This is a genomic window from Methylobacterium carpenticola (assembly GCF_042748905.1).
GTDB classification, from domain to species: Bacteria; Pseudomonadota; Alphaproteobacteria; order Rhizobiales; family Beijerinckiaceae; genus Methylobacterium; species Methylobacterium carpenticola.
Window position 1 is genome coordinate 175208 of record NZ_JBHZEO010000001.1, and the last position, 110449, is coordinate 285656.

Annotated in this window: 121 protein-coding genes, 11 pseudogenes and 1 riboswitch (2 of these 133 cut by a window edge); of the genes and pseudogenes, 60 read left to right on the forward strand and 72 right to left on the reverse strand. The window is 66.2% G+C overall.

Annotated features, from left to right (window positions below):
• The 3 genes and pseudogenes from ACE101_RS00870 to ACE101_RS00880 form a co-directional block, all read right to left on the reverse strand.
• A pseudogene (locus tag ACE101_RS00870) lies at positions 1-1421 on the reverse strand (efflux RND transporter periplasmic adaptor subunit) (it extends 132 nt beyond the left edge of the window).
• Entirely contained in the window at positions 1418-1828 is a 411-nt protein-coding gene (locus ACE101_RS00875; RefSeq protein ID WP_379125643.1) for a FixH family protein, read from the reverse strand. The pseudogene ACE101_RS00870 and the gene ACE101_RS00875 overlap by 4 nt, the downstream one beginning before the upstream one ends.
• A gap of 82 nt (positions 1829-1910) precedes the next feature.
• A complete protein-coding gene (locus ACE101_RS00880; protein WP_379125644.1) occupies positions 1911-2306 on the reverse strand; it encodes a hypothetical protein in 396 nt (131 codons plus the stop codon).
• 146 nt (positions 2307-2452) lie between these two features.
• Here ACE101_RS00880 and ACE101_RS00885 point away from each other — a divergent pair, with 146 nt between their 5' ends.
• The 7 genes from ACE101_RS00885 to ACE101_RS00915 all read left to right on the forward strand — a co-directional run bounded on the left by ACE101_RS00885 (position 2453) and on the right by ACE101_RS00915 (position 11140).
• Positions 2453-2722 carry a hypothetical protein gene (locus tag ACE101_RS00885; protein WP_379125645.1) on the forward strand — a complete coding sequence of 90 codons (270 nt, stop codon included), beginning with the start codon at positions 2453-2455 and terminating at the stop codon, positions 2720-2722.
• Positions 2723-2956: 234 nt separating this feature from the next.
• Positions 2957-4558 (forward strand): T6SS phospholipase effector Tle1-like catalytic domain-containing protein, encoded by a 1602-nt coding sequence (locus ACE101_RS00890; protein ID WP_379125646.1) that lies wholly within the window; start codon positions 2957-2959, stop codon positions 4556-4558.
• A 113-nt stretch (positions 4559-4671) separates the two neighbouring features.
• The gene (locus ACE101_RS00895; RefSeq protein WP_379125647.1) at positions 4672-5304 is read left to right on the forward strand and encodes a hypothetical protein; all 633 of its coding nucleotides are present in this window, start codon (positions 4672-4674) and stop codon (positions 5302-5304) included.
• Positions 5304-7250, forward strand: a complete 1947-nt coding sequence (locus tag ACE101_RS00900; protein ID WP_379125648.1) for a coiled-coil domain-containing protein — start codon at positions 5304-5306, stop codon at positions 7248-7250. The genes ACE101_RS00895 and ACE101_RS00900 overlap by 1 nt, the downstream gene beginning before the upstream one ends.
• A gap of 4 nt (positions 7251-7254) precedes the next feature.
• Positions 7255-9378: a hypothetical protein gene (locus ACE101_RS00905; RefSeq protein ID WP_379125649.1), complete on the forward strand. Its 2124-nt coding sequence runs from the start codon at positions 7255-7257 to the stop codon at positions 9376-9378.
• A 236-nt stretch (positions 9379-9614) separates the two neighbouring features.
• A complete protein-coding gene (locus ACE101_RS00910) occupies positions 9615-10223 on the forward strand; it encodes a KwaA family protein (RefSeq protein ID WP_379125650.1) in 609 nt (202 codons plus the stop codon).
• Positions 10220-11140 (forward strand): Kiwa anti-phage protein KwaB-like domain-containing protein, encoded by a 921-nt coding sequence (locus ACE101_RS00915; protein WP_379125651.1) that lies wholly within the window; start codon positions 10220-10222, stop codon positions 11138-11140. The genes ACE101_RS00910 and ACE101_RS00915 overlap by 4 nt, the downstream gene beginning before the upstream one ends.
• A 5-nt stretch (positions 11141-11145) precedes the next feature.
• Here the strand turns inward: ACE101_RS00915 and ACE101_RS00920 are convergent, their stop codons facing one another.
• From ACE101_RS00920 to ACE101_RS00935, 4 genes are all read right to left on the reverse strand, one after another.
• Positions 11146-11517, reverse strand: coding sequence for a hypothetical protein (locus ACE101_RS00920; protein WP_379125652.1), 372 nt, complete (start codon positions 11515-11517; stop codon positions 11146-11148).
• Between the two features lie 115 nt (positions 11518-11632).
• Positions 11633-11941: a hypothetical protein gene (locus ACE101_RS00925; RefSeq protein WP_379125653.1), complete on the reverse strand. Its 309-nt coding sequence runs from the start codon at positions 11939-11941 to the stop codon at positions 11633-11635.
• 3 nt (positions 11942-11944) lie between these two features.
• Complete coding sequence (locus ACE101_RS00930; RefSeq protein ID WP_379125654.1) at positions 11945-12850, reverse strand: hypothetical protein; 906 nt, start codon at positions 12848-12850, stop codon at positions 11945-11947.
• 189 nt (positions 12851-13039) lie between these two features.
• A complete protein-coding gene (locus ACE101_RS00935; RefSeq protein WP_379125655.1) occupies positions 13040-13447 on the reverse strand; it encodes a hypothetical protein in 408 nt (135 codons plus the stop codon).
• 414 nt (positions 13448-13861) lie between these two features.
• On the opposite strand from ACE101_RS00935, the gene ACE101_RS00940 reads away from it, so the two are divergent.
• Positions 13862-14737, forward strand: coding sequence for a hypothetical protein (locus tag ACE101_RS00940; RefSeq protein ID WP_379125656.1), 876 nt, complete (start codon positions 13862-13864; stop codon positions 14735-14737).
• Here ACE101_RS00940 and ACE101_RS00945 read toward each other — a convergent pair.
• Positions 14695-18747, reverse strand: coding sequence for a bifunctional DNA primase/polymerase (locus ACE101_RS00945; RefSeq protein ID WP_379125657.1), 4053 nt, complete (start codon positions 18745-18747; stop codon positions 14695-14697). The two genes, ACE101_RS00940 and ACE101_RS00945, sit on opposite strands and share 43 nt — an antisense overlap.
• A gap of 248 nt (positions 18748-18995) precedes the next feature.
• On the opposite strand from ACE101_RS00945, the gene ACE101_RS00950 reads away from it, so the two are divergent.
• The 12 genes from ACE101_RS00950 (at position 18996) to ACE101_RS01005 (ending at position 24652) form a co-directional block, all read left to right on the forward strand.
• Positions 18996-19394, forward strand: coding sequence for a hypothetical protein (locus tag ACE101_RS00950; protein WP_379125658.1), 399 nt, complete (start codon positions 18996-18998; stop codon positions 19392-19394).
• Positions 19391-19657 (forward strand): hypothetical protein, encoded by a 267-nt coding sequence (locus ACE101_RS00955; protein WP_379125659.1) that lies wholly within the window; start codon positions 19391-19393, stop codon positions 19655-19657. The genes ACE101_RS00950 and ACE101_RS00955 overlap by 4 nt, the downstream gene beginning before the upstream one ends.
• 273 nt (positions 19658-19930) lie before the next feature.
• On the forward strand, positions 19931-20182 hold the full coding sequence (locus ACE101_RS00960) for a hypothetical protein (RefSeq protein WP_379125660.1): 252 nt from the start codon (positions 19931-19933) through the stop codon (positions 20180-20182).
• Positions 20182-20733 (forward strand): lysozyme, encoded by a 552-nt coding sequence (locus ACE101_RS00965; RefSeq protein ID WP_379125661.1) that lies wholly within the window; start codon positions 20182-20184, stop codon positions 20731-20733. Before ACE101_RS00960 ends, ACE101_RS00965 begins: the two co-directional genes overlap by 1 nt.
• 1 nt (position 20734) lies before the next feature.
• Positions 20735-20965: a hypothetical protein gene (locus tag ACE101_RS00970; protein WP_379125662.1), complete on the forward strand. Its 231-nt coding sequence runs from the start codon at positions 20735-20737 to the stop codon at positions 20963-20965.
• A complete protein-coding gene (locus ACE101_RS00975; protein ID WP_379125663.1) occupies positions 20962-21504 on the forward strand; it encodes a hypothetical protein in 543 nt (180 codons plus the stop codon). Before ACE101_RS00970 ends, ACE101_RS00975 begins: the two co-directional genes overlap by 4 nt.
• Complete coding sequence (locus tag ACE101_RS00980) at positions 21501-21863, forward strand: hypothetical protein (protein WP_379125664.1); 363 nt, start codon at positions 21501-21503, stop codon at positions 21861-21863. Before ACE101_RS00975 ends, ACE101_RS00980 begins: the two co-directional genes overlap by 4 nt.
• Positions 21860-22231, forward strand: coding sequence for a hypothetical protein (locus ACE101_RS00985; protein ID WP_379125665.1), 372 nt, complete (start codon positions 21860-21862; stop codon positions 22229-22231). The genes ACE101_RS00980 and ACE101_RS00985 overlap by 4 nt, the downstream gene beginning before the upstream one ends.
• Positions 22228-22401, forward strand: coding sequence for a hypothetical protein (locus ACE101_RS00990; RefSeq protein WP_379125666.1), 174 nt, complete (start codon positions 22228-22230; stop codon positions 22399-22401). The genes ACE101_RS00985 and ACE101_RS00990 overlap by 4 nt, the downstream gene beginning before the upstream one ends.
• Positions 22401-23684 carry a hypothetical protein gene (locus ACE101_RS00995; RefSeq protein ID WP_379125667.1) on the forward strand — a complete coding sequence of 428 codons (1284 nt, stop codon included), beginning with the start codon at positions 22401-22403 and terminating at the stop codon, positions 23682-23684. Before ACE101_RS00990 ends, ACE101_RS00995 begins: the two co-directional genes overlap by 1 nt.
• A gap of 107 nt (positions 23685-23791) precedes the next feature.
• The gene (locus tag ACE101_RS01000; protein ID WP_379125668.1) at positions 23792-23965 is read left to right on the forward strand and encodes a hypothetical protein; all 174 of its coding nucleotides are present in this window, start codon (positions 23792-23794) and stop codon (positions 23963-23965) included.
• 81 nt (positions 23966-24046) lie between these two features.
• The gene (locus ACE101_RS01005) at positions 24047-24652 is read left to right on the forward strand and encodes a hypothetical protein (protein ID WP_379125669.1); all 606 of its coding nucleotides are present in this window, start codon (positions 24047-24049) and stop codon (positions 24650-24652) included.
• A 154-nt stretch (positions 24653-24806) separates the two neighbouring features.
• Here the strand turns inward: ACE101_RS01005 and ACE101_RS01010 are convergent, their stop codons facing one another.
• The 8 genes from ACE101_RS01010 to ACE101_RS01045 are packed head-to-tail and all read right to left on the reverse strand — an operon-like array spanning position 24807 to position 29288.
• Positions 24807-25139, reverse strand: a complete 333-nt coding sequence (locus ACE101_RS01010; RefSeq protein ID WP_379125670.1) for a hypothetical protein — start codon at positions 25137-25139, stop codon at positions 24807-24809.
• 9 nt (positions 25140-25148) lie between these two features.
• Positions 25149-25706 carry a hypothetical protein gene (locus tag ACE101_RS01015; protein ID WP_379125671.1) on the reverse strand — a complete coding sequence of 186 codons (558 nt, stop codon included), beginning with the start codon at positions 25704-25706 and terminating at the stop codon, positions 25149-25151.
• A gap of 1 nt (position 25707) precedes the next feature.
• Positions 25708-26136: a DUF6634 family protein gene (locus ACE101_RS01020; protein WP_379125672.1), complete on the reverse strand. Its 429-nt coding sequence runs from the start codon at positions 26134-26136 to the stop codon at positions 25708-25710.
• Positions 26133-26390, reverse strand: a complete 258-nt coding sequence (locus ACE101_RS01025) for a hypothetical protein (RefSeq protein ID WP_379125674.1) — start codon at positions 26388-26390, stop codon at positions 26133-26135. The genes ACE101_RS01020 and ACE101_RS01025 overlap by 4 nt, the downstream gene beginning before the upstream one ends.
• A 10-nt stretch (positions 26391-26400) precedes the next feature.
• A complete protein-coding gene (locus ACE101_RS01030) occupies positions 26401-26775 on the reverse strand; it encodes a L5-gp82 domain-containing phage-derived protein (protein ID WP_379125675.1) in 375 nt (124 codons plus the stop codon).
• Positions 26753-27346 (reverse strand): hypothetical protein, encoded by a 594-nt coding sequence (locus ACE101_RS01035; protein ID WP_379125676.1) that lies wholly within the window; start codon positions 27344-27346, stop codon positions 26753-26755. Before ACE101_RS01035 ends, ACE101_RS01030 begins: the two co-directional genes overlap by 23 nt.
• The gene (locus ACE101_RS01040; protein WP_379125677.1) at positions 27334-27588 is read right to left on the reverse strand and encodes a hypothetical protein; all 255 of its coding nucleotides are present in this window, start codon (positions 27586-27588) and stop codon (positions 27334-27336) included. Before ACE101_RS01040 ends, ACE101_RS01035 begins: the two co-directional genes overlap by 13 nt.
• Entirely contained in the window at positions 27585-29288 is a 1704-nt protein-coding gene (locus tag ACE101_RS01045) for an AAA family ATPase (RefSeq protein ID WP_379125678.1), read from the reverse strand. The genes ACE101_RS01040 and ACE101_RS01045 overlap by 4 nt, the downstream gene beginning before the upstream one ends.
• Positions 29289-29615: 327 nt before the next feature.
• On the opposite strand from ACE101_RS01045, the gene ACE101_RS01050 reads away from it, so the two are divergent.
• The 9 genes from ACE101_RS01050 to ACE101_RS01090 all read left to right on the forward strand — a co-directional run bounded on the left by ACE101_RS01050 (position 29616) and on the right by ACE101_RS01090 (position 33806).
• A complete protein-coding gene (locus tag ACE101_RS01050) occupies positions 29616-30176 on the forward strand; it encodes a hypothetical protein (RefSeq protein WP_379125679.1) in 561 nt (186 codons plus the stop codon).
• Complete coding sequence (locus tag ACE101_RS01055) at positions 30173-30580, forward strand: hypothetical protein (protein ID WP_379125680.1); 408 nt, start codon at positions 30173-30175, stop codon at positions 30578-30580. The genes ACE101_RS01050 and ACE101_RS01055 overlap by 4 nt, the downstream gene beginning before the upstream one ends.
• Positions 30577-30819 (forward strand): hypothetical protein, encoded by a 243-nt coding sequence (locus ACE101_RS01060; protein WP_379125681.1) that lies wholly within the window; start codon positions 30577-30579, stop codon positions 30817-30819. Before ACE101_RS01055 ends, ACE101_RS01060 begins: the two co-directional genes overlap by 4 nt.
• The gene (locus tag ACE101_RS01065) at positions 30816-31019 is read left to right on the forward strand and encodes a hypothetical protein (protein WP_379125682.1); all 204 of its coding nucleotides are present in this window, start codon (positions 30816-30818) and stop codon (positions 31017-31019) included. The genes ACE101_RS01060 and ACE101_RS01065 overlap by 4 nt, the downstream gene beginning before the upstream one ends.
• On the forward strand, positions 31016-31537 hold the full coding sequence (locus ACE101_RS01070) for a hypothetical protein (protein WP_379125683.1): 522 nt from the start codon (positions 31016-31018) through the stop codon (positions 31535-31537). Before ACE101_RS01065 ends, ACE101_RS01070 begins: the two co-directional genes overlap by 4 nt.
• Before the next feature lie 265 nt (positions 31538-31802).
• Entirely contained in the window at positions 31803-32147 is a 345-nt protein-coding gene (locus ACE101_RS01075; protein WP_379125684.1) for a hypothetical protein, read from the forward strand.
• Between the two features lies 1 nt (position 32148).
• Positions 32149-32397: a hypothetical protein gene (locus ACE101_RS01080; RefSeq protein WP_379125685.1), complete on the forward strand. Its 249-nt coding sequence runs from the start codon at positions 32149-32151 to the stop codon at positions 32395-32397.
• 107 nt (positions 32398-32504) lie between these two features.
• Complete coding sequence (locus tag ACE101_RS01085) at positions 32505-32750, forward strand: hypothetical protein (protein ID WP_379125686.1); 246 nt, start codon at positions 32505-32507, stop codon at positions 32748-32750.
• 12 nt (positions 32751-32762) lie between these two features.
• The gene (locus ACE101_RS01090) at positions 32763-33806 is read left to right on the forward strand and encodes a DNA-methyltransferase (RefSeq protein WP_379125687.1); all 1044 of its coding nucleotides are present in this window, start codon (positions 32763-32765) and stop codon (positions 33804-33806) included.
• A 393-nt stretch (positions 33807-34199) separates the two neighbouring features.
• Here the strand turns inward: ACE101_RS01090 and ACE101_RS01095 are convergent.
• Positions 34200-34380: pseudogene (locus tag ACE101_RS01095) on the reverse strand (IS6 family transposase); the annotation flags it as partial.
• A 185-nt stretch (positions 34381-34565) separates the two neighbouring features.
• Between ACE101_RS01095 and ACE101_RS01100 the strand changes: the two are divergent.
• A complete protein-coding gene (locus ACE101_RS01100; RefSeq protein ID WP_379125688.1) occupies positions 34566-35312 on the forward strand; it encodes a hypothetical protein in 747 nt (248 codons plus the stop codon).
• A gap of 55 nt (positions 35313-35367) precedes the next feature.
• Here ACE101_RS01100 and ACE101_RS01105 read toward each other — a convergent pair whose 3' ends face one another.
• The 3 genes from ACE101_RS01105 to ACE101_RS01115 form a co-directional block, all read right to left on the reverse strand.
• Positions 35368-35898, reverse strand: coding sequence for an IS630 family transposase (locus ACE101_RS01105; RefSeq protein ID WP_379138415.1), 531 nt, complete (start codon positions 35896-35898; stop codon positions 35368-35370).
• Positions 35895-36416, reverse strand: coding sequence for a helix-turn-helix domain-containing protein (locus ACE101_RS01110; RefSeq protein ID WP_287742387.1), 522 nt, complete (start codon positions 36414-36416; stop codon positions 35895-35897). The genes ACE101_RS01105 and ACE101_RS01110 overlap by 4 nt, the downstream gene beginning before the upstream one ends.
• 877 nt (positions 36417-37293) lie before the next feature.
• Entirely contained in the window at positions 37294-37476 is a 183-nt protein-coding gene (locus ACE101_RS01115) for a hypothetical protein (protein ID WP_379125689.1), read from the reverse strand.
• Between the two features lie 200 nt (positions 37477-37676).
• Here ACE101_RS01115 and ACE101_RS01120 point away from each other — a divergent pair, with 200 nt between their 5' ends.
• The 4 genes from ACE101_RS01120 (at position 37677) to ACE101_RS01135 (ending at position 41500) form a co-directional block, all read left to right on the forward strand.
• On the forward strand, positions 37677-37904 hold the full coding sequence (locus tag ACE101_RS01120) for a hypothetical protein (RefSeq protein ID WP_379125690.1): 228 nt from the start codon (positions 37677-37679) through the stop codon (positions 37902-37904).
• A gap of 161 nt (positions 37905-38065) precedes the next feature.
• Positions 38066-40519 carry a primase-helicase family protein gene (locus ACE101_RS01125; protein ID WP_379125691.1) on the forward strand — a complete coding sequence of 818 codons (2454 nt, stop codon included), beginning with the start codon at positions 38066-38068 and terminating at the stop codon, positions 40517-40519.
• 106 nt (positions 40520-40625) lie between these two features.
• Positions 40626-40805: a hypothetical protein gene (locus ACE101_RS01130; protein WP_379125692.1), complete on the forward strand. Its 180-nt coding sequence runs from the start codon at positions 40626-40628 to the stop codon at positions 40803-40805.
• Positions 40793-41500 (forward strand): hypothetical protein, encoded by a 708-nt coding sequence (locus ACE101_RS01135; protein WP_379125693.1) that lies wholly within the window; start codon positions 40793-40795, stop codon positions 41498-41500. Before ACE101_RS01130 ends, ACE101_RS01135 begins: the two co-directional genes overlap by 13 nt.
• 59 nt (positions 41501-41559) lie before the next feature.
• Here ACE101_RS01135 and ACE101_RS01140 read toward each other — a convergent pair whose 3' ends face one another.
• From ACE101_RS01140 to ACE101_RS01155, 4 genes are all read right to left on the reverse strand, one after another.
• Positions 41560-41682, reverse strand: coding sequence for a hypothetical protein (locus ACE101_RS01140; RefSeq protein WP_379125694.1), 123 nt, complete (start codon positions 41680-41682; stop codon positions 41560-41562).
• 121 nt (positions 41683-41803) lie between these two features.
• Positions 41804-42295: a hypothetical protein gene (locus tag ACE101_RS01145; RefSeq protein WP_379125695.1), complete on the reverse strand. Its 492-nt coding sequence runs from the start codon at positions 42293-42295 to the stop codon at positions 41804-41806.
• Positions 42296-42653: 358 nt separating this feature from the next.
• Entirely contained in the window at positions 42654-42899 is a 246-nt protein-coding gene (locus tag ACE101_RS01150; RefSeq protein WP_379125696.1) for a hypothetical protein, read from the reverse strand.
• The gene (locus ACE101_RS01155; RefSeq protein WP_379125697.1) at positions 42899-43369 is read right to left on the reverse strand and encodes a hypothetical protein; all 471 of its coding nucleotides are present in this window, start codon (positions 43367-43369) and stop codon (positions 42899-42901) included. The genes ACE101_RS01150 and ACE101_RS01155 overlap by 1 nt, the downstream gene beginning before the upstream one ends.
• A gap of 518 nt (positions 43370-43887) precedes the next feature.
• On the opposite strand from ACE101_RS01155, the gene ACE101_RS01160 reads away from it, so the two are divergent.
• A complete protein-coding gene (locus tag ACE101_RS01160) occupies positions 43888-44127 on the forward strand; it encodes a hypothetical protein (RefSeq protein WP_379125698.1) in 240 nt (79 codons plus the stop codon).
• On the opposite strand, the gene ACE101_RS01165 is transcribed toward ACE101_RS01160, so the two are convergent.
• The 7 genes from ACE101_RS01165 to ACE101_RS01195 are packed head-to-tail and all read right to left on the reverse strand — an operon-like array spanning position 44124 to position 45828.
• Positions 44124-44417, reverse strand: coding sequence for a hypothetical protein (locus ACE101_RS01165; protein ID WP_379125699.1), 294 nt, complete (start codon positions 44415-44417; stop codon positions 44124-44126). The two genes, ACE101_RS01160 and ACE101_RS01165, sit on opposite strands and share 4 nt — an antisense overlap.
• 3 nt (positions 44418-44420) lie before the next feature.
• Entirely contained in the window at positions 44421-44624 is a 204-nt protein-coding gene (locus ACE101_RS01170; protein ID WP_379125700.1) for a hypothetical protein, read from the reverse strand.
• Entirely contained in the window at positions 44621-44926 is a 306-nt protein-coding gene (locus ACE101_RS01175) for a hypothetical protein (protein ID WP_379125701.1), read from the reverse strand. The genes ACE101_RS01170 and ACE101_RS01175 overlap by 4 nt, the downstream gene beginning before the upstream one ends.
• Positions 44926-45201 carry a hypothetical protein gene (locus ACE101_RS01180; protein WP_379125702.1) on the reverse strand — a complete coding sequence of 92 codons (276 nt, stop codon included), beginning with the start codon at positions 45199-45201 and terminating at the stop codon, positions 44926-44928. Before ACE101_RS01180 ends, ACE101_RS01175 begins: the two co-directional genes overlap by 1 nt.
• Positions 45198-45383, reverse strand: a complete 186-nt coding sequence (locus ACE101_RS01185) for a hypothetical protein (protein ID WP_379125703.1) — start codon at positions 45381-45383, stop codon at positions 45198-45200. Before ACE101_RS01185 ends, ACE101_RS01180 begins: the two co-directional genes overlap by 4 nt.
• Positions 45380-45616: a hypothetical protein gene (locus ACE101_RS01190; protein ID WP_379125704.1), complete on the reverse strand. Its 237-nt coding sequence runs from the start codon at positions 45614-45616 to the stop codon at positions 45380-45382. Before ACE101_RS01190 ends, ACE101_RS01185 begins: the two co-directional genes overlap by 4 nt.
• Positions 45616-45828, reverse strand: a complete 213-nt coding sequence (locus ACE101_RS01195; protein ID WP_379125705.1) for a hypothetical protein — start codon at positions 45826-45828, stop codon at positions 45616-45618. Before ACE101_RS01195 ends, ACE101_RS01190 begins: the two co-directional genes overlap by 1 nt.
• Before the next feature lie 158 nt (positions 45829-45986).
• On the opposite strand from ACE101_RS01195, the gene ACE101_RS01200 reads away from it, so the two are divergent.
• Positions 45987-46298: a hypothetical protein gene (locus ACE101_RS01200; protein WP_379125706.1), complete on the forward strand. Its 312-nt coding sequence runs from the start codon at positions 45987-45989 to the stop codon at positions 46296-46298.
• 136 nt (positions 46299-46434) lie between these two features.
• On the opposite strand, the gene ACE101_RS01205 is transcribed toward ACE101_RS01200, so the two are convergent.
• The 4 genes from ACE101_RS01205 to ACE101_RS01220 all read right to left on the reverse strand — a co-directional run bounded on the left by ACE101_RS01205 (position 46435) and on the right by ACE101_RS01220 (position 48245).
• Positions 46435-46647: a hypothetical protein gene (locus ACE101_RS01205; RefSeq protein WP_379125707.1), complete on the reverse strand. Its 213-nt coding sequence runs from the start codon at positions 46645-46647 to the stop codon at positions 46435-46437.
• On the reverse strand, positions 46647-47132 hold the full coding sequence (locus ACE101_RS01210; protein WP_379125708.1) for a hypothetical protein: 486 nt from the start codon (positions 47130-47132) through the stop codon (positions 46647-46649). The genes ACE101_RS01205 and ACE101_RS01210 overlap by 1 nt, the downstream gene beginning before the upstream one ends.
• A 448-nt stretch (positions 47133-47580) precedes the next feature.
• Positions 47581-48021: a hypothetical protein gene (locus tag ACE101_RS01215; protein ID WP_379125709.1), complete on the reverse strand. Its 441-nt coding sequence runs from the start codon at positions 48019-48021 to the stop codon at positions 47581-47583.
• Positions 48018-48245 carry a hypothetical protein gene (locus ACE101_RS01220; protein WP_379125710.1) on the reverse strand — a complete coding sequence of 76 codons (228 nt, stop codon included), beginning with the start codon at positions 48243-48245 and terminating at the stop codon, positions 48018-48020. The genes ACE101_RS01215 and ACE101_RS01220 overlap by 4 nt, the downstream gene beginning before the upstream one ends.
• Positions 48246-48877: 632 nt before the next feature.
• On the opposite strand from ACE101_RS01220, the gene ACE101_RS01225 reads away from it, so the two are divergent.
• From ACE101_RS01225 to ACE101_RS01240, 4 genes are all read left to right on the forward strand, one after another.
• The gene (locus ACE101_RS01225; protein ID WP_379125711.1) at positions 48878-49135 is read left to right on the forward strand and encodes an AbrB/MazE/SpoVT family DNA-binding domain-containing protein; all 258 of its coding nucleotides are present in this window, start codon (positions 48878-48880) and stop codon (positions 49133-49135) included.
• Complete coding sequence (locus ACE101_RS01230) at positions 49132-49518, forward strand: type II toxin-antitoxin system VapC family toxin (RefSeq protein ID WP_379125712.1); 387 nt, start codon at positions 49132-49134, stop codon at positions 49516-49518. The genes ACE101_RS01225 and ACE101_RS01230 overlap by 4 nt, the downstream gene beginning before the upstream one ends.
• A 10-nt stretch (positions 49519-49528) precedes the next feature.
• On the forward strand, positions 49529-50149 hold the full coding sequence (locus ACE101_RS01235; RefSeq protein WP_379125713.1) for a recombinase family protein: 621 nt from the start codon (positions 49529-49531) through the stop codon (positions 50147-50149).
• Between the two features lie 146 nt (positions 50150-50295).
• Positions 50296-50592, forward strand: coding sequence for a hypothetical protein (locus ACE101_RS01240; protein ID WP_379125714.1), 297 nt, complete (start codon positions 50296-50298; stop codon positions 50590-50592).
• Between the two features lie 854 nt (positions 50593-51446).
• Here the strand turns inward: ACE101_RS01240 and ACE101_RS01245 are convergent.
• The 12 genes from ACE101_RS01245 to ACE101_RS01300 all read right to left on the reverse strand — a co-directional run bounded on the left by ACE101_RS01245 (position 51447) and on the right by ACE101_RS01300 (position 64811).
• Positions 51447-52364, reverse strand: a complete 918-nt coding sequence (locus tag ACE101_RS01245; RefSeq protein WP_379125715.1) for a cation diffusion facilitator family transporter — start codon at positions 52362-52364, stop codon at positions 51447-51449.
• Positions 52365-52420: 56 nt separating this feature from the next.
• Positions 52421-52867: a threonyl-trna synthetase gene (locus ACE101_RS01250; protein WP_379125716.1), complete on the reverse strand. Its 447-nt coding sequence runs from the start codon at positions 52865-52867 to the stop codon at positions 52421-52423.
• Between the two features lie 135 nt (positions 52868-53002).
• Entirely contained in the window at positions 53003-56251 is a 3249-nt protein-coding gene (locus tag ACE101_RS01255; protein ID WP_379125717.1) for an efflux RND transporter permease subunit, read from the reverse strand.
• An 11-nt stretch (positions 56252-56262) separates the two neighbouring features.
• The gene (locus ACE101_RS01260) at positions 56263-57597 is read right to left on the reverse strand and encodes an efflux RND transporter periplasmic adaptor subunit (protein WP_379125718.1); all 1335 of its coding nucleotides are present in this window, start codon (positions 57595-57597) and stop codon (positions 56263-56265) included.
• Positions 57598-57721: 124 nt separating this feature from the next.
• On the reverse strand, positions 57722-58027 hold the full coding sequence (locus tag ACE101_RS01265; RefSeq protein WP_379125719.1) for a hypothetical protein: 306 nt from the start codon (positions 58025-58027) through the stop codon (positions 57722-57724).
• A gap of 349 nt (positions 58028-58376) precedes the next feature.
• The gene (locus ACE101_RS01270; protein WP_379125720.1) at positions 58377-58631 is read right to left on the reverse strand and encodes a hypothetical protein; all 255 of its coding nucleotides are present in this window, start codon (positions 58629-58631) and stop codon (positions 58377-58379) included.
• Between the two features lie 97 nt (positions 58632-58728).
• Positions 58729-60063: an ATP-binding protein gene (locus tag ACE101_RS01275; protein ID WP_379125721.1), complete on the reverse strand. Its 1335-nt coding sequence runs from the start codon at positions 60061-60063 to the stop codon at positions 58729-58731.
• Positions 60060-60815 (reverse strand): response regulator transcription factor, encoded by a 756-nt coding sequence (locus ACE101_RS01280; protein ID WP_379125722.1) that lies wholly within the window; start codon positions 60813-60815, stop codon positions 60060-60062. The genes ACE101_RS01275 and ACE101_RS01280 overlap by 4 nt, the downstream gene beginning before the upstream one ends.
• A 143-nt stretch (positions 60816-60958) precedes the next feature.
• Positions 60959-61213, reverse strand: coding sequence for a hypothetical protein (locus tag ACE101_RS01285; RefSeq protein ID WP_379125723.1), 255 nt, complete (start codon positions 61211-61213; stop codon positions 60959-60961).
• A gap of 467 nt (positions 61214-61680) precedes the next feature.
• Complete coding sequence (locus ACE101_RS01290; RefSeq protein ID WP_379125724.1) at positions 61681-61920, reverse strand: hypothetical protein; 240 nt, start codon at positions 61918-61920, stop codon at positions 61681-61683.
• A 377-nt stretch (positions 61921-62297) separates the two neighbouring features.
• Complete coding sequence (locus ACE101_RS01295; protein ID WP_379138418.1) at positions 62298-62468, reverse strand: transposase domain-containing protein; 171 nt, start codon at positions 62466-62468, stop codon at positions 62298-62300.
• Between the two features lie 207 nt (positions 62469-62675).
• Entirely contained in the window at positions 62676-64811 is a 2136-nt protein-coding gene (locus tag ACE101_RS01300; protein ID WP_379125725.1) for a heavy metal translocating P-type ATPase, read from the reverse strand.
• Positions 64812-64876: 65 nt separating this feature from the next.
• On the opposite strand from ACE101_RS01300, the gene ACE101_RS01305 reads away from it, so the two are divergent.
• Positions 64877-65296: a MerR family transcriptional regulator gene (locus ACE101_RS01305; RefSeq protein WP_379125727.1), complete on the forward strand. Its 420-nt coding sequence runs from the start codon at positions 64877-64879 to the stop codon at positions 65294-65296.
• A 33-nt stretch (positions 65297-65329) separates the two neighbouring features.
• Here ACE101_RS01305 and ACE101_RS01310 read toward each other — a convergent pair.
• Positions 65330-66497, reverse strand: a pseudogene (locus ACE101_RS01310) (IS3 family transposase).
• Between the two features lie 979 nt (positions 66498-67476).
• Between ACE101_RS01310 and ACE101_RS01315 the strand changes: the two are divergent.
• A pseudogene (locus tag ACE101_RS01315) lies at positions 67477-68594 on the forward strand (IS3 family transposase); the annotation flags it as partial.
• Between the two features lie 23 nt (positions 68595-68617).
• Here the strand turns inward: ACE101_RS01315 and ACE101_RS01320 are convergent.
• The 6 genes and pseudogenes from ACE101_RS01320 to ACE101_RS01345 all read right to left on the reverse strand — a co-directional run bounded on the left by ACE101_RS01320 (position 68618) and on the right by ACE101_RS01345 (position 75317).
• Positions 68618-70684 carry a recombinase family protein gene (locus ACE101_RS01320; RefSeq protein WP_379125728.1) on the reverse strand — a complete coding sequence of 689 codons (2067 nt, stop codon included), beginning with the start codon at positions 70682-70684 and terminating at the stop codon, positions 68618-68620.
• Positions 70674-70886, reverse strand: coding sequence for a hypothetical protein (locus ACE101_RS01325; protein ID WP_379125729.1), 213 nt, complete (start codon positions 70884-70886; stop codon positions 70674-70676). Before ACE101_RS01325 ends, ACE101_RS01320 begins: the two co-directional genes overlap by 11 nt.
• Before the next feature lie 456 nt (positions 70887-71342).
• Positions 71343-71806 (reverse strand): annotated as a pseudogene (locus ACE101_RS01330) (transposase); the annotation flags it as partial.
• A 569-nt stretch (positions 71807-72375) separates the two neighbouring features.
• Positions 72376-72747, reverse strand: a complete 372-nt coding sequence (locus ACE101_RS01335) for a hypothetical protein (RefSeq protein WP_379125730.1) — start codon at positions 72745-72747, stop codon at positions 72376-72378.
• A gap of 531 nt (positions 72748-73278) precedes the next feature.
• A complete protein-coding gene (locus ACE101_RS01340) occupies positions 73279-74772 on the reverse strand; it encodes a carbohydrate porin (RefSeq protein WP_379125731.1) in 1494 nt (497 codons plus the stop codon).
• Entirely contained in the window at positions 74766-75317 is a 552-nt protein-coding gene (locus ACE101_RS01345; protein WP_379125732.1) for a hypothetical protein, read from the reverse strand. Before ACE101_RS01345 ends, ACE101_RS01340 begins: the two co-directional genes overlap by 7 nt.
• Positions 75318-75546: 229 nt before the next feature.
• Here ACE101_RS01345 and ACE101_RS01350 point away from each other — a divergent pair.
• Positions 75547-75816, forward strand: a pseudogene (locus ACE101_RS01350) (transposase family protein); the annotation flags it as partial.
• 157 nt (positions 75817-75973) lie between these two features.
• Here ACE101_RS01350 and ACE101_RS01355 read toward each other — a convergent pair.
• Positions 75974-76465 (reverse strand): annotated as a pseudogene (locus ACE101_RS01355) (winged helix-turn-helix domain-containing protein); the annotation flags it as partial.
• A 215-nt stretch (positions 76466-76680) separates the two neighbouring features.
• Between ACE101_RS01355 and ACE101_RS01360 the strand changes: the two are divergent.
• Together ACE101_RS01360 and ACE101_RS01365 are read left to right on the forward strand one after the other, a co-directional pair.
• Positions 76681-76851, forward strand: a pseudogene (locus tag ACE101_RS01360) (transposase); the annotation flags it as partial.
• Positions 76852-77070: 219 nt separating this feature from the next.
• Entirely contained in the window at positions 77071-77349 is a 279-nt protein-coding gene (locus tag ACE101_RS01365; protein ID WP_379125733.1) for a hypothetical protein, read from the forward strand.
• Positions 77350-77878: 529 nt separating this feature from the next.
• On the opposite strand, the gene ACE101_RS01370 is transcribed toward ACE101_RS01365, so the two are convergent.
• From ACE101_RS01370 to ACE101_RS01400, 7 genes and pseudogenes are all read right to left on the reverse strand, one after another.
• Positions 77879-79105, reverse strand: coding sequence for an outer membrane beta-barrel protein (locus ACE101_RS01370; RefSeq protein ID WP_379125734.1), 1227 nt, complete (start codon positions 79103-79105; stop codon positions 77879-77881).
• Positions 79106-79913: 808 nt separating this feature from the next.
• A pseudogene (locus tag ACE101_RS01375) lies at positions 79914-80399 on the reverse strand (IS6 family transposase); the annotation flags it as partial.
• Between the two features lie 7 nt (positions 80400-80406).
• Positions 80407-81384 (reverse strand): IS110 family RNA-guided transposase, encoded by a 978-nt coding sequence (locus ACE101_RS01380; protein WP_379125736.1) that lies wholly within the window; start codon positions 81382-81384, stop codon positions 80407-80409.
• A 216-nt stretch (positions 81385-81600) separates the two neighbouring features.
• Positions 81601-81876, reverse strand: a pseudogene (locus ACE101_RS01385) (transposase domain-containing protein); the annotation flags it as partial.
• A gap of 158 nt (positions 81877-82034) precedes the next feature.
• A complete protein-coding gene (locus tag ACE101_RS01390) occupies positions 82035-82394 on the reverse strand; it encodes a hypothetical protein (RefSeq protein WP_379125737.1) in 360 nt (119 codons plus the stop codon).
• Between the two features lie 23 nt (positions 82395-82417).
• Complete coding sequence (locus ACE101_RS01395; RefSeq protein ID WP_379125738.1) at positions 82418-85537, reverse strand: efflux RND transporter permease subunit; 3120 nt, start codon at positions 85535-85537, stop codon at positions 82418-82420.
• A 24-nt stretch (positions 85538-85561) separates the two neighbouring features.
• Positions 85562-87286, reverse strand: a complete 1725-nt coding sequence (locus tag ACE101_RS01400; RefSeq protein ID WP_379125739.1) for an efflux RND transporter periplasmic adaptor subunit — start codon at positions 87284-87286, stop codon at positions 85562-85564.
• 499 nt (positions 87287-87785) lie between these two features.
• Between ACE101_RS01400 and ACE101_RS01405 the strand changes: the two genes are divergently transcribed.
• The 5 genes from ACE101_RS01405 to ACE101_RS01425 all read left to right on the forward strand — a co-directional run bounded on the left by ACE101_RS01405 (position 87786) and on the right by ACE101_RS01425 (position 89359).
• Positions 87786-87944 carry a hypothetical protein gene (locus tag ACE101_RS01405; RefSeq protein ID WP_379139070.1) on the forward strand — a complete coding sequence of 53 codons (159 nt, stop codon included), beginning with the start codon at positions 87786-87788 and terminating at the stop codon, positions 87942-87944.
• Between the two features lie 11 nt (positions 87945-87955).
• Complete coding sequence (locus tag ACE101_RS01410; protein ID WP_379125740.1) at positions 87956-88222, forward strand: hypothetical protein; 267 nt, start codon at positions 87956-87958, stop codon at positions 88220-88222.
• A complete protein-coding gene (locus tag ACE101_RS01415) occupies positions 88219-88572 on the forward strand; it encodes a hypothetical protein (RefSeq protein ID WP_379125741.1) in 354 nt (117 codons plus the stop codon). Before ACE101_RS01410 ends, ACE101_RS01415 begins: the two co-directional genes overlap by 4 nt.
• A gap of 206 nt (positions 88573-88778) precedes the next feature.
• Positions 88779-89012, forward strand: a complete 234-nt coding sequence (locus tag ACE101_RS01420; protein ID WP_379125742.1) for a hypothetical protein — start codon at positions 88779-88781, stop codon at positions 89010-89012.
• 113 nt (positions 89013-89125) lie between these two features.
• Positions 89126-89359, forward strand: a complete 234-nt coding sequence (locus ACE101_RS01425) for a hypothetical protein (RefSeq protein WP_379125743.1) — start codon at positions 89126-89128, stop codon at positions 89357-89359.
• Between the two features lie 129 nt (positions 89360-89488).
• Here ACE101_RS01425 and ACE101_RS01430 read toward each other — a convergent pair whose 3' ends face one another.
• Positions 89489-90940: a PepSY domain-containing protein gene (locus ACE101_RS01430; RefSeq protein ID WP_379125744.1), complete on the reverse strand. Its 1452-nt coding sequence runs from the start codon at positions 90938-90940 to the stop codon at positions 89489-89491.
• Positions 90941-90946: 6 nt separating this feature from the next.
• The gene (locus tag ACE101_RS01435) at positions 90947-93025 is read right to left on the reverse strand and encodes a TonB-dependent receptor (protein ID WP_379125745.1); all 2079 of its coding nucleotides are present in this window, start codon (positions 93023-93025) and stop codon (positions 90947-90949) included.
• Between the two features lie 247 nt (positions 93026-93272).
• Positions 93273-93468, reverse strand: a riboswitch (cobalamin riboswitch).
• Between the two features lie 305 nt (positions 93469-93773).
• Between ACE101_RS01435 and ACE101_RS01440 the strand changes: the two genes are divergently transcribed.
• A complete protein-coding gene (locus ACE101_RS01440) occupies positions 93774-93908 on the forward strand; it encodes a hypothetical protein (protein ID WP_379125747.1) in 135 nt (44 codons plus the stop codon).
• Positions 93909-94235: 327 nt separating this feature from the next.
• Here the strand turns inward: ACE101_RS01440 and ACE101_RS01445 are convergent, their stop codons facing one another.
• From ACE101_RS01445 to ACE101_RS01455, 3 genes are all read right to left on the reverse strand, one after another.
• Positions 94236-94844, reverse strand: a complete 609-nt coding sequence (locus tag ACE101_RS01445) for a Crp/Fnr family transcriptional regulator (RefSeq protein ID WP_379138421.1) — start codon at positions 94842-94844, stop codon at positions 94236-94238.
• Between the two features lie 272 nt (positions 94845-95116).
• Positions 95117-95374, reverse strand: a complete 258-nt coding sequence (locus tag ACE101_RS01450) for a hypothetical protein (RefSeq protein ID WP_379125748.1) — start codon at positions 95372-95374, stop codon at positions 95117-95119.
• A gap of 9 nt (positions 95375-95383) precedes the next feature.
• Positions 95384-95764, reverse strand: a complete 381-nt coding sequence (locus ACE101_RS01455; RefSeq protein ID WP_379125749.1) for a hypothetical protein — start codon at positions 95762-95764, stop codon at positions 95384-95386.
• A 119-nt stretch (positions 95765-95883) separates the two neighbouring features.
• Between ACE101_RS01455 and ACE101_RS01460 the strand changes: the two genes are divergently transcribed.
• On the forward strand, positions 95884-96108 hold the full coding sequence (locus ACE101_RS01460) for a hypothetical protein (protein WP_379125750.1): 225 nt from the start codon (positions 95884-95886) through the stop codon (positions 96106-96108).
• 1172 nt (positions 96109-97280) lie between these two features.
• On the forward strand, positions 97281-98285 hold the full coding sequence (locus ACE101_RS01465) for an IS481 family transposase (RefSeq protein ID WP_379125751.1): 1005 nt from the start codon (positions 97281-97283) through the stop codon (positions 98283-98285).
• A gap of 534 nt (positions 98286-98819) precedes the next feature.
• Here the strand turns inward: ACE101_RS01465 and ACE101_RS01470 are convergent.
• A complete protein-coding gene (locus ACE101_RS01470) occupies positions 98820-99239 on the reverse strand; it encodes a Ros/MucR family transcriptional regulator (protein WP_379125752.1) in 420 nt (139 codons plus the stop codon).
• A 549-nt stretch (positions 99240-99788) separates the two neighbouring features.
• Between ACE101_RS01470 and ACE101_RS01475 the strand changes: the two genes are divergently transcribed.
• The 3 genes from ACE101_RS01475 (at position 99789) to ACE101_RS01485 (ending at position 101973) form a co-directional block, all read left to right on the forward strand.
• Positions 99789-100544 carry an SDR family oxidoreductase gene (locus ACE101_RS01475; RefSeq protein ID WP_379125753.1) on the forward strand — a complete coding sequence of 252 codons (756 nt, stop codon included), beginning with the start codon at positions 99789-99791 and terminating at the stop codon, positions 100542-100544.
• A 35-nt stretch (positions 100545-100579) separates the two neighbouring features.
• A complete protein-coding gene (locus ACE101_RS01480) occupies positions 100580-101005 on the forward strand; it encodes a cupin domain-containing protein (RefSeq protein ID WP_379125754.1) in 426 nt (141 codons plus the stop codon).
• An 80-nt stretch (positions 101006-101085) separates the two neighbouring features.
• Positions 101086-101973: a sensor histidine kinase gene (locus ACE101_RS01485; protein ID WP_379125755.1), complete on the forward strand. Its 888-nt coding sequence runs from the start codon at positions 101086-101088 to the stop codon at positions 101971-101973.
• Between the two features lie 755 nt (positions 101974-102728).
• On the opposite strand, the gene ACE101_RS01490 is transcribed toward ACE101_RS01485, so the two are convergent.
• Positions 102729-104204, reverse strand: coding sequence for a VapE domain-containing protein (locus ACE101_RS01490; protein ID WP_379125756.1), 1476 nt, complete (start codon positions 104202-104204; stop codon positions 102729-102731).
• Between the two features lie 202 nt (positions 104205-104406).
• On the opposite strand from ACE101_RS01490, the gene ACE101_RS01495 reads away from it, so the two are divergent.
• From ACE101_RS01495 to ACE101_RS01510, 4 genes and pseudogenes are all read left to right on the forward strand, one after another.
• A complete protein-coding gene (locus ACE101_RS01495; RefSeq protein WP_379125757.1) occupies positions 104407-105078 on the forward strand; it encodes a hypothetical protein in 672 nt (223 codons plus the stop codon).
• A 258-nt stretch (positions 105079-105336) separates the two neighbouring features.
• Entirely contained in the window at positions 105337-105498 is a 162-nt protein-coding gene (locus tag ACE101_RS01500; protein ID WP_379125758.1) for a hypothetical protein, read from the forward strand.
• Between the two features lie 2 nt (positions 105499-105500).
• Positions 105501-105926, forward strand: a complete 426-nt coding sequence (locus ACE101_RS01505; RefSeq protein WP_379125759.1) for a hypothetical protein — start codon at positions 105501-105503, stop codon at positions 105924-105926.
• Positions 105927-105937: 11 nt separating this feature from the next.
• Positions 105938-106210, forward strand: a pseudogene (locus tag ACE101_RS01510) (MFS transporter); the annotation flags it as partial.
• Positions 106211-106728: 518 nt separating this feature from the next.
• Here the strand turns inward: ACE101_RS01510 and ACE101_RS01515 are convergent.
• The 3 genes in view from ACE101_RS01515 to ACE101_RS01525 are tightly spaced (each overlapping or abutting the next) and all read right to left on the reverse strand, a layout consistent with a single transcriptional unit that may run on beyond the window.
• Positions 106729-107268 carry a phospholipase D-like domain-containing protein gene (locus tag ACE101_RS01515; protein ID WP_379125760.1) on the reverse strand — a complete coding sequence of 180 codons (540 nt, stop codon included), beginning with the start codon at positions 107266-107268 and terminating at the stop codon, positions 106729-106731.
• The gene (locus ACE101_RS01520; protein ID WP_379125761.1) at positions 107265-109487 is read right to left on the reverse strand and encodes a DUF8724 domain-containing protein; all 2223 of its coding nucleotides are present in this window, start codon (positions 109485-109487) and stop codon (positions 107265-107267) included. Before ACE101_RS01520 ends, ACE101_RS01515 begins: the two co-directional genes overlap by 4 nt.
• Positions 109480-110449 carry the final stretch of a helicase-related protein gene (locus tag ACE101_RS01525; RefSeq protein ID WP_379125762.1) on the reverse strand. The gene runs 3362 nt beyond the window's last position, so the window shows 970 of its 4332 coding nt (coding positions 3363-4332); its start codon lies off the right edge, out of view; the stop codon is at positions 109480-109482. The genes ACE101_RS01520 and ACE101_RS01525 overlap by 8 nt, the downstream gene beginning before the upstream one ends.

Below are 110449 nucleotides of genomic sequence, written 5' to 3' on the forward strand. Positions count from 1 at the left end.
GATGCCGTCGCGGATCTCGGTGTAGCCGCCGCCGCGGACGCCGACCTTCACCGCCCGCGGCTCGAACCGGCCCTCGCCGCGGTCGAGGAGCACGACCTGGCGCGCGCCGGTGTCGATGACGGCGTCGTCCGGGACCGCCACCACCGGCTCGGCGTCGCCGGTCGCGATCTCGACGTCGGCGTACATGTCGGGCAGCAGCGCGCCGTCCGGGTTCGGCAGCTCGATGCGCACCCGCGTCGCCCGGGTCTCCGGGTTCACCTGCGGGTAGACGACCGCCACCTTGCCCGAGAAGGTCCGGCCCGGGGTCGAGCGCAGGCGCACGGTCACGGCCTGTCCCACGCGCACCCCGGCGAGGTCGCGCTCGGGCACGTCGGCCAGCACCCACATCGTCGAGATGTCGCCGATCCGGAACAGGGTGTCGCCGGCCGCGGCCTTTATGCCCTCGATGGCGGTGCGCTGCAGGACGAGGCCGTCCCGGGGCGAGGCCCACGTGATGGCCATCGGCACCTTCCGGGTACGCTCCATCTCGTCGATGACGGCCTCGGAGACGTTCAGGTTCTGGAGCCTGCGGCGCGCCCCGTCGAAGCCCGGGTTCGCGATGAGCTGGGCAGCGGCGGCGTTGATCTCGGGCGAGTAGACGTGGACCAGCGCCTGGCCCTTGCGGACGCGGTCGCCGGTCGTGACGTTCTCGACGTGGTCGACGTAGGCGTCGGACCGGGTCGCGATGACGGTGATGCGCCGCTCGTCGAGGGCGACCGTGCCGGGCACGCGCACCGGCTGCGCCACAACCCGCCGGTCGACGGTCTCGGTCCGCACACCGGTGCGCTGGACCTTGCCGGGCGAGACGGTCACGACGTTCCCGCCCTCGTCCTCGCCCGCGTAGACGGGGATGTAGTCCATCCCCATCGAGTCCTTCTTCGGCACCGGCGAGGTGTCGGGCAGCCCCATCGGGTTGCGGTAGTAGAGGACCTTGCGGGCACCCCCGGTGGGCTTGGTTATCCCGCCCTGCGACATGCCGAGCCCGGCCATGTCATGCTTGGACATGTCGTGGCCGGCCATGTCGGCGGGCATGGCCTCGCCCACGTCGGGGTCGTCGAAGCTGACGTCCTCGCTGGCGCGGACGGCACGGAACTCCCGGCCGTCCGCCGTCACCATCGGCGACGCCGAGTAGACGGGCTTCCCGTTCGGGTCCCGGTAGTAGACCACCGGTCCGGACGCGGGCTTGGACGTGGCCGGCGCCTGCGCGGCGGGCAGCAGGCCGGCGACGCCGTGCCGGGCCCGCTCGACCAGCGCCGGCACGTACTCGGACCTCGCCCGTTCGACGAGCGCCGGGACGGGGCCATCCTGCCGTCCGGCCCAATAGCCGAGCCCCCCGCCGCGAGCGCGGCGAGGGTGCCGGCGAACCATGCCGGGCCGGTCATTTCGCGGCCTGAAGGACTAGCTTATCCTCGACCGTGCCGGTCTCGCCCTGGACCTTGGCGGCCAGCGACAGGCGCCAGCGGCCCTGCATCGAGAGCTTGGCCTTGAAGCGGTAGACGCCGGGCTCGGTCGAGGGGACCTGCTCGACCTTTGTTGCCATCTCCTCCATGGCGTCGGGGGCCATGTCGAGGCGCTTGGCGAAGACCACGGCGTCGGTCACCGGCTTGCCGCTCCGCTGGTCGACGAGCCGGACGGCGATGACGGCCTCGCCGACCTTCGCCTCCTGCTGCACGAGTTCGAAGCGGTAGTCCTTGATGTCCGCCAGGGCGGGGACGGTCATCGCCGACGGCGACAGGGCGGCGGCGAGCAGCGCGGCCGGCACGGCGCGCGCGAAGGGGTTCTTGGTCACGGGTGTCTGTCTCCTGAACGCGATGGAAGGCGACGTGCGGGCGCGCGTCACCGTGCCGGCGCCAGCGCCGGCGGCATCGGGTTCAGGCTCGGGGAGGCTCGGGTAGCGGGGGCCCGTGCAGGCTGGCGAAGGAGGCCGCGTCGGGCCAGGCCCGGCTCGTGCGCGTGGCGACCGGGGCCGGGACTGGGACCGAGGTTGGCAGGACGGACGCGACGTGGGCGAGGCAGAGCGACAGCAACGGGCAGCCGGCCTTGGCGCAGTCGGGCTTCTCCGCCTTCTCCGGCGGGCAACAGGGCATGTCGTCCATGTCCATGCCGACATGGTCCATGGCCGGCATCGCCGCGTGCGAACCGTGGGCCTGCGCCGTCATGGAGGCGTGCATGCCCGCGGCGGCCGCGGAGGCGGTCACCGGCGTCAGGGCGAGGCTGAGAACCGCCAGGAGCGGGAGCAGCCGCCGGAGGGCGAGCCAGAACGTCACGAATCGACGATGCCAGTTTTCCGGGTCGCGCGGAAGGTCGATGGACTTCAGGATGATCCTTGCCACCGTGGGAGGGTCAAGCGCTCGCAACCGCCGGGACCGCGTCGGATGGTCCCGGCGGTTGGACGCGGACTTCAGTACCCGTGATGGTGATGGTGGTGGCCTCGGTCGAAGTGGACCGGACGGTCATAGCCGTGATGGTGATGCCGCTCGTAGCCGTGGCGGTGGCCATGGCCATGGTGATTATGCTGGTCCCAGTGGTGATGGTGATGATGGCGTGGCCCGCGCTCGTACCACTGCGCGGAGGCGCCGCCGGGGGGCAGCACCAGGGCAGCGGCAACCAGACCTGCGATGCGAAGCTTCATGGGAGGACCTGCCTCGTTCGAGATGCCCCAAGACTGGGCAAGTCGCGTTGAACCGGTTCTGAAGCCCGCGCGCAGCCTCCGTTCAGCGAACGGCGCCGCTTCCCTCAACGACGTCCGGCCGCGCCCCCCACAAGGCTATCGCCAGCCCGAGGTTCGCCAGCGGAAGTGATACCCGCTACCACGTGCGGGAGGCTTGGTCGCAAGCCTGGCCGGAACAAAGTACGAACTGGTACGTTGAGCATCTTGGCCGGCGGAAGGTCGCGCCCAGGCGTTCCGGGGGGAGCCGTGCCGAAAAATCTCGTCGTCTTCTCGGATGGCACCGGCCAGGAGGGCGGGCTGCGCGAAGAGCAGCGGCTGAGCAACGTCTACAAGCTCTACCGCGTCTGTAGGGTAGGCCCGGATAGCGGGATCGACCCGCGCGATCAGGTCGCATTCTACGACCCCGGGCTTGGCACCGATGGCTCGGCCACCGGCTTCGTCGGCGCATACCGTCGGCTGCAGAAATTGCTGTCCTCCGTTACCGGGCTCGGCATCACCAAGAACATCGCCGACTGCTACGAGTTCATCATCAACCACTACGAGCCGGGCGACCGGATCTACCTCGTCGGTTTCAGCCGCGGCGCCTACACGGCCCGCTGCGTGGCCAACGTGCTGTTCCTCTGCGGGGTGCCCACTACCGCGCCGGGCGGCCAATGTCGGTCGCCGGGCCTCCGGGCTGCCATCGGTCGGTGGCTGAAGGAGAGGTTGCCGAGGCGCAAGCCTGATCCGGCACTCGCGCCCGAGATCCCGGACCCGAACGGCTACCTCCCGCGCTTCCGCAAGACGACCCGTGACATCGCCGAGGAGGCGGTGATGCGCGTGTACGAATATGGCGCCGGGTCGCCTCGCGCCGAATACGACCAGGAGCGGCAGGAACTCGCGCGGCGGTTCCGGCAGCGATACGGATCGGGCGACGAACTGCGCTCAAACGTGGCGCCGCACTTCATCGGCGCGTTCGATACCGTCGCCTCGCTGGGATCCGTCGGTCCCCGGCGCTGGGGCCTTGCGGCGGGGCTGTCAGTGCTGGCGGTCCTTCTCGCTGCTGCGCCGGCCATCGTGCTCGACCTAGCCTTCGGCACTGGCTTCTGGGTGCCATTCGCGACCGTCGCAGCGCTGGGGGCCGCCTTCGTCCTTTGGCGCTGGCTGCCCACCGCCGTCAAGTTCATCACGAACTCCCCCGTCGATGGCAAGACGCGCTTCCATTTCGCCCAGTGGCGTTCGAAGAACTACGACATGCTGCTTAGCGGGCATGTCGGTTACGCGCGCCATGCCTTGGCCATCGACGAGACCCGCGCCGACTTCCCGCCGGTCGGATGGGGTAAAAAGGGAGCGGTTCGCGAGAAGGTCGGCGACGAGCCAGAACCGCTCATCCAGATGTGGTTCGCCGGGAACCACTCCGACATCGGCGGCAGCTACCCCGAGGCCGAGAGCCGCCTGTCCGACATCGCCCTGGGCTGGATGGTCGAGCAGGCCACGTCCATTCCGGATCCGCTCCGGGTCGACGGCATGGCGCCCGGCAAGGAGGGTTTCGGGCGGTTGCGCCTCCATCCAGCCCCCAACGGCATGCAGCACTGCGAGGTCGCCGGGATGCGCGACACCATCGCGGGCATCGTGCCAGGCTGGCTGCTGCCTCGGCTGGGGTGGCTCGGCTGGCCGGTGAAGTTGCGCGAGGTGCCCGATAGCGCCCCAGTACATCCGACGGTCTATGAGCGGTTCAAGCTTGCCGACGTGACGCAATGCGCCGGACGGGGCGCCTACCGTCCCGAGGGCCTGGCAACACACGCGGATTTCAGGGGCGGATATGCGCCAGCACCCGCTTCGCCCAATGCGATCCGAGCCGCTTTATAGGTCCCGGGTACACGGCACGCCGGTGCAGATGCAGCTCGCGCGGTGTAAGCTTCGCTAATCGATTCCTCCCCCCCCTCCCATCACTCGTATCCGGCTCGAACGGCACTCTCAGGATGGCCAAAGTCGATTACCACCGGAATGCCCTGCGCATCCTATTCATCCTGGTGAAGGGCAGCCGCCCTTACACCGGGGAGTTAGTCGAGGGCTTCGACCGCGTCTTCCGTGGCGAGACCAAGGTGCAGGCTCTCGACTTCTGGATTCGCTACCCCGACTATCTGGCCGACGAGTTGCTCTCACTCTACGAACTCACGGGCGACCGGCAACACCTCGACACCGCGCACCGGATCTTCGCCGACGAGGAGCCAGACCTGCGTCGGGTGCCGATGCTGCGGCGGTACTTCGGCGCCTACGAGCCGCTCGACACGGTGCTGGGCATCCTTAAGAGCCGGGGACTGGTGCTGCCGCGGTCGCGCCAGATGGAGCGCGGCACCGACGAGCACGACTTCCTGGTCGCGGCCATGGCCAGCGAGCTCATTGCCCGGGTCGTCGCGGAGCTGCCCGAGCTGGGCTGGTACGACCGAAGGGTGGACTTGGTGCTGCACGTCGCCGCTGGCCGGGGCGGCTACGCCCTTAAGGAGCGCCAGCACCAGCAGAAGGAATACCACGATGCCGCGACCGGCGACCTGATCCCTACAACCGCCGAACGTGTTCGCAAACGGCTTGAAACCTTGCGGAAGGCCGCGTGATGGCTGACGATCCGAAGCCGTTCGACGCGGCGTCCCTGCTTGCGGAGATTGCTGACAAGTCAGGGCGGAGCGTGGAGGAGGTCCGCGGCGTTCTGACCCGTCACGGGGTCGCGTACAAGCCTTCCATCGCCGTGCCCAAGCACCTCTGCATCCGGTCTCTCGCCTTCACTGGTGAGAAGAAGGGCGAGAAGGCGTCCGGCCCGATCTCGTTCGCCTGGGACGACCTCGGGCCCGGTCTCATGGCCATGCTCAGCGACAGGAATTTCCGAGGCAAGTCGACCCTCTTGGGCATGATGAGGTGGTGCCTCACGGGCCGCCGCGAGGACAACATCCCGAGCGAGATGGCCGAGTGGTTCGACGCTGTGAGGATGAAATTCACTCTCGACGAGCAAGCTTACGAGATCGACATCTCGGACGCGGTCACGCCCGCGGGCACCCTCTGGCGGGTCGAGGGCGAGAAGCGGTTCGAGCAGGCGCCGTTCGGGTCCCACGAGGGGTTCGAGGCGGTGATGTCAGACTTCTTCATGGGGCAGCTCGGCCTGCAGACGACGGTCGTACACGTCGAGCAAAAGGGCCAGGGTATCGACCAGAGCCACCATTGGCCGTGGCTCTCCGGCGCCATGGTGATCGAGCCGAGCCCGAAGCACCTGTTCGGCTCGGCCCAGCACCTGCGCGTGCGCATGATGCAAATGTACCTCGGCGTGCCCTGGGCGGACGCCACAAATGACGTTCTGTCGGCAAAGAACCGGATCGCCACCGAGACGCGGCAGGTGACGGCGGAAGTCGAGCGGACGCGTGCGCGTCGCAAGGCGCGGCTCGCCGAACTGGATGCCGAACTCTCATCGCTGCGCTCACAGTTGGCCAAGCTGCCCCGCGAAGAGGACCAGCGGCAGGCCCTCAGGCGGGCGAACCGGGAAGTCGCAGCTGCAGAGGCGCGCCTGCGAGCCGGGGAGCGGGCGCTCGCGGTAGTGGGCGAGGACTTCGATGCGGCAAAGGAGGCACATGCGGAGGCGCGGCGCGACCTTCAGGACTTCAGGGACGGCCGCGCAGCACGCCGGGTATTCCGGTCCCTCGACCCGCTCAGCTGCCCGCGATGCGACGAGGTCTTCGACGAGGAGCGAAAGCAGGAGACCCGCGAGCGTCACGTCTGCGTCGTCTGCGGAACCGACGAGGTGCCCGAGGGCAATCCTGCGGCCCAGGAGGCGGCCCTGAAGGACGCGGTCGCGGCGACGGCTGCCGAGATGCAGGCGCAGAAGGTTCGCCATGAGGCGGCCCAGGCGGCCATTTCGCAGGCCAAGGCCGACAGGGAAAGGTTCGAAGCGGACTGCCGTCGCCTGGAGACCGCGCTAGCCAAGCCGTCGGGCGCGGCCGCCCTCGAAATGGAGATCTTGCGCAAGGAGGCGCGGAAGGAGGAGTTGGAAGGCGAGGAGGTGCCGGCCCCGGAGCCGTTGGACGACTCGGCCGTCCTGGAGATCGCTGAGAAGGTGACGAAACAGGCTTTCAAGCCGTTGCAGGAGGAACTCCTCAAAGAGGTTTCCGAACTCGCCCGGGACTATGCCGTCCGGTTCGGAGTCGAGAGCCTGGAAGGGGTCGAGTTGCGCGGCAACTGCTCCATGGCCCTGAAGAAGGGAGGTGGCACGGCATTCTTCGGGACCCAGACGGACGGCGAACGGGCGCGGCTCAAGATCGCCACGACCATTGCCATCATCACGGTCGCCGAGCGCCGCGGGCTCGGGCGCCATCCCGGGCTGCTCATGATCGATTCGCCCGGGGCGAACGAGATGGTGGGCCAGGACTACGCCAGCCTCGTCGCTGGCCTGGCGGAACTCGTCGATGAGATCGGGCACATCCAAGTGTTCGTGGCAGCCGTCAACAACGACACGATCCGCGGGCATGTCTCAGGCAACAAGGTGCGCTACGCTTCCGGGGACGATTTTCTCTGGTGAGGCCGTGAACGCCCTCGACGCCAAGATGGAAGCGCTGCTGACGGCCGGGCGAACGCCGTCGGCCGCGGATTTCGGCGGCCTCGACCCGATTCTGGGCGAGGCGGGGGCGGTCGCGCGCTCACATTACGCGCCGGAATTCGTGTCCCTCGTCCTCGACGGAAGCGACGACGGTGACGATGTCGCCATGGCCTTCGCAGGCGACGTCGTCGAACGGTTGGACAGTGACTTCGCCATCAATGCCATTGTCGACTGGGCCGCCGAACGGCGGGCGTTGCCTGCACCGATGGAGCGCCGTTTCTTCCGGCGCTGGCTGGCCCTGGCTGGTGACCGGGAAGCGGCCGCCAGCGTTCGAACCGCGGCTTTGCGGGGCGCCCTTCTCATGAAGCGGCAGGACGAACGCCGCGCGCTCCAGCTGGCCGGCTTCGTGGCCGCGAGCGAGCTCGATGACGAGCCAGATTTCCTCGCGCACGTCGCGAGGGTCGGGGGCTTCCTTCACGCGGAGAGCCCGAACCCGGGAATTATCAGATTCCTGGAAGACCTGCTCGACGTGGCCGACGCGGCCGACGAGGCATCTTTCGAGCTCGGCATGGACCAGGTCGGCCTGGCGCTTCAGACCGCGGACGGGGCCCAGATCCTCTGCCGGCTGCGTGAGGCACGCACGCGTTTCGATGCCGCCTCCGCCAGCCGGGAAGCACGCCCGGACGCGCGGGTGCTCTCGCTGGCCATCGGCATGCTCAACGACTTTTACGAGGAGCGGTCCGACGGTTTGCCTGAGAGGCTGCACGAGCTCAGCAGGGAGGCATTCGCTTACTCGACCTATTCCGGGCAGGAAAACGACTTCCTGAACGGCGCCAAGACTGCGGAGGTCGCCGCTTGGGGGGCGCTCGCCATCCGCCTGGGCAGCCTAGCGCCCAACCTCGGGAAGCCAGCGTGGTGGGACGCAGCGCGTATCATCGAGGGTGAGCTCCTCGCGGTCTACTCGGCCAGTCGGACCATCTTCCGGCGGGGTGAGGACGGCGGCCTGGAATGGGTTGTCCGGCCCCGCATCGAGTCATACGTCAGCCTGCACAGGCAGCAGCTCTATGTCCTGCGCGACTGGCTACGCGCGAACCCCCTCTCCGAGCACGGAACGGCAGCAACCGAACTCATCGTTCGCGCCGAGGCCGCCCTCGGCATGGGGGGCTCCACGGACCCTCAGCCGGCGGCGACCGATGGCCCAACGGTCGCCGCCATTCTTGAGGAGGGCGAGCTTCCCGTCGAGCTCCAGGAGAGGATCGTTCAAGAGACCCTGGCCGACGTCAACGCCTTCGAGTTCCGGCAGATCTCGCCGCCCCTGATGGAGGCGATGACGATTGTCCACCTTGCCTTCCAGGACCTTCGGTACTACCCGCACCCCAACGTCCGGGCGGTCGTGCGGTCGCTAGTCTACAAGACCCTGCTGTTCCTCGAAGCCCGCATCGACCTGACACCGGGGGTGGATCCGGCCGTGGCCTACCTCTTTGTCGAGGAAGGGCAGCCCAATCCGCACGAGAAGGCGCTGCAGCAGGACTACATGGCCTCCCTGCGCCGCTCCAAGTTCGGCACGGTGGACGAGGTGCGCGGGGTCGGGGGCGGACGGGCCGACGTCTCCCATCAGGTCGACGGCATCAGGTTCGTCACCGAGGTGAAGCGCGAGGAGACCGACGCATCGTTCGCAAACCTGCTGGCCTCCTACGGCGATCAGACTGGCCTCTACCAGAACACGAACATTCCGGTCGGCATCCTCCTCGTCCTCGATCTCACCACCAAGGGGGGGCTGCCAGGTCATTTCCGAACCCTCTACCACCCTGAGGTGGGAGATTTGTTCAGCGATGGGATGCTGCGCGGGGTCCTCGTCGTGCGCGTCCCCTCGCGGAAAATCCCGCCGAGCGCCGCGACCGAGAGGGCCAAGCGTGAAATCTCGGCTGCCAGGGCCGAGAAGCGACGTCAGGCCCGAGACGCAAAAAGGGCGACGGCCGGTGCTGCCGCATCTCCGGGGCGAAGGAGGAAGCGAGCTGCGGCCAAGGGAGCCTCAGACTGCCAAGGCCTGGGCCGGTCGACGGCCGAGGCAAGCGACACGCCGTCCGGTGATGGTCAAGGCGGCGGTTGAGGGGGGGCCAGTCGCCCTCGTTTGCGACCGCGCAAACCCCATATAAGAACATAACAGGAACTTGCCTGCCGAAGGCCGTGCCGGGTGCGCGCGGATGTCCGGCTTCGGGTTGAGGGAGAAGCCGTCCCGGCCGCCTAGCCTCGACGTGATCCCGCGGTCATGATCCCATGGCACTTCACCGGCATGGGCGGTCGAGACGGCTTCCGGCAGGCGCGCATGATCGGAACCCGGCAGCCATGCAACTCAGGATACTCTTCGCGGCGGCCATCTACCTTGGGTCCTACCTACCCCTCAGCCTGATCCTGCTCGCGCAGGACCTCGACACGGAGGTCGTGAGGCGCGGGATCTGCCCGGTCGGTTCGATGGTTGCCCTCGAATGCGCGAGCCCACTCAAGAACCCGCTCTACTCGCTCGCCGCCGTCGCCGTGTGCGCCGCGGGCATGCTGGCCACCTTCGTCGCGCTCCGCGCCCTGCGAACTTCACAGCGCGTGAAGGTGACCGAAAGCAAGCACATACCGGCTGACCTTATCAATTACGTGATCCCTTATGTCGTTTCCTTCATCAGTCTGGACTTCGAGCAGGGCACCAAGCTTATCGGGTTCACGGTCTTCCTGGTCTGGATCTTCTGGATCACGTACAAGTCTGGCCAGATCGCACTGAACCCCGTGCTGGCGGCATTTGGTTGGAAGCTGTTCGAGGTCAAGTACGTCTTCCACGGGGGTACTTCGACTTTCGTCGGACGCGTGCTGTCGAAGGTCGATATCGAGCCTGAACGTACCTATCTTCAGGGGCATCTGCAGGACGTGATGGTCGTGCGGAACGAAGAGGGGGATGCCTGTCGATGACTACGCTTCCGGACCTGAAGGGCTTCGACCTGGCCGGGGCGGACGTGACGGTATGGGTGTTTAAGACTTTGACCGGGAAGGAGGGGACGCCGAGGTTCACGGGTCATTGGGTCGGCATCACCGACGAGCTCGCGCACAAGCTCAGGGAAACGGTCCGCGTGGCGCTCGACGGGATCACTGAGACCATCGAGTATGGCGTCCTGAGGCAGAACAACGAGGGCAGTGCACTCACCATCCAGGCTGACGAGACCTACGTGCACCTGATCGCCGGCGAGGTGGCGAACGACGCCCCCGGTCGCAGGGCCCATAGCGTCAAGGATCTGGCCAACAGCAAGTTCTGCGTCGTGAAGTTCGTGCGCGACGGGAAGACCATGCTTGCCGTCCGGAAGACCGATGCGACCTGGTCGACGCGCAAGGCCGCTGGTCTCATCAAGGTGATCTTCTCGGACGATGAGCTGGATGTCGAGGAGGATCCCGTCTTCACCATCCGGCCGGACTTCGACTTCTTCGTGCTCGAAGACCGTATCTTCATTTGGAGCAAGCCAAACTTCGAGTCGGTGCTGGCGTACAAGGCAGGACACGAGCAGGCGTTCTCGACCTTGAAGGAGGAACCCGAGTTCGCCGCGATCTTCGCGGATCTGCGGCCGCTCGACGTGTTCGTCGGATCCAACAAGATCCACCTCCGTCGCGCCATCGCGATCCAGGCGAAAGGTCACTACAAAGATGCCGCCTTCATGGGGCGCCTCCTGGCCCAGCACAAGAACATGAGCCTCGACATTGAGTTCGACGCGCAGGGGCGGATCGTTCCCACCGCGGAGACCTGCCGTCACATCTTCCTGGCTCTCCTGGACCACAGGCTCGATTCGCGACTCACCTCCAGGATTTACGATGTGCAGAGCACCGAGCCGGTCAGCTGAACGCCCTAGAATGCGACGGGTCGGGCGGCGTGATTTCGCGGTGGATGGAACCGCGGTCGGCTCCTCCTCGCTTGCTTGACACGGTCGTCCGGGCAAAGACCGCTATTCCCTACCCAGGACTGTCGCTCGCGCTGGACGAGCTCGTCTTCCAGCTCGCCGACCCAGTCCTCGACCTGCTCGGCCCAGTCCGAATACTGCCGGTAGCGGCGCTCCTCACGGTCCACGATGGCATCGGCGAGGTCCCCCTGCTCCAGCAGGGGGCGCATGCTACCCCGTGCAGCCATTTCCGCGGTGGGCACGGCCATCCCGTTGATGACAGCGTGGCGGACATGGTGGCCGACCCGGCTGCGCAGGTCGGAGGGGGACACCTCAAGCATCGGGCAACTCCTCGGATCCTGTGATCCCAGGAGCGTAGCAGCGCGATCGGATCTGACTGGGCGGCGAGCCCACTACATCTCGGTAGTCAGGTCGAGTTGCCGACCCGCAACAGCCTCAGTGCAGGACGGTGGCCTCGGGCCGGTCCTCAATCGGGGACCCGACACCGAACGCGGCGAGCGCTCGGGCGAGGTCCACCCTGGCGTGCTCGGCGCGGTAGACCATGCCCCAGGTGCTGAGGGTGAGCACGCCGGCCCGGTCGAGCAGGTCGCGCAGCGCGGCGACCGCGGCGGGCGTCGTCGCGTCGATGCCGGAACGGGTCAGGGCCTCGTCCCATGCCTCGATCACGTCGTCGAGGAAGACATGCTCCACAACGGTCGAGCCCTTGCCGAAAGCGTCCGGGATCCGCGAGTGCGTGCTCTTCATGGCCTACCTCCGTCCCCGGCGCGCCCGATGGTCGAGGCGGTCGGCGAGCTCCTGGGCGAGCCGGTCCGCCATCGTCGCCGCGGCCGCCTCCATGTCCCGCTCCCACGTCGGCGTGGCGCTCGGCTGGTACTCAGCCTTCGGGGTGGAGAGGTAGAGCAGCCGGGGAACGTCGGCGTTCACCACCTTGGGCACCGTGACGGTCTTGCCGGAGGCCCGGGTGAACGAGGTCAGGGGCGCGGTGCGCTTGCCGGCCTTGATCGCCGCGGCGACCTTCTCCCGGCCGACGGCCGCGACCACGCGCGGCGGCCGGGCGTAGATGCCCGGGCCCATGAAGTAGCCGCCCTGCTTCGCGGCCTCGCCGGGCTTGATCTCGAACACGCCCCAACGGGCCGAGCCGCGGGTCGCGCCGGTCGTGCCGGTGTTGCGGGTGTACCCAGCGGCCGCGAGCCGGGCGATGTTGCGGGCGTCGCGCGCCGACACCTTGCCGGCCGAGGTCGGGCTGCCGAGCCCGGTGTGCTTCAGGTTCGATCCGACCGGGACGCGCACCGAGGTCTGATCCCCGAAATACGCCTCGACGCCGACGTCGCCTCCGGTCCTCGTCTGGGGACCGTCGCCGAAGCTGTACTTCAGCCAGATCGAGGGCAGGTCCTGCATGAAGACGCTCGCCTGGGCCTCGCCAACGCTGGTCACCCGGTTCAGCAGGTCGCGGTCGACGGTGTAGCGCAGGGCGTCCCGGGTGGCGCGGTTGGGGGCGTCCCACATGTTCGGGATGTCGCGCCGGAACCTGTTCGCCCCGTCGATCACGACGCCGGTGAGGGCGTACTGCACGGCGCGCGGGAACCGGTCGACCGCGAAGGCCTCGAAGGCCTCGGCCGCGTCGCGCACCGCCCCGGCAACATCGATCCGCACCCCGGGCCCGGACACCCGCACCCCCTCAAGGAAAAATGGCCGCCGGAGTCTCCTCAACGGCGGCCTTAGTTTCCAGTCACATCGACCCGCTAGGCGAGGCTCCGTGCTTCTACGGATTCTAGCGAAGCGGCCGCGAGCCACAAGAGTCGATGGGGCAACTCGGGCCGATTTCCGCGCCGCAGCATCGCCTTAGGCGGCGGGCGCGGCCGGCTGGTTCAGGGCGGCGCCGAGCCGGTCCCTGATCGCGGCCTCGACCTCGGGTACGCCGGGGCCGAGCGCATGGCGGGCGAGGCGCACGACGTCGCCGAGCGGAAGCGCTGGGGCGCGCTGCCCGGTCTCCTCGCGCAGCTGCCGGTACCGCGTCACCAGGGCGTCGACGAGAGCGCCATCGACGGTGAGGCGGGCGCGCAGGTCCTCGGCCTCGGCGGCCGTAGCCCGGAGGCTCTCGACCTCGGCGGCGGCGGCGCGAAGGCTCTCAACCTCGGCGGCGCGCCGGTCGCGCGACGCCTGCGCCCGTCGGCGGGCGCCGGCCATGCGGCGCGCCTTGCGGGTGGAAGGGTGGGGCTCGGCGGTCGAGGTCTCGGCAGGACGGGGCACGTGCGGATCTCCGGGCGTGACGTACCCCGGGATCGTCCGCCTGCGCCAAGCAAGGATCAACGCCTGGGGCACGTGCCGCTCCTGGCAGGCTCCCCGGCCCCTCCAGTCATGAGCTCGGGAGCGTCATTCCCACCCGCCCCATACCCATCTTCCCGCCTCTCTTCGGGTTCCCGGCCTGCGAAGCAGGCCGCTGGCTCGACCGGGCCGCGCATGAGAAATCCTATGGGCGAAGCCCAAAGAAAGCCTATTCTTTTTAAGCGCTATTTTTCGCGGCGAGCCAAATCCGGCTAACTAATTGCCATACAATGAAAACAGAGTGCCTAACTCTGCACCTGTACACCCGACATGTTCGGCACTGCCCTTGAGCCTGGCGTGCGGGCCTGGCACCCTGCCTCGCAGCCCCGGAGAAGCCTCGTGCCGACCGCCTTCGTCATCCCCTTATCCCGCACCCTCGCCGGGTCCCTGTGCCTGTCCGACGGCGCCCTGACGCCCGTCGACATGGCGCTGTGGCTGGGGACGATGGCCGACGCCCTGATCCTCGTCGACGAGCCCGATGCCGAGGGTGTGACGCTGCGCGACGCCTGGCGCACCGCGGCCGACGACGCGGCCCCCCTCTACATGGCCGGGCGCACCCTGTTGGAGGCGACCGGCCTGCGGACGCATGGGGCCCTGGTGCGCCCGTTCGAGCGCCTGGCCGCGGCGAGGCTGTCCCTGGGGTTGGATGGGGACACCTACAGCCCCTGGCACGGCTGGGAGGCCGACCCAATCGGCAGGGACAACCCGGTGGATCGAGGGGTCGTCTCGGGCATGCTGCTGACGATGGGCATGATCCACGACACCCGGTACCCGGTGAGCGTGAACCTGTCGGCCATGGCGCGCTTCCGGAGCCGGGTGTCCCCGTTCCTCTACCTGCGCGCGCTCGCGTGGCTGGCGGGTGCGGGGACGCCCAAGGCATGGCGCCGGTCCCCGCCCGGGGACCGGGTCACCGTCACCGTGCCGATGGGCGAGCTGCACCGCGCGATCGGCGTGGCCGGCGGCGCGATGGTCGGGGATTGGGTAGGGGCGTTCGGGCCGGGCGGCCGCGGCGGACCGGTGCACGCGGACCTCGTGACCGCGGGGATCCGGCTGGAGACGGCGTGGCGCATGGGCGCGGCCGGCTACGGCACCCGTCAGGTTCCGACCGGCTTACGAATCACCGTGGCGCGGATCGCCGGGGCGGAGCGGCGGCCGCTGCCCCGGCGCCCGCGTCAGTCCTCGTCCTCCTCGGCGTCGGCCGTGTCCAGGCCGTAGCGGACGGCGATGATGAGCTCGGCCAGCGAGACCGCCTCGGTCTTGCGGTCGGCCCCCAGGTAGGGGAGGAGCCGGTCCCAGTCGATCTGCGGGATCCGCTTCCGCAACAGGGCGGCCTCGATCTCCGATTCGGGCGCACCGATCGGCAGGCCGGAGAGCTGGCTCTTCACCCGTGCGATCATGTCGGCGCGCTCGGCGGCCTCGATGTCGGCGTAGGCGCGCCGAGCGTCCTCGTGCGACAGGGGGGCGTCCGGCTCCAGGCCAAGGAGCGACCGATCGATCTTGTCGGGATCCTTGGTGCCGGAGGCGGCCCGGGGCACCCCCTCCCGGAGGACCTCGAACTCCAGGGCTTCCTCGACCTCCTCGGCCGTCAGCCCCTGCTCGCGGGCGATCGCGACGGCGAGCGGGGCGACCGGGTTCTCGGCCCACGTCAGCACCGACGACGTCGACCACTCGCCGCCGGGGAGGCGCCAGCGGATCCTGGTGGTGCCCTGGTTCTCGGGGAAGCCGGCCTTGTCGAGGCGGGCCCCGGCGAGGTGGCTCTCGATCCCGCCGCGGGGGCCGACGAGGTCCTCGCGGTCCTGGCCGCCGTAGCGCGCGTCGAGCACGCCGTCGGTCTCGCGGGCGAGCTCGAACGGGCGCTGGCCGCTGTCCGGCCCCGGCGTGAGCAAGTCCTTCACGTCCACGACGTCGTCGACGATCAGGCCCTCGGGGATGGCCGTGCAGGCCACGTACGCCACCGGGGCGCGGCCGAGACGGTGCACCGGGCGGAGGCGGGCCACGAACTGGCGGACTTCCTCCTCACGGAACTGCCCCTGGATGAGGCGCGCCCAGGCCCCCTCGTACGTGGCGTCCTCGACGGCGATGTCGCGGCCGTCGCGCATCGCGATGATCTTCTCCCCGATCGTCGGCTTGAGGGGCTTGCCGTCCTCGTCCATGCCGTCGCCGAGCCGGTCGACGGGCAGCTCGGGCTCGTCGTCGTCGTACGTCAGGGCTGCGACGAAGGCGTCGATCGCGCGGGGCGGCAGTTCCAGCCGGCCGAACAGCACGGCGGCGGCGTGGTTCTTGAAGCCGTCGAGGCCGCGCATCGCCCCGTTGTGCACGAAGTCGACGTTGGCCGGCGGCTTCCACCCGGCGCGCAGAACCGCCATCGGGCCCATGTTTCCGCCGACGAGGACCTTGCCGTAGCCGTGCACGCCTGCGAGGCGGGCGACGACGTCGCGGTGCAGCCTGACCCGCTTCGCGGCGGCCAGGATCGGGCGACGCTTGTTCGTCTTGCCCGGCATCATGCTGAAGTCGGAGAACGTGCTGCCGGTCACCAGCACCGTGCGCAGGTGGCAGGGGGCCTCGACGTCGAGGACCTCGACCTCGCGCTCGGCCCAGACCTTCCGCACGATCGCCGGGGCGGCAGAGGCGTCGAGCATGAGGAGCGGGATCCCGGGGAACCCTGGCGTGCCGCGCCAGCTCATCCGGATCGAGGCCCCGTGCTCGCCGGAGACGACCTGCAGGCGGGCGTCGCTCGCGCCCTTGGCCTTCCGGGGCACGCTGGGGTTCTCCTCGTCGTGCTGGAGGGCTTCCAGGCGCTCGATGACGAGCGACCAGAAGCGCCGCTCGTCCCAGATGCCCGCGCCGCGGGGGGCGCCTGCGAGCGCGGCCGCGGCCTCCTCGGTCATGCCGGGCTGCACGTCCTTGGCGAGGTTCGAGCCGCGCGAGCAGACGGCGTAGGCGCTGCGGGCGTACTCCAGCCCGGTGCGGGTGTTGCCGTTCCGGTACCGGTGCAGGGCGAGTACGGCGGCCCCGGCGTCGCGCCTGCGCAGATGCGGCATCACGATCTCGACGGCGCCGTGGCGGTCGGCGAGGAAGCCGTTGCGCCGGTCCTCGATCGCCTCGCGGGCATCGGACCGTTCGAGCAGGGGCTCGATCTCCTCGTCGAGCAGGCGGGGCGCCGGCCGGGGCAGCTCCAGGACGGACAGCGGCATGGGGGACCGGGAGTTCGTGCCGAGCAACGCCGAGTAGGGGCGCTCGTCGACGACGAGGGCGAGCAGCGCCTTCGTCAGGGCGGCCGGCGCCTTCGCAGACAAGTACGCGCTCGCAAACAGGACGATGTCGGCGGTCGCGACCTCGGCGAGCGTGCGCTGGTACTCGCACGCCTCGAACATCGGGCAGAGGCGCTCCTCCCACTCGGGCTCGGCGCCGGGGATCTTCTCGTTGACGTTGACCTTCGACTTGCACAGCCCGTCAGCCCGGATCGAGGCCTCGTTCAGGGCCCGGAGCTGGGGCTTGAAGGCGCAATTCGTCCTCAGCTTGCCCCGGAACACGACGACCTTGAGGCCGGCCTTCTCGCCCGCCTCGACGGCCTCGGCGACGCTCTGCTCCCACGCGAGCCGGGCGGCGATCGCCCCTTCGAGGGAATCCTCAATATTCGCGTGCGTCGGCATGGCGAAGCCAACGGGGTAGCCGAGGGGCCCGTGCCGATCCTTGGCCCGGGCGAAGGCTCTCCAGAAGGTGCTGGTCTTGCCCACGCCGGCATCGCCGCGAAGGATCGAGATGAGGCCCGCGTCGAGGGCAGTCTTGTCCTTCCGAAGCTCCCGGCTTCGGCGCTCGGCGGCGCGCTCGTAGAGGCGATCGATCCAGCGATCCTGGTGAGAGCGGACCTGCGCGGTGGCGGCCTGCGCGGCCTGCGTGCGCAGCAGCTCGTCGGTCAGCAGGGCGCGCTTGAGGGCCCGGACGGGATGGGGGCCGGCCTTCAGCGTGTAGCCCTTGCGGCCGGTCCGAGCGAGGAGGCGCGCGAAGTCCGACCGGATGTGCGCCAGCTCGGGCGGGACCTCAGCCGGGGGCAGGTCGTCCGTGCGGGAGGGGGCGTGCTCGACCTCGCCCTCGCCGTCGACGGCGATCGGCGCGCCGGGGCGGACGCGGGAGAACCGCTCCTCCCGGATGTGCCAGTCGCAGGACGAGGCGACCATGGCCCGGATCTCGGTCTTCACCGCCAGCGGCGTCCACTTGCCGCCGAGCTCGGCCCGGGCGAGGAACTCCTGCTCGACGAGGGCGCAGAGCTGCGCGCGGCCGGTGCCGGGGTCGCGGGCCGCCGATTCGTTCGCCCGAACCGTCGTCGAGACGAGGCGGAACAGGAACTTCTTGCGGCCGTCGACGACCTTGCCCTCAGAGGTCTGCCAGTCCGGCTCGCCCAGGGCCGTCGGCCGGTGCAGGCCGGCGGCCGGGTCGAACTGCCAGGCCGCGTCCGGGGCCTCATGCACGGCCCGGCGCGCGAACGGCCTGATCTCGTTCACCGCGTCGAGGAAGGCGTCGTACTGCTGGCGAGTGACGAGGGGCGCGTGCTCGGGCCCGAGGACGTGCGGGGATCCGTCGACCCAGATGAAATACTTGCCCGTCCCGTGGTGCAGGCCGAAGAAGGTCACGGGCTTGCCGTGCCCGAGGACCTCAATCTGCCCAGGGCTGTCCTCGCCAGCGCGAGCGGCGAACCGGGGCGGCGAGACACGAATCACGTTGTCGGCGCCGGCCTCGCTCGCCGGGGCCTGCCGGTAGACGAGGACGATACGCGGCACGCGGCCGACGCGGCGGAACGGCGTGTAGCCAAGGTGCTCGTCGGCGAGCGCGACGATCGCCTCGGACAGCACGCCGTCGGAGACGTCGACGTCGAGGGCCCACGTCCCGCCCGAGGCGTCGCCGAGGATGCAGGCGATGTTGTGCGAGGGGCAGAACCGGGACCACCAGTCGACCTCGGCCAAGGTCGGAAGCCTGTCCTGGTACGGCTTCCACTTGAGGGGGGCGTTGTCGACGAGGCCGGAGCCGCGCTTGCCGTCGCGCGTCTGCGGGAAGACGGACCAGCCGCGGGTGACGAGCTCGGGCGCGAGGACGCTGAAGCACGGCGCGTTGATCTGGTGCATGCCGCCGACGACGGGCAGCGCCCCGGCCGGGGGCACCGTGTCGGTGACGATCTGGGCGCCCGGGAAGCGGGCGAGAATGGCCTGGATCTGGGGGGCGTTGGACACCTTGAGCCTTCTCTAACCGTGCAATCGAGTTCGACTGGAAGGCGGTCCGTCGTTGTGCTCCCGGAACGAATCCGACGCGTGCGAACCTGCCTGCGAGAATTCCAGCACTCCGGCACGACAGCGACAAGGGCCGATCGGCGCCTTCGCGAACGGAAGATGAATCGCCAGGGTGCCGCACCCCCGGCCCCGCGGGTGCGGGGATTTTCCGCGCAATCGACGCGGCCAAGGTTCGAACAGGCGTTTTTCGTTTGTTCGCCCCCTTCACGAATCCGAATGCGGTGGCAGCGTCCAGTTTATGGAACTGGTTCGCTCCTCCATCGTTGTATCGCCCCCCGCCGCCCATGCCGGCGGCCGCGACGCCGCGTCAGCGTAGCCACAAGCGTCGAGCCATCGCCGACGGGGAGATCCGCCTCGCGCTGATGGATGCCCTGGCGCCGGTCGTCTCCCGCCTGACGGGCGAGCAGGTCGCCGCCCGGATGGGATCCGACGCGGGGACGCTGAGCCAGATCCGGCACGACCTCGGCGACATCAAGGGCCGCCGGGTCTCGGCCGTCGGCATGAACCGCCTGCTCCTCATCTGCGATGGCCTCGACGTGAACCCGTGGGCGGTCATCGCCGCCGCGGCCGCCCGGAGGCTCGCGGCATGACCGGGCGCCTCGACTACTCCCTCGCCCGCATCGACGACGCGAAGCTGTCCGCCGTCCCCGGCGGGCACGAGCTGTCCACGATCGTCTGGGTGCCCCGGGTCGACGGGGACCGCCTGAGCCACTTCACGGCCGTCGCCGTGATGACGGAGTTCTACGAGGGCTGGCAGCCGCACGACTTCCAGCGCGCCGTCCTCCGCCTGCACCGCGCCGCCCGGGACCGCCTCCGCGACTTGGCGACCGAACACGCCCGGGAGAGCGACTGATGCGCCCGGGTCTCGCCCTCAGCCTGCTGGCCGCTTTCGTGACCGCGGCCTCCCTGTGCAACCGCTCCCTCCTCGGTCGCCGCCGGCAGGCTCCTTCTCTTCCGCCATTCCCGGTCCGCCGGGATCTCACCTCTGAGGAGGCCGCCCGCCTCGCCGGGGGCGCGCCGTCGCCGAGGCCATGATCGCGATCGAGTGGCGGCTCTCCCCCGAGGAGTGCGCCCGTCTCGCGATGGCCTGGCCCGCCTACACCCCGCTCGTCTCCAGGAGGGCCCAATGAGGCTCCGTTGGGTTCACAACCTCGAAGCCGTCGTCCGGCACGCCTGGTCGTTCCGGCTGAACGTGCTGGTGATCGCCCTCGGCGCGATCGAGGCCGGCCTGGCGGTGGTCCAGGGCAACCCGCCGATCGACCCGGTGAAGTTCGCCGCGCTCGTCACCGTTGTCTCGTCTGCCTCGGGCCTCGCCCGCCTGGTGGCGCAGGTGAAGGTCTCGGGCCCGGCGCCCGCGCAGACCGAGGGAGAGGCCTGATGTTCGGCTGGCTCTCCCGCTTCCGTAAGCCCGCGCTCGCCGCGGCCGCGCCCGTCCCGGTCGCCAAGCCGGCGGTGCAGGTAAAGGTGAAGGTCTCGTCCCGGCTCGTCGCCGGCACGGCGCTCGCCGCCCTGTGCTGCTCGGTCATCACCGGGTTCGAGGGCCTGCGCACGAAGGCCTACCTCGACGTCGTCAACATCCCGACGGTGTGCGTGGGCGAGACGAAGGGCATCCGCATGGGGATGACCTTCACGAAGGCGCAGTGCCAGGAGATGCTCCTGAAGCGCCTCGTCGAGGACTTCGCCCCGGCTGTCGAGCGGTGCGCCCGGCAGCCGATGGGCGACGACCTCTACGCCGCCCACCTCTCGCTCGCCTACAACATCGGGACCGGCGCCTACTGCAAGAGCACCGTAGTCCGCCTCTGGAACGAGGGCGACCGCCGGGCGAGCTGCAACGCCTTCCTGATGTGGAACAAGGCCGGCGGCCGAGTCATCGCGGGGCTGACGAAGCGCCGCGAGGCCGAGCGCGCCCTCTGCCTGAAGGGCGTCTGAGATGTGCGCCCTCGCCCCCATCGCGGTCGCCGCGACGCTCCTGGCCGGCCCGATGTGCCCGCGCACCGATCGCGGGCCCGTGCCGACCATGGACCTCGTCATGGCCGCGCTCCGGGGCGAGGTGCCGCCCTCGGCCACCGCCGCGACCGACCCGCAGTTCGAGACCGCCATCCGGGCGATCCGGGCTCCCGCCCCCCAGAAGCCGGCTCCGCGCCGGAGGCACCGCCGATGAGCCCCCTCGACTACCTCGCCGCCCTCGGGCCGCTCGTCTTCCTGGCGGTCTTCCTGCTCACCCCCTGGGGGCAGGGCCTCGCGGGATTCCTGCTCGGGACCCGGGTCGGCCGCTGGCTCTCGGTGGCGGGCCTGCTCGTCTACGCCGGCCTCGTGGCCTACGGGGCGGCGTACCGCTCGGGCCGGCGCGCCGGGTCGGCGGGGGCCTTGAAGAGCGTGGGGCGGGCCAACGCCCAGGCCTCCGCCGACCGGGCCGCAATCGAGGACCGGACCGCCCGGCAGGACGATGACGCCCTGCGCCGCGAACTCTCCCGCTACACGCCGGTGCTCCTCGCCGTGGTCGCCCTCGGGCTCGGGGGCTGCGTCACCGCCCCGACAGGCGGGCCCGGCAAGGGCGGGGCGTTCAGCGACGTCGAGCGGCCGCTGCGCCTCTCGGCTCCCGTCATCGCCGCCATGAACCACGCCGAGCTCGCCGCGGCCGTCGCCCACAACCGGCACGGCGAGCGCCAGTGCGGGTGGACCCCCGGGAGGAAGTCGTGAACGGCGCGGAGATCCTCTACGGCCTGCTCGGGGTCACCGTGCCGTCCGTGCTCATCGGCACCATCGTGTGGCGGCTCGCCGACCGCACCCGCGGACTGCAGGCGGCTGTCGACCTCTCGACCGAGAAGTCGGCCACCGCGGTCGCCGGGATCGCCAAGGTCGAGGGCGCGGTCACCGCGCTGCGCGACGAGCTGCACCGCGACTACGTCCGGCAAGACAGCCTGGAGAAGGTCGAGGACCGCCTCGCCAAGCGGATGGACACCTTGGATCACCAGGTGCGCCAGATCCCGCAGCAGGTCGTCGGCCTCCTCAACGCGGGGACCGGGCAGGCCCGGCGCTCCAGGACCGGGCAGCCATGAGCCGCGTCGCCGCCATCCTCCTCGGGGCCCTGGCGGCTACGCCGGCCGCCGCGGCCTGCCGCACCATCCCCGAGCTGGTCTCGGTAATCCGGGCGCCCCTGCCGCCCCGGGCCTACGTCGCCGAGGTGTCGGCCTCGGTCGTCCCGACCGTGCTCGCCTGGCTCGAATCCGAAGGCCTCCCGCACCGGGCCACCCGGGTGGTGCAGGTCGCCGGGGATCGCGGTGTCGCCCTCATCCTCCTGCCCGGCGAGCTGGCCTGCGGCGCGCCGATCGCCGTGCAGCTCGTGGGCAACCAGGCGGTGGAGCTCGCCCGCTTGGTGCGCCGGTTCCGCGAGCTGCGGGGCTACGGCCCGGAGCTGCCCGCATGACCGCCGCCGACCGCTCGACCCTGCTCGCCATCGCCGCGCTCCTCCGGACACCCTCGCCGACGAAGGGGCCGGCCCGCCCCTACGGTGAGGCCGAGATCCGGGCTGCCATCTTCGGCGCCGGCGAGCGCCTCGCCGCCTCGACGTTCACCAACCCCATCCGGAGGCCCTGATGCCCGTGACCCAGCGCGCCACCGACGCCGAGATCCTCGCCGTCCGGGGCGCCGGCTCGATCCGGGCCGGCGCCAAGGTCCTTGGGATGGCCCATTCCTCGGTCCGGGAGCGCCTCGACAGGCTCCGGAAGGCCGTGCAGGGAAATGATACCGATCTCGGTTTCGCTTCCGAGAAGGGGATGCTCGGGACCTCGCCGGTGCTCCCCGGCTTCGCGCTGAAGCGCACCACGACGGTGATCGGCAAGCAGGGCGAGGTCGCCCGCGAGTACATCACGCAGGCGAAGGCGCCGGGCCCCCGGGCTGAAATTCCAGCCGGCCACGTCGTCAAGGGCGTCTCGATCCTGAAGGACGGCCAAGGGCGGGTGACCCAGGATTGGGTGAAGACCCGCGAGGGCACCGACCCCCTCCGCGTCGTCGAGGCGATCAAGGCGGCCTTCGAGGGCTACCAGACCCGCCACGAGCCGATCCCTGCGCCGGCGGTCGCCTCGGCCGACCTGCTGACCCTGCTGCCTTTGGCGGACTGGCACATCGGGGCGCACAGCTGGGGCCGGGAGACCGGCACGGACTGGGACCTGAAGATCGCCGAGGAGGTGATCAGCCGGGCCGTTGAGAACGTGATCGAGCGGTCCCCGGCGAGCGGCCTGGGCGTCGTCCTCGGGGGCGGCGACCTCATGCACGCCGACAACTCCGAGAACCGGACGGCCAAGAGCGGCAACGTCCTCGACGTCGACGGACGCTACGACAAGGTGTTCGAGGTGGCCGGCCGCATGACCGTCCGGACCGTGGAGGCCATGCTGCGCCGGCACGACCGCGTCCTCGTCCGCATCCTGAAGGGCAACCACGACACCCACTGCGCGACCGCTATCGCCCACCACCTCAAGGCCTGGTTCCGCAACGAGCCGCGCGTCACGGTCGACATCGACCTGAGCCTGTTCTGGTACCACCGGTTCGGCCGGGTGATGCTCGCCGCCACGCACGGCCACGAGACGAAGCTGCAGGACCTGCCGGGCGTCATGGCCGCCCGCCGCGCCGAGGACTGGGGCCTGACCCGCTTCCGGTACGCCCACGGCTTCCACATCCACCACAAGCGCCTGTTCGGCTTCGAGGCCGGCGCCGTCGTGGCCGAATCCCACCAGGCTCCGGTCGCGCAGGACGCCTGGCACCACGGCGCCGGATTCCTGAGCGGCCGCTCGCTCCAGACGATCACCTACCACCGCGCCTTCGGGGAGGTCTCGCGAGCCCGCGAGGCCATCCTCGACGCGCAGCCCGAAGGAACTGCCTGACCATGAGCGAGCCCTTTCCCCCGTCGCTCCCGGTTACCGTCCAATTCGAGGGTGGCTACCCAATCTACATGGCGGGCCCCGTGGCTGGCCAATCCCTACGAGACCTCGTGTTCGATTGCGCGGTCGCCCTACGGTCCGAGCGCCTGATCACGCTGCTCGGCAACGACCAAGCACGGTTCGAGGTCGACGGGATTCGGCAGCCCGAGGGTGAAGACGCCACCAAGTACGGCGGCAAGACGGTCACGGTCGTCATGATCTACGACCCCACCGAGGAAGCCTGAGGCTCGCGCCTGCCGCGAAAGCTGTGGAGCGCACCCGAGACTGAGTTCGCCCCTCGCCGGGCCCGGCTCTACCTTGGCGGCGTGGTCTTCCCTGATGCGAAATGGCTCGACTTCCTCAAGGCGGGGCTCCCCGCCTTCCTTGGTCTCGCCGCCGGCTGCGGCGCCACGGTCTATCTCAACCGCGAGGGGCTGCTCCCGGCGCCGCTACCCGAGCCGATCGCGCTCGCGCTCGCCGTCGTCGCCCTCATCTCAGGGGGCCTGGCCCTGGGCCTGCTGCTGGCCGCGATCTACCGGGCGATCGCCTGGTTCGTGAAGCCACGCTACGAGGGGCACCTGTACAAGAAACGGGACGCCAAGAGGAAGCGCGAGTTCATCGCCTATATCCCCTACCTGAGTCCCAAGGAACGCCAGATATTCGGCTTCCTGCTGCACCACAATCGCCGGACCTTCACCAACACATCCGACTGCGGCTACGCGGCTGAGCTCCTCTCGCTAGGCTACGTGCAGATGATCGGCCGGAACGGTCAGCGCGTCGAATATTGGTCGGTCCCGTTCGGCGTGCCTGACCCAGTCTGGGAGGCATTGGAGGAGAACCGGGACGCCTTCCCCTACGTGCCCCAACAGGTCTCGTGGAGAGACCGCGGTAATGGAGAGCCCGAACCGTGGCGTAAGCCGGGACCTCCGTGACCACTGAAACGACTATCCGAAATTTCGCGAGAGGCCGGAAATCGCCCGAAAACTGTGCGATCTCCGTTACTTAGGCATTCTTATATTTCTCTTATATTGGAAGGCGCACAGCGGGCGCACATGGGCCGACGTCGGGCGCACGGCGGCCTGTGGGCTACGGCGTGGGGCACGGCCGGGGGCCGGTGTAGCGCCGGAAGACGACGCCGTCGTGCCGGAGGGAGCCGTCCCGGCGCACGGCCAGGTCGACATCGAGCGGCACCACGGATCCCCCGTTCGCGAAGCACGCCGCGGCCCGGGCGCGCCCCCGGCGCAGCTGGACCCCCTCGCAATCGAGCAGGTCGATCCCGAGGCCGCCGTTGGCGTCGACGAGGATCGGCGGGACGTCCATTCCGGCCGGGCAGTAGGGCCCCGGCGCGGGCAGCCGGGGGCCGGCATGGGCAGGGGTGGAGATCGCGGCCAGGGCCACGGCGAGGAACGCGGTACGCATGGGGGTGCCTCAATCGAACTTCAGAGTGCGGGAGAGCCAGAAGATCTCCATGGCTTTCCTTGCCTCGCCCAGGCTGACCTTCCGCTGGCGAGCGTAGAACACCGCGAAGCCGGTCTCGGGGTCCCGGGCCGTCCGATCGATGTGGTCGGCCGCCTCGTGCCAGCGGGGATCCGTCGTGATCGGGCCCTCCGGCCGCAGGGACCGCCGCGGGGCGCGGTAGCCGGCGTCGAACGCGGCGAGCTCCAGGTCCCGGGCGTGCGCCGGGAGGAGGTGGCGGCCCTCGCGGTGGAGCTCGTCGCTCGTCAGGACGAGGCGGAGCCAGCCCGCGAGCGTGCGGCACCACCCGATCCCGCCGGGGCCGGTGAGCATCGCGACGACGGGCGAGCACGTCCGCGCCTGGCCGTTGAGGTAGCCGACGAGGGCCATCGTCCCGGACAGCGGGTGCACGCCATACGCCCACCTGTTCAGCATGGGCGCGTCGCCCCAGACGTAGCCCGAGGGCTCCCATCCGCCGGCGAGGCGGTCCCGGTCCTCAAACGCGGCCTCGATGTCAGCGCGGGTCAGCATGTCAGGGCTCCGGCAGGTCGTCATCGGCGCCCGGGATCCCGGGGCCGCCGGTCGGCGGGACGGACGGCAGGCCGTCGAGGAGCGAGCGCCCCCGGCCGCGTCGGCCGGCGATGACTCGGTCGGGGCGGGGCTTGCCGAGGATGTAGAGGCGGTTCGAGGTCAGGGCCCAGCCCTCGCCGCGGTGGAGCAGCGGCGACGTGCAGATCCACCGGTCGCCCAGGGAGGGATGGCCGTAGCAGTTGCCGGTCAGGCAGGGCTTGCCGTCCTGGGGATGGGTGTGCTCGTCCCATTCGTCCAGGAACGGGGCCTCCGCGAGGGCGGCCTCGCCGGGCACCCACCCTGCGCGAATCTGCGCGAGGGTCGCGCGCGCCGCGGCGCGGAGCCGCTCGATCTCCGCCAGTTCGCCGGGGGTGAGCGTCCGGACCCTCACAGCGTCACCCCGGCGGTCGGGAGCGCGTGCCGGGGCGTGCCGAGGCGGACGAGGCCGGAGCCCCACGCCCAGGCCCACCCCTCGTCGGTGTCGAGGCCCTGGACGCAGCCGGTCTCGCGCTGCAGCCCGCGCTCGTCGACGCCGTGCAGCACGTAGCCGTCGCCGCGGCGCTCGGGCCGGAGCTCCCAGTCGTCGAGCAGCCCGGCCGTGTCGAGGTGGGCAAGGTCGAAGCGCTGCCCCGGGTATCTCGTCATCCGCACCATGTCAGGTCCCTCCGATGCGTACGTTCGCACCCGGGCTAGCAAGGCACCACGCGGTGCCGTCCGGTTCGAACCAGGCGACCTCCGCGGCGAGGAGGACCTGCCCGTCGGCGAGCCGGAAGCCGGGCTCGGCCAGCCGGTACCGGAACCAGGTTGCCTCCGGAGGCCTGGGCGCGTCGGTCGGGACGCCCCGAGCCCACGCATGGACGTCCCGGACCCCGAGGCGTAGGCAGCGGATCCGGGCCGCTTCCGAGGACCGGAGGGCGACGTCGCGCAGGGCGATCGCCGCGACGTGGCCGACGACTCGGCCGCCGGCGCGCACGCTCCACGCCCGCCGGGTGAGGTTGCGGTAGACCTCAACGGCGCTTGGCGTGGGCATCGCAGGCGGTTCTCATCCAGCCGCCGGGCCGTGCCCGCCCCGGCGCGCCGCAGGTCTCGCAGACTGCCCCGGAGACCCACTCCGCGGCTTGGACGATCCTACCGGCCTGCAGGCGATCCTCATCCTCGGCGGCGCTGCAGTACCAGCGCAGCGTGCCGAACTTCTCCTTCACCTGGTTGCTGCGGAAACCCGCCGGAACGCCGGTCTCCTCGATCCACCCGGCCGCTGCGGACAGCAGCCAGTGCCAGCCCGGCCCGGTCTCGGTGAAGTCCCCGATCACGACCGGGTGGCTCGCCGCGAGGTCCATCTGGTGCGTCTCGGGGATCTCCCGCGGCACGGGGCTGTCCCGCCAGCGGATGGCCACCATCCGGCTCACGAGCTCGGCGATCGTGGCGCGGTCCGGCAGGCGCTTCGTGTCGCCCCGGCGCCGACGCATCAGGAGGACCTCGAACCGGACCCGGGGGCCCTGGTGCGTCGGGTCGACGCCGGTGACGCGGATGCCGACCATCGCGCCCTCGTCCAGGGCGCCGGCGAGGAAGGCCATCGCTTCGGCGGGGATCACGCGGGGCATTCGGGCCTCCATGAGCGGGTGCGGGGGTCGGGCAGGCGGGGGACGGCGCGCAGGAATCCCGCGGCGCTCCGGGCCTCGTTCAGGGACCGGGCTGGGTCGCGGTCGCCGTCCTCGACGAGGCGGATGAGGCAGCCCACGTAGCCGTAGACGCCACGGCCCAGGTTCGTGTCGACGCGCTTGCGGTCGAGGTCATCCTCGATCGCGTCGCGCAGGAGCCGGAGCTCAGACAGGACGGGGCTCACTGGCGGGGCCCCGCGTCGCGGGCGTCGAGCACGGTCTCCACCAGGCGCCGGAGAGCGCGCAGGCTGCCCCCCTTGCTCCAGTTCGCTTCCAGCGCGGACCATTCCACGCCATCGAACGGGGGCGCCCAGAGCTCGTCGAGCCCCCGGTCGGCGCGGACGTCTGCCAGGATCGAGGTCGCCAGCGTCCGCAGGTGCTCTGGGCCCGGCTCGTCCAGGCGCAGCACGAGGCAGCGGTCGACGAGGGCGCGGGGGATCGTGTCCAGCGCGTTTGCGGTGATGATCCACTGCACGCGCGACCCGTCGATGTCGGCTTGCAGATAGGCGTCGCGGTACCGAGCGGCCGTCTCGACCCCGAGCAGGTTGATCAGCGCGTCGCAAGCGTTCCCGTTTGTGCGGCTCGTCCCGATCTTGTCGCCCTCGTCGATCACGATGAGGGGGTTGGCGATCCGCGTGCGGAGGAGCTCGCGCCCGAGGATCGAGAACCCTCCGGTCGACCAGCCGCGCGCCGTGCCGGTCAGGGTGATTGAATCGGTGGCGCCTGCCATCGACAGGACAGCCGGCTGCAGGCCCATGACTTCGCCGTAGCGACGGGCGAGCCGGGTCTTGCCGGTGCCGGGCGGTCCCCAAATGAGGACCGGCGGATTGCCGACGAACGCGCGCGAGGCCTGCGGGCGCAGCAGCCGGTCGACGATCCGCTCGGCGTGCGGCGCGTCGGCAAGGAGCTCGGCCCGCGCCGCGCCGAGGTCGGCCGGGGGCGGCACGAGCGGCAGGCGCTTGTTGATGATCGGCTCGGCCTCCTTAACCGGGTCGTTGTCGTGCTTGCCGCCCTTCTTCACGTGGCTGACGTCGCCGATCACGACCATGCCCGGCGCGAGCGGCGGGTCGCTTTCGCCGTAGGTCTGGCCGTCGGGGTTGAACCAGGCGGAGGCCTCCTCCGGGGACACCTCCGTCACCGGGGGCGCCTGCCTGATGATGCCGACCCGGTCCTCGGACAGGGCCGCCCGGTCCTCCGGATCGTTCGGCGCCGACGCGCCCGGCTCCGGCGTGTCGATCGCCTCGTGCACCAGGCCGAGGAGGTGCACGAGCTTCCGCGCGTCGCGGTCCGCTTGCCAGATCTGGAGGTGGCGGGATTCCTGGATGTAGCCGCGGACGTCCGCCGGCGAGATGTGAAGGTCGGCCGCGTGCAGATAGTCGAGCATCGACAGCATGAGCCCGTGCGTGACCGGGTCCCCGAAGGATCCGGGCCGCCCCCGCCAGTGACGGCAGCACATGACGGCGCAGCGCATGGCCGCCCGCTGGCAGCCCAGGGCCGCGGCGTAGACGAGGCTGCGGTCGACCAGGTCCTCCACGACCGCGATCGACTGGGCGAGCACGGGCGAGCGCCCCGCGTCGGCCTCGTCGAGCACGGTCTGGGCAGCGTCTTCGAGCTGGCGGAGCCGGGCGAGCGACGGGTCGGAGCGCAGCCCCTTCATCAGGGTCAGCAGGCGCTTGGGGAGCTTGTGCGGCCAATCGGGCTCTAGCATCGGGCTCAGGTACGTGCCGATGTCGCGGACGACGTCGCCGCCCTCGAACTCTGCGCCGGAGAGGAGCTCCACGGTATTGTGGGGCTTCTCGCCGGGCTTGGGCCACCTCGGCTTCGTGTAGCTGGGCAGGCGCTTGAGAACGGCGGCAAGCGCCGCGCGGCGGGCAGTCGTGGTCATCGGAGGACTCGCTGGAAACGGGGGCGCGCATGCCGCCGAGCGGGGGGCTCAAGGCGGCGGGGAGGTCAGGCGCGGGTGCGTTTCAACAGCTTGCTCATGAGGCCAACATGCCCTGGGCGGACTCCGCCGGCAAGTGGCCGACTCAGTATTGGTTGATGAATCCCTTGGCGCAGTTCGACCTGTTATTTTCGGGTGACAAGATCCGGAAACGTCACCCGAAAATAACAGGCGCCCCGGCAAGGTTCGTCTCGGTAGTCGGCTCGTGTTGCCCGGATGCCTCTGTGCGAATCCGGGCGAAGTGGGACCCTCAACACAGGAGGGTCGACCATGGAAATCGAGCAGGTTGCCGAGATGGCGCGCGCGGTCGCGGCGCTGCCACAGGCGGAGCGGGACTTCTTCGACGGGGTGCTCACCGACGCGAAGGCAGCGGCCGCCGAGGAGGAGCGGATCGCCGAGCTGCGGACGATGTCGGACCTCGACGCCGTGCAGTTCGCGATCAAGCAAGCGGCGGACACCTGGGCTCTCGATGGGCTGCCGGAAAGGTTGCTGCAGGCTCTTCGGGACGCCGGCTTCGTGCGGGAGCCCGCACCGCCGCAGGCGCCCTCGACGGTCGGGCAGCTGGTCCAGAAGGCCAACGAGGACCTGCTCGGGCGGATCTGGAAGACCTTCAACATCCGGGTGCTCAAGGAAGCCCACGGACCTGGCCTGGTGGTCTCCGTCCGCGAGAAGGAGATCTGGGGCAACTCCTACCACTTCACCCGCAACCGCACCTCCGGCGAGATCCTCGCCCCAGTCGAACCTGACGATGATGCGCCGGACGGCCTCTCGTTCCTTCTCAACGAGGCCGTCGAGAAGGTGGCGCAGCGCTTCGAGGCTCGCCCGGCATGACCGCCCTCCATCACGTCCGGGTCCGCCGCGCCCGCGGGCTGCCCATGCCGCTGCCGCCCAAGCCGAAGCGGCCGCTCGGGCCGCCGGCGCTGTTCACCTGGAAGGGCGTCCCGATCCGCGTGCGCGCCGACATCGAGCGCGCCGGGTGGACGTGGGACGGATTCCTCGACGAGCTCGTCGCCTTCCGCGCGCATCCGAGCACCTTCGGCGAGGGCTGGTTCGCGCTGACTAGGGTCGAGCGCCTGGTGCCCCCTGCGGACCTGGATGCCCACCGCGAGGACGTCTGGAGACGGATTGCGGAGCATCGCGTGGCGACAGCTATGGCGGCCCTTCGAGAGCTCGGAAAGCCCCAACGCGAGGGCAGAGGAAGCTTCATGGGCCGCTTCTTCGGGAGGCATGCATGACGATCGAGCCCACCGAGTTCGACATGGTCGCCCTGGCCCGCCGGGGCCTGGAGGCTTCCGTCGACGATGGGGAACGAGAGAGGCGCTTCGCCGCCATGTTCGCCGAGGTCGACAGAGCTACGGGGCGGCTCACGCAAGAGTCCGCCGCGGCGATGGCGAGAGCCAACGAAGCCATCAGGGAAGCGGACGAGCGCCTCGCCCGCTTCAACGTGCTCTACCCCGAGCGCGCCGCGGCATGAGCACCCCCGCCACCGCGCCGGCCCGGGCCCGCGAGGCCGTCGCCCGGTACCTGCCAGCCGACTCGGACGAGAGCCGGTTCGCCCGGGGCATGGCGGCCTACGCGCGCTGCCAGGACGCCTGCCAGGAGCGGGCGGCCGGCGAGCCAGAGTGCCGGGATTCCTGCGCGAGGGCACAGGCGGCCATGAGGAGGAAGGGATGACCGCGACCACCACGCCCTCGGGCATCGTCGTCGAGTTCCGCCAGCACGATTGGCAGCCGGGCTTCGCCTCCTACCTCGCGCGCGAGGACGGCGGGTTCGACCCGAACGGCCCGGCCTTCTGCACGATCAACCTGGGCGCCTTTCTCGCCACCCGGGACGCCCACGGCGAGGACCACGGGAGCTTCGTCGAGGCGATCGCCGACACGATGGTCCACGAGGTCGTCCACGTCATCGAGGCCTGGGCTGGGACGGAGTTCTCGGAGCAGCGCGTCGAGGCCCTGATCGCGCGGTACCGCGGGGTCCTCAGCTCCTACGAGGGCGACGACGGCGGCATGGATTTCGGGCAGGCCCTCTACCTGGCGCGCGAGGAGGGGCGGACGATCCGCAGCCGCGGCGCGCCGGGGATCCGGTACCGCGTCCACGAGGGCGCCTTCCAGCGCAACGACGGCGGCGGCTGGCACCGGCGGTCGCCCGAGCCCGAGGACCTCGACCGCGTCGACTGGGAGGTCGTGCAGTGACCCGCCCCGCTCCCTCGGCCGCCCTGCTCGACAGGCTCGCCCGGCGCTTCGCGCAGTCCCCCAATCACGCCGTCTGGCGCGCTCGCGTCACAGGCAGCCCGGTCCCCGATCGGGGCCCCGCGCCCTCGGCGCGCCCTCCGGTCGTCGAGCACCGGAAGGAGGGCCGGCTCGTCATGACCGGCCTGGCCGTCCCGCCCGCGGGGCGAGCCTCGACGGGCTCGGGGCTGCCGGCCTGCTGGTCGGCCTGCGATTGAGGGAGGGGAACATGTGCTTCGGTTGCTTCAAAGACATGCGCGACGAGTTCGGCGCCGTGGAGATCACGCCGGCGATCGTCGAGGCCGCCCGGCTGTCGCAGGAGGCCAACCACTACGGGCCGCTGCACGTCACCATCGAGGACTACAACTGCGGGGATAGCAGCGTGGCGTTCTGCGCGGCCCAGAAGCGCGACAAGTGGACCGACGCGGACCGGGCCTGCCTCGCGGCGTTCCAGGCCCTCAACGAGAACGAGCGGACCCACGCCCTCGCGCTCGCCGACGGCTACATCGATGCCTCGGGCAGCGTGACCGAGGCGTGGCGGGAGTGGGACGTCCCGGCTGAGGGGGAGGCCTGACATGCCGCGCTTGGAGACGCTCTTTTACCCGGACGACACGCCATCGGCCCCTGGCTGGTATGAAACGGTGCATGGCTGGGAGGTGGAGGTAGAGGGGGCCTTCGGCGACGCACATTACTGGGACGGAAAGACTTGGCTCGTCGAGCAAGGCGGCGAGCCGGCAAGGCTTCCGATCTTCATGTTCACTGAGCAGCCGTTCGCCTCCCATGAGGAGGCCGAAACCTACGCGGACGCCAACCTCGGGTGGTGAGCCCTGTGCGAATCGCCCGAGCGGTGACATATTCGCGTTAGACGCCTTCGGAGAGGCGCTCCTGCGGCCTGCGCCTTTCGCTGTAAGTCCGGAAACCCAGGGAAGCCGTGGAGGCACTCCTCGCCCTTAGCGAGGACTTGCCCGTGCGCGCCTGCAACACCCCCGACACCCGTAAACACGTCTCCGCCCCCGCCCACGTCCGCGGCACCAACGAGCGCCGCGCCGAGGCCTCCCAGCTCTCCGACAAGGAAATCAAGGCGATCCTGCGCAGCCGCCGCCGGATCAAGGATCTGGCCCGAGCCTTCGGGATCAGCACCGAGACGATGGCGCTCATCCGCTCCGGCAATCTCTGAGCGGGGGCCGCCATGTCGACCCGCATCCTCCTCGGCGACTGCCGGGACACCCTCCGCTCGCTCCCCGCCGACTCGGTCCACTGCGTCGTCACCTCGCCCCCGTACTTCGGGCTGCGCGACTACGGCGTCGACCGGCAGATCGGCCTGGAGCCCACCCCGGTCGAGTTCGTCGCCGCCATGGTCGAGGTCTTCCGCGAGGTCCGACGCGTCCTGCGCCCGGACGGGACCCTGTGGCTCAACCTCGGGGACAGCTACTGCAACGACGACAAGTGGGGCGGGCGCGGCGGCGGCTACAACGGCCGCGGCGGCCTCAATCGCGAGCGCATCGCCATCGTCCCCCGGCACCGGCGCGCCCGGAGCGGCCTGAAGCCCAAGGACCGCATGATGATCCCGGCAAGGACGGCAATCGCCCTACAGGACGACGGCTGGTGGCTGCGCGACGAGATTGTCTGGCACAAGCCGTGCCCGATGCCGTCGAGCGTCAAGGACCGGACGACGCCGGCCCACGAGATGCTCTACATGCTGACCAAGAGCGCCAGGTACCGGTACGACCACGAGGCGATCCGGGAGGCGGCCGCCGGCATGACCGAGCACGACCTGACCGGAGGCGGGTACGCACCGCCCGGGCAGGTCCCCCACACCGGGACCCGACGCGCTCCGAAGGGCAACGCCCGGACCTTCCGAGGCGGGGGTGCCTACGTGAACCACCGGGCCTTCGACAACTCGGCGCTGGTCCCGCGGGAGAGTTCGGGCAACGTCCCGAACGAGACAGGCCTGCGCAACCGGCGCAGCGTCTGGACCGTGGCGCCGAGCCCGTTCAGGGAGGCGCACTTCGCGACCTTCCCGCCGGCCCTCGTCGAGCCCTGCATCCTCGCCGGGTGCCCGGAGGGCGGCACGGTCCTGGATCCCTTCGGCGGGGCGGGGACGACGGCGCTGGTCGCGGAGCGCCTGCAGCGCAACGCCATCCTGTGCGAGCTGAACCCGGAGTACGCCCGCATCGCGACCCGGCGCCTGGAGGCCGACGGCGGCCTGTTCGCCCAGGTCGCGGCCGAGTAGGCCAAGGATCGGCGGATCGAATCTGTGGATGAGGCCGCCCGGCGGTGACAAACCAGCCCCTGGGCGGCGGTTACAAACCGGTTCAAACCGGGGTGTAGATGGTCCGGCGATCCGTTTGAAATCAGCGACTTAGCTAGGGTCGCGCATAGGTGGCGGAGACGGAGGGATGCTCCGCCGCCAACATAAAACCTATAAGCAGCAGTCAGTTATGAGAGTCCTGGTCGGTGATGTAGGGGACGAAATCTCGCATTTTGTAGGGGAAAATCGGGGTTCTTCGTCACTCTGTGTGGCGGGCTGGTCATCATCCGCGCCGTCAATGATTCGCCCCTCGGGGAGTGCCGCCGATCCGGATCCGACGATGGCTGCCTGCGCCCCTCTCCTCGTGCCGCAATTGGAGGGACCGAAACACAGTATCCAGCGCCGGATGATCACAGGCAACGATGATGCCGCGCTCGGCCATGAGCTCCTCGACGTCGCGGTAGATGCGGGTGAAGCGGAGGTACAGCCAGAAGGCGCGTTGGATAATGTCAGGCAGGAAGCAGTAGCCCGCGTACGAGGACGCGCTCGTGTCGATCCGCGACGGCACTTATCCAGCCGCGGCCACTTGGGCCCCCCTCAACGTGATAAGCCCGTATTAACCACCTACAAAATGCACTCTAATCCAGCCTCACGGCAATCTGCGGCACGTGTTAGATTGGCATGTTCACGGAGACGGGTCTTTAATCGGGATCACGGCCATCACGGATGGCTGCGATTCCTATGGTGGATACCTCCGCTGAGATCCTGCGTAGTGCCATTGAGGCTACGCGGTCTGATTCCCGTCTGGTCGAACTTTCCAAGGCGATCTGGCAGGGCCACGCAGCCGGCGCGCTCGGCGACAACGAAGCCCAGGCGCTCGCTGAACACGTACATGCCCGCCGGACGGCTCTGCGAGGCCCGCAGACGGCTCCGATGCTGGTCCAAGCTCGCCGCCGGTCAATCTTCTCCCCAAAGCGGCCTCAGCGGTCTCCTGATCGCACCCGCTCGCTAGAGCGGCGGCGGACTCTCGCTGCGTCCGGCGCCATGCCCCCGGCGGTTGCTGCGCACTTCACGACCGGAGAACAAGCCGCGCTTCGTATCGTGCTCGACGAGATCCGCGATCAAGGCGAGTGCATGCTCTGCCTCGACGCCATCGCGGCGCGTGCCGGAGTGTCCGCTTCGACGGCGCGGAATGGGATTCGCGAAGCGAAGCGCCTCGGCCTCCTCTCGGTCGAGGAGCGGCGCCGCCCCGGCCAGCGCAACCTGCCGAACGTGATCCGCGTGCTCGACACGAGCCTGCGAGCCTGGATCACGAAGGGCGGGAGGGTGAGAACCGACCGTCGTTCGCCTGGGTTCAAATTTCAGAAGGCCACGGAAAACAAAGATCTTTCTACCTGTAACCGCAGCGAGCAACAGAACCGTAGCAAGGGCTATCGAGGGTTGAGGCTGGAATGTCGAGCCACTCAGAAGGCTCGATCCCGAGGCTGAACCGATCCTCGTCGCCACCTCGCCCTGTCCCCAAGCCTAAGTACAACCTCGGAAGTCATGTGGCATGCGCTCCGATGATGGAGCGTACACCGCCTGGCTTGCGGTTGCAGTGGCTGAAGAAAGCTCGGGCGGCCTCGACCAGAGCGTCGATGCTGGCGAACATCTCACAGTGGGTGACTTCGCGGCGAAACTGGCGCCAGAGCATCTCGATTGGGTTCAGCCATGGGCTGTAGGTCGGAAGGTACAGCAGAATGAGGCGGCCAGCGGCGCCGCGCAGCACGGCTTCGACCTCGTTGTCCTCGTGCGTCCTGGCATTGTCCCAGGCGATGTACACGGTCTCGGTCGGGTGCTTAGCCAGGATCGCTTCGAGCAGTTCGGCAACTTCGCGTCGCCGCTTGTGGTGGCGGGTGAGGACCACTGTCTCGCCGCTATGCCAGTTGACGGCCCCAAGCCCGTAGCGCCGCGTCGGCTGCATGGGGGTTGGGATCATCACCTGCTGCCCCTTGGGTCCCCACATCGGCCGCAGGGTCGGATACCAGCTGATGTTGAACTCATCGGCGTAGTAGAAGACCGATCCTGGCTTCAGGCCGTCGCGAGCGCACTCAACCGCCTTTTTTTGACAGCATAGTCCGGATCCGGGCTGCTAATCGTATGCTGGGGACGACCGAACCCGAGATCTGCCGCACGCAGCAACCGATGGATGCTGGCCACGCTCATGCGCAGACCGGTCTCCTCCGCCAAATAGTCGGCGAGACGAGCGGCGGTCCACATCGAGAACGGTAGATCGAGGGCGCGCGGGCGCCGCCGCACCAGCTCTACCAACCGCTCGCGATAGTCGGTCCCGGCCTTGGCCGGCTTACCCGAGCGCGGCGCGTCAGAGAGGCCGTCGATGCCCTCGGCCTCGTAGCGATGAACCCAGCGTCGAACCGTCTCGCCACTCTCGCGCACGATGGCGGCAACTTCGGAGACGGCGAGGCCCTGCTCGGCCATGAGCAGGATCATCTGTGCACGCGTGCGAACTCGGACGTCGCGCGTCGTTCGGTAGAGATCGTCAAGTTCGTGGAGTTGGCTGACGGTCAGGCTCTCCAGACGCAGGGCGCGCATCGCGACCTCCCGGCTTGGCGTACCAGCATACCACGAAACTTATGAGGACGTACTTAGGAGGCTTCTCTTGATCGCTCTCGCCAGCGGTTACGCTCGCTGCGACAGTGTCTCTTCGCCACTCTCGACAGCCCTTGCCGCTGAGAGCGTCGAAAAGGCAGGCCCGGAGGTGGCGTTTTCCCTCTCGCCGTCCGGCGACCGCGTTCGCATCGCGGCGGGGTCGACCATTGCCGGAGGTTTCCGAGTGACCGATCGCGTCACTATGCAGGGGATCCCCGGCGGTTGTGCGGGGCACCTGCGTGTGGAAGGGCCTTACGACACCAGTCCACCACCTTCAGGAAGCCCCAGCGCAGCCGCGCGTCGGAGGCGTGGCAGTCGTTCGGGATCACGAGGCTGCGGCCTGAGCAATCCATCTGCCACTTGACGTCGTGCGGGTGGTGGAACCCGAACACCGCGTCGGGCGCGTGCTCCTGAACCACGCCACGAATGCGCCTTGGTTCTCGCCTGGCGGCCAGATCGGCTCGTGATCGAACGGCACCCCCTCGAAGATCCCATGGTCGAGCGGCATGATCGGGCACCGCATGGTCACCTCCCAGGTCGAGGGGTGTCCTGCCTCGCGGGGGATCGGGTCAGGGGAGAGCCAAATGATCAGTCGATTCGCCATGCCGCCCACCGTAGCGCCAGCTTCTTAAAGCTCGGCGCCGTGCGACCGCTCCGAGCGCATACACGCTGCTCTGAAGCGGGCGAAGTGGCGCGTCGACGTCGCGGGCGCAGACAACCGCTGCGTCGTCGAGATCACCCTGGTGCAGGACGGGGCGAGCTTGCGGCCGGGCGGGTTCAGTGTGAACGAGGCGGCCCTGCCCTACCCCTAGCGCCCCGCCTACGCCAAGGACCCGAGCTGGGCGGCGCTCTTCGACGAACTCTGCCCCGGCCGGCCCGTCCGCACGAATTGCCGGCCGCGCTGGCACCGCGAGCCCCCGTTCGTGGCCTCGTCTTTGAACCGCGCCTCGTCGCCGTAGGCGAGCCCGAGCCGGAGGACGTGGTGCAGCTCCACCTGGAGCACCGGCCGGTGCGGTGCCAGATCTCGCGCTTCGCGAACCAGGGCTTCCGCGCCGCCGTCGGGTGGATCTCGCCACAAGCCTGCAGCAGCTGCGGACCACGGTCGACAGAGGCGAGCACCGAGAAGCGTTGCCGCTTGAGCGCCTGGCTGACGCGCCAGTCATAAGCGAGATGCACTGTTACCTTATGCAAGACGAGGCTCGCGTGAGGCGCGGCGACGTCGCCTACGTGTTCGGCGACTCGGGTGCCCTGTTCGCGGCGGCAGTGCCGCGCTTCAGGCTCTCGGACGCCGAGATCCGCGACGGATGCGATCCGATTAGCGGCGCAGTCCACCTCCAGCGCAAAGCGGTGCGCCTCGCAGTCATCGAGGGTGCCGGCCCGTACAAGCTGACCTGCTCTCTCACCGATGCCGTACCATACATCGTTTTGTGAATACTGCAAGTAGAAGGCCGATTCTAACTGTCCCGAATCGAGACACGTTTGGCGATAATCTGTGGCAATAGCCAAATTTGTCGATCTAAAGTATTGACCGCCGCGAGGATGGTGGCCATGTACTGGCCAGCTTCGGGCAAACATGAGTGCGGAGGTATCAGATGCTCGACCAGGCGAAGGATGGCGCCAACGAGGAGACGGCCTCGGGCCTGCTGCGGGCGATCAAGCTCGGTGCCCACGGTGAGGAGAAGGCCGAGATCCTGGGCAAGCTCGCCGCAATGCCGCGCTACCGGACGCAGTACGGCGAGATCAACCTTGAGGCGATCTACGCCGACGTGGACATCATCCCGGTCGCGGCCCAGCCGACCCAGGAGAACCAGCCGGCTGCGGCGGCCGAGAGCAAGCTGGACGAGCGGTTCGAGGCCCCCGCCGACGAGTTGAACGGCCAGCCGGCCCAGGACAACCAGCCGGCCCAGCGCGTGGTCTGGACCGAGGCGAACATCGCCGCGGCGCAGAGCTACCGCGACCAGGGCCTCTCCTACAGCAAGATCGCCGGGAAGCTGGCGGAGGATCTCGGCTGCGAGGTCAAGAAGGCCGACGTCAACAACCTGTTCTCGCGCACTCTCAAGAAGGGCGAGGCGCCCGCCGAGCTCAAGGGCGAGTGGTCCGATGAGGCCAAGGCGCTCGCCACGACCATGCGCATCGAGTGCAACTCCCTCGACGACATCGCCGCGTCGCTTCGGGAGAAGTGCGGCCTGAAGGTGTCGGCCCAGAAGGTGTCGGCCACCCTGAAGGAGATGGGCGTCGAGGAGACCAAGCCCTCGTGCGTCGGCGGGGTGTACTACGGCACGTGGTGGCCGTCCCTGGTGGACCGGGCCGTGGACCTGCACGCCAAGGGTCTGTCCTTCAACCAGATCGGCAAGGTGCTGCATCGCTCGCCCGTCAACGTGGCGAAGATGTTCAAGCTGCACGAGGGCGTGGCCGAGAAGCTCGCCCAGCGCCAGCGCGAGGTCATGCAGGAGCGGGCGGCGGGGCCGCACGGCGGTGAGGTTCTGAAGGCCCAGGAGGGGGCCCTCCAGCAGCCCGCCCCGGAGCCGGCGGCGCCCCAGCCCGAGCCCCAGCCCGAGCCCAAGGCCGAGGAGCCCACCCTGGGTGGAATGGGTGGGCTGGGTGGCCTGGGTGACACCCAGGAGAGCCCGCAGGGCGACGACGAGGCCGACGAGGAGCCGGAGGGTCAGGACGACGAGGACGCCGACGAGGATCAGGTGGAGGACGAGGGCTCGAACAAGCCCGACTTCAACGAGGTGTACGCCTTCGTCGAGAGCTACACTAAGAAGCTCGGCGTGATCATGCTCCTGAACGGCAGGATCGAGCGCGTGGGCCAGAAGAAGGCCACCACGTTCGAGGAACTGCGCGAGCGCTACAAGCAGGGGCGGATCTCGAAGGAGGATCTGCGCCACATCCTGAAGGCCGAGGCGGGCAAGCAGGGCCTCAAGCTCGGCAGCCACCTCAACACGGCCATCGCGTGGTGGGGCCGCAAGCAGGCCGAGGGCCGGCGCGACGCGATCTTCACCGCCGTCAACGTCCTGAACCCCAACCCGCAGCCCGGCTGGGAGAAGCTCGTGCGCATGGCTGCGGTCCGCTTCGAGGGTCCGCCGGAATACGGCGCCGCCTTCATCGAGCAGATCATCTGGGAGACGCAGCGCCGGATCTTCGGGGAGGAGGAGGACTACGGGGTGGAGGACCCGCACTTCTACCTGTTCTCGTCGAAGCAGCGGTGGAACGGTAAGAGCCGCCTCTGCCGCGACATCTTCAGCCCGGTGCGCGAGTTGATCCGCGGGTCGGTCCGCTTCTCGGCCATGATGGACGAGCGCTGGCACGGCCTGTGGAACAGCCCCGCCTTGGTGATCGACGAGATCGGGCTCAACTCCAACCGGGACCGGGCCACGCTCGCGAAGCTGAAGGGCATCATCACGGAATACGAAAAGAACCAGCGCCCGATGGGCGGGAAGGAGGTCGATCAGGTCGAGAACCGCACGGTGCTGGTCGGAAACAGCCAGTACAAGTGCGCAGACCTCTTCGGCGACCCGGACGGGATGCCCCGCTACATGGAGGTGCGGCTTGTGCCGGGCTTCCGCTACAAGGAAAAGGACCACGCCCTCGCCGCGAAGGTCCGGGAGGCGACCGAGGCCATCAATTGGCTGGAGGTGTGGCAGGGCATCGACTTCCTGGACGACGAGCCGATCATCCTGCGCGGGCAGCGCGCCTACCTCGACACGCTCCAGGCGGCGATGACGCCGGAGCCGCTGCGGGACTCCTTCAACCGCTGGCTGGACGAGGTCACCCAGGCGTCGCTCCTGACCTACCGCCCGAAGGAGCAGCGGTCCGAGCGCATCCTCTTCAGCGGCGTGTTCCGCCACTACATGGACCGCGCCCAGCACTACCCGGTGCCGCCCTTGAACAAGGAGGAGTTCCGCTTCCGCATGATGGCCGTGACGTGCAACATCAGCACCAAGGGCGGGCGCGAGCCGGACCAGCCGGAGGCGCACCACCGGTTCGACCGCAAGGACGCCGAGTCCTCGACCAACTACAAGTACATCGGCCCGAACCGGTAGGTGGGGGGTTAACCGCCCCCACGCCTACTCAGTACACTGTGTGCACAACGACCATGGAGTCTGAGATGGTGGACTCCGTCATCAGTGACACGGGGAGACCACCCAGATGACCGACCGAGAGACACGCCTCGCCGCCGACGCCCGCCTGCGGGCCACGGGCGCGGGCGCTCTGCTCGTGATGGGGTGCGACGAGCACGGTTGCAAGATCACCGAGGGCTTCGTGTGCACCGTGCGCTTCCCCAACTCGGACATCCGCTTCGCTTTCAAGATGCGTTGGGACGTCTGAGCCGAAATCAGGACACGCAGGCCACCAAGCTCTCTTGGCGCTTCGCCAAGGCCAAGCGCGTGGTCGCCGGCAGCCTCGACCCGATCGAGGTGTACGGCTTCGTCCACCCCGGCATGACCGTTGAGCAGTCCTGTGCCGCCCATGTCGAAGAGGCCGCCGCCTGCCTTCACGATGTGAAGTGGCGCCTCAAGGAGCGCCAGAAGAACCGGGACGACGACCAGTGCAGGGTAGTGGCCAGCGCGCGCTCCATCCTACCCCAATCCGCGCGAGCGGACGGCGGCCCCGAACATGGCGGCATGGTTCGCAGCCTCGAACGAGAACGTCACCTCCAAGCAGTCGTCGTCTCCGGACTCGCAATCGTAATCGCAGCCACCAATCTGCAACTCGTCGATGAGGTCTTCGAACGGCTTGAGCATTGCGGTAATGGAAAGCTCTTCGAAATCAATCTTCTCGATCGCAGCGCTCAGGGCGCATGCGCATTGGCTGGACTCGGCCAACAAGCTGCAGATATCAGCAGCTCGAAAACTGTATTCGAAGGCACGATCTTCGATATCGAAATTGGACAAATAAACTTTATAATGGGACATAATGCTATCTCTTGTAAATTCATAACGATTTTAGTGCTTGGCGCGATCGCTTTCGGGCGCGGCGCCTTGTTCGCGACGTTCGAGTTGGCTCACGTCTTCGCGGCCTAAAGGCCCGATCACGGCCGCACGTTTGACGGTGCGGCCGTGATCTGCGAGGTCGCCGGATATCAGTGCGCGTCGATCCACTCGAAGAGCGATTCGAGCAACAGATCCCACCGACCGTAGTTGTCGGCCTGCCGCGCCATCCCCCCATTCCGCTCGGCACGGGCCGAATCCAGGAGCCCGGCCATCGCCTCTTCGAGCAGCTCATGCTCTAGCAGACGCCAGCGCGAGGGAGACACCGAGGCCGCAGAGAAAGCCGCGGTGCTGATGCGCCGCGCCCGCTCTCGACGGATTGCGGTGGGGTGCGGATCAGTCCAGCTCGTCCGTCAGCATCCCGATGACGTTCTCGGCGGCCTTTCTGAAGACGAACGACCGCGTGTGCTGCGGCCCAAACGCCTTCGAGTGCCGGTGCAGGAACGCAACCTGCCAATCGCACAGATCGCCGAGGCTCTCGCCCTTGCTGTTTCTCGCATCCACAAGGTCCGGACGCATGTTGAGAACCACCGACTCGATGATCGCCCGGTTGCGCGCCTTGATGTGCCGGCGTTCTGACGGACGAACCACGTGGGTCCGGTACTCATAATCCTCGGGATCGATCTTGATGCCCCAGCTTGTGACACCCGGCTCACCCGGCTTCTCGTGGGGCCGAGGCAGCTCATTCAGGTCGGGAGCCCGCGGGTTCTTGGGGTCGAGGGCCGTGACGACGATCCTCTCGCCCGGCTGGTCACCGTCCAGCACCATGATGTCGCCGCTGATCATGCGGTCCAAGGTTGTATTAAACAGATTCGTGTTGTAAGCCATCAATCAAATCCAAAGTAATAATGAAATTATGTTTGTCAGAGAAGAGCGTCGTCAATTTACTTCGCCCGCTTCATCGATGTCGACTTGAAACAGTCGGACCGCTTTCGCACGCACCTCTCGTAAGTCACGACATCGACCTAACCGGCATTCCCGCAGGCGTAGCCCTGCGACAGAGGCTTCAGCGCCTCGGTCGGGTCGGTTGTCGATTCCGAAGCCTCACGGCCCTGGGTGTGGGGAATCCGCTTGCGGCTCGAGAAATCGGCCTGAGCGGTCAAATCAGAGACCTGGGTCTCCAGGGATGCGAGATGGGCAGCCAGGACCGCCCACTCGTCTTCGTCAATGAAAGGCATGGGGCTATTTAAAGCCACCGCACCCGGAACTCGACCGCATCAGCCTCGGACGGACAGGTCAGGAACCAGATCTCGTCGTCGTCGGCCGAGTGCATCGGCTCCAGATACCCATCCCACTGCGGCCGGTCGGCCAGCCACGGCAACAACTGCTCCTCGAAGGTGCGCGAGTAGATCACCCGCGACATCAACGACTCGGGCACCCGGACAAGGGTTAAGGTGCGGATCGAGGCCGCGTCGAGCTCTCCCATCCTCATCAGAGCATCGCCCCCTGGAGACCCAGCAGCCCACCGTGGACGGAGTTCAGCCCCTTCTCCCAGGCGTTGAAGTCCGCCAAGGTCTTCAGGTCCTTCATCGGCACGATGTTCGTCGTCATCGCCACGCGGTCGTGGTGGACGAACACGAACGGGTGCTTCTCGTACTGCTGGAGCGAGATCGCGAAACGCTGGCCCTCGTCGTTGAGGCGGGCCACCTTCGCGGCATCCCCGCGGGCGCCGTCGAGCGCAAACATCGTCTCCACGAGTTCGCAGGCCACCACGAAGCCGAGGTCGCGCTTCGCCTCGTCGCGGTGCTCGCCGCTCATGATGAGGGCGCGGGTGTGGGCGGCTGTCGCCTTGGCAATCCGCCGCGGAAGCGCATCGGTGCGGGCGACGCAGGCATTCTTGCCGATCTGGACGACGATTGCACCAGCCGGCGCAATGAGGGATTTGATCTTGAGAGTAGACATAAGCCTAAATCCTAAGTGCTGAAATGAACCGCCCCCGGCACCAAAAAGTCCGGCGGCGAACGCCTATCTAAGGGATCCCAACCCCCTAGTCAAACATATTTTTTGACTTTCAGCGTTGATCTCGGAGATTCACCGGGCGAATCCATTGCTTTAACGGATTCTTTGGCTAACTTTACCATGTAGAATCTGCTCAAACTGCTTAATCAGAATACCGATCTCTTGAATCAGCTTGCGGCGATGGCGAATCAGCGGAACGCTGGGATTCCCACTCCGCCGGCCGTTAACCAGATCGCACACGGGCGCCCGTGTTCGGCCGCCGCTCGAACCGGCGCCGAGCCAGTGGGCCGCCTACATGGGGCCGTGGCACGTGATCTGGCCCGTCGTCGTCGAGCGTGAACCGGTCGCTTGTGAGGCCGTTTGGCCGCCCGAGCCCAGCCAGCCGCCGATCCTCACCCCTGCGGCCAGCAATTGAATGTGGACGCGGCGACACGATGTGCGCGGCTACAAGCCGAGGGACGATGCGCACCAGAGTCCGGAAGGACGTGGCCTCGCTCGAAGGTGCGAAGGCCAACGCCGAGCGCGAGGGCGACACCGAGGCCGCTGAGAAAGCCGCGGTGCTGAAGCGCCGCGCCCGCCTGACCGAGGCCGTGCTGAGCGACGCCGCTTGGGGCTATGCCCACGTGCTGGCGACCATTGGTGCCAGCCACGCCGACATTCAGGCCGCGCTCAAGCGCCACGTCGAGGCCGCGGCCGGTTAGAGCTGGTAGCCGCTGGGCGTCTTGGCGCGCTTGCGGGGCGTCGTCTTGAACCAGTCCGGCGCAGAGGCAACGGCCGCCTCGTAGGTCAACGCGACGAGCTGGCCGTTTCTGCCGCGGCCGAACCCGGCCGGCGGCGTGGAGATCAACCCTGCGGGCCGAGACGCGGCCTTCAAGGCGTGGCGCCCCTCCCCGAGGAGAAAGCGCTCGCGCGCGAGGAGTTCGTTCTCGGCCTCCAGGGCATCGATGTGGGCGACCAGGGCCGCCCACTCGGCATCAGGAATGTTGGGCATGCCCTATTTGCGGGCGAGGTACGCCTCGATCAGCTTGGACCACGCGTCCCGATCGACGAGATCGAGCAGTTCGGCCGTAGCCAGGAGGTTCGCCTCGACGGCCCACTTGCAGACCCGCTTGATCTGGTCGTGGTTGATGACGTCCTCGCCGTACGTGGCGACGAGGAATTCGCGCGTCTCGCGGGCCTGCGCCAGGAGGTCGCTCATTGCGGCTCGTCCGGCCGCTTCGCCGCCAACAGCTCGGTGACGGCGAGGAGCGTCGAACGGTAGGCGGACTTGAACGCGTCGTAGGTGCGATAGACCTCCGTCTCCTCCTCTTCGTCGTCCACGTCGGCGCGCTCCCACACGGCGGCGAGGTGCGCGTGGTACGCGTCCTTGAGGTCTACGAGGGCGCTGAGGGCATCGAGATACGCCGCGCCCGGAGTGGCGGCGGGGGCCTGAACCCCCACCTCCTTGTAGTGCCCGGTGATCTCGTCGGGCCAACGGATCGAGTAGGGTTCGTCGCTCATCAGGCCCACCGCATCTTGAAGCTGAAGGCGTCGTCGGGATCCTTGAACCCGACCACCGGCCGGCGGCGCCGCTGGAGGTACTCGGCCTCGTCGGTGTGCTCCATGCGCCCGCTCCACTCGGCGGTGCAGTTCGCGTCGAGCCACTCCTGCATCTCGGCGATCTGGGTGTGGTGCATGCCCCAGCGAGCCGGGACGCGCAGCGGCCACCGCTTGGCCCAGCGCGCGAACAGCAGCATCCGGGCGCGATGGCTGCGCTCGAATTCGTCGTAGCTCACCGCAGACCCCCTACGTGCTTCCTGACGGCCTCCAGGCGATCCCCATCCATCGGCCCCTCGTAGAGATGACGGGCTTCGAGCATGTTGACGCGCTCGTGCAAGGCGCGAAGGACCTTCAGCATGTAGATGCTCGACGTGGCCAAGCAAAACACCGCGAGATTGAGGAAGATGAGGCTCGTCACGGCAGCAGCTCCTGCTCGGTGACGTGGGCCGAGTGGCCGTCCTCGTCGATCAACTCGCAGATCTGCTCGGCATTCATCCGCCCCAGCTTGCGCGCGCAGATCCCGTACTCGTCGTGCACCATCCGGCGCAAAGCCTTGGTCGCACCCGCCAGAGAGAGGTGGACGCTGGTCTCGATCGAGCCGCAGCCCTCGCTGTCTTCGATCGCGGCGATGTAGATCTTGGTCGTCGTCATCACGCGACCCCCTCGGCCGCAGCCAGGGCCGCCTTCTCGGCCGCCAACTCGGCCTCGCCCTGCTCGATCGCTTCGAGGACCGCGTCCTCGACATCGCGCAGACGGAAGTGGAGCGCCAGCACGTAACGGCGAAGGCGGTTGATGTGCACGTAATGCACGACGTTCATGATGGCCGCACCCAGGCAGGCCACCGCTACAACCGTCAGTTCCATTTCTTCGTAATCCCTAAATGAAAGATGTCGGCTCGGCCCAAAAGCGGCCGGCGACGGACAGGGCTATAGGACATCCCGGAGCCCTTGTCGATAAGAGATTGATGTTGCGCCGAGCACCCGAGACGTGCTTCAAGGGCGCCATTCTAGGAGTACCTTTGGTGGACGACATATTAGCCCTCCTCGGCGAGGTCACAACTGATTCCGAACCAACCTCGGCCGCTGGAGAATCTCGCCATACCTTCCCGGCCCAAGAATGCATCACGCTGTTCAAGGCCGACTACTGGCGCAACCCGGAGAACAAGGGCTCGTGGATGCGCTCTAAGGAAGCCGTCACGATGCCGTTCTTCATGTTGACCGAGCGGTTCAAGCCCCACCACTCAATCGCGACCGTCAGTCCGACCGCGCAGATGCACGACCCGGACTTCGTCTCGAACTACATCCGACCGCGCGCCTCGTCGCGGCGGGACTGAGGCTGAGAGGTCGACTGGAGAGCCGGCAGCCTGGGTCGGGTGCCTTCAATGGAGGCGTCGCATCGGCTCGCGCGGCTCAGCCATGGTGCGGATCGAGATGGTCGTCCTTGAACCACTTGCTGAGCGCCTCGCAGCATCACAGCCACCGCATCTTGAATGCGATGGCCTGTGCCGGCGTGTCGAAGACCACCCAATCCGCGCTTCCGATCCTGGTCAACGTCCAGCTAAAGCCCTGCTCGGCGAACCACGCGTGCAACTCCCTCCCGTTCACGTTGTCAATCATGTGCAAATAGATGTTTTCGAGTGCGAAGCCATGGTCCCGCACATCCGCGATCTTGAGCCGCGCCATCACAGCCACCGCATCTTGAATTCGAAGGCGTGCTCGAATTTCTTGAAGAGCAGTCGGTGTGAGTAGAGGTAATGCGAGCCATACCGGCTCGAACTCCAGTGACTGCTGAGCCAGCGGCTCTCCTCCTGTCGCATCTCCTCCAAGATCGTTTTCTCGGCGCCCTCCCACCGCTTGTGGTCGAGCGCGTTCATGCCCTCAGCACCCAGAATTTCAAGCTCGGCGGCCTCCATCATGACCTTCACGCCCATCCGACGCTGAGCACACCACTTCAGCGATTCGGCCAGACCCGGGCACTTCGCGCGGATGCTCACACAGCGACGGTGGTACACGTCGCCACAGCCGTCGTTGTAGCTCACGGCGAGCTGAAGGGTGGTATCGTCCAGCCAACGCGGCTGCATTTCAGCCACCCTGGCAAATTGATAATCTCCCACATAGATCCGCACCCACCCATCACGGGTGCGGTCAGCAATTACAAAATTCTTCACTGGAATTTCCTTGAGTATTTAGATTTCACGGCTTAAAATGATCGCCGTGAGGTTGGGTTTTGTCGGCAGCAATCTTTCTGGACTGGAGAGAAATCGAAGAGGGTTGCTACGCCACGGAGGAGAGACTGGTCGCCAGGACTGCCCTAAAGTGTCGATGTGGGCGACCGAGGCCGCCCACTCGTGTCATTGATATGGGTCATGAGCCCAAGCTAGGAGCCGAGAACCTCGGTCTCCTCGTAGAGCGCTATCCGGCCAGTCTCCACCTCCCACAACTCGTGGGGTGCGTCGTCGTCCAACACCTCCACCTCGGAGCGAGAATGTTCGTTCCCCAGGAGGTCGTTGATCTGCTCCCGGCGCAGCAACTGCCGAGCCGACTCACGTGTGGAGTGGACGGTGGTCCGGCCGAACCACGAGTGCTTGCTTTCCAAGTGGCAGAGCCAGACCGTTCTCACTCGGCACCCCCGTACTGCTTCTCGAACTGCGCAGTCAGCCACTGAACCATCTCGGGCAGTTCGGCCTCGAACTCCTCGTCTGTGGTGTCGGTGCGGACCTGAGTGCTCGCCATCATCAGGTACGGCCCGTGCTCAAGGCTGCCAGCCACGGCCAGCATGTGGTCGCACTTGGCAAGCTCTGAGAGCACACGCAGCCACACGCCCAACATGATCTTCCGCTTGGCCGCCCCCGGCTGCCGTTGCGTGTCAGCGTGGACACGCATGACCGTAGCGATCATGCCCGGGATGACCTCGGCCGGCGCCGAGGTCCCGCGCACCAGATCGGCAAGATCGGCGCCATCACCGTCATCGTCGAACGGTATGGGCAGCGTCACGAGGGCGCTCTCGGCACCGTGGACGAAGTACGAGAACAGACCGCGGTTGAGACGCGCGCTCATGTCAGCACCACGCACTTGATGACCTCGAACTCCTCGTCCTCGACCATTTCGAAGTAGCGCTCGCCGATGTTGCGCTTCGGCTTGCGCTTACCCTCGATCTCGTACTCCCACTGCTCGTCGGCGACGTCGGCGCGAGCTTTGAGAGCGGCGGCCTCGGTGGCGTAGACGCAGATGTCCTCGCCGTGGCGGTGCCGGTAGACGGCGACGTAGATCGTATCGGTCATCACAAATCCCTAAATGAATTGAATCGCCCCCGGCACCAAACCGTCCGGTGGCGAACGTTGATCTACGAGATCCCAGCCTATTAGTCAAATTAATTTTTAAGATTGGACGTCGATCCCAGGCGTATCATGGAGTGAATCCAATAATTTAACTGATTCCATGCTGAGTTTAACCATAAAGAATCACATGAATCTGATTCAGAAGAATCAGATCTCTTGAATCAACTTGCGGTGATGGCGAATCAGCCGAACGCTGGGATCCCCAACCCGCCGGCCGTTAACCGGATGTCCACGGGCGCCCCTGCCCGTCCGTCAGTACCCTGATGCTCGTAGATCAAGGGGGGACGCGCAGCGGTGCATGTTGAAGTGCCTGCCGAGGTTAGGCTGCGTCGGTCCGACAACCGATCGAGACGCAGACAGGGTCACTCACACCAGGCTCATCCGAACTGCCCTGTCACTAATTCTCCTCTCATAACCATTTGCAGATCATAGATAGGATGACCGGTTTTGTGACAAGTTGAGGCTGCTCCGAACGGCCGCGCTCGGTTCGTCACTTTAACGCCCGTTTGCGGAGCGCTTGCGCGCCCGGTCGTCCTGGTCCATAGCTGAACTATGACATAGCGATCGGAAGTGCCATGTCCGACTTCAAGGTCAGTGTGGCCCCCAATGGCAGGCTTGTCCTGCCTGCCGCGCTCCGTAAAAAGCTCAACCTGGGCCAGGGGGGCACCCTCGTGATCCACGACGAGGGTGGCCGGTTCGTCCTGGAGAGCACGGACGACGCCGTGCGCCGCGCCCAGGCCCTCGTCCGCCGGTTCGCGCCCGACGCGTCCGGCGTCGTCGACGAATTCCTCGCCGAGCGCCGGGCCGAGGCGGCGGGCGAGGATCGTTCGTGAGCTGCGTCCTGGATGCGTCAGCAGTTCTCGCCCTCCTGTTCGAGGAGACCGGTGCCGACCGCGTTCGCTCCCGCGTCGCCGACGCCCTGCTTGGGGCTGCGAATTTCGCCGAGGTCCTCGCCAAGCTCGTCGATCGCGGTCTCCCGATCGGCGAGGCCGCTCAGGCGATCATGATCTTGGGGTTGGAAATCGTCCCGTTCAGTGATGAGCAGGCTCGCCTCTCGGCGGAATTCCGCCCGGCGACGCGAGGGGCCGGTCTGTCCCTCGGCGATCGAGCCTGCCTCGCCCTGGCACGCGACCGAGGTCTTCCTGCCGTCACCGCCGAGCGGCGGTGGGCGGAGATCGCGGACGCAGTCGGCGTCGTCGTGGACGTCATTCGGTAGGAGAAGGACCGTGCTGATCGGCTACATGCGGGTGTCGAAGGCGGACGGCTCCCAAGTCACCGACCTGCAGCGCGACGCGCTCGCTCAGGCCGGGATCGAGGGGGAGCGCCTTTATGAGGATCACGCCTCGGGCAAGCGCGACGACCGGCCCGGGCTCGACGCCTGCCTCAAGGCGCTGCGCCAGGGCGACACCCTGGTGATCTACAAGCTCGACCGCCTCGGCCGCGATCTGCGCCACCTTGTCAACACGGTTCACGACCTGACCTCCCGCGGCATCGGGCTGAAGGTTCTGGCAGGGCAGGGCGCCAACATCGACACCACCACCGCTAACGGCCGCTTAGTGTTCGGCATCTTCGCGGCCTTGGCCGAATTCGAACGCGAGTTGATCGTCGAGCGCACGAAGGCCGGATTGGCCTCGGCCCGAGCACGTGGCCGAAACGGTGGCCGCAAGCCGAAGATGACACCTGCGAAGCTAAGGCTGGCTCAAGCAGCCATGGGCCAGCCAGAGACGAAGGTCAGCACGCTGTGCGTCGAACTTGGTGTGACACGCCAGACACTCTACCGCCATGTTGATGCCAAAGGGCAGCTGCGACCAGATGGATTGAAGCTTCTTGGACGCCAGTTAACATGAGCAATCTCCACCACGATATACGAGCCTAGCTCTAACGCGGGTGGGCCCGTGTTCATAAGTCGTTTGTACTGACTATCTCGCACGAGCCCCTGCTACGTAAATTCTTCTGCCGTACTCATCTTTAATAAAAATTATCGAGAATGAAGATGACAACTTCCCGCATGTCTTTGCCGGAAACGATGGGGGTGATCTCTTGCACAGGCTCAATGAAAATCGCCTTCTGCACCGTCGAGGCCAGCGCCCGGCCCTCAAGCGGCGGAAAAAATGAGGCTTGGCCGCATGCAGTTTTCAGTCTGTTGATGCGGTTTGAAAATTATGCTTTCTTAAGCTTGCCTACCAAATGGCAAGGGCCATTGGTGCGCAGTTTGAGTCCGCGTCCACAGGGCAAATTACGACCAGGTGACGCCATCTTCAAAAAACAAATCCTCTTTGTTTGCTGGTAAACGGCCGCTGATGGAGGTTGACAATGAATTATAGGATCAAACTAGCATTTGCTTTATTATTCATCTCCAATAATAGCGTTTATGCCGAACAAAAATCAATCACCAGTATATCAAACACGGTTTTTACTAAAATTCAGGTCGCTCAGCATACTCACTGGGACAGCATAAGCTGCGTGCACTCTGAAGACGAATGTTACCATGCAGCTCAGCACAGAGGCTACCCTCATTATAGAGTAGTACATTCTCATCAGTGCCATACAGGAATGTTGTGTTTAGGCGGTCACCATTAAGTTTTTTGTCGCTCATTTGTGGTTTTCTCGAAACAATTTTGTGCTTCGCACTCGATAGTGCGGGCCTGCACAACACCATTTGGCAGACGGCACCACAAAGATGGAGCCGTTTTAGTTTTACCTTCAGACTTCAGCACATAACCAAGCGAACGCGCCCGTTGCACTGAGCGTGGTTTGGCTGAGTTCGCGCTGGCTGAAGAGGTGAGCCGGAGCCAACTGCCACGATGATGCTGAACGGCTTTTGAGCTGCACCATGAGTGGAAAATCACTTAGGTGCGCCGCTCATGAAATCCTTTTGTCGGCGTGAACCGACTACCCCGATCCGTATGGCGGGTCAGTTGGGCAACCTGTGCAGCGTTTCGCCGGACAGGTACTCTTGCGCGACCTGACGCTTGAACGCGACACTGCGAGAACGGTGCCGTGACAGGGTCTTCATCCTCCCAAGACCCAGCGGACCGATCAATCAGTCTCGCACAATTCATCCGCCCTCAGAGCCTACTCCGCTCTAAGGGCCAAAATGGACGGTCCCCTCGCTTGCCTGCCCGTTGTTGCGCGCAGACCACCTCACACACGCAGCTCCGGAGCCTCGGCGGCTAATTGAACGTCTTCGATCTGCAGGGTGACGTGTTCAATGCCGAAGCGCTCCTTCATCAGTGCCCGGGCCGCCCTGATGATCTGCACACCCTTGGAGACGTCGGCGACGACCAAGTGGGCGCTCATCGCATCAAAGCCGGAGGTCAGCGTCCAGACGTGCAGGTCGTAGACCCGCTGCACCCCCGGAATGTCCCCGAGCGAGTTCGTCACCTCGGCGAGATCGATGCCTGGCGGCGTGCCTTCGAGTAGGATGTGGATAGCCTCGTTTAGGAGGCGCCAAGTTCGCGGCACGATGAAGAGCCCGATACCGGCACCAACCAGTGGGTCGACCCAACGCCAGCCGGTACCCATCACGACCAGAGCCGCGACGATGACACCGACCGAGCCCAGCATGTCGGAGAAGACCTCGAAGTAGGCTCCCTTGATGTTAAGGCTCTCGGATGAACCGCTTGCCAGCAGCTTCATGCTCACGAGGTTCACGCCCAGGCCAACGAGCGCGACCAGCATCATCGGCCAGCCGAGGATCTCGGTCGGCTCAATGAAACGGCGGTAAGCCTCGTAGAGGATGTAGGCCGTCACTCCGAGGAGCACGACGGCGTTGGCGAGCGCCGCCAGGATCTCGAAGCGCATGTAGCCGAAGCTCTTGCTAGGCGTCGCAGCCTTGCCCGCGTAGTGGATGGCGAGCAGCGACAGGGCAAGGCCGCCGGCATCAGTGACCATGTGCGCGGCGTCGGCGAGCAAGGCGAGGCTGCCGGTGAGGAGCCCACCGACCACTTCGGCCAGCATGTACGCCAGCGTCAGCCCCAGGGCCCAGCCGAGGCGGCCCTTGTTCTTGGCTGCGGCCGAACCGGTGGGGATGCTGCTCCCGTGAGAATGTCCGTGTCCCATGCGTGTTTCGTCCCGTTGATGCCTGGATGCCTGCGTGAACGCGTGCGGGAGCCCAGCTACGGGGCGCCCGCCGGTCGGTGTGAGGCGGATCCAAAGAGTTCGGCGACGTGGTCGGAGGCCGGGTGGCCGGCCTGCTGGCGGTGATGCTCCGAGCAACGGGCGAAGCCGCCGCCCTCGCTCACCATGACGATCTGCTCGCCCCAGCCAACCGCGGTCCGGATGCCCAGCATCACGCCCGTCGGCCACACCAGCGAGCGCAGATAGGGTCCGGGCTGGGGCTTGCCGTGTCGGCGGATCCCCTCCGCCAGGATCATCTCGTACAGGTCTGACCTTTCGGGATCGGTCAGGATCCGGCTGAACCAGATCACGCGCTGCAGGCCCTCGTCGCGGCAGACCTCGAGGACGATCTCCTGGGTGTCGCGGCCGGTGGCGGGTGCTTGGCCCTGGAAGTAGATCAGGGCCGTGATATTGGCCTCGCGGTCCACCAGGGTTGGCTTGGGCACCTCGGTCACCGGTCCCCAGGCTAGTCCGTAGGGCGCCTCTACCGACGGGAGCTCAGCGCCTCCGGCGGCTGCGGCCTGCAGGCCCCAGGCGAGCACGAGCGTGGCAGACAGCCTGCGACACCGGCCGATCATGCTCTACTCCGCCGCCCTGAGCTGTCGCGGTGCCGCCTTGGATGGACGCTCGGCCGCTTTGGTGACCGCAACCTTGCCGAAGCGGGCGTAGAGCGCGGGCAGCACGACCAGTGTGAGCAGCGTCGCGCTGATCAGACCGCCGATGACGACGGTGGCGAGCGGGCGCTGGATCTCAGCCCCGGTCTCGGTGGCGATCGCCATCGGAACGAAGCCGAGCGAGGCGACGAGCGCGGTCATGGCCACCGGCCGCAGCCGGGTCATGGCGCCCTCCAGAATGGCTTCCCGCTTCGGGCGGCCCTCCGCCACGAGCTGCTTGATGAAGGTCAGCATCACGAGGCCGTTGAGCACCGCCACGCCGGAGAGCGCGATGAAGCCGACTGCCGCCGGCACCGAGACCGGCATGCCGCGCAGCCACAGGGCGACGATGCCGCCGGTCAGCGCCAACGGTACCGCGCTGAACACCAGGAGTGCGTCCCGGGGCGAGCCCAGGGCCGAGTAGAGCAGCAGGAAGATGAGGAAGAAGCACACCGGCACCACGATCATGAGGCGCTGCTTGGCCGAGGCGAGGTTCTCGAACTGGCCGCCCCAGGTCACGTAGTAGCCGGACGGCAGTTGCACCTGGCTCGCCACCTTGGCTTGAGCCTCCGCTACCAGCGAGCCGATGTCGCGGCCCCGGACGTTGGCCGTAACCACGACCCGCCGCTTACCGTTCTCGCGCGAGATCTGGTTCGGACCGTCGGTGACCGAGAAGCTCGCCACCTGCTTGAGTAGGACCGAGCTCGCCCGGCCGTTCGGCCCTGGAGGCAGCGGCACCGGGATGTTCTCCAAGGCCTCGCGGTCCTCGCGCACCTTGTCGGTCAGGCGCACTACGATGGGGAAGCGCCGATCGCCCTCGAAGACGACACCAGCGTCGCGGCCTCCGATGGCCGCGCCGATGACTTCCTGGATGGCTCCCGTGCTGAGGCCGTAGCGGGCGGCTTCGGTTTTGTTGATCTTGATCTCCAGGAAGGGCAAGCCGGCCGTCTGCTCGACCTTCACGTCCTCGGCACCGTTGATGCCGCGCAGAACTGCCGCGACTTGGTTCGCCGCCCTCAGCATCGGCTCGAACTCCTCTCCGAACACCTTCACGGCGAGGTCGCCGCGGGTGCCGGCCAGGAGCTCGTTGAACCGCAGCTGGATGGGCTGTGAGAACTCGTAGACGTTGCCGGCGAGCTTGCCCACCGCCTGCTCGATCTGCTCCTGCAGGTCGGCCTTGCTCAAGGACGGGTCCGGCCATTCCTCCTGGGGTTTAAGGATCACGAAGGTGTCAGAGGAGTTCGGCGGCATTGGATCCGAGGCGACCTCTGCCGTGCCCGTCTTCGAGAAGACGTAGGCCACCTGTGGGAACTTCGAGATCACTTCCTCGATCTTGAGTTGCATGGCCTGGGATTGCGACAGCGACGTCGAGGGGATGCGGGTCGCGTTGAGGGCGATGCTCTTCTCGTCGAGCTGGGGGATGAATTCGGTCCCGAGCCGCGTGAACAGGGCGCCCGCCCCGACGAGAAGCAATAACGCCAAGCCGATGAAGGCGAGAGGCGCCCGCAACGCGGCGGCGAGCACCGGCCGGTAGGCCGCCTTGAGCCCCCGGATGATGAGGTTGTCCTTCTCGGTGACACGCCCGGTGATAGCGATGGCGATCAGCGCCGGCACGAAGGTCAGCGACAGGACGAAGGCCGCCGCGAGCGCGATGATGACGGTGAGCGCCATCGGCTCGAACATCTTGCCTTCGACCCCGGTGAAGGTCAGGAGCGGCACGTAGACGAGGATGATGATGGCCTGCCCGTAGAGGGACGGCTTGATCATCTCCTCGGCCGAGGCCCGCACGGTCTGCAGGCGCTCCTCGGTGTCGAGAATCCGGCCGAGCTCGTGCTGGCGCTCCGCGAGGTGGCGCAGGGCGTTCTCGGTGATGATGACCGCTCCGTCGACGATGAGGCCGAAGTCCAGGGCACCGAGCGACATCAGGTTGGCCGAGATCCTCGCCTCGACCATGCCGGCGAGGGTCATCAGCATGGCGACCGGAATGACCAAGGCCGTGATGATGGCAGCCCGGATGTTGCCGAGCAGCAGGAACAGGATGACGATGACGAGAGCCGCGCCCTCGGACAGGTTCTTCACCACCGTCTTGATGGTGGCCTCGACGAGGCGGGTGCGGTCGAGGACGGTCTGGACCTCGACGCCGGGCGGCAGGCTCTTCCGGATCACGCCCATGCGGGCGTCGACCGCGGCGGCGACGGTGCGGCTGTTCTCGCCGATCAGCATCAGGGCGGTGCCGACGACCACCTCCTGGCCGTCCTCCGAGCCGGAGCCGGTGCGCAGGTCGCGCCCGATGCGAACCTCGGCGATATCCTTGATCCGGACCGGCACGCCGCCCCGGGTCGCGACGACGACGTTCCCGATGTCGTCCATGGTCTCCAGGCGACCAGCGGCGCGGACGACGTAGCCCTCGCCGTTGTCCTCCAGGTAGCGGGCGCCCTGGTTGGCGTTGTTAGTCTCCAACGCGCGGGCGACGTCGGAGAAGGAGAGGTCGAGGGAGGCGAGTTTCGTCGGGTCCGGTTGGACGTGGTACTGCTTCTCGAAGCCGCCGATGCCGTCGACGCCGGCCACGCCCGGCACTGTCTTGACCTGGGGCCGGATGATCCAGTCCTGGACCGTGCGCAGGTAGGCGGTCTGCTCCAGCTCCGTACCGAGGCGCTGGCCCTCGGGCGTCAGGTAGCTGCCGTCCGGCTGCCAGCCCGGCTTTCCGGCTTCCGAGACCTTGCGCTTGTCGGGCTTCGCGTAGTGGACCGTCCACATGTAGATCTCGCCGAGCCCTGTCGAGATCGGGCCCATGCTTGGCTCGGCGCCAGGCGGCAAGTCCTGCTTGACCTGAGCGAGGCGCTCAGCGACCTGCTGACGGGCGAAGTAGATGTCGAGCTTCTCGGCGAAGACCGCCGTAACTTGAGAGAAGCCATTGCGCGAGAGCGACCGGGTATATTCGAGCCCCTTGATGCCGGCGAGTGCAGTCTCGACCGGGTAGGTGACCTGCTTCTCGATGTCGACTGGCGACAGCGAGGGCGCGGTCGTGTTGATCTGGACTTGGTTGTTGGTGATGTCGGGCACGGCGTCGATGGGGAGCTTCGTCACCGCGTAGCCGCCGAAGCCGGCGGCCAGCAGGGACAGCAGCAGCACGAGCCAACGCTGGTGGACCGAGAAGTCGAGGATGCGGGAGATCATGTCGCCTCTCCTCAATGGTCGTGATCGGCTTCACTCTTCCCGAGCTCGGCCTTGAGGAGGAAGCTGTTGCCGACCGCGATGTCCTCGCCCGGCTTCAGCCCGGAGACGACCTCGAAGGCATCATCGTCGGAGCGTCCGAGCTCGACCTTGCGCTTCTCGAAGCCCTCGTCCGTGCGGACGAAGACAACGCGCTTGCCCTCGACAGTCTGGAGCGCCGCCTTCGGCACCCGCACCGGGACCCGGTCCTGCGCGACCTCGACCTCCGCGGTGACGTAGGTGCCGGGGCGCCAAGCCATGTCCTTGTTCGGCAGGGCGACGACGACCCGGGCCGAGCGCGTGTCGGCGTTGAGAAGAGGACTGACGAAGATGACCTTGCCCTGCTCCTGTCGCTCGCCATCTTCCTGGCCCGCCTTGACTGCGACTGGCGCGCCCTCCCGGACCTTGGCGAGGTCGGCGGTCGAGACTGAGAGGTCGATCCAGACGGTCGAGAGGTCCGCGACGGTGTAGAGGTCGGAGGGGTCGCCCTCCTTGCCGACAGCGGTGCCGATGTCGACCTTGCGCTCGACAATGCGCCCAGTGAGAGGCGAGCGCAGCTCGTACTGGCGCAGCGTCGAGGTGTTCGGCGTCGCCTCGTCCTGCTTGGCGAGTTTGGCCACCTCCGCGGCGTTCAGGCCGAGTGCGGAGAGCTTCTGCCGGGCGAGGTCCTGGCGCAAGGCCGCCTCGGTATAGACGGCCTTGGCGTTCAGGTAGGCCGACTCGGCCGAGACCCGCTTGTCCCAGAGCGCCTGCTGCCGGTCGAAGTTGGTCTTCTCCAGTTCAGCCCGCACCACCGCGGTGAGGTACTCGCTCTTGGCATCGGCGACCTCGCGGCTGTCGAGGACGGCCACGACCTCATCCTTCTTCACGGCATCGCCGAGGCGCTTGCGCATCTCGGCCACGGTGCCGACGACCTTCGCCGGCACCCGAGCGATCCGGTCAGTGTCAGGCGTGATGGTGCCGGGCACGAGGATGTGCCGGGAGAGCGTCCCGCCCTCGACCTTGGCCACCTTGATGTCCTGGTTCTCGACCTGCTCGGCGGTCATCTTGATGTGCCCCTCCTCGCCCTCGGCTTCGGAATGGGCGTGCTCGCCTTCGGCGCGACCTTCGACACCGGCCTTCGCAGCTCCGGCCGAGGGGAGAGCCGCGGGCATCGCGGGTGTGGTCGAGATCGCGGCCGCCGGAGCGGACTTGGACGGGGTGAGGCCCGCCGAGGCGAGAACGCCTTGGACGAAGCCGGTTATGGCGGGAACGGCGGCTCCCAGGAGGACACCGGCGGTGACGAGGACTGCAATCAGGAGAATGCGCATGGTTGCCTACTCGGCAGGGATCCAGAGCGGAGGTTTGGGCGTCCCCAATTGGCCCCAACTCGTGGTGGGCCGGGCTAGCTCCCAGGCCGGGGGCGCTGGTTCGGACGCGCGCGTTCGTGCCGCCTCAGGCGCGTGGGGGCTTGGGCAAGCGGTCAGGAGTGAGCGAGGACATCGCCTCATTCACGCGAGCGTAGTGCGGCCGGGACCGGCGCGGGGTTAGCGTGGGCACCCCGACGTCCAAGATGGCCAGCACGTGGCAGCCGCAGTGAAGGTGCCCGGCCAAACCGGGGTCCCTGGCTTCCGCTCCACCCGGGGAAACGTCGAGCGAGGCGACGAGTTCGGTTTGCTCGTGGACGCGATGGAATACGACGTCTTCGGCGACATCAGATATCGGCGTTCCGATGATCAGCACCAGGATGAGCGCAACCATGCGGGCGGCGGTCGTCCACCACCCGGCCACCGCTAAGATCCTGTGGCGCCGTGCCGAGAACATCGTGCTCATTATGTGCGATTGATGCCCCGACTCACAAGCGAGAGCATGAATACCGCACACGACCGAGTTGCTGTTGTGGAGAAGCCCGCCCCGGCGGGCTGCCGGAGCGGGCCGTTCACGGTGCTTGAGGTGGGCTGGATCGCACCATGAAGGCGGTGCCACGGACGGGCGGGGGTCCGGCGGCGAGAGCGTAGCCGATGCCTGCGGCGAACAGGGCGAAGGCGATCAGCAGAGGTAGCATCCGCATGCCGGCACCCTCCGCATCCGAGCCTTCCCCGTCCATGCATCACTTGTTGCCGTGGCCGTGTCCGTGGTTATGACCGTCCTTGGCGGAGTGGGCCGGCTTGCCATCGGGCCCCTTCTCCTGCGCCTCACGTACGCGCGGGTCGTCCCGGTGGGTTGGCCCTCCCGAAACATTGCCCGTGTTCGGAACCACTAGCTCGGGCTTGTCGGCGTTGCCGTGCCCATCGACGGCCAAGGCCGGGACCGAGGCCCCGGCCAGCAGTCCTGCGGCAAGGGCGGTGGCGAGGATGCGCTTCATCGGTCTGTCTCCGATCTCATGGCGGCGTCTGCCGCCTTCGGAGGTGAAGATAGCCAAGCCATTTGTCTTCCGATCGCCGCGTTCGTGACAAAGTGTGTCAATTGCGGGAACCCGCTCTCGGGAGGCGGACCTCGGCCCGCAAGCCGCTCTCCGACCTGTTGTCGAGGCCGAGTGTGCCGCCCTCCGCCTCGATCGCCCGCTTGGCGATGGTCAGGCCCAGGCCGGTCCCACCCGTGTTGCGGTTGCGCGAGCCCTCCAACCGGGTGAACGGCTCGAACACGCGAGTGATATCCCCCGGCGGGATGCCAGGACCGTCGTCATCGACCCGCACCACGAGCGCAGCGTCCTCAATCTCCAGGCTGATGCGCACCCGCGACCCGTAGCGCACCCCATTGTCGACGAGGTTTTCCAGCGCGCGACGGATGCCTACGGGCCGCACGGTCGCAAGCGCGCGCCCGGGTCCCAGATACTCGACGTCGCGATCCGCATCCGTGGAGGCGTCGGCGATGCTCATCAGGAGGCTTGCGACGTTGGTGACTTGCTGGACCTCAGGGTCTGTGTCGCCGCGCAGATAGGAGAGCGTCGCGTCGATCATTGCCTGCATCTCATCGAGGTCGGAAGCCATAGCGTGGTGCTCGCTCTCGTCCTCCACGCGGTCGATGCGCAGGCGAAGCCGGGCAATGGGCGTGCGGAGGTCGTGAGAGACGGCCGCAAGCGCCTGCGTCCGCTCGCCGACCAGCCGATGAATGCGCTCCTGCATGGCATTGAGCGCTCGGCCGATCTCGCGCGTTTCATCCGGGCCAATCTCAGGAACCCGCACGACTGTGCCGTGCCCGATCAGGCCGGTGGCGTGTGTCAGCTCCCGCAGCGGTCCCGCGATCCAGTGCATCAGGACGACGGAGGCCACCCCGACGAGGATGGCCATGGCCGTGGCCAGGGAGGCCCAGGGAGCGGCATCGACCAGGCTCGGCGCGTGAGCCGACCGAAAGGTCAGGAAGCTCCCGTCTGAGAGCGGGAAGCTCCCGCGCAGGTCCTGCCGGTGGAGCGGCTCGTCCGGCGCCTCCAGGACGAGGCTGAGTCCTGGACCGAGGGTCGGCTCAAGGGTCAGGAGGCGGTCGCGCAGGTGGCGGAGTGCGGGGTTGCTCGTCGTCGCGCTGGGGGATGGCGCGCGTGGGTCCCAGCCGATCTCGAAATGGTTGGATGAGAGGGCTTTGGCCTCGGTTACACGCTCGCCCAGTGGGCGTCTCAGCACGGCTTCGCGCGCGAGAACGAGTTGCCGGGCGATCTCGGACGCGAACGCCTCGTCGGCGGCGGCCACGGCTGAGCGGCGGTAGAGCATCAGCGCCCCAGCATGGACTACGAGAACGGCCACAAGCAGGACGGCGACCGTCCGCCCTTCCAGGCTGCGGGCGAGTCCGATCATTCCCCTCATACTCGCACGACCTTGGCGGCTAGCATGTAGCCGGAGCCGCGCACCGTTTTGATGACGGGTGCCGAGCCCTCGGGTGGTTCGAGCTTGCGCCTCAGCCGGCTGACGAGGGTGTCGACACTGCGGTCAGAGGTCGAGGCGAGCCGGGCGCGGCTCATCTCCAAGATTTGCTCGCGGCCGAGCACGCGCCCAGGATGCTCAAGGAAAACCAGAAGCAGATCGTACTCTGCTCCCGATAGGTCGACGCCCGCTCCCTCTGGATCGCGCAACGCGCGGCTGCGCAGATCAAGGCACCAGCCAGCGAAGGTCAGCATCTCTGGCCGTGCTGCGGCGGGCGAGGGAACGATGGAGGCTCGCCTGAGCACAGCCCGGATGCGGGCGAGGAGCTCCGGCCGACCGAACGGCTTCGCTACGTAATCGTCGGCGCCGAGTTCAAGGCCGAGGACCCGATCTGCTTCCTCGTTTCTGGCGCTGAGCATGATCACTGGGATCGCGCTCTTGGCCCTGAGGGCTTTCAGCAGGTCGAGTCCTGATGCGCCCGGCAGCATCACGTCGAGCAGGACGAGTTCCACGCCGAGGTCGGGAAGGAGTTGCCACATCTCGGCGCCGCTTCGGCAGCCTGTCACCCTATACCCGCTTTCGCGCAGAGCGCGCGTGACGAGCATACGCATGCCGTCGTCGTCCTCGACGAGGAGAACGTGGCTCTCGGTCAGAACGGGCAATGCCGCGGCTCGATCTGGCACCGCTTCTCCCATCAACTTGTCATTGCACCTCACCGCAACGTGTCGCCGCGGTTGACGAGATCGGCCGCTCACAACTCTTGCATCCTGGGTGGGACGGTGCGACGCGCGGATTACGATAGCCCAACCGCCGCTCAGGCTAGAGCCGCGAGCGGCGGTCAAGCCATCCGGAACCAAGGCCTGCCGGCCTTATTCATGGTCGTAATGGCCGTGACCGTGACCGTGAACGACGAAGGGAACGGCCGGTTCATAGTATCCATGATGGCCGTAACCGTGGTGCCCATGACCCCTGCGATGCCCACCGCCATGACCCCAGCCGTGGCCACCGCCATGGCTCCAGCCGTGGCCGCCGCCATGGCCGTGGCCGTGACCGTGGCCGCCACCATGGCCGTGATCAAACGCAGATGCGCCACCAGCGCTGAACGTGGCTGCGCCCACGATCGCTACAGCAGCAGCCAGCTTAGCAAGCTTTACCATCGTCCTGCTCCTTGTGTCGTCCGGAGTAAGAGCACCTAACTCAACCGATGCAGCATCAGCGATTTCAAGCACTTAGCGGACGCAGAAAGCGGTTGTTCTAGGAGTTCGAAATCTTGACCTGTGTTGCCCTCGGCAGCTTCAGACAGCATCGACGCTGATTAGGCCGCCGAACCTGCTCTGCCGTGTCTTTAGCAAAGCACGTCTCAGTTGATGCTCATGCGCGCTAGCGCACAAACCGAGGCGAGCGCACCGTCAGTGCGTACGGGTTAGCGCGACGCAGCTGAACAGCGGCTGACGCCTGCTGCGATGGGGATCGCTGAGGCTCGCACATCCATGGATCGGTTTGCCCGCGTGGAGCGTTCCTGCCGGGTTTTCCACGATGGAGCCAGTGATGAGATCCTTCCTACTCGCCTGTCTGATCGCCGCGGCGCTCACCATGGGGCCGGCCGCCGCCTTCGCTCAGCATGTCGATGTTGGCCCCGGAGGCGTGTCGGTTCACGGTGGGGGCTCGGGCCACGGCCACGGGGAGCGCCGTGAACATGTGGAACGCCCGACTCACGGCGAACGGCACGGCGAGCGCCATCACGGTGGTGGTCATCACGGCGGCAGCCACGAGCGGACGACCGTGGAGCGGCACGGCCACTGATCGCCTTCCTGGAACGGCGAAGCTCCTGCTTGCATCTGTCGAGACGGCAAGCTTCGCCCTACAACCGCACGTGTTGCAGATTTGTCGAACGAAAGTGGAAAGGAAACGCGCATGAGGATCCCGCTTCTTGGTTTCTTCGCTCTGGCCATAATGGTCTCCGCGGCTCCGGCATCGGCGGCGCCCGTGGTGCCCGGAGCGACCAGCGCACCTGACAACGTGATTTCGGTGCAGCATGGTCACGGGCGTGGCCATGGCATGCGTGGCCAGCACCAGCGCGGGCATGGGTATGGTCACGGTCGGGGGCATCACCGCCGCGGCAGTCATCATTAAGACGCCAGGCAGGTCTCGCATCCAGACAGGTAAGCGTCAGACACTCACAGGTGCTCTGACGGGTTGTCGGCGGGTGTCCTGATCCAGGGCAACAGGGCGTCGAGGTTTTTCGCTGAGTGGCCCGAACTCATGCGGGCAAGCACCTCTGTGAAATAGGCATACGACTCGACCCTGTTGTTGCCCTTTGAAGACCAGACAGAGCCCCGTGGATTGATATTACGTGTATTTCTTTAGAGCGCAGCAGACACCTACAGGTACTTCACCAAACTGAGGAAGCTCATCAGGACACCAAGGGCTATAGCCAGCCTAATGATCGTGCGCTCCGCCCTTGCCCGGATGTGCGGTCGGACCTTTCGTCGCCGGAGGGGAGGCTGATGATAACTGGCTGCCCGTTCCTTCTTCATGGGCGCTGACCTCCCGTTTCAGGGCCGCCAGGTGAGCAGCCGCATAGCATTGGCAGTGACCAGCACTGTCGCGCCCGTGTCGGCCAGGATAGCAGGCCACAAGCCGGTGATCCCCAGCACCGTGGTCGCCAGAAAGACCGCCTTGAGACCCAGCGCAATGGTGATGTTCTGGCGGATGTTGGCCATGGTTCCCCGCGACAGACCGACCATGTGCGCCACATCGCGTACCCGGCCATGCAGGACGGCAGCGTCTGCGGTTTCCAGAGCGACGTCCGTGCCACCTCCCATGGCAATGCCAACGTTGGCTGCTGCCAGAGCCGGCGCGTCGTTGATGCCGTCGCCGACCTTGGCGACCACGAGCCCCTGCTCTTGAAGCTCGCGCACGATCCGCTGCTTGTCTTCGGGCAGCAGTCCAGCCCGAGCCTCAATACCGAGACTGGCGGCAATCGCCGCAGCTGTACGCGGGTTGTCGCCGGTCAGCATGACTGGCGTGACGCCGAGCGCGCGCAAGGCGTCCAGACCAACCCGAGCATCGGCGCGTGGCTCGTCGCGCATGGCGATCACGCCAGCCGCCATACCGTTGACGACCAGCACGGCCACGCTCTTGCCGGCGTCGTTCAAGGACGTGACCTGGTCGGTTTGCACAGCCGTTAAAGAACCCTGCTCGGCCGCCGCTTGCGGCGATCCCAGGAAGATCTGCTCGCCACCAATTGACCCAATCACACCTTTGCCAGGCAGCGCTCGGGCATCAAACGCCGGCGGCACCGGCGCACCAGCGGCCTTGGCCTGCTCCAAGATGGCCAGTGCCAAGGGATGGCTGGAGCCCTGCTCCAGCGCGGCGGCCAGGCTAAGAACCTCGGTGTCGCTCCGGCCGAAGGTCAACACATCCGTCACCTGCGGGCGGCCCTCAGTCAGCGTGCCGGTCTTGTCGAACGCTGCCGCGGTGATCCGACCTATGCTTTCCAGGACGGCACCGCCCTTGAGCAGCAGACCGCGCCGCGCGCCAGCCGATAGGGCCGCCGCAATCGCTGCCGGCGTCGAGATCACCAGCGCGCACGGGCAGCCGATCAGCAGGATGGCCAAACCCTTGTAGATCCATTCGCCCCAGCTCTGGCCGAGCACCAGTGGCGGGAACACCGCCACCAGCGCCGCAACCACGACCACGGCTGGCGTGTAGTAGCGTGAGAACCGGTCGATCAGGCGCTCGGTCCGTGCCTTGCTTTCCTGCGCTTCCTCGACCAGCCGGACCACCCGGGCGATCGTGTTGTCGGCCGCCGCTGCGGTCACGCGCACGCGCAGCACCGCATCGGTGTTGATCGTGCCGGCAAACACCGATGCGCCGGGTCCCTTGCGCACCGGCGTGCTCTCGCCGGTGACCGGCGCCTCGTTGATCGCCCCCTCGCCGTTGATGATCTCGCCGTCCGCAGCGATGCGGTCGCCGGGCCGGATCAGAATGGTGGCCCCCACCGGCACACGGTCGGCCGGCATCTCCTCGGTGCTGCCGTTATGCTCGACCAGGGCGGTTTTCGGGACCAGTGCCGTCAGGCTCTGGATGCTGGCGCGCGCCCGGCCGGCTGCAACGCCTTCCAGCAACTCCCCGACCAGAAATAGAAACACCACGGCGGCGGCCTCCTCGGCCGCACCGATGATCACTGCGCCGACCGCAGCGATCGTCATCAGCATCTCGATCGAGAACGGCGAACCGGCCCGGGCCGCCGCAAACGCTCGGCGAGCGATCGGCAGCAAACCAACCGCAACGGCCGCCGTATAAAGCCAGCGCTCATAGCCGGGCACGCCTTCTGCCAGCAGCCAGGCGAGCACGAAGGCCGCACCGCTGCTGATCGTCAGCCGGCCCTTAGTGCTCTCCCACCAGCGGCCCGCAGTAGCGCCGTCATCGTCGTGATCCCGCGTTCCTGCAGGTGCGTCCTTGGCCGGCAAGCGATGCGGCGGGTGGCCGATCGCGTGGAGCGCGCGCTCGATGCCCTCGGGGGGCAGGTCGTCGTTCGCAGTCAGGGTGAGCACCTGGGTGAGCGTGCTCACCTGCACGCCCAAGACGCCCGGCAGCCGCTTCACGGCTGTCTCGACTTTGCCTGCACAGCTTGGGCAATCCATGCCCTCGACACGATAACGGAGCGCCTTTGCAGAGCCTGCCATCAGCCAACCCTTTCTCTGTGGGCCGCTCTGGTACATCCTCTAGCGACTAGAGGAGCAAGTGGGAAATGGGCATTTCGATCGGGGAGCTGTCCCGGCAGACCGGCGTGAAGGTGCCGACCATCCGCTACTATGAAGGCGCAGGACTGATGCCACCCCCGCCGCGCACCGAGGGCAAGCAGCGCCGCTATGACGCCGCCGCGGTGGCGCGCCTCAACTTCATTCGCCACGCCCGCGAACTCGGCTTCGAGGTGGACACGATCCGCGAGCTTCTGGCCATGAACGCCCAGCCGGACCGCTCGTGCGCCGAGGTGGACCAGATCACCCGTCGCCATCTCGCGGCCGTGGACCGCCGCATCGCGCAGCTCACGGCCTTGCGTAGCGAGCTACAGCGCATGATCGAGGAATGCGGGCACGGCCGGGTTTGCGAATGCCGGATCATTCAGGTGCTCGCCGATCATGGCCAATGTGTCTGCGAGCATCACTGAAGCGCAGCATCAGAGGTCTGGACTTGCGTCGGATTAGTGGAGAGCGGTTTTGCTGGCGCCGCGGCTCTCGAACTGGGCCGGGCTGATATAGTCCAGCGCGGAATGGCGCCGGACCGGATTGTAGAAGCCATCGATGTAGCGGGCCAGGGCCTCGCTCGCCTCGGCCCGGGTGTGAAACACCGTGCGCCAGACCAGCTCGCTTTTCAGCGTCTTGAAGAAGGTTTCGACCATCGCATTGTCATAGCAGTTCCTCTTGCCTGACATTGAGATCAGCATGGCACGCTTTTGAAGCTCAGCCCGATACTCGATTGAGCAATATTGGCTGCCACGATCCGAATGATGGATCAGACCAACCAAAGATCCACGGACCGCTAGAGCTCGTCGCAGTGCTGTGAGCGCCAACTCTTTGTGGAGCCGGTCACTGACGGCCCAACCGACCACCCGCCGGGATACAGATCCAGGACGACCGCGAGATAGAGCCACCCCTCCCGCGTCCACACGTACGAGATGTCAGCCGCCCACTTCTCGTTCGGGCGCGCAGCCGCGAAGTCCTGCTCGAGCCGGTCGGGGGCAGCCGGGAAGGCATGCAGGCTGTCGGTGGTGCGCCGAAAGCGGCGCGGCTGACGCGCCCGCAAGCCGTTCTCTCGCATCAGCCGCGCCGTGCGCCGTCGCCCCACGCTCAGCCCCTGGTCCTGCAACTCGCGCGTCATCCGTGGGCTGCCGTAGGTCTCATGAGCGCGCGCGAAGCTTGAGCGGACGTGAGCCAGCAGCACGAGGTCCTCACGCTGTCGGCGTGATGCGGGACGGCTCTTCCAGGCGAAGTAGCCGCTCTGGCTCACGCCGAGAGTCTTGCACAGGCGTTGGACGGGGAACTCGTTCTTCGCCGCATCGATGAGCCGGAACCTCATCGACTTCCCTCCTTGGCGAGAAAAGCCGTGGCTCGCTTCAGGATCTCGCGTTCCTGGCGCAGCACCTCGTTCTCGCGCCGCAGCCGCTTCAGCTCGGCGGCCATGTCCTCCTGACGCTCGAAGGGCGGCGCCTCCATCTCGCGATCGCGCTGTCCGTCGATCCAGTGGCGCAACGTCGAGAGGCCGATGCCGAGATCCTCGGCGACCTCCCGGCGGCTGCGCCCGCTCGTGTGAGCAAGGCGAACGGCTTCGGCGCGAAACTCAGGAGTGAAACGCTTCTTGGCTTCTGGCATCGGAGACCTCGTCCCTCACGGAAAGAGCTCTCCATTTTTCCGGCGCAAGTCCAACAGCTCTCGGGCTTCTTGCTCGGAGGGCTGACATCGGTCATGGAACCTGTCGGCAGGCGGCGGGCGGTGTACGCAAGAGGAGCGGGAATTCGCCCTGTAACGCCGAGGTCTGTGTATCGTGTTCCGTTCCTTCGGCGGAAGAAGGACCGAACATTTGGGTTTGATCGGCGCCGCACCGGCTCCACCCGCCGTCGAGTATGCGTCTGCTCTCCCCGGCAGCAGAATAGCAAATGCCAATGCGAACACAACCATGTGCTTGATCATCGATCACTCTTCTTAGGAAAAAGCGAAATTCCGTTTTGCCGACGTTGAATTATCGCCGGACTGGAGAGGCTGCTGGTACCATCGAAGGCCTCGACCGAGGTTTGGTCCCTGGCGAAGCTTTGGCATCGTAGATCAGTCGCCGAGTACAAGCACGAGAAGGCCCGCCGTAATTGGGGAATACGATCCGGAGGCCGAAATGCCCGCTCGAAAGAGCCGACCTTGCTCTCGGTCGTCACTGTGCGGCTGTGCAGCGAGGCAGTCCACGGCACAAGTCGAGAAAGGACATGGCAGCGCTTCTGCTGCCCCGCACAGGCACAGTCGATCGTAGACACAACACCCGGATCGAACGAAACGTGGGCCATGTTATTAACATACACGAGTGGCAGTCGTAATCAAGTCGTATGCCCGAGAACAACGAGGACGACCCCACCAGATGTACCTTTGCTGTCTATCAGCCTTCTCTACCGGAGCTGCCTTGGCTCTCAGTTTGCCTGGGGCCGAACGGACAAGTGCGCGACGCACAAGCCTTCGTGACCCCCGAGGACGCCCACATCATCACGCAGAAGGCACGGGAGATCTGGTTGAACCACAGCCGGCAGTGATCCTCCCTCGGCTTCGCGGACAGCTCTGATACGCTCATGCTGAGCGGGGAAGGTGTCGGATGGCGAAGACGAGACGGGAGTTCACACCCGAGTTCAAACGCGAAGCCGTTGCTCTGCTGGAGAGCAGCGGCCGGCCGCAGATGCAGGTCGCGGCCGAGCTCGGGATCCAGCCCTCGATGTTGCGGCAGTGGCGGGCTACGCTGAACGGGGCCCCACCCCGACCGCGGCCGGCCGGATCGACGGGGATTGCGCCACCAAGCCCGGTTGCGTCCCCTTCCGATCAGGCTGCCGAGATCGCCCGACTGCGGCGGGAGCTCGACCGCACGCGCATGGAGCGCGACGTGCTAAAAAAAGCCATCGGCATCTTCGCGGAGATGCCCAAGTGACGTTCGCCTTCATCGAGCAGCATGCGCGGACCTGGCCGGTGCGTCTCATGTGCCGCGTGCTCGGAGTCTCACCCAGCGGCTTCTACGGTTGGCGGTCACGGCCCGAGAGCGCGCGCTCGGCCTCCAACCGCCAACTTCTGGACGACGTCCGGCGCATCCATGCCGCTCATCACCGGCGCTACGGCTCCCCACGCGTGCATGCCGCCCTGCGGGCCGAGGGCCGTTCCGTCAGCCGCGCACGGGTGGAGCGTCTCATGCGCCGGCACGGTATCCGTGCCCTGGCGGGTCGTCGGTTCCGGCCGTGTACGACCGACAGCCGTCACGATCTTCCCATCGCACCCAATCTCCTGAAGCAGGACTTCTCAGCCGTGCGGCCCAATACGGTCTGGCTGGCCGACATCACCTACCTGCCAACCGGCGAGGGCTGGCGCTATTTGGCTGCCGTCCTCGATCTGGCTACGCGCAAGATCGTCGGCTGGTCGATGCGCGATCACATGCGCACCGAGCTGAGCGTGGCTGCGCTGATGATGGCCGCCCAGCGGCAGCGGCCGGCTGCCGGGCTCATCTGCCACTCGGATCGCGGCAGCCAGTACGCAGCCGGAGCTTACCGGAGGCAGCTCGCCAGCATGGGGGCGAAGCCATCCATGAGCCGGACGGCTTGCTGCTACGACAACGCCCCGATGGAGAGCTTCTTCCACACCCTCAAGGTCGAGCTCGTCCATCAGCGACGATGGGCAACCCGGGATGAGGCGCGACGCGACCTGTTCGCTTACATCGCGGGCTTCTACAACTGCTCATCAGAACGCACACCTCGCTATGTTGTTGAGGCGAAGAGGGATTGTTGCGCCGGATGCGGTACCGCGGGGTGTTTGCTGCGGTTCAAAGCCTCCTGCGCGAGGGCTCGGGCGACCGGGCCGTCGAGAGCGGCGCGGCTGAACACCCAGGGTCCGTCGGCGAGCGGATGCACCGCATCGACCTCGCCCCGTTCCGCCGCCAGACGAAGCGTGCGCGCGGCGACGCCGACGCGGGCGGCGGCCTGGGTCAGGTTCAGCCAGGGCTCGTCTCCCTCCGCGGCCTCGCGGAACACCGGGATGCGGTACTGCGAGCGCAACGCCGTGACGCGCTCGCGCGTGAAGCGGTTGCCGTGACCCGTCCTCACGCCGTTGCGGTTGAGCACGCCCGCGATCACGTCGTCACGCGCGATCAGCGCCAGCGAGCGCACGGCCTCCACCACATCGGCAGGCGTACTGGTACGCTGGCCGCGTCGCCGACGCGGGAGGCGATGTTCGGTGTGGGCACCGCCGACCCAGTGCAGGGTGAGCACGATCTCGGCCCGCGCCTCGTCGAGGTCCGCGACCGCCTCGTGGATCAGGGTGCGCACGATCCGCTTCTTGAGCCGTGCGTCCGTCGTGGGCGACGACCAGACGCCCTGCAGGTCTGCGGCGAGCGTCTCCAGCGCGATCGGAGGAAGGGCGGGCCGGGGGGCGACCGCGTCGTGCTCGGCAATGCGCGTCTCGCAGGCACCGACCCGGGACAGAGCGCGGTTCCAGCGCGCTTCGAGTTCGCCGGCCACCAAACGGTTCTCGGGGTCGGCGGCATCGTACTGCCGGAAGGCGCGCTCGGCCGCGTAGCGCGCCGCCTCCAGGTCGCGCACCATCGCCTCACGCGCCTCGTCGCGTCGCGTGCTCGCCTGCGCCTCGGCTGCCCGCGCCGCCTCGATCGCGCCCGGCTGCACGACCGACAGGAGCGCGGCCTCGACCACATCGTCGACGCGCAGACCGCCGAACGCGATGCAGTTCGGCTCCCCATAGTCGATCCGCCCGCGCACGCAGGCGTAGCGCGGGATCTGTCCCTTGGCTCCGGTGTACTGCACGCTCAGCTTGCGCCCGCAGCGCCGGCACCGCAGCAGCCCCGAGAGCAGCGCTGCGCCGAGCTTGGGCGCGCCGCGGGAACTGGCCGGAACGTTCTCGCTCACCATCGTCCGGATCGCCTCCGCCCGCTCCCACTCCACGTAACCTTCATGCGCGCCCGGCTTCAACGCCAGCCACTCCGAGCGCGGCGTGCGCCTTGCCCGCGCCTTGGCGCCGGCCGCGTCGTAGCTGGCCGTGACGCGGCTGCGCCCGTAGGCGTAGGCGCCGCCATAGGCCGGGTTGGCGATGAACTCGCGCAGCGTCGAGTAGCGGGGACGGCGCCAGACGACCGGGCCAGCGTTGACGCGTGTCGGCAGATCGAGCCCGTGCTCCAGGAACCAGAGCAGGGCTTGGCGCACGCTGCCCAGCTCGGCCACCTTGTCGATGCCGAGGCGGATCGCGGCCTGCACGCGCCGGTCGGGATCCATCTCGAGCCGATCACCGACCTTGATGAAGCCCACGGGCGCCGCGACCACGAGTTCACCCCGGCGGGCCTTCTCGTAGCGCGCGGCGAGCGAGCGCTGGCGCAGGAGGTCGAGCTCGTACTCGTTGAGGCTGCCCTTGAGCCCGAGGAGCAGGCGGTCGTTGCCGAGACGCGGCGCGTAGATCGTCTCCTGGTCGACGAGCAGGGTATCGACGACGCGGCACATCTCCACGAGTTGCTGCCAGTCGCGGCTGTTGCGGGCGAAGCGGGAGACCTCCCGGGCGGCGACCGCGCCGACCTTGCCCAGGCAGACCTCGGCGACCATGCGCTCGAAGCCGGCGCGCGGCGTACCTCCGGCGGCCGAGCAGCCGAGATCCTCGTCGATGACTTCGACCTCGGTGAAGCCGAGCCCGACGAGGCGCTCGCGCATGGCGTATTGCAGGGCTTGGCTCTCGCGGTTGTGCTGGACCTGCTGCACCGAGGACTGGCGGACGTAGAGGACGGCCTTGCGAGCCCGGTGCTGGGGGCCGATCTTCTCAGCGCTCATCGGCGCCTCCGGCCCGGATATCCGACTGTGGCGTGCCGTCGGCGTGGGCGACGAGCAGGTGGGTCAGCAGACGGGTGAGGGTCTGCTGCGTCGCCGTCGGCAGAGCGCTCCAGGCCGGCGGCGTCAGCATCGACGGTTCTTGCGTCAGGCCGAGGTCGAGCTGCGGATCCGACCGGCGCGGTCGGCGCGGAGGCTGTGGCATGGCGATCTCCCGAGGGCTCGGGCGATGCTAGCTTTGCTCGGCGTGGGACAGGGCCTCCGTCGCCCCTCGCGGCGGCGAGGAGGGCGCGCAAGCTCATCAGTGCGGACAAGGCCGCGACCGGCTGCGCCGCGGCCCGCGTCGCGCTGCACGCGACGGGATCGAGCATCCAGACCGGGATCTCCTGCAAGCGCGCCACGGGCGCATCCGTCAGCGTGCAGCGCGCCGCCGTCCCGGTTGCCCGCTCGATCACGTCGTGGACACGGACCGCGCGCCCGGCCCACGGATGCCATCCATAGACGACGACGCCGTTGTCGCCCGCGCCGGTACTATGGGTCTTGTGGTGAGAGGTTGTACAATCGGCAACGCATCCACTCGGCGCTCGGCTATCTCACGCCCGAGCAGGCCGAACGGACCGCAGACTGATCTCCCTGTGTCCGCGAAGCCGAGGGAGGATCAGTGCAGCCGCCGGTAGCCGTAGCGCACCCGCGCAGCCGCCAGCTCCTTCAGCCGCATGCGCAGCGCCACCTGCGGATCGGAGCGCTTCCTGCAGCGCTGGGACGAGCGGCCGAACCCGGTGGCCTGACAGGCCCGTCGTTCGCTGATGCCGTAGGCCACCTGCAGGTGACCGGCGACCTCGCGGCGAACGGCGGGCCTCACCACTTTCGCTTGAGCACATCCTGCAGCATGGAGCGATCCAGCGTCAGATCGGCGACCAGCCGCTTGAGCTTGCCGTTCTCCTCCTCCAGCTGCTTCAGGCGCCGGATCTCCGGCACGCCCATGCCGGTGAACTGCTTCTTCCAGCGGGAGAAGGTCGGCTCGGACACGCCCATCTTCCGGCAGATCTCCTCCACCGTGCTGCCGTTCTCCGCCTGCCGGAGGGCAAAGGCGATCTGTTCGGTCGTGAAGCGTTTGCGAGGCATGGCATCCATCCTCCGTCGGAGTTCAGGATGCCCGAAAAACTTGCGCTCGGTGCGGACCAGTTTGCTGGGTCAGGGTCATCGCGACTGCCTACGTCACGGAGGACCACTCAAGGTCCCCGCTGCGATCCAGAGTGTACGACCTATCCGTTTGGCATCAGAGAGAACAGGGATCCTAATTCGAGATCGAGCGGTAGTGCTTGCGGCTTAGACTAAGGGAGATCGTGATGACAATGAAAATGCCTACCGTTTTGCTGTTGACCGCGGCGCTCACGCTCGCACCGGCGGCAGCCATGGCTCAGCACATTGATGTCAATCCAGGCAGGGTGCAGGTGCCGGGAGGCGGACACGGACCCCGCGTCGTGGAAGAGCATCGCGGAGGCGGCCACCATGAGCGCCAGGAAGGGCACCACGAGGATCATCGTGAAGGTCACGAACGTAGCGGGCACCATGAAGAGCGTCGCTGAAAACGGCCGACTGAGAAGTCGTCAGCTACTACCCGCGCCGAGTACGCGATGTAAAAACAAACCCGGCACCATTATATTGAAATATGTACTATCCGCGAGCTGAAACTAAGTTTTGGGACCTCGCAGGCGGTGATATAAAGCGCGCGCCGCGTCCATGTAATCCTGATCCTGGTTCTTGACACAGAAGGCTCGCAGGAAGTCTACTTGCTCCTGCAGCGGAAAAGATGGGGGCGTGAGATCAAGTCCCTCGTCCACGCCCTGAGGAGCCCGGATCAGCGCTCCGCTCATGAAGCCCTGTGCCCATGCGAAGTAATCACGCTGAAGCGCAGGATCTTCTCGGATTTCCTGGTTGAAGCGGGCGCAGGTCGAGGCGCCAAGGCCAACGATCTTGATGGTCTCGGCTGTAGCAGGACTTGATAACAGAAAGCCAAGTACCGCTGCCGTGAGGCTCGGGATCGGAAGCTTCGTTCGGTTCATCAAATGATTTTGAAGCAGCGCTCATTGGACGTCAACCTAGGTGCCTCCACCCCGGTCCCAGGGCAAACGCATGAACCCTGACGGGCGCTCGGCGCTGGCGGTGCTGGCGTAAGATGACGCGCTTCCGGCAGGAGGCGCGCCATGATCGAGGGTGCGATCGCGCTGGCCAACAAGATGGCCCGCGCGGCTTGGGCCATGTTGACGAAGAACGAAGACTTCAAGGTTCTGGTGCCGACGGCTTGATCGCTCGATCAATGTTGTAGCTTGGCATCGGTGCGTGGGAAGGTTGAAGAGAGGTAAGGACGGAACGATCGGTCAGATCGGGATCAGGAAAAGCAAGACTGGTTGACGAGCCTTGAGCTCGCTTGTGTTGATCTGCACCTGATCCGCGCATCCCCATACTGGCCCGCGGCATGAACATGGCTGCAATCCGAGGCCTGAGAGCCGGACTCGAAAATTCACATTGGATAGCAGCACCTTGCGAACCGTCTTATCCTCATCTCGACCCAAATAGGAAGCGGTCTATAGAAGCTAGAATTGTAAGCGTAACCGTCCACCGAGGATCGAGACGGGTCCTCGATCACGATTGTATGCTGGATTGGTGACGAACTGATAGTCTAACGTGAGCCGGGCCAACGAGCCTATCGGCAGGCTGTAATACGCTTCCAGGATCTTTTCTGGTCCCGGATTTGGCAATCGGCCGTCGCCGACGAGGATGCCGAGGCCTCCGGCATCTAAATAGCGCCGATGCTGCCGCGATATGTCATTAATAACACCCGCAAATCCGATCGTATCGAAGGGTCGTCCCCAGTCAGTACCCGTCACGGCCAAGCCGGCAGCAAGCGTTCGGTCGATGTCCGAGAATTCGTAAGGCTCGACATCCCCGCTCCTCATTCCACCACGAACGAACATGCCTATATTGGGTGCAAGCTGCTGCTCCACATTGAAGCTCAGGCCATAACCGCTGCGATAGCGCCGGACCGCTGAGATATCTGCATCCTCGCCCGTTGAAGCCGCAAGCCGAATGGCATCCTGGAAGCGGCCCATGCGGCCACGACTCAGGAAGCTTGTGACCTTCAATTTGCCAGGAGCGCCCCAAAGCTCGTGCCGACGCTCGATCTCTAGAACGGTCTGGAACTGCTCGAACCGAGGGTCAAGGATCTTGCTGTTTGGAACCAGCGAGAGGTCGAAGACGCCTCCGCGCAATGTCCAGACGTCTTGGTACCATTCCAGGGCAGCGCCGTAGGTGTAGCCCCAGGCGTTCGCGGCATAGTCAAATGTTCCAGTATCGATCAGAGCCCAATTCAGGAAGTCCGTCCGAGGGTCGTGAGCGTACCTATTTGTATCAAACACGTCCACGACGCTGAACTTCCCGATCGTGAGCACCAATCGGTCAGCCGTTCGAGTTCCCCCTAGCTGGTTCAGATCTGGATCGACCTTCTCAGTTTCGCCTCCCAGACTGATGGTCTGTCGAAAGAACGCTCTGTGAAGCTTGGGATAGGGGGCGACGGCGCCGACCTTGTAGGCCTCCCCGTTCGGAAAGCCGGCCACCCCCAGCGTGCTGCTCAGGCCAAAGCCCTGGTCGATCTCAGGATTGACCCATATTTCCCCGCCAGACCACGGCCGGATTCCGGCATACAACGTGAAATCGAACGTCTCCTTGACCTGTCCCCTTGGGTTCAGGCTGTTCGGTCCTTGATAAGGAGAGCGAAATCGAAAGTTGCCCTGCGGAACTAGGGTGGCTTGACCCCGGATCGCCCAGCTTTCCTCGATCCAGGGGCTTGCCGCCTCGCTTTTGGCTGGGGCAGATGCGGCGGCACCGCTCGCCTCTGAACCAGCTGAGGTCCAGATCGTCTCGCCGGCCTTACTCTCGAGGCTTACGCAGAACACTCGGGCGAGTACGAAGACGCATGTTGCCAGATATCGCCAATTCACGTTGAGATTGGGGTGGCCATTGGTGCCTGCAGCTGAGGCAGAGTTTGCGGACTTCAACCTGAGCCGGAGCACTCCGATGCCCGTCAACATGGCTGGCCTCGCTCCACGTTCATCGAGGAGACAGAGATCCGTGCCGTGCGGATGACCTCTGTCGCAGCGGCAACCGCACGTTCCGTCAAGGCCTTGCTCGTCAAATCCGCCTGTGTCGGCGGCTCTGCCAGATCGGGCGGGAAACCTAATGCGTGCCTAAGGTGGCGCAAACGATTCATCCGCATCGCCAACGGGAAGGTCACCGTCGCTGCGGCTTCGGTCAGGCTCTCGACCGCTTGCACCAGCGAAGCCCGTGCGCCGCCCTCGTCATGGATCAGGCTCCGCGCGCTGGCCAAGTTGGTACAAGCCCTGCTGAAAACGGCTTTCGCCTCGCCCAGAGCCTCATCGGAGAACGAGCGTGCCGCGCCCTGGTCGCCAGCCGCGAATGCTTTGTTCCCACATTCTGTCAGCTGGCGGAACTGGGCGTCGTGCTGTGCGCAAATGGTGGGGATTTCAGCAGCCGAGAGCGCCCTATGCGGCGAGTGCCGGCGATGCAGAGCGGGAACCTTCAGGACGGGGTTGGCTGTGCGCAATTTCTTCGGCAAAGTATATGCTCGCTTATATAGCACTGGCTATACCCAGGAGCATGGACAATCAAAACTGTCAATCCCGCCGCGCCTCGCCCCGGAGCCGATCCGCTGATCCTCCCTCGGTTTCACGGCTCTCCCGCACTTTGATATTAGTGGCGAATTCGGCGTGCCTCCTGCGATGAGAGGACGACCCGCGCGATGCGCTTGAGCGACGATGCGGCCCCAAGCCAGCCAGGGGTGGGCGATGTCGCTCGACGTGAACCGCACGTATGTCGTGCCTGATCAGACCGCGCAGGTCGCGCGGGCGATCTTTCCGAACGGCAATCCGGTCATGCGCCTCTACGACGACCTGCCTAGGGTCGTGGAGGATCGCGACTTCGCCGACCTGTTCCCGGCCCGGGGACGGCCCGCAGAGGCACCGGCCCGGCTCGCGCTCCCGACGCTTCTGCAGCTCATGGAGGGGCTCACCGATCGGCAAGCCGCCGACGCCGTGCACACGCGGATTGACTGGCGACTGTATCGCCGGTCAAGCCATGCAAGCGATACGACGGTTTGACCTTTTGGAAACTGGGTGGTTGTCCCCGTTTGGGAGGCGCTCCAGCTTCGGATTGTTCACCGTCGTGAGCGCGTCAAGGCTGGCGCTCCGCGCCATCGCGCGTTGCGCGACAAGGTTTTTTGAACTCGGACACGACCCACGCGTCCTCAGCGGGGTGGCGCGGGCGAGCGCTGATGCGGCTGAAGCCGAGCCCGTCTAGGAGCTTGCCCACCGTGCGCTCGTGGTAGACCACCCTGAAGCGCTCGGCGATCACCCGCTGGAGATCGACCCGTCGCCAGCGCACCACCCCGTCCCTCGCACGATCCGGCCCGGCCTCAACGAGAGCCGACAGCTCGGCCAGCTGCTCCGGGGCGAGGCGCGGTGGGGGTCCCCTGGACCAGTCGTCCTTCAGGCCGTCGGGTCCGAGCGCGTTGAAGCGGTGGGTCCAGTCACGCAGGGTCCGCCGATCCATGCCGCCGATGCGGGCCGCGTCCGCCCGGCTCATGCCGTCCAGGACATCTGCCAAGGACAACAAGCGTCGGCTCTGGTTGGCGTGCCGTGTCGTGGAGGCCAGGCGGCGAAGCTCGCCGGCGGTGAAGTCGGTCCTCAGGCGAACAGGAGCGGGCATAGTGCAGGTCCTCCCTGCGCCAGAGAAGCACCTCGCCGCTCACGAGGGATCCCCCCATGAGTCACAGGCCGTGGCCGTTGGTATCAGCCATTACGCGGCTGCATTCACTCGCGGCCTGACTGGGCCACACCAAATTCGCCACCAATATCAAAGTGCGGGAGAACCGGTTCCACGGACACCTCTGATACGCTCTGGAGGAACGGGGAAGGTGTCGGATGGCGAAAACGTGACGGGAGTTCACGCCCGAGTTCAGACGCGAAGCGGTCGCCCTGCTTGAGAGCAGCGGCCGACCGCAGATGCAGATCGCGGCCGAGCTCGGGATCCAGCCGTCGATGTTGCGGCAGTGGCGCGCAACGCTGCTTGACGGTGGTGAAACGATCCCCCGACCAATGCGCTCAGCTTGTTACCATCGTGCGTCTCAGGAGCCATTCAGCATCGTCGTGTCAGCTTGCACCGGCTGCCCCTCTCGGCTCGTGGATCAGCTTATGCGTTCGCAGCGACAGGTGCGGTAGCGCGCATCCCTTAACAAGGCAAGTCTGCACTCTCTGAAGCCGTTGTTAGCGCCTCATGGGCCGACACCTCTAACCAAATCAAGGAGCACGATGATGTCAAAGACCACGAAGTTGCTCGCTGCTGCTGTTATTTTCGGCGCCGCGTCGCTCGGTACAACGGGCGCCTTTGCCTTCGATCATGGCCATGGCGGCGGTCATTATGGCCGCGGCCACGGAGGCGGCCATCATGGCGGCTACGGCTGGGGCCACCACGGCGGCGGTTACGGCTGGGGCGGTGGATATTATCGCCATCACCACCACGGCTACTACGCGCCCGCTATCCCGTTCGTGCGTTACGGCTACGGGGACAGCCATCACCATCACCATGACTGATGAGGTTTAGAAGTCAGCGTGGCCGGTGCAAAACTCATAATATTGAGTACGGCTGCGGTTGAGCTCGCGGGCGATCGCTCGCAGGGCGACGCGCTCGTCGCTAATTTCGCCGACCAGGGCCGCCGATCGACGAGCCCAGCCCGTGCCGGCATCACCGCCCCGCAGGCCGAGCGAGTTGGCCGGCCCGATGTAGAAGTCAATACCCTGCGATCGGGGCGGGAGGGAGTCGAAGTGGTGAGGTGACCAGTCGGCAATGGCGTAGTCCTAGATCAAAGCGAGCGGCTGCTCATCGACCTCGACCATCCACATTTTGATCTAGCTCTCGCGCAACTTCACTCGTTCGGGCTCTTCCTCGGTCGGCTGCCACCAGCGACGAACGTGGGCTAATTGCCGTCAGGATGTCATCAGTGGTAGATCGGATTCACACCCAATAAAATACGATGTACGAACGCCATGTGTCAATTGATGCAAATACCAAAGAATAAAAATATGATTTTATTGTGTATTAATTTCAAGACCGTTCTCAATCTTAAAACAAAATTCCGGTCTCAACAACAAAGCGGCTCTGGCGGGTTTTGGTTCCAGGCTTTCCGAAGACCAAACCGGGTGTAGTGTTGATCGCTTCGACATAAGAGTATTCAGGTCGAACAAAATAACGGTCAATCTGATACGTTGGGGTTATCGTAGCTGAGAAGGCCTTACTGCCAGGTCCATAGAGCAAATTTGTCACACCCGTACTTCTCTTGCCAGACTGCGCAATATATTCGATCCTGCCGGCAAGGGAAAACTGAGACGTGATGGAATAGCTAGCAAGCAGTGCGCCACCGTAAGTGGATGCGCTTTCCGATATACCCAACACCAAGTCGCGCGGCACGTGAGTAAATTGGATGTAAGGTGAAATAATCCAAGGTCCTGATTTATAGCCGTAAGTGATATTGTAGATGCTGCTGTTGTTTTGCAGCAGCGGGGTAGCTTCTGTGTCATGCGAAGATCGACTGAGATTTGCTCCGGCGCTGAAACTCACTCGATTTGCGTCGTCGATCTTATAGACAACCGAGCCGATCAACCATGTCAATCGATCGGAGTAGAAGCCGTCGTTCAGCGACGCGGTAATGACGGTCGACTCCTTGCTGTAGGCAATTTGCAGACCCTTGTTGATGTTATTGGCCTGGTTGAACAATAAGCCCTGCTCGACGTTCATATTTTGAAACGTGAACGTTCTTTCCCCACTGAACAGAGACGGCATCTGACCGCCTTGTAGAGAAAGCTCGTTGGTAAGTTTTGCCTTCGCATAAATCAGTGGGACGAAACCGTAGGTTTTTGATGCGGTATTGACTGCGCTCGAGTTTGGTAGGCCCAACGCCGGAATTGAATAAATTCCAGTTTGAATGTAAAATTGAGTGGGGCCATCCGCTTTTTGTACAATCATCTGGAAGTTGCTAAAATCAACCCGCGCCGTCCGATCGTCGGGGTAGGGATTGTTCTGCAGTATGCCGTAGCCGGTGACGACGCCCGACACATTAATTTTTCCAAGCGGACCAGCCATAAACGAGGCAGGATTCGGGTCCGCTTTCAGTGGGCCGCTGATCGTGGGCTGTTCAAGTTCGCCCGATTTCTGGGTCTTCGGCACTGAGTCATCGTCGTCGGAGGCGGCGACGGCTGTGTGGGTGAATACAATGGTGATTAGCCCAGCAACGACACCGGGTCTCAAACGGTGAAAAACCCTTTTGGTCCAAAACTTGAGCGCACAAGCCATCCGCGTTGCAAGATCCTTAACTGAGAGATGACATAGATGCACGGTAATATTGTCAGATCTTGTCTGTGGAACATCGTACAATTTAAATATCAGCATTACTTCCTCGCATCACGAATCCAGAGATACAATACAGGAGCAAAATACATGTAATCATTGGCAGGATGAGCAACACAAAACTCGTGCAGGAACTTCATCTGCGCATTCACTGGAAGCGAATCTGTTTGTAGATCGATGTCTTCGTCGACATTTTGCGGTGCGCGCATGAGTTCCCCACTCATGAAACTTCGCGTCCATGCGCAGAATTTGCGTTCATTTGCTTGAATGCCTTGTGCTTCTTCGTTGAAACTGGCGCACGTTGAAGCGCCGTGCCCGACGATCTTAGCGGTCTAGCTTGTGCGGAGGCGGCGAGCAGAATGCTCAGGAACGCCGTCGACTTCCACATCGTAACATCGGGTCCTCTGCACGGCTGAAAGGACGAAAGACCGGGGTGCCTTGCTCACACTATGCCGCCAGCTCAGCTGGCCAGACAACGCCAAGCCGTTGGTCGCAGGGGGAAACGTGGCTTGAGTGCTGTTGAGGGCACACTGTGCTGAGATCGAATTCAGCGGTTTCATCAGCCAGTCACCTGGCAAACTCCGAGCGGCTTCCTTGGGCGAACCGGTGACCATGATCTGACCGGCTGGCTTTAGACCGGGCTGATTGAGAGGATCAGCCAGGACCAGAGGAGCTGGAGATGCGGCGAGGTCAGAAGACGGGGCTTGTCGCAAACTCGGGCGCGGGCTGTAGAAGGGGCTCGGCCATCCCAGTTTCATGCTTTGTTCGCAGCGGGAAGACCGAAGCAGCAGGCGAGCAGTTGGTTCTGCTCGCGCACGGTCCAGGTACCCGCGAACCCGAAGCCCTTGCGCAGCCACAGCATCGCCTCGAAGCCCTGGATCGTGCGCCGTGCCGTGGTGAAGGACCGGAACCCGCCGACCCGCGGCATCGCCCGTTTCACTCGGAAGTGGTCGCTCTCGATCCCTTGCTGCAGGTGTTTGGTCACGTGGTGGGTGGGCGTGCGCGGCAGCAGACCCTCCTCGCGGCTCTCGGCGATCGCGGGCGGATAGGGGCCAGCCCCGTCCGTGCCGATGCGATCGGGAGCGAGCAGCGGCTGATCCTGCAGCATTTTGCGGAAGAAGCGCTTTGCCGCGTCAAGGTCTCGACGGGCGGTGAGCAGGAAGTCGACGGCCTCGCCGTGCTTGTCGATGGCCCGGTACAGGTAGCGCCACCAGCCGCGGACGCGGATGTAGATACCGTCTGCATGGTCAAGCCCTGGTAGCCGCGCCGGGGCGGTAGCCACCTTCGTCCTTCAACACACCGAAACAGAGATGGACGAGCTTGCGCATGGCGGCCCCGAGTGCCGCCATCTTGCACTTCCCGCGACCGAGCAGACGCTCATACTGAGCCTTGATGTCGGGGTTTTTGCGAATACCAACGACGGCGGCCATGTAGAGGGCAGCACGCAGTCGAGGATTGCCGGCCCTGGACAAGGTTGGTCGCCCCCGGACACTTGATCCTGATGTGCGCTCAACCGGCACCAGGCCGAGGAAGGCTGCCGCCTGGCGGGCGCTGTCAAAGGCGCGCATGCGCAGCATCAGAAGCATCCGTGTCGCGGTCTTCGGGCCGACGGCCGGGATCGTCGTCAGCCGCTCCAGGCCCACCTGCAGATCGGCATCGGCGGCGATGCCCTGCTTGATCTCAGCAGCCTGGGCCTTCAGCCCGGCGATGCTTGTGAGCAAGGACCTCTCAACGAGGCCTGGACAGCCGCGCGTCCGCGCCTGCTCCAGACGGTTCTCCTCTCGCCGGAGATCGGCTTCGAGGTCGTCGAGCCGTGCGATCAGGCTCTGAAGATCGAGCAGGGCTTTGGCCGGAGGCGACCAGAGTTTTGGCCGCACCAGCAGGCCGTAGCGTGCCAGAAGATGGGCATCGATCCGGTCAGTCTTGCCGAGAATGCCGAGGGCCTTGGCAAAGCTGCGTACCCGCGCCGAGTTGACGATCGAGATCTGCATGCCCGCTGCGGCAAGCCGGTGTGCGGCCACCTCATGGTAGGCTGCCGTGGCCTCGACGATCAGATGCGTGTCTGCCAGCTCCGCACCAGAGACCTGGGCAACCCAGCGTGCGGCCCGATCAGCGCCTTCAGCGCTGTTGGGGAACGAGCGCTGACCCAGGGGCTTGCCTCCTGTCGACGTTAGGACCGCACAATCCAGGCTGGCCTTCGCGACGTCCATGCCAAGAAATACCAAGGCGTCGTCTCCTCGTTCGAGGCGCCCCTACGCTGATCCACCTTGTTGATGCAGGCTCATCCCTGCGGGGAGGCCTCCGCTACCGTCCAATCTCGTCAGGGGCGCAGTGGAGAGGCCGGGCGCACGATCTACGTCGCAGACTCGTGGTCTCATGTCTCATTCGGGCTGACCCGGCCTCATACCTCAGGAGAGACCTGAGGCGCCGATCAGATACAAGGTCTCGTCCACGCGCACGGACCCACAGTGCGGCTTGCGGAACTGGCGCAGGCGCCGTTCGATGGCGGGCGCATAGGCGAGCACCCACCGGTTGATGGTAGAGTGGTCCACCTCCATGCCCCTCTCCAGGAGCATCTCCTCGATGTCGCGGTAGCTGAGCGCGTAGCGCAGGTACCAGGAGACCGCCTGGACGATCAGGGTGGCCTCAAAGTGCCGGCCCCGGAAGTCGCCACGGGCTTGGCGCTTCAGCTTGAGGGCGAGAGCATTCAGGATCATGGGCCGGCTCCGGATGGAGACGGCAAGCTGGGCAGGTATGGCTAACGACCGGTGAACGGCGGCCCATCCGCGTTTGCGACAGGCCCCTTACGGCGGCCGAGCTGAAGGGGGGCACTTCCTTCGCACCCCTTCAGCTCCCGGAAACTGCCTCCGGAACTTCACTTCGTGAACCGGGCCTGGACCTTGTGGCCCTCGGAGAGTGTGGCCGAGACCACGACGCGAGCACCCGCACCGAGTGGCGCCGACAATGTTCCGACCAGACGATTCGGCGCGGCGGGCGTGAGCTGAACCGTAGTGGTCTTGCCCCCTTCCTGAACGATGGCGCGGGCGCCCGACCGACCGCTTGTCGGCTTCTTGTCGTCGTCGAAGAGGTAGATGACAAGTTCGGTCCCGTTCGACACCATCTCGACATCGTGACCATCTGAGACAGTCACGATGCCGCCGTTTGGCCCTTTCGCCTGCGCGAGCGCACTGAGCGGCAAGGTGGAAAGAGCGACGGCAAGGGCGAGGCGCTTCATAGGTGCTCTCCTTGTGTAGGGGTTTAGAACGCCTCGGCCGGTGTGAGCGCACCGGCTCGGGCCGCCTGGATCCTCTCCAGCGGCCTCCGGCCGAAGGCGAGGAACAGGAGGGGGGTGAGAAGCGTGTCGAGCAGGGTGGCCGAGATCAGGCCACCGAAGATCGTTACGGCCACGGGGTGCAGGATCTCGCGTCCCGGCTCGCCGGCACCCGACAGGAGCGGGATCAAGGCGAGGCCGGCCGAGAGCGCCGTCATCAAGACGGGCGTCAGCCGCTCCAGGCTGCCGCGCATCACCATCTCGCGGCCAAACACCTCGCCTTCGAACAGGACGAGATTGATGTAGTGCGAGATTTTCAGGATGCCGTTGCGGGCCGAGATGCCGGCCAACGTGATGAAGCCGATCATCGAGGCGAGCGAGAGTTCCTGCCCGAAGACATGCAGTGCCGCTACGCTTCCAATGAGCGCCAGCGGAATGTTGCCGAGCACGATGAGGGCCAGCACCGCCGACTTGTAGCGGCTTACTAGCACCACGAAGATCAGCGCGAGCGACACCAGGGCGAGCAGGCCGATGCGCAGCGTCGCCTCCTCACGCTCCTTGAACGAGCCCTCCAGACTCGTCGTGTATCCTTGCGGCAACGGCGTCTCGGCCACGCGCGAGCGGATGTCGGCGACGAGCGCGGCCATGTCCCGCTTGCCGTCACTGTTGGCGGTGACGGCGATGCGGCGCTGTCCGTTCTCGCGATTGATCTGGTTAGGACCATCCGTCTCCTCGACGCGGGCAACGAAGCGGAGCGGGATGTGGCCAGCGGGAGACGCGATGAGGAGGTCAACGAGGCCCGTGGTGGAGCGATCCTGGTCGGAGAGACGCATCACCACGTCGAAGCGGCGGTTGCCCTCCACGATCTGCGACACCACGCGTCCGTTGGACATAGCCTCAAGCGCCTGCGTGACCGCGGCGGGGGTGAGCCCGTAAAGGGCGGCGCGCTCGTAGTCCACGTTCACGCGCAGCTGCGGAATGCGCACCTGCTTCTCGACGCGGAGGTCAACCAATCCAGGGATACCGGCCAAGCGTCCGCGGAGGCGCTCGGCGAGCGTGCGCAAGGTGTCTGTGTCCTCGCCATAGACCTTGAGCGCGATCTGGGCCGGCAGGCCTGAGAGCATGTGCTCCAACCGATGCGCAATTGGCTGGCCCATGCTGATCGACACCGGCAGCACCGAGAGCCGCTCGCGCAGGTCGGCCAGCACCTCGGCCTTGGGCCGGTCGGAGCGGGCCAGGTCGACGTCGAGTTCCGAGTTGTGGACGCCCTCGGCGTGCTCGTCGAGTTCGGCGCGGCCCGTGCGACGCCCGACCGAGCGCACCTCCGGCACTTGGCGCACGATCCGCTCGGCAATAGCCCCTAAGCGGTTAGACTCGGCCAAGGAGATGCCCGGATTGTACTGAAGGGTGACCAGCACCGTGCCCTCGTTGAAGTCCGGCACGAGCTTGCCTCGTTTCAAAAGCGTGGCGCCGTAGACGGCGGCCAAGAACACCACCGCCACACCGACGTAGACGATCGGCTGGCTGCGGAAGGCCCAGTGCAGGAGCGCGCGGTTGCCCCGCTTGAGTACGCGCACGAGGAAGCTGTCACCAGAATGCCCCGCCTTGCGTCCCGACAAGAGATAGTAGGCCAGGACCGGCGTCACGGTAATCGAGGTTAGCAGTGAGCCCAGGATCGAGACGATGTAGGCCACACCCAGCGGCGCGAAGAGCCGCCCTTCGATACCGGAGAGGGCAAACAGAGGAATGAACACCAGGATCACGATCATCGTCGCGTAGACGATGCCGGAGCGCACCTCCTGGGAGGCAGCCGCGATCACCTCCAACACGGGTTCGGGCTGCGGCAGGTGGGCATTTTCGCCCAGCCGCCGGATGATGTTCTCGACGTCGACCACGGCGTCGTCGACCAATTCGCCGATGGCTATGGCGAGCCCGCCGAGCGTCATCGTGTTGATGGAAAGGCCGAAGGCGTCGAACACCAGCACCGTGACCAGGATCGAGATTGGGATGGCGGTGAGCGAGATCAGCGTCGCCCGCACGTTCAGGAGAAAGAGGATTAGGATCACAGCCACCACCCCGGCCGCCTCGAGCAGCACGCGCTCGACGTTGGCGATCGAGGTCTCGATGAAGGTGGCCTGCCGGAACTGGACATTGGTGACCGTGATCCCCGGGGGCACCGACTTCTGGATCTTCTGCAGCTCCTCCTCGATGCGGCGAGTGAGGTCGACCGTGTCGGCGTTAGGCTGCTTCTGGATGCCCACGATCACCGCCGGCCGGCCCCGGTAGCCGGCATCGCCCCGCTTGACCCGAGCTGCGAAGTCCACTGCTGCGACCTGCTTCAGGAGAATGGGCTGGCCTTGGCGGTAGAGCACTACCGTGTTCTGGAGGTCCTCGATCCGCTTGGTCAGGCCGACGTTGCGGATCAGGTACTCCCGGCCGTGCTGGTCGACGAAGCCGCCGCCGGTGTTGGTGCCGAAGCGCGTGATCGCCTGCTCGATCTGCTCGGAGGACACCTCGAGCGCCTGCATCGCGGCCACGTTGGGGATGACCCGGTATTGACGTACCTCGCCGCCGATCGGGATCACCTGTGCGACGCCCTGCAGGGTGAGAAGTTGGGGCCGGAGCACGAAGTCCGCGACCTCGCGCACCTCCATGGGCGTGGCCGTCTCGCTGGTGACCGCCACCAGCATGATCTCGCCCATGATGGAGGTGACCGGCCCCATCTGCGGACTTACCGTCCGCGGCAGGCGCTCGCGCACGAGGGCAAGGCGCTCCGCCACGAGCTGGCGCGAGCGGTAGATATCGGTGCCCCAGCCGAATTCGACGTAGACCACCGACAGCCCGACCCCGGACACGGATCGCACGCGCGTGACGCCCGGCATTCCGTTCATCGTGGTCTCGATGGGGAAGGTGATGAGTTGCTCGACCTCCTGCGGGGCCAAGCCCTCGGCCTCGGTGAGCAGGGTGACGGTGGGACGGTTGAGGTCGGGAAAGACGTCGACAGGCAGGCGCGGTAACACGAAGCTGCCGTAGGCGACCAGCACCAGGGCAGCCGCCAGCACGAACAGGCGGTTCTTCAGGCTCGACGTGACGAGAAGGTTGAACATGGCAGCTTCCGACGAGGAGACGGCTCAGCGCACTTGGTTGATGAGTTCGGCGCCGCGCACGACGACGCGCTCACCAGACTTCAAGCCGTCGCGCACGACCACGCGAGTGGCATCGAACGCTTCGGTGCGTACCGGTCGCCCCTCGAAGCGTTCGGGGGCGGTGTGCAACCAGACGAGCGCGTCGCCATTGGCGGCCCGTACCACCGCGTCGCGGGGCAGGATGAAGCCGGTGACCTCCGATCCGTTGCGGGCCACCACCGTGAGGGGCTGTCCGACGCTGACCGAAGCCGGGGGGTCCAGGATGGCGAAGTGGACCACGGTCGCATGCTGCTGGAGGGCGCGGCTGGAGCCCTGGAAGCGAAGACGCATCGAGGTGCTGTCGCCGCTAAGGGCGGTGGCGTCCGCGATCTTCGTGGGATCGACCTCGCCGTAGACCAGCGCCTCGGCCCAGAACCCTTCCGGATGCACGATCTGGAACAGTGCGTCCTGGGATTGCACCACTTGGCCCGCGACAACCCTGGCATTGGCGATCACGCCATCGATAGGTGCCCGCAGAACCTCCGGCTCGACCCGGGTTTGCCGCACAATCTCGCGGCGCCGGCGAAGGCCCACCAGCTCGGCCTCCGCATCGACCACCTGGCTGCGCGGCGTGATGTTGTCCGCGGCGAGCCTGCGAAGGCGCTCCAACTTCCCCTCGGCGACTGTGATGAGCTGCTCGATCTCGCCCGCCCGCTCTGCGATCGTGGTCTGGTCCGCTAAAGGAAGGGCCGGCTCGACCGTGGCCAGGATGTCGCCTTTCTTCACAGACTGGCCGATGCGGGGTAGGCCGCGCTCGGGCGCGCTCACCCGGCCGCCATTGATGCTCTGCACGAGGCCGGAGCGGTTCGGGTCTGCGATGACGCGGCCGATGAGCTGAACGCCGCGTTGTGCCGTCTCAGGTCTCGTGACGGCCGTTCTGACCTCCATGAGTCGCTGCGAGGGCTTGGGCAGGAACACGTTGCCATCGGGCAGGCGCTGAGGCGCGTCGGAGGTGGCAGCGGCGGCTGGTTCGCGACCGTGATCATGGCCTTCGTGGGCGAGCGCGTAACCGGCCGAAACCAAGAGAGCGGTCAGACCAACTGCCGTTGCCGGTACCCAGCGCGACCGGCTGCGCAACGCAAGACCGAGTAGGAGGCCGAGCACGAGTGTTCCGCCGGCGAGGGAGTAAGGGCTGCCGGTGCCTGCTCCGAGGGATCGCAGGCTCTGGCGGATACCTTCGATCCCGGACGTCGATGCCGTTGCCGCAACGGCGGACGGCTCGGCTGGCAGCGGCAAGGTTCCAATCAGGAGGTCCTCGCCGCCCGGAGCCTGCACGTTGAACACCACCTCCAGCGGGCCGTGCCCAGCGAGCTTCGGCGACGAAACCGTGTAGGTGCCGTCCGGGGTAGCCTCGGCCGCAACCTCGGCATTGCCCAGACTGGCCGTGATCTTGGCGTCTGTGACGGTCGCGTTGTCAGCGAATCGGTCGAGGTAGAGTGTCAGCCGCCCCTGCTTCAGGATGCCAACGAGCTCGTACTGGTCGGAGTGGGTGGCAACCCGCGGCGACCCGGCGTTGGCTGCTAGGGGCGTCTCGTTGCCGTGGTCGTGCCCCTCGTGGGCCGGTGCTCCGGTCGAGGTCGCGGCGAGCATGAGGCAGGAGAGGACGAGAGCGGGCAGGCCGGCGAGCACGGCCGGAAAGCGGCGCGGGGCGCCAAAGTAGGGATTGAGCATCGAATATCCTCGGACGCGGTGTCTCGGCACTCGCATCCCGGAAACGGGACACAAATGCGCCAGGGCACGTCAGAGGAGTCTGGGCGGTCTTCTCAGGCCCTCGGGCTGCATGCCCGGCAGCACCGTGGAAGTGAGATGGGGTAGGCTTGTGCCGGAGCCACGCAGAACGAGCCCAGCCCTGAGCTCGGGCGCAAGAATCGAAGTGGAGGCGTGACAGTACGAACAGTCGGGCATGTCGGGCACCGCGACATCGCCCTGGTCGGCCAACTCAGCCCTATGCAGAGAGGCCGAACCGCCGTCAGTCTCGGCGCGCACGACGCTGGAGCCGTGGGAGTGTCCGGAGGCGTGAAGACCCGCATGAGCCGAGCTCAACACCGCGAACACGGCAATCACCGCTAGCATGAAGCTGGCGACGAAACGGCGCATGTTGGTGTGAGCGGCGTGCAAGTCTGATCTCCGGCCTTTTAAGATACGCGACGAGGGCAGATGTTTCAATCGGGTGTCTGGTTGTGAAACCGGCGGCCTGATCAGCGCGACCCTGCTCACGCTGGTCGTCCTGCCGGCGCTCTACGCCCGCTTCGGCACCACGGAAGCCGCCGCTCGCGATGCCGCCTCCGAGCGCCACACCTACCCGCGCCTGCGGCAAGCAGCCGAATAGGAGGGATCATCATGAAGCTCCGCCTTACCCTCCTCACCGTAGGGGCCATGCTCGCCGTCGGTCCGGCGCAGGCCGACCACCACCTGCTGAAGCGCGCCCTGCAGCAGGCTGGCTGCATCGCACGCAACACCAGCCTGGTCCTACGTGACGGCGCGCGGATGGTCTACGACGTGACCTGCCTCGGTCGGTCCCCTGACCGGGTGCTGATCGTCTGCACCGGCCGGGTCTGCATGCCGGATGATCCGAACCACCACAGCTTGAACGAGGAGATACCATGATCCGTGAACTGCTCGTCGTGCTGATGGTTGCCGGCGAGACCGGCAGCGCCTCAGCCCAAGCCGTCAAGATTGTCGGTATCGGCGCCACGCCTTGCTCCCAGTTCACTGCTGAAATCGGGCGCACTCCTGCTACCGAGCGGGACTTTTTCGCCTGGGCGCAGGGCTTCATGAGCGGCGCGCTGATCCGCTCGCCGCCGGGTGTCGATGAGGGGCTCGACCTCACCCCGCCTGGATTCCCACTGGCGCGGCAGGCCGAGTTCCTGCGCAGCTACTGCCAGGCGCATTCCGAGCAGGACTTCATGGACGCGGTGCGCGCACTCTACCGAACTCTGCGCGCACCACCGACGTGACCCTTGCCGGAGCGCCCCCCCCGACAAGGGCCGCTAAGTCCACGGGTGATGATCTGGCCGTTCATGCCGTGTTCATCGCCTGCGTCTGCCCGGACAATCCAGTCTGACTGCGCCCCAAAAAGGCAGCACGTTTCAGGCGAACCATTTATTCCCTGCGGCGTTTCCAGTCCCAACAGGCGTCATGCCGAACGAGACTGGAGACACCGATGACGAAGAAGCTCGTCCTCACTGGTTTTGCTGCGGCCCTGCTGTTCGCGCCGGCCGCCGCCATGGCCCAGCATGTCGACGTGGGTCCGGGTGGCGTCCGCGCCCACGGTGACGACCATCATCGCGAACAACGCGTCATTGAACGACATCATGATCATGATGCAGATCACACGGGCACCGTCCGGGTCGAGCGCGAACATCACCACCATGACGATCACCACGATGACGACTGAGCTAGGCTGCAGCAACTACTAGCGACGGGTGGAACTATCCTGAAAGCTGAGCCGTTCCATGCCGCTGTGGGGGTCGTCCGACTGTTCCTACGGCTTGTTCAGGAGGAACCCCCATGAGGACACCCATCTTCGCGCTGGCCGTGCTGGCTGCGCTCGGCACTGCGACGCTGGTGACCCCGGTTGCAGCGGCACCGGCCCTGCCGGCTGCTGTTGAGGCTTCGGACATGGTGACGACGGTGCAGCACCGTCACGGGCACATGCGGCACCACCATCACGTGCGGCGCCATCATCACCATCATCACCATCGGATGCGCCACCATCATCATCGGCGACATCATCACCACTGAGTGCAAAGGGGACCCTCGCGGGTCCCCTTTCTCGTTCCGGATCTCCCGGTCAGAACTGCTGGCCCCGCGGGCCGAACACAATGATGTCGCTTTCTACTGACCCGGCGGATACCGCTGCACGACCCAATACTAGCGCAATCGCCGCCAGCCGATCACGACCCCGGAAACCGAGATGACCAAACCGGCGGCCGAGAGGAGCCAGACCACGGCGTCCCAGGCCGGTCGCCGGCTCAGCAGGAACAGGAAGTCGAAGCTATGCGGCGCGTTGAATAGCCACCGGTATACCCGTGAGGAGCGATCTGCCCGTCCGAGGATCTCGCCCGTGACAGGATCGATGTGGAACCACGTTGCGTCCGGATCGTCGAACTTCACGCGCAGCACTGGAAGGCGGCGCTGTTGGTGATGGGAGTACCAGTAGGCATCCTCCTCGGTCAGCAGCACCGTCTCGGTGATTGAAGCCTCTGGCAGCAGCCGCCGGGCCGCCTCTGCGATCCTCACACTTTCACCATCCACGGCACCTGACACCGGCGAGCAGCAGACGACCGGCGGGTCCTCTCGGCAGGTGAGGACGGCGCGAGCCTGCCCCGTCTGCCAGCCGAACCGCACCTCGGCGAGGGCACGGCACGCGGCGGTACGAACCCGATCCAGGTCCAGGTTGAAGCGAGGCTCGACCACCCCCGCGTAGCGCTCCAGCATCGCCTGCGTGGGCGCGCGCGGACCAAACCAGCGGTTCGGGTTCATCGACAGCCAGCCGCTGACGATGAAGGTCACGAGCGTCAGGCCGCCGACCAATCCGCCGAGATGGTGCCATACGGCCCAGCCGCGGTAAGGGGAGATCAAACCGGACGCGTAGCGTCGCCGAACCCGCACGCGCAGCAACCCGACCCACAAGCCGGTGATCGCCCCCACGATGGCAACCCCGGAGACCCAGAGCACCACGTCCCGCCACAGCTCCGCCTGCGCCCGCAGCGGCGTAACGTAGATCCAGTGTGGGATCGCGCCGAGCCAGTTCCAGAACCGCTCCTGCCCGGAGGTGTCGAGGGCGATCTGGCCGGTTCGGGCCGACACGTAGAGCCTCGTGCCGTGAGGGTCACCGAGGGCCACGAGGTGGAACGGCCGCAGCGCGTTGTAACGCGCGGTCACCGACCACTGGTCGCGATCGACAGCGCCAAGGAGCTGGGGCCGCACCGCGCGAGGATCATGCCTGGCGACGGCGAGCGCCACCTCTGCCTCGATATTGGTGACCGATCGGCCATCTGCCGCCGAGACGGTGTGCTGTCCGCCATCCCAGGCCACGATCCGGTAAACGGGCTCCCGGTCGAGCATCGCCAGGCGGAGCTCGCGCGGGAAGCGGGTTTGCCCGGCCGCGCTGAGAGCGGCCTCGGGGGAGAGGGTGACACGATCCCACGCGAGACCCGGCAGGGCTGCGCGCCGCTCGGCTTCGGTCAGGGCCGGAAAGCCGACGTACATCATCACCACGCCGGACACGAACCAGATCACGAACAGCAGGCAGGTGGCGATCCCGAGCCAGCGGTGGCCAAGGTACAGCCACCGCTTCAGGCGCTTCACGACCCGGCGCATCGCAGCTCAGAACGCAATGTTGTAGGCCACCTCGACCGAACGAGGGCGGCCCAGCAGCCAGTAGGTGGACCCGCCCGTGACCGGGTAGATCGTGTCGAGCAGGTTGTAGACTCGCACGCTGAAGCGCGAGGTGTCCGTGACGCGGTAGTCGAGGCTCGCGTTCACGACCTCGTAGGCTGGCCGCCGCACGGTGTTGGCGAAGTCGCTGAAGGTTTCTCCGACAAATTGCACGCCGGCCCGCGCCTCCCAGCGTGGCGCGAAAGCCCAGGACAGCCAGAGATTGGCCACGCGCTCCGGCACGTTGATCGGCTGCTTGCCTGCGAAGTTGACCGCAACGCCGCCAACCGCCTGTTGGAAATCGTCGTACTGCGCGTGCAGCAGGGCGAGGTTGCCTTCGATGCGCCAGTTCTCCCACAGACCGAGAGATACGAAGGCCTCGACCCCGTGCGAAGACTGGCTGCCGACCTGGATCGCCACGGTCGGGCGCTGAGGGTCGACGGTGAGCAGGTTGTCCTTCTTGATCCGGTAGCCTGCGAGCGTGAACTCGCCCCGGCCGCCCCAGAACACCTGCTTGTAACCGACCTCGACCTGCTCGCCGGTCGAGAGTTCGAAGTCCTTCTGTGCGAGTGACAGCGTGATGAGCGAGTTCACCGGATCGACGGCCGTGGCGTAGCTCGCGTAGAGCGAGCTGTCGGGCATCGGGTTGAAGACGACGCCGAACCGGTAGCTGACCGCACTAAAATCCTTGGTGAAGTTGGCGGACGGGTTGCGCAGATCCTCGCGGCGGACGGTCGGGGCATCGTAGCGCACGCCGGCGATCAAGGAGAGCTGATCCGTGACGATCAGCCGGTCCTCTGCGAACAGCGAGTACTGGTCTGAGGTGGTGGCGTAGCCGGGACTGGTTCCATTCACCCGAAGGAAGATACCAGGCGAGAAGACGTAAGGATTGACGGTGCTCACGCCGCCGTAGGGCGAGTTGTTGGTGTGCAGGAAGTCGATGTGGTTGACATCGAAGCCGACCACGAACTCGTTCTTGAACCCGAACAGATTGCCGCGGAATGCAGCATCGAAGCGGTTGCCGATCTGCTCCTGGTCGTGGAAGATCTCGATGTAGTCGGAGCGCCGGATCAGGCCGGTCGCCGGCACGAAGGCGTAGGTCTCGACGTCACGCCAGCGGCGGTTCGAGGTGAGATGATAGGCGGTGTTGCGGATAGTCACGTCCGCACTGGGGGTCCACTCGGTCTTGAGCTGAGTCCAGTTGTCCTTGAAGATGATCCGGCTGTCATCGACGTTGTAGTTGTTGAACCGGGTGCGTGGATCGACACGCCCGCCGATCAGCGGGGTGCCGAAGTAGCGCAGCGGCTCCTGGTAGCCGTAATCGTGCGAGAGCGTGAAGGCGAGGTCGGGCGTGGCCTGGAACAGCAGCGCGCCGGAGATCGCGAGGTTGGAGAACTCGCCGTTCTGCCGCAGCCAGCCGTCGGCCTGGTTGCCGCTCACGTTGAGGCGGTAGAACAGGTTCTCGCTGACCGGACCGCCCGAGTCGATGGCGAGGCGCTTGATGCCGTCGGAGCCTACCGCGGCGCGGGCCTCATTGATCGGAACGAGGGTCGGCTTCTTGGGCACCACGTTGATGATGCCGCCGATGGCGCCGTCACCGTAGAGCACGGAGGCCGGACCACGCAGCACCTCGATGCGGTCGACGTTCCAGGTGTCGAACGGATACGTGATGGTGCCAGCGCCGACGTAGAGCCGGGTGCCGTCGTAGAGCTGCATCACCGAGTTGACGCCGGCAAAGCCGCGGGCGGTGTAGGAGCCGAAGCCGTTGCCGGGCGCGCCGATCGTGGTGATGCCGGTGGCATTCTGGGTGACGGCCTCCTGCACCGTCTCCTGCCCGCGCTCGCGGATCTTCTGGCCGGAGATGATCTCGATGCTGGCCGGCGTCTCCAGCGGCGAGAGGTCGAGGCGGCTGCCGCTGCGGTTCGGCGTGGCAAGATTGAGCCCGGCTGGCGCGGCCGTGTAGGGGGTGGGTGCCAGCAGGTTCACGCCCGACCTCTGGCCTGCGACCGTGATCTGGTCGAGGGCCATCACGCTTCCGCCGGATGCCGGTGCCTGCTCCTGGGCATGCGTGCCCACTGGAGTGAAGATCGCAGCAGCGGTCGACAGGAGCAGCGCCGCCTTCACGCGCGCGCACGGCGGAGAAACAGCCTGGGGGAAGAGCGAGAACACGGGCGAGCCTCGGGCAACGGCAGTGGCACGTCACCGCGAGCAAGGTCGGGCGGGCGCGATGGCCCGCTTCGACACCCGTCAGGACACCCCGCCCGACGCGTTTCGCGTGTGACCACGGCTGACGGCAGGTCTCCTGGCTCACGGGTCAGGGCCTGCCATCGTCTTCCCGGGTGAGGCACCCAGTGACGCTGGTGATGGCAGGCTCGCCGCTTACAGTTGCGGGGGCAGCCGCGGCTTGGGGCATGAACCCGCACCGCGTTCCCTTTTGATCCCCGAGGGGAACCGTCCTGATCTGTGTTGCAGTCGGGTGTCTGACGGTCAACGGCATCCCGTAAGATCTGCTGGTGTGTGCCCCGCAGGGCACATCGCATTGATGTCCAGAAAACGACGGGACACTGCTGGCGAATTCCGGTGGGCGTGCACGATGTCGGGGAAGGGCAAGTCGGCTGGGAAGCGGTCGGTGCTGATGACCACGCTGCGGTGGCAGTCTGGCACGTAGCAGAACACGGCCGCTGTGGTATCGCCCTGCGCGCGCAAACTGCCGATCGTGGGCGGGGCGATCTCCCGGCCCTGGCGGTCGTAGGCACGGCGGGGATTGCGGCGTGTCATGCTCGCAGCAGTAGGCTCGGCGCGTTGCGCGATGATGGCGTGCGCGGACTACTCGGCCATCGCCGAGCGGACGTGGCCGACGAAGTTCGAGATGCGCACGCCGCGCTACACGACGCCGCTGCCGAGGTGCTGATGATCATGGCTGGCTCTGCACATGCGGTCGATCACAGCAGGGCGAGTAGACTGAAATTCAGTGTAAAAGTCAGGATTTGATCTGTCGGACAGTGTCAGGTTGAGGCGCGATCAAGGGGAGAGTAGTGCTCCTGCAGCAAGCCATTTTCGGCCTGAAAACCTCTGGCTTGGTTCGGTCAGGCGGTCAGGCCCCGAAGCCGCGAAGCGGTGCGCCGCAGGCGCAGGGCTTGACGGCGTGACCGCACGCCAAGCCATCCTCGGTCGGGCTGAAGGGAAGTGAGGCTGACACTGTCTGTCTAATCAAGTTCAGGATTTTACAATTGCAGGCTCATGATGCTGCCGACTTGTCCAAGTGCAGGTAGGCGGGGTCGAAGTCAGCCACCGCCACCAGCCTCTTCCAGTTCAATATCTCCAGTGAACGCCCCTGCCAGCTGATCAGCTGCTCCGCACGCAGGGTCTGCAGCGAACGGTTGACGTGCACCGTCGAGAGCCCGACTGCGTCGCCTACATCGGCTTGTGTGAGCGGGAACTCGCAGCGGTGATCCTTGGCCAAGCCGGTGGCGCTTAGCCTGACGTACGTCTCGCAGAAAAGGTGGGCGATACGGCCCAGCGCACCGCGACGACCCAGCCCGATCACCCGCTGCTGGTAGATCTGCGCGTCGATCAGTGTCTCTCGCCAGAGTGCCGCTGCAATCGTGGGGCGAGCAGCTATCAAAGTACGAAAGGCCTCGTGCGGGATGCAGGCGACTCTAGCGTGGGTCAGGGTAGCCAGAGCGCAATCTGTTGCGTGCAGGTACAAGGCATGCAGGTCGGGTACTTCGCCCGGAACATGCAACGAGAGGATCTGCCGCCTGCTGTCGCGCAACACCTTGCAGCGGATGAGCCAGCCCTCCACCAAAAGGTAGCAGTTGGACGGGCGGTTGCCTTCCTGAGTCAGATCCTAGCGTGCCCAGAGCACCTTCTCGTGGAAAGGCAGGCGTTCAAGAGCCAGTCGATCCTCGTCCGAGAGATTGGTGTTGCTCTCCAGTTTGCGGATCATTCGAGATGAGGGCGAGATCGATGACGCACTCATAGACCACCCACAGTGCAGGGACGTGGCGCGTTCTCTCCGATCAGATGGGCGCGAGAACGCGGAGGGGCGTGAACTGGTCGACCACCGATCAGATATTAGCGTCGCCTGTTCATCTCTGCCAACCTCGGCTGAACGACTTAAGCTACCCTCGCCAGCAGGATCGCCGTCCGGACCGCATTGCGGCGCGCTGCCTCGCTCATCTCCTCGTCTGCCAGCACGTCGGTGGCCCAGCGGTTGGCCAGCACAGCCGCAGTGATGTCGAGGGTGATGCCGTCTGCGATCTGTCGCGGGCCGAGTGTAGGGTCCGCGAGGTAGCCAGAGACAGCCGCGTTCAAGTCTTCATCGCTCACGAGGTTCGCCTTCAGGAGTTCGCCGAGAGTGCGTTGGTCAGCCATCGGGCCGATCTAGCGCGCGAACTCCCAGACGGGGATGCCCCGGTGGTGGACCGGTTGCTCCTTGTAGACGGTCCAGATGTGCTTGCGCATGCGCTCGGCCGTGACCTCGTGCACGGGGTAGGAGCACGGGATCAGCACGCCGCACCAGTCGCCGCGGATCGCGCCTGACTTCGGGTGCACGCTGAACAAGGTGAGGGTGTCCCACCCAAATGCATCGGCCTGGGGCCCGAACTCGTCCACGAAGCGGCGGGCGTTGGTCAGGGTCGTGATCCACTCCTCCGGCTTCAGCCCGGGACAGGGCGGCTGGCCAGGCGAGAGGCTGGCGAGGCCCTGGCTCCAGGCCAGGACAGTGGGCGAGAGGGTGGTGTCGAGGAGAGCTGCAGCGGTCATGTCCGCCAGCTACGGCCGCCAGCTGGCGCGAGGGTGTCAGGACGTTCTCAGCACAGCAGCCGTCTCGCCGGCTCCAAGGGCGCTGGTGGCGCGTTGCCTCCGGTGTCGAGGGTCGCGCCATGATCGACTACCTTGACGAAGCTGCCGACCTGGTACGGGCCGACCTGCACATTGCCGAGGGCGAACAGCGCATGCTCGACCTCGCCGGGAGCATCGAGCGGAGCCGCACCGCTGGGTGGGACACCACAGTGGCCGAGAAGACGGTCCATCTGATGCACGAAACGATGGAGCAGTGGTGGATCCACCGGCAGCTGATCGCAGCCACCCTCACGCGGCGTGGATGATCAAACGATGCCGCGTAGACCCCCTCGGAGAGAGGTGCGGGCCGGGCGCGTGCTGGTGTCGAGATCCCAGGCGCCCGACCCGCAGATGACGCTGTCCGCCTGCGCAAACCGAGAGGAGAGCGAGCAGCACCATGCGCCCTGTGTCGCGTCGATCGTGCGGGCTGTCGCTCACCCAGGTTGAGCGTAGCGTTGCGGGCCGGGCGCCCCCCGGGAAGATCCTTCCACCCGGCCCGCTGTGAGCCGCCCGTGCACCGAACCGGCAGGATGGTCACGAGCAGCACCACAAGCGACGTGTCGCCCAGAGCGCCGCCGGCCGTCCCTTACAAAGATAAACGTGGCTGCGCGAGCCTGGCACGTGTTGGTGCTGAGGCCCCATGCGCCCGACCCGCTGTCCCGCGTCGGGGGGGGGCCGGCCGGCACGGAACACGGGCAGCCTCGCACGACCCGCGAGGGGGTTCCCCCACAAAGAGCAGGGAAGTCCAATCACCAGTTGGCGCGCCGTTCGGGTAGTCCTACAGACTGTTCGATATCCATCCGCACTCTGTACACTGTATGTCCCGCCAACTTGATCAAATAGGACACGAGTTCGATCTAGCTCAACACGAGTGAGCGGGGGTTGCAGCACGAGCCGGGTGTCACAAGGGAGGGGTCCGACACCCGGCCCGCTGTCCCGCAGCAGGAGCGGGTGGACAGTGCGGAACGGGGAGAGCCTCGCACAGCCCATGGGGCGGCTCCCTGACCAAGATCAGGACAGGAGGTGCAGCACGGGCCGGGCATCCTCGCTGTTTGGGAGAAGGGTTCAGGCGCCCGGCCCGCCGTTCCGCAAGGAGCAGAGTGCGGAACGGTTGGAGCCTCGCACGAGCCGCGGGCCTGTTCCCCCACAAAGATCAGGGCAGTACAGCCGCCCGCCCGCGCGGCCCCGCCGGAGGCCGATCAACTGAGCCTCGATTGTGGGCCGGCGCAGGGCGCCCACGAGGACTTCCGAACTGTGAGGTTCGACGACATCGTTTCAACCTCGCCGTCCGCGCTCCCGGCTGATCTGGCATCCTGATTGCTGGTTCTGCTGTGGAGCTGTGGGCAGCGCGGCACGCGCTGTCCATCAGATCCCCAGCTAGGAGATGTTCGGTCCCGCAGTGTGGTGGTACGACTGCTGCCGCATGGAGGGACGCGCTATGGGACAGGTTCTCCACGGCAGCGCCACGACGACTGAGACGGTCCGTCGGGCAATCCAAGCTCGTCAAGAAAGCGTGAGAGCCGCCGCCAAGCGCTACGGGGTCAGCCCCACCACCGTGCAGAAGTGGCGCTCCCGCCAGACCAGCAGCGATGCCCGGATGGGCCCGAAGGAGCCCCGCTCCAGCGTGCTGAGCCTGGAGGACGAGGCGGTCATCGTCGCCTTCCGGCGCCACACCCTTCTGCCGCTGGACGACTGCCTCTACGCGCTCCAGCCGACCCTCCCGCACCTGACCCGCTCCAGCCTGCACCGCTGTCTGCAGCGTCACGGCATCAGCCGACTGCCCGATGTCGATGGCGACAAGCCCAAGCGGTCGCGCTTCAAGGCCTACCCGATCGGCTATTTTCACATCGATATCGCCCAGGTCAGCACCGAACAGGGCAAGCTCCACCTGTTCGTGGCCATCGATCGCACCAGCAAGTTTGCTTTCGTTCAACTCCACGAGAAGGCGACCCAGCGGATCGCCGCGGCCTTTCTGCACGACCTCGTCGCGGCGGTGCCCTACACGATCCACACGGTCCTCACCGACAACGGCATCCAGTTCACCGACAACCGGCCGGTGGACGAGGAGGCCGAGGCCGCAGCGGCAGCCTATTGGGCCGCACGCGATGAGCCGCGCATCTATCGCTGGCATTCGTTCGCGTGGGCCTGCGAGCAGACCAGGATCGAGCATCGCCTGACCAAGCCGCGCTGTCCGTGGACGAATGGCCAAGTTGAGAGGATGAACCGCACCATCAAGGACGCCACGGTCAAGCGCTACCACTACGCCAGCCACGACGAGCTGCGGCAGCACCTGCAGCTGTTCGTCGATGCCTACAACTACGGCCGTCGGTTGAAGACCCTGCGCGGCCTCACGCCCTACGAGTTTATCTGCCAGACCTGGACGAAAGAGCCCGAACGCTTCAGGCTCGACCCGTCACACCACATCCCGGGACCGAACATCTAGTGCGGAGCCGATACAGAGTTGGCCAAGGCCATTCTGGGATGATTGGAGTTCCACGCCCGGAACGGCGACGCCGGCGTCGTCTGCTGGCGCTGCAGCAGCGGTCGGCGGCTCAGAGCCACCGGCCCAGGTGAAACGATCTCGCCAGACCCTACAGCTGATCCCGCAGCAGGTCGCAGCCGACCTTCAGGCTCAGCTCACCAACGAGCTTCAGGCGGCCCAGAAGCTCCGTCCTGTCTCGGCCCGACCACCACGCCCATAATCGCTCTTACGCGACTCCGCCGCCCTCGCGCGCACGAGCCGGATTGTCTCGCGGCGGGCCCTCACATGGGCCGCGCTGTCGGCCCCAGGCATCCTGCGGACTGGGGGATCCACGCCATGTCCGCACTGATCGTGATGCTCGCCGGTGCCGCCGGTGCCCTGGCGCTCGTCGCCGCCGCTCATCCGCGCGCCGAGCGCCTCTGGATCCGTCGGGTACGGTGATGAGCGGGCAGCGGCTGGACTGACAGGACATCTCCAGCCGCTGCTAGCCCGTGATCAGGCGGCCTGCTTCTGCCGCGGCTGCCGCGCCCGGCCGAGGCCGATGGTCTTGGCCAGCTCGGAGCGCTGCGCCGCGTAGTTCGGTGCTACCATCGGGTAGTCGTGCGGCAGGCCCCACTTCTGGCGGTACTGGTCCGGGGTGAGGCCATGCTTCGCCAAGTGGCGCTTCAGCGACTTGTAGGGCCGCCCGTCCTCCAGGCTGATGAGGTAGTCCGGCGTCACCGTCTTCTTGATCGGCATCAGCGGCGTGAGCGGAGCGGGCTCGGCCGCCCGTGGTGCGCCTAGGGCCGCGACGGCGCGGTGCACGTCCGCGATGAGCTGGCCGAGCTGCGCGGCCGGCACGACATTGTTCGACACGTAGGCGGCGACGATGTCGGCCGCCAAAGCGATTCGTTCGGATTTGCTTTCGTTGTCCACCGAGGCACCTTGATACTTTTCACTCAAGACATGTTGCTTGGCATTCCAACGCAGACAACAGTTGACCCCTGATGTCAACGCGCGTGTGCATCGCCAGTAGGCGCAGCCGTTGATCTGGGACGCCCGGAGCTTGACGAGGCCGACCACGGTCCCGTCCAGGCCGCTCGCCCGTATGCGCCCTCCACCTAGATCATCGCCTTCACGGTGAGGGGCGCAAGCGCAAATGTGTTCGTGGTGCGGGGTGTCATGGCCGAGCCATTCTCCTGTTGCCGAAGTAGACGAGACGTCACGTGCGCATGCGAGATCGGCTGAACTTTTTCTGCCGCTCCTTGCCCTACTGCCGGGTTCACGCTGGCGCTCGACCTCTGGACTGATCCCGACCGTACCTGGCTGGCCTTGGCAGAAGGCAAACAACAAGGTTTCACTCTGACCTCGAAGCCGCCTCGATGGGAATTCGAGAAAATTTCCTGGACCATGTCACATCCAGGATCCTTGCCTCGTCTCGCCATCGACGCCGCCCCGAGCGGCTGTTGAGCGAGAGCAGGCGAGATGAAGATCGTAGTTGTCGGGGGCAGTGGCCTCATCGGGTCGAAGACCGTCGCAAGGCTGCAGAAGGCGGGCCACGACGTGGTGGCCGCCTCGCCGAATTCGGGTGTGAACACGCTCTCCGGCGAGGGCCTTGCAGAGGCCCTCCGTGAGGCGGAGGTCGTGGTCGACGTGGCGAACTCGCCATCCTTCGCTGACGAGGACGTGATGGCCTTCTTCACGACCTCGGGCCGCAATCTGATCGCGGCGGAAACAGAGGCGGGTGTCCAGCACCACGTGGCCCTGTCAGTCGTCGGCACCGCGCGTCTCCAGGAGAGCGGGTACTTTCGAGGCAAGCAGGCGCAGGAAGACCTGATCCGCGCCGCTGGCCTGCCCTACACCATCGTGCAGGCGACGCAGTTCTTCGAGTTCCTGGGCGGGATCGCATCTTCGGCCGCCACGGATGGCACGATCCACCTGCCGCCAGCCGCCATCCAGCCCATGTCGTCCGACGACGTGGCGGCGGCTGTCGCAGAGGCCGCTGTCGCTTCTCCCGTCAACGGCGTCATCGAGATCGCTGGTCCCGAGCGCTTCCGGCTCGACGAACTCGTCCGACGCTACCTCGAGGCAAAGAACGACGCGCGAGCCGTCGTTACGGATCCCGCAGCTCGCTACTTCGGCGCCCGCTTGGACGACGCTTCGCTTGTGCCTGCGGCCGCTGCGCGCCTCGGCATCATCCACTTCGGCGACTGGCTCGCCGCATCCGCCGGACGCGCGTGACCACCTGCTCCCTCCCGAGATACCGAAAGGAACGAATGATGCGATCTCATGCACTCACCGCTGTTCTGGCAATGGCCGTTATTGCTGCGGGTCCGCTCCGAACGTCCGCGGCGGAACATGAAAATCCACGCTCGAAAGTGACGCTCGTGTACGATCAGCCGCTTCCTAACGTACCAGGAAAGAGCATGAAGGGTGCGCTGGTCGAATACGCGCCGGGCGGCTCTTCGGCAGTTCACCGTCATCCAGCCTCCGCTTTCATCTACGCGACTGTTTTGGAGGGGGCGGTCGTCAGTCAGGTGAACGACGGACCCGAAATCACCTATGAGGCCGGGCAGAACTTCTCGGAGAATCCCGGTGATCGTCACGGCGTCAGACGCAACGCCAGCACGTCCGCACACGCCAAACTCCTCGCCATCTTCGTCGTCGTCAGCGACGTCAAGGACTTGGTCCTTCCGTACTGATGGCGGCTCATGGAGACGGCCTACATCTCGGCCCTGACCTGGCCCGACCGGCTGCTATGGCGCTTGAGGAGCGAGCCGCGATGCATCATCCCTCTGGCCGAGCGCAGCCGGCATGGAAAACTCTGGATGGGCACGAGGTGACGAAATTGACGATTGCCGCTGCGGACGGACCCGCAGCCGGTGAGGCCATCGTGCGCGCCGAGGCGGCTCGCCGCGGGATGGTGCGCCTGCTGGCAGTCGCCGGCCATGACCTCAAGCAGCCTCTCCAAGTCGCCCTTATCTCCATCGAGCGCGCCGTTTTCGACGGCGTGGAGCCGCGCGCGGCCGGCCGCCTCGCGATGGCTATCGACGCACTCCAGCGCCTCGGTCGCGAACTCGACGAACTTGCACGGTCGGCCCTGGCCGGCGGCCCGTCACCCCGGATTCAGGCGGTGCCACTCGCCCCCTTGCTCGCCCAAGCGCAGGCAGAGTGGCAGGTCCACGCGGACCATCGCGGGGTGCGGTTGCACGTCCAGCCGACGAGCCTGTGTGCACGCACCGATGCATCCATGCTCGCCACCATCCTGCGCAATCTGGTCGGCAACGCCATCGCCTACGTCCGTCCTGGGGGGCAGGTGGTGCTCGGCTGCCGGCGCCGGGGCGGAAACATCGTGCTCGAGGTGCACGACAATGGGCCGGGCATCGCGCCCGAGCGGCTCGAGAGCCTGTTCGAGGCAGGGGACAGAGGCGGACGCCGCGATGGCACGGGCCTGGGTCTCGGCCTCTACATCGTGCGCGAGACCGCGCGGGCCCTCGGCCACCCGGTCCGCGTGCGGTCGCGAATCGGCCGTGGTTCGACCTTCGGCGTGACTCTGCAGCCCTCGGACCGCGTGACGGCGCCCGTCGCTGAAGCGCCGGATGACCTTGACGGCGGCCTGCGCCAAACGACAGGTTCTCTGAGAAGCGTGGCGCAACTCGGGGCCGCCTGATCACGCTGACCGCAGCCAACGAGGTCCGCGCCGGGGCATCGTGAGTCAGCAGGAGAAAGCTTCCAGGGCGGTCGGCCAGCGCGTCGCCGTTCTCACACGATCCCTTTGAAGCAATCAGATGTCCGAAGAAGGTCCGCAACCGGACATTCCCGACGCGCCCCGCGCATGGCCGTTTCGGGTCAGCAGCGTGGATTGCGCCCGCACGTTCGGAACGTCCGAGCGGGGTCGAAAGCGACTCCTCGCACGGTCAAGCTAATGGGATTTTTGCCATAGACGATAGTCGTTCAAAGAGATCGCGGCGTTGCTCGATCTCGGCGCCGCTCGGTTCGCCCGATCATGAAAAAAGCCCCAGGCTCGTCGCCGAGGGTTTGGAGTGTATTATGTTGGATTGATCACGTTATAGCAAGATCATCCATGCACTGCCATATGTCTGTTCGCCTTTGTTCTTCCGAATTACTAGCGATGGGCTTGCGCCGGGATTTGAGGTTGTGCGTGTCGCGGGCGAATTCGCGGCTATTCGGCAGGGTGCAACTCTTGAGGGAAGAAGAATTCGAATTAATTGAGGAGAGCAGGACAGGAAGACAGATTGGACACTAGGACCACCAATTTGCACGTCTCTATTATTTTTATTCTGGTTTTTCTCAGGACTGAAATAACCACTATCCTACTGTCATTACTGTCATATCTGATGTCAAATAGAGAGGGGAGATGCCGAAATCGAGCCATGACAGCTCCATGACACCTCCCCTCAATTCTTACCCTTTGAAAGCGTAGAGCACGCGCCCACCCACCTTCCCGAGCCACGAGAAGCGCTTGTTCTGGCCCGTATTCTCCAGCCGGCGCATCTCCAGACCCCACTCGGTGATGTTGGTCTTCATGTGGCCGGGATAGAACTCGTCCTCGAACTCGCGGTACAGGCTGTAGATTACGCTGGCCTGGATGCGGCCGTTGTCGAGGCAGCGCTTGAACTCGTCGCTGGTCTCGGGCCTGAACTCCTCCAGCCAGTGCTCGACGCGACCCTTCTCGCGCGCCTCCTCCTGGGCTTCAGCGAGCAAGCCCTTGAACGGGGCGATCGGATCAGCACCCTCGATGTCCACGCAACGCCACAGCAGAAGCCAGTCGATCTGATTCATGAACTCCCAATCGGGCTCGTTCGAGAACAGCAGGGCGACGAAGCGGCGGATGCCGGTCGGATCCTTGATCAACTGCGCGAGTTCTTTGTTTGAGCATCCGATGAACGTCGCGTTCTGCTTGATCGTCACCTGGGTGTTGGTGCGCATCGGTCGGCGCGTGAGAACTTCGGACGTGATCGCGTTCTTGACGGTGTCCACGTTAGCCTTCGAGGCGTAGCCCATCTCGTCGATGAACAGGATGTAGCTCTTCCAGATGTCGATGTTGCGTTCGTCCTCGATCATCTTAAAATCCACGCCGAGCACCAGTTCCTCGATGGCGGCGAGCATGGCGCGCACAAAGGTCGTCTTACCCTTTCCCTGGGTGCCGGTGATCACGGGCATCAGGTGGTCCTTGACCTTCAGGCCGCGGATCTTGCGCTTCACCTGGTGCATGAACTTCTTCAGCACCGCGACGACGAAGTTCGCCGGGCAGTCCTCGGAGACGACGAAGAGCTTGTTGGCCACTTCGAGCCATAGGGCTTCGGCCTTGAGGCGTTCCCGGGTCGTCAGCGGACCGCGGATGTCAAAGTACAGTTCTTGCAGGCGCTGGCGCTGGCTGACCGTGATCCACTGATTAACGGCGTCGGTGATGCGTTCGCTCGGCGCCGGCAGCTTGTGAATGTCAGCGATCAGGCGCAGCTTGCGGCAGAACTCATCGACGTTCTCGTCCTTCGGGTTCTGAAAGAATGCCTCCTCTTCCAGCAGTTCAACGGTGAGGTCGTCGCTGATGCCCTCGCGCTCCAGCATCGGCATCTTGTCGTTCAGGATGAGCCCGTTGTAGAGCACGCTCATCTTGTCGCGCTTGACGATGGTGGCGACGAGTTCGGTGGCGTTGTGCGGCACGGCTCCGAGGTCGGCCTTGATCCGGGAGCACCGCAGCGCCTTCTCGAAGTCCTTGACGGTCCAATCCAGGCGGCTGGCGTTCTGCTTGATCCAGGCCCGCACTTGGCCATTCGGGTCGTCGCACCCGTTAAGGGAATCGGCGATGAAGAGGGCGTTGGGGATCGGCAGGTTCTGAATTAGAATTTGGTTGAGGAACTGAAGCAGTTCATCGATCATATGATCGCGGCTGTCCGCCGCTGTGTTTTCTAGCGTTTGAATCACAAATTGCTCCAACAATGAATCGCACCCGAAAAGGGCGGGCAGGCTAGTTAGAAGCCCGCGTCCAGGATTAAGCACGAGGGCCGTGAACACGTCAAAATGAAATTGCTCGTGCTCTGCGGGCTGGATACAGTAGGTTCATTCTTTAGTGAGATTCATTGTGTCCAAGAACAAATTTAAGCGTCGCCGTATAATCTTTCATCGCCAGATGTTGCCGGGTGGTCAGTCGGGCTGGTCGGACTGTCCCCTCACCGACCTGGGCCGTCCGGGCAAGGGCATCAAGAAGGCGTGGGTTCCGCTGTCGGCAGCTGGTTCGAGCCGCCCTGGGTGGGCTGAGAAGCCGGGCTTCGGCAAGTTGTACTACGACTACGCCTTCCCGATGGACTCGGCGCACGCGCATCCGAGCGTGCTCAAGTACGTCAATCACGACGCGACCGCCTTGCTGATGCACCCAGACACGGTGCCGATCGGCAAGCGCAAGCTCTACCCGAACACCCATGTGCTGGGCCACGCGTGGCTGGCTCCGGACCGGGGCATCCTCCAGCCGTACCTTGAGATCCGAAAGGAGCACGTAGGCGAGTTGGTCGAGCGTGCGGCCGAGTTGGGTATCTCGATCGACGAGGGCGCCGACATCTGTTCGGCGGCCTGGAACAAGTCGGACCGGGTCCACGTGATGGTGCCGCACACGAGCGGCATGAACTACGCGGCCTGGGAGAAGAAGATGTGGGAGGACGATCCCGACTGGCAGGCGGACGAGCCGAACCCGGATTGGGACAAGCATGCCTGGGACTACGACGCGTTCTGGCCCGCGGCGCGCATCCAGTGGGCGTAACGCGGGTCTCACCCAGGTGACCCATCCGACCCAGGCGGCCCAGGAGGCGGTTCGCCGAGACCGGTGGCCTTCTTGAAGGCTCGAGTCAGACGGGTGATGACCTCGCTCAGGTCAGCGCTCTTACGGCTCCCGGGCTTGCCGTCCTCGTCCTTAGGCGACTCCTCCAGCACCCTATGCGCTACCACGAAAGTTTGCCCCTCAATGATCCACGAACAGAAAGACCGCGTGATCTCGTCCCTTCAGGACCACATTGGACGCATGAAGGCGCAGCAAGAGGCCGACATGGCCGCGATCCCGCGCCGCATCGCCGCCCTCAACAGAGAGATCAGCAAGCTCAAGCGCATCGAGGCCGTCGCACGGCCGAGCTACGACGTCGTGGGCCTGACGCAGAAGATCAAGATCAACAAGGCGGTCTCGTGATCATGACCAACTTCGCCAAGACCGAGCGCAACCGATTCTACCCGCGCTACCTCGACATCGACACCTTCGCACACCCCGTGGACCACGGTGTAGTCGAAATGCAGCCGCGGTGGATCGACGACACTACCCTTCAGCTCGCCGTGTCGATCGGCTATTCGACCCAAGAGGTCTACCACCAGCGCTGCGTCTCGCTGAAGAAGTCGTGCCCCGGCCTAGCCGAAGCGCTCAAGTGGTGCGCCCAACGGCGCATGGGCGCCAAGACCGTGATGGTCCGGGATCCCGACGCACCCTCACCCGAGACCCGCGAGTGGCTCGACGCCCACGATGAGGACGGCCGGGTCGGCTCACCCTGGTACAAGACCTACTCGCACCGGCTCGTGTTCAAGAACCCCAATCACGCCTTCGAGTTCAAGATGAGCTGGCTATGACCACCGGTTGACCGCTGCCGTGGATCTTCGGCAGCCGCTCGGCCGGCCTGCTGGTCTCCGGGCTGGTTTCGCCACGAATCGGTCGCGCCATCGACCAAGCTGGCGGCCGGCCGGTCCTGGCGTTGGCCTGGGTGGTGCTGGCGCTCGGGCTCGCGCCCCATGTGCCGGCGTTATTTCTCAGAAGGCCGACCGGCGCAGGCATGAACGCGGGCCTGTACGACGCAGCCTTCGCCACCCTCGGGCGGCTCTACGACGCGAGCGCGCGGCCGGCGATCACGACGCTGGGCGAAGAGGAGCTCAGCGACGCCCGTGGGACTATGCTCGCAGATTTGAAAGCATGCCTCATGATTCTCGCGCATCAGAGGAGTCATCGCCCCGGTGTGACGAGCCGCCGCAAACCAGTGCCATCGACCTGATCACCCCTGTACGTAAAGCCGTGACCAAGAGCAGTCCGAAGAAACAACCGGTTGCTGGCAACCTGATTGAATGCCTGTGACCGACCGACTAGAGCCGTTTGCTGGCTGGCAGCTTTCAAGCTGGCTATGCATCAGGCAGACATCTCAACAGATGTCTCGAAGACCTAGCTTTGGTTACTCTGGACGGCGATTGACTGGTCGCTATGAACATCGGAGCCACGGGCGGCGAGAGCAGGTATCGAGAGCGGGGACCTCGCTTGCCACAGCCGATGTAGGTCTTGCACTCACGATCCGCAGTGATCTCCTTTAGAAAGCGATCGGCCAAACAAAATAATCATGATATGCTTCCGCTCAAGCCGTGTCTTCTCGTCTTCTCAGGTCTCGGTTCAACCCGCCATGCTGGCTACTGCGTTGACGAGGACGCGAACCGCGCCGACGGCGGGTCCCTCGACGAGCATGCCGCATTCGAGGTTTGTCGACATCGAGCGCCGGAGCATGTTGGCTGATCCGACATAGGCCGCGATCCCGTCTGCGAGCACGATCTTGGCGTGGAATGTCTCGTTTGACTGGTCCGCGCCGCCATAGTCGATGATCCGCGTCGCGGCGCGGGTGAGGCGCGTGCCGGCCTGACCACAAGAGGAGATCTGCGAAGCATCGCGCACGATGAAGATGCGCTCGGCGGCGGCTGTCTCCTCGAACAGCTGTGATGCCCACTCGGCGCCAACGACGTCGATATACGGCACCATGATAGTGAAGCGTTCGCGCGCCAGCAGGGCGAGATGGCGGAACGCGTCAGTCGTCCGGGTCAGCGCAACGTAGTCGCTAGCTATGTCGGCCGCCAGTGCATCGCCGAGCCGGCTGGGCGCGGGCGGCATCGTCACGACCAGACGCGCGGTGGCGCGGGGCGAGACCGGGATGTCAGTCATGCCAGTGATGGATCGAAGAAGCCGACGAGATTGGGGGCCGACCTGGGTTCCCACTCGGGACCCTTCCCGCCCTTGAGCACCGCGCGTGACAGCAGGAGGTTCGAGGCGATGCAGCTCACCTCCGACACCATCACGCAGGCGGGGCAAGCGCCGCCCCTCGCGTCGCACAGGCTGCCCGATCCGCAGCGTAGCGTCCGGGGGTCGAGCGCTCGCCTGAGGAACGCATGGGACTGATTCCGCCACATCGCCGAGATATTCCCCAGGTCGGGAGTCATTCCCTTGCGATAGATGACGAAAGCGAGATCGGCGGGAAAGATGTGCTCCCCGATGCCGTCGCGGTCGACGCCCGAGGTGTCTGCGAGCGAGTGCATCATCTGGTGAGAAAGGGTGTGGAGTAGTAGGTAGACGTATGCGGGAAGCGTTCGCGGATATCCGCCTGTGCCCTCGCGGTCCTTGAACGTCTCGAGGAAGGGGCCAAAGTCGTCGTAGCGCTCGATGAACGCACGGCCGAGATGGTCAGGCGGCACGTCGGCAATGCCGTTCCTGTCGAGCCAGCGCAGCACGCGCGTCTCGTCGAGCTTGAAGTAGAGCGCCTCGTTCAGCTGCTGGGTGACGTAGATCGGGCGCTTGTTGTCGGCGATCGGTAGTGCGTCGAACGCCTTCAGCCGTACGGGCATGTCGACGGTCATGCCCTGATGTTCGCGCTTGTATATCGGGTTCGCCGAGACGCGAGTGTAGCCGAAGCTGAACTCGCAGATGGGCAGCCCGCGCACGAGGACGAGGCGCTCCACGCCCATGTGCCCGAGCAGCGATCCGGTAACCGCTTGGTAGCGCGACTTCCGCTCGGGATCGTTGACAACGTCGGTCAGCGCGATATCCGGGTTCATGACGTCGACCGCTGCGTGCCGCGCCATGGCCTGCTCAATGTGCTCGCGCACGAAGGCGTCGTGCTGGACCGTGAGCCGGATCGGGTCGTAGCGGCGCGCCCAGTCCTCGCGTAGCGCGATCGCCCGCAGGACGCCGGGACTGCCGAGGCGGCCGCGCTCGACAATGCCCTTGGCGAACCACGCCTTGCGGAACTCGTTGGCGTCATCGCGGTATCGACGGGCTTTGTCCGCCCGCCCGCCTTGGTCGGCGCGCTCGGCCATGTCGAGGAAGGCGGAGTAGTCGTCCCAATCCCCCGCATGCTGCGGATCCGCCTTCACCTTCGCGCTGATCTCCTCGTCCGTCGGCTCGGCGAAGGGTATGTCGTGGATCTGGGCCAGCTTCGCGGTGAGTTCGCCGGAGCGTTGCTGGGTCATGAGTTCGACCACCGAGCTGTCCTCGAACACGATGAACGAGGTGCGCTGCACGTAGAAGGCCGAGTTCGCTCGGTAGGACACCGGCAGCATGTTGACCTCGATCCACTGGAACGTGCGCCCGCCCGCGTTCTGCTGGGCTTGGAGGTGCCCGAGCACGTGCGGGTTGGCCTTCTTGAGCGGCCGCATCTCGCCGCAGCCCTCGCAGACGTATCGCCACTCGGAGAACACGGGGGCGTCGTTGCGCAGCCTGAAGTTGGCCGATCCGCAGGTGCACATCCGGATCTGCCGGGTGGTTCCGGTCTGCGGATCGAAGTTCCAGTTGAACGGGCTGAGCGGCTCGATGTCGCCGGACCAGTGGACGTAAACTACGTCGACCTGCGTCCAGCGGGCATCGTGGCCGTGGCATTTCCTGGGCAGTGGCTGGCGAGCTTGCTCGGCGATGCTCTCGAACTCGCGCGTCGATCCGCAGATGCCACACCGGTAGAGCAATGGATACGGGACATAGCCCACGCGTTCGGGGGTCGTCATCTGGAAGTCAGTGCGCTCAACCCGCGCTTCCCCAGTCCTGGAGTCGCGGAACGGGGTGTCGAGGACGAACTCGGGCAACGTGTCCGGCAGCGCCTTGATGGTCCGGTCGCGCCAGTTGGTGACGAAGTCACGCAGGTTCTCGAAGATCAGCGTCACGGTCGTCGGCTTAAGGTCGCGCAGCTCGTTGGCGAGCGGCACCGATCGGCAGATGCCCTTGCCGCCCTCCCACGTCATCAGCACCCCGGGCGCGTAGGATCCTGCGATCTGAATGCGCGACCGCGACATGCTCGGCGGCTCCAGCTTCTCGGGATCCGGGCGAGATCCGCCGAACGCGCTCGGCCGCCGGCTCGACGCGCTGCGCCAATCCTTTTCCCCCTTGGCGTCAGCCATCCGATCCTCCGTCCGCATCCAGCTCGGATGCACTGCCGCGTTGCGTCCTGATCGCGCGCATGACCTTGGCGAGGTCGCGCCGATCGACGTCGGTCGTCCGCCCGCGTGACAGTGGATCCCGCGCCGCCGCGACGATGTAGCCGGCCTCGTCGACGTCGCGCAGCGAGGTCATCGGTGGCTTAAAGGCGGGCTGGTCCTTCCAGTAGTCGCGCAGGTTGGAGATCGTCCCCCGGCTCGAGATGTCGCGTGCGAAGTTCTCGACCTGCTTGTCCACCAAGCCGCGGTAGAACTCGTCGTAGTGCGGCGCGCCCAGCCTAGACGCGCCCTTTCCCGCGAAGCCGCTCGAGCGAAGCATGAAGCCGACGAGCTGCTTCGTGAACGCGAGGTGGTCGCGCTGCGCCATCGCCGCGAGCCGGCCGACTTGGTCCATTTGCGCGACTTCGTGCTTGCGGTTGTCGGGGCTGGCAAGGAAGTCGCGCGCCTCACGCAGCATCGTCCACGCCTGAACGTAGGATGCCATCGTGCGCTTAATTGCGTTCTCCGCCCATCGCTCAACCGCGGGCGGCGCGATCATGCGCTCTAGGAATCGGTGGAAGATGTCGTGCGTCTCGACCACATACCGGTCGCGGCGGTTCTGAGGCGTGGGCAGCAGCATGACGAAGCCGACGTGCGTGCGACCGACGCGGCTCGACGCTTGGATGTACTCGGCGATATCCGACGGCAGGCCCGCGAAGAACATGCTGTTGAACCGGTCGACGTCGACCCCGTGGCTGATCGCCGAGGTCGCGACGATGTTGCGCACCGTGCCCGTGATGTCGGGATAGTCCTGCGCGTCGAACGAAGTTTCGGCGGCCTCCATGACCGCCTGAATCTCCTTCATGTCGATGCCGCCGGAGATCAGGCGGCTGTCGAATCGCGAGTGCGCGCGGCCGATCCGCCGGTGCTCGTGCTCTACGGCGGCG

Coding starts and splice junctions, on each gene's coding strand:
- ACE101_RS01220 (WP_379125710.1), bottom strand. CDS start 48,245: ATGACCGATACGATCTACGTCGCCGTCTACCGGCACCGCCACGGCGAG.
- ACE101_RS01205 (WP_379125707.1), bottom strand. CDS start 46,647: ATGGCGCGGCTCAAGATCGCGGATGTGCGGGACCATGGCTTCGCACTC.
- ACE101_RS01465 (WP_379125751.1), top strand. CDS start 97,281: ATGGGACAGGTTCTCCACGGCAGCGCCACGACGACTGAGACGGTCCGT.
- ACE101_RS01130 (WP_379125692.1), top strand. CDS start 40,626: ATGACCGACCGAGAGACACGCCTCGCCGCCGACGCCCGCCTGCGGGCC.
- ACE101_RS01170 (WP_379125700.1), bottom strand. CDS start 44,624: ATGAGCGACCTCCTGGCGCAGGCCCGCGAGACGCGCGAATTCCTCGTC.
- ACE101_RS00985 (WP_379125665.1), top strand. CDS start 21,860: ATGAGCCGCGTCGCCGCCATCCTCCTCGGGGCCCTGGCGGCTACGCCG.
- ACE101_RS00960 (WP_379125660.1), top strand. CDS start 19,931: ATGAGGCTCCGTTGGGTTCACAACCTCGAAGCCGTCGTCCGGCACGCC.
- ACE101_RS01450 (WP_379125748.1), bottom strand. CDS start 95,374: ATGGCTGACCAACGCACTCTCGGCGAACTCCTGAAGGCGAACCTCGTG.
- ACE101_RS01065 (WP_379125682.1), top strand. CDS start 30,816: ATGAGCACCCCCGCCACCGCGCCGGCCCGGGCCCGCGAGGCCGTCGCC.
- ACE101_RS01420 (WP_379125742.1), top strand. CDS start 88,779: ATGACGAAGAAGCTCGTCCTCACTGGTTTTGCTGCGGCCCTGCTGTTC.
- ACE101_RS01190 (WP_379125704.1), bottom strand. CDS start 45,616: ATGACGACGACCAAGATCTACATCGCCGCGATCGAAGACAGCGAGGGC.
- ACE101_RS01075 (WP_379125684.1), top strand. CDS start 31,803: ATGTGCTTCGGTTGCTTCAAAGACATGCGCGACGAGTTCGGCGCCGTG.
- ACE101_RS01035 (WP_379125676.1), bottom strand. CDS start 27,346: ATGCCCCGCGTGATCCCCGCCGAAGCGATGGCCTTCCTCGCCGGCGCC.
- ACE101_RS01030 (WP_379125675.1), bottom strand. CDS start 26,775: ATGCCCACGCCAAGCGCCGTTGAGGTCTACCGCAACCTCACCCGGCGG.
- ACE101_RS01025 (WP_379125674.1), bottom strand. CDS start 26,390: ATGACGAGATACCCGGGGCAGCGCTTCGACCTTGCCCACCTCGACACG.
- ACE101_RS01100 (WP_379125688.1), top strand. CDS start 34,566: ATGGTGGATACCTCCGCTGAGATCCTGCGTAGTGCCATTGAGGCTACG.
- ACE101_RS01485 (WP_379125755.1), top strand. CDS start 101,086: ATGCATCATCCCTCTGGCCGAGCGCAGCCGGCATGGAAAACTCTGGAT.
- ACE101_RS01245 (WP_379125715.1), bottom strand. CDS start 52,364: ATGGGACACGGACATTCTCACGGGAGCAGCATCCCCACCGGTTCGGCC.
- ACE101_RS01240 (WP_379125714.1), top strand. CDS start 50,296: ATGACAACTTCCCGCATGTCTTTGCCGGAAACGATGGGGGTGATCTCT.
- ACE101_RS01110 (WP_287742387.1), bottom strand. CDS start 36,416: ATGCGCGCCCTGCGTCTGGAGAGCCTGACCGTCAGCCAACTCCACGAA.
- ACE101_RS01515 (WP_379125760.1), bottom strand. CDS start 107,268: ATGACTGACATCCCGGTCTCGCCCCGCGCCACCGCGCGTCTGGTCGTG.
- ACE101_RS01280 (WP_379125722.1), bottom strand. CDS start 60,815: ATGGGAGAAGCGGTGCCAGATCGAGCCGCGGCATTGCCCGTTCTGACC.
- ACE101_RS01010 (WP_379125670.1), bottom strand. CDS start 25,139: ATGCGTACCGCGTTCCTCGCCGTGGCCCTGGCCGCGATCTCCACCCCT.
- ACE101_RS01500 (WP_379125758.1), top strand. CDS start 105,337: ATGAAGGCGCAGCAAGAGGCCGACATGGCCGCGATCCCGCGCCGCATC.
- ACE101_RS00965 (WP_379125661.1), top strand. CDS start 20,182: ATGTTCGGCTGGCTCTCCCGCTTCCGTAAGCCCGCGCTCGCCGCGGCC.
- ACE101_RS01150 (WP_379125696.1), bottom strand. CDS start 42,899: ATGAGGATGGGAGAGCTCGACGCGGCCTCGATCCGCACCTTAACCCTT.
- ACE101_RS01195 (WP_379125705.1), bottom strand. CDS start 45,828: ATGGAACTGACGGTTGTAGCGGTGGCCTGCCTGGGTGCGGCCATCATG.
- ACE101_RS01275 (WP_379125721.1), bottom strand. CDS start 60,063: ATGAGGGGAATGATCGGACTCGCCCGCAGCCTGGAAGGGCGGACGGTC.
- ACE101_RS01145 (WP_379125695.1), bottom strand. CDS start 42,295: ATGGCTTACAACACGAATCTGTTTAATACAACCTTGGACCGCATGATC.
- ACE101_RS00995 (WP_379125667.1), top strand. CDS start 22,401: ATGCCCGTGACCCAGCGCGCCACCGACGCCGAGATCCTCGCCGTCCGG.
- ACE101_RS01090 (WP_379125687.1), top strand. CDS start 32,763: ATGTCGACCCGCATCCTCCTCGGCGACTGCCGGGACACCCTCCGCTCG.
- ACE101_RS00955 (WP_379125659.1), top strand. CDS start 19,391: ATGACCGGGCGCCTCGACTACTCCCTCGCCCGCATCGACGACGCGAAG.
- ACE101_RS01520 (WP_379125761.1), bottom strand. CDS start 109,487: ATGGCTGACGCCAAGGGGGAAAAGGATTGGCGCAGCGCGTCGAGCCGG.
- ACE101_RS01175 (WP_379125701.1), bottom strand. CDS start 44,926: ATGAGCGACGAACCCTACTCGATCCGTTGGCCCGACGAGATCACCGGG.
- ACE101_RS01225 (WP_379125711.1), top strand. CDS start 48,878: ATGTCCGACTTCAAGGTCAGTGTGGCCCCCAATGGCAGGCTTGTCCTG.
- ACE101_RS00895 (WP_379125647.1), top strand. CDS start 4,672: ATGGCCAAAGTCGATTACCACCGGAATGCCCTGCGCATCCTATTCATC.
- ACE101_RS00900 (WP_379125648.1), top strand. CDS start 5,304: ATGGCTGACGATCCGAAGCCGTTCGACGCGGCGTCCCTGCTTGCGGAG.
- ACE101_RS00975 (WP_379125663.1), top strand. CDS start 20,962: ATGAGCCCCCTCGACTACCTCGCCGCCCTCGGGCCGCTCGTCTTCCTG.
- ACE101_RS01390 (WP_379125737.1), bottom strand. CDS start 82,394: ATGAAGCGCCTCGCCCTTGCCGTCGCTCTTTCCACCTTGCCGCTCAGT.
- ACE101_RS00920 (WP_379125652.1), bottom strand. CDS start 11,517: ATGCTTGAGGTGTCCCCCTCCGACCTGCGCAGCCGGGTCGGCCACCAT.
- ACE101_RS01410 (WP_379125740.1), top strand. CDS start 87,956: ATGAAGCTCCGCCTTACCCTCCTCACCGTAGGGGCCATGCTCGCCGTC.
- ACE101_RS01215 (WP_379125709.1), bottom strand. CDS start 48,021: ATGAGCGCGCGTCTCAACCGCGGTCTGTTCTCGTACTTCGTCCACGGT.
- ACE101_RS01460 (WP_379125750.1), top strand. CDS start 95,884: ATGATCGACTACCTTGACGAAGCTGCCGACCTGGTACGGGCCGACCTG.
- ACE101_RS01015 (WP_379125671.1), bottom strand. CDS start 25,706: ATGCTGACCCGCGCTGACATCGAGGCCGCGTTTGAGGACCGGGACCGC.
- ACE101_RS01365 (WP_379125733.1), top strand. CDS start 77,071: ATGTCAAAGACCACGAAGTTGCTCGCTGCTGCTGTTATTTTCGGCGCC.
- ACE101_RS01395 (WP_379125738.1), bottom strand. CDS start 85,537: ATGTTCAACCTTCTCGTCACGTCGAGCCTGAAGAACCGCCTGTTCGTG.
- ACE101_RS00970 (WP_379125662.1), top strand. CDS start 20,735: ATGTGCGCCCTCGCCCCCATCGCGGTCGCCGCGACGCTCCTGGCCGGC.
- ACE101_RS01505 (WP_379125759.1), top strand. CDS start 105,501: ATGACCAACTTCGCCAAGACCGAGCGCAACCGATTCTACCCGCGCTAC.
- ACE101_RS01325 (WP_379125729.1), bottom strand. CDS start 70,886: ATGCCACAGCCTCCGCGCCGACCGCGCCGGTCGGATCCGCAGCTCGAC.
- ACE101_RS01255 (WP_379125717.1), bottom strand. CDS start 56,251: ATGATCTCCCGCATCCTCGACTTCTCGGTCCACCAGCGTTGGCTCGTG.
- ACE101_RS01335 (WP_379125730.1), bottom strand. CDS start 72,747: ATGAACCGAACGAAGCTTCCGATCCCGAGCCTCACGGCAGCGGTACTT.
- ACE101_RS01125 (WP_379125691.1), top strand. CDS start 38,066: ATGCTCGACCAGGCGAAGGATGGCGCCAACGAGGAGACGGCCTCGGGC.
- ACE101_RS01080 (WP_379125685.1), top strand. CDS start 32,149: ATGCCGCGCTTGGAGACGCTCTTTTACCCGGACGACACGCCATCGGCC.
- ACE101_RS01480 (WP_379125754.1), top strand. CDS start 100,580: ATGATGCGATCTCATGCACTCACCGCTGTTCTGGCAATGGCCGTTATT.
- ACE101_RS01475 (WP_379125753.1), top strand. CDS start 99,789: ATGAAGATCGTAGTTGTCGGGGGCAGTGGCCTCATCGGGTCGAAGACC.
- ACE101_RS01050 (WP_379125679.1), top strand. CDS start 29,616: ATGGAAATCGAGCAGGTTGCCGAGATGGCGCGCGCGGTCGCGGCGCTG.
- ACE101_RS01140 (WP_379125694.1), bottom strand. CDS start 41,682: ATGGCCGGGCTCCTGGATTCGGCCCGTGCCGAGCGGAATGGGGGGATG.
- ACE101_RS01270 (WP_379125720.1), bottom strand. CDS start 58,631: ATGAAGCGCATCCTCGCCACCGCCCTTGCCGCAGGACTGCTGGCCGGG.
- ACE101_RS00885 (WP_379125645.1), top strand. CDS start 2,453: ATGGTGATGGTGGTGGCCTCGGTCGAAGTGGACCGGACGGTCATAGCC.
- ACE101_RS00910 (WP_379125650.1), top strand. CDS start 9,615: ATGCAACTCAGGATACTCTTCGCGGCGGCCATCTACCTTGGGTCCTAC.
- ACE101_RS01490 (WP_379125756.1), bottom strand. CDS start 104,204: ATGATCGATGAACTGCTTCAGTTCCTCAACCAAATTCTAATTCAGAAC.
- ACE101_RS01415 (WP_379125741.1), top strand. CDS start 88,219: ATGATCCGTGAACTGCTCGTCGTGCTGATGGTTGCCGGCGAGACCGGC.
- ACE101_RS01160 (WP_379125698.1), top strand. CDS start 43,888: ATGCGCACCAGAGTCCGGAAGGACGTGGCCTCGCTCGAAGGTGCGAAG.
- ACE101_RS01155 (WP_379125697.1), bottom strand. CDS start 43,369: ATGTCTACTCTCAAGATCAAATCCCTCATTGCGCCGGCTGGTGCAATC.
- ACE101_RS01060 (WP_379125681.1), top strand. CDS start 30,577: ATGACGATCGAGCCCACCGAGTTCGACATGGTCGCCCTGGCCCGCCGG.
- ACE101_RS01340 (WP_379125731.1), bottom strand. CDS start 74,772: ATGTTGACGGGCATCGGAGTGCTCCGGCTCAGGTTGAAGTCCGCAAAC.
- ACE101_RS01165 (WP_379125699.1), bottom strand. CDS start 44,417: ATGCCCAACATTCCTGATGCCGAGTGGGCGGCCCTGGTCGCCCACATC.
- ACE101_RS01370 (WP_379125734.1), bottom strand. CDS start 79,105: ATGGCTTGTGCGCTCAAGTTTTGGACCAAAAGGGTTTTTCACCGTTTG.
- ACE101_RS00915 (WP_379125651.1), top strand. CDS start 10,220: ATGACTACGCTTCCGGACCTGAAGGGCTTCGACCTGGCCGGGGCGGAC.
- ACE101_RS01435 (WP_379125745.1), bottom strand. CDS start 93,025: ATGGCCCTCGACCAGATCACGGTCGCAGGCCAGAGGTCGGGCGTGAAC.
- ACE101_RS01265 (WP_379125719.1), bottom strand. CDS start 58,027: ATGGTTGCGCTCATCCTGGTGCTGATCATCGGAACGCCGATATCTGAT.
- ACE101_RS01425 (WP_379125743.1), top strand. CDS start 89,126: ATGAGGACACCCATCTTCGCGCTGGCCGTGCTGGCTGCGCTCGGCACT.
- ACE101_RS01055 (WP_379125680.1), top strand. CDS start 30,173: ATGACCGCCCTCCATCACGTCCGGGTCCGCCGCGCCCGCGGGCTGCCC.
- ACE101_RS01305 (WP_379125727.1), top strand. CDS start 64,877: ATGGGCATTTCGATCGGGGAGCTGTCCCGGCAGACCGGCGTGAAGGTG.
- ACE101_RS01400 (WP_379125739.1), bottom strand. CDS start 87,286: ATGCTCAATCCCTACTTTGGCGCCCCGCGCCGCTTTCCGGCCGTGCTC.
- ACE101_RS01430 (WP_379125744.1), bottom strand. CDS start 90,940: ATGCGCCGGGTCGTGAAGCGCCTGAAGCGGTGGCTGTACCTTGGCCAC.
- ACE101_RS01455 (WP_379125749.1), bottom strand. CDS start 95,764: ATGACCGCTGCAGCTCTCCTCGACACCACCCTCTCGCCCACTGTCCTG.
- ACE101_RS01320 (WP_379125728.1), bottom strand. CDS start 70,684: ATGAGCGCTGAGAAGATCGGCCCCCAGCACCGGGCTCGCAAGGCCGTC.
- ACE101_RS01260 (WP_379125718.1), bottom strand. CDS start 57,597: ATGCGCATTCTCCTGATTGCAGTCCTCGTCACCGCCGGTGTCCTCCTG.
- ACE101_RS00990 (WP_379125666.1), top strand. CDS start 22,228: ATGACCGCCGCCGACCGCTCGACCCTGCTCGCCATCGCCGCGCTCCTC.
- ACE101_RS01300 (WP_379125725.1), bottom strand. CDS start 64,811: ATGGCAGGCTCTGCAAAGGCGCTCCGTTATCGTGTCGAGGGCATGGAT.
- ACE101_RS00925 (WP_379125653.1), bottom strand. CDS start 11,941: ATGAAGAGCACGCACTCGCGGATCCCGGACGCTTTCGGCAAGGGCTCG.
- ACE101_RS01070 (WP_379125683.1), top strand. CDS start 31,016: ATGACCGCGACCACCACGCCCTCGGGCATCGTCGTCGAGTTCCGCCAG.
- ACE101_RS01045 (WP_379125678.1), bottom strand. CDS start 29,288: ATGACCACGACTGCCCGCCGCGCGGCGCTTGCCGCCGTTCTCAAGCGC.
- ACE101_RS01440 (WP_379125747.1), top strand. CDS start 93,774: ATGCTCGCAGCAGTAGGCTCGGCGCGTTGCGCGATGATGGCGTGCGCG.